Annotated in this window: 95 protein-coding genes and 1 pseudogene (1 of these 96 running past the window's edge); 50 read left to right on the forward strand and 46 right to left on the reverse strand. The window is 46.9% G+C overall.

Annotation, left to right across the window (positions count from 1 at the left end; genetic code table 11):
* Positions 1–888: 888 nt before the first annotated feature.
* Both secA and EKG39_RS17155 read right to left on the reverse strand, forming a co-directional pair.
* Positions 889–3,612: a preprotein translocase subunit SecA gene (gene secA, locus EKG39_RS17150; RefSeq protein WP_126507212.1), complete on the reverse strand. Its 2,724-nt coding sequence runs from the start codon at positions 3,610–3,612 to the stop codon at positions 889–891.
* Between the two features lie 59 nt (positions 3,613–3,671).
* Complete coding sequence (locus tag EKG39_RS17155) at positions 3,672–4,571, reverse strand: M23 family metallopeptidase (RefSeq protein WP_126507213.1); 900 nt, start codon at positions 4,569–4,571, stop codon at positions 3,672–3,674.
* A 27-nt stretch (positions 4,572–4,598) separates the two neighbouring features.
* Here EKG39_RS17155 and EKG39_RS17160 point away from each other — a divergent pair, with 27 nt between their 5' ends.
* Positions 4,599–5,051, forward strand: a complete 453-nt coding sequence (locus tag EKG39_RS17160) for a DUF721 domain-containing protein (RefSeq protein ID WP_126507214.1) — start codon at positions 4,599–4,601, stop codon at positions 5,049–5,051.
* A gap of 40 nt (positions 5,052–5,091) precedes the next feature.
* Here the strand turns inward: EKG39_RS17160 and lpxC are convergent, their stop codons facing one another.
* The 15 genes from lpxC to mraZ all read right to left on the reverse strand — a co-directional run bounded on the left by lpxC (position 5,092) and on the right by mraZ (position 22,302).
* Complete coding sequence (gene lpxC / locus EKG39_RS17165; protein ID WP_126507215.1) at positions 5,092–6,009, reverse strand: UDP-3-O-acyl-N-acetylglucosamine deacetylase; 918 nt, start codon at positions 6,007–6,009, stop codon at positions 5,092–5,094.
* Positions 6,010–6,207: 198 nt separating this feature from the next.
* Complete coding sequence (gene ftsZ / locus EKG39_RS17170; protein WP_126507216.1) at positions 6,208–7,383, reverse strand: cell division protein FtsZ; 1,176 nt, start codon at positions 7,381–7,383, stop codon at positions 6,208–6,210.
* Between the two features lie 76 nt (positions 7,384–7,459).
* Positions 7,460–8,695 (reverse strand): cell division protein FtsA, encoded by a 1,236-nt coding sequence (gene ftsA, locus EKG39_RS17175; RefSeq protein WP_126507217.1) that lies wholly within the window; start codon positions 8,693–8,695, stop codon positions 7,460–7,462.
* A gap of 3 nt (positions 8,696–8,698) precedes the next feature.
* Positions 8,699–9,463 carry a cell division protein FtsQ/DivIB gene (locus EKG39_RS17180; protein WP_126507218.1) on the reverse strand — a complete coding sequence of 255 codons (765 nt, stop codon included), beginning with the start codon at positions 9,461–9,463 and terminating at the stop codon, positions 8,699–8,701.
* Positions 9,464–9,594: 131 nt separating this feature from the next.
* Positions 9,595–11,064, reverse strand: coding sequence for a UDP-N-acetylmuramate--L-alanine ligase (gene murC / locus EKG39_RS17185; RefSeq protein ID WP_126507219.1), 1,470 nt, complete (start codon positions 11,062–11,064; stop codon positions 9,595–9,597).
* 1 nt (position 11,065) lies between these two features.
* Positions 11,066–12,163 (reverse strand): undecaprenyldiphospho-muramoylpentapeptide beta-N-acetylglucosaminyltransferase, encoded by a 1,098-nt coding sequence (murG, locus tag EKG39_RS17190; RefSeq protein ID WP_126507220.1) that lies wholly within the window; start codon positions 12,161–12,163, stop codon positions 11,066–11,068.
* A complete protein-coding gene (ftsW, locus tag EKG39_RS17195; protein WP_126507221.1) occupies positions 12,163–13,377 on the reverse strand; it encodes a cell division protein FtsW in 1,215 nt (404 codons plus the stop codon). The genes murG and ftsW overlap by 1 nt, the downstream gene beginning before the upstream one ends.
* Complete coding sequence (gene murD, locus EKG39_RS17200) at positions 13,370–14,701, reverse strand: UDP-N-acetylmuramoyl-L-alanine--D-glutamate ligase (protein WP_126507222.1); 1,332 nt, start codon at positions 14,699–14,701, stop codon at positions 13,370–13,372. The genes ftsW and murD overlap by 8 nt, the downstream gene beginning before the upstream one ends.
* Before the next feature lie 41 nt (positions 14,702–14,742).
* The gene (gene mraY / locus EKG39_RS17205) at positions 14,743–15,825 is read right to left on the reverse strand and encodes a phospho-N-acetylmuramoyl-pentapeptide-transferase (RefSeq protein ID WP_126507223.1); all 1,083 of its coding nucleotides are present in this window, start codon (positions 15,823–15,825) and stop codon (positions 14,743–14,745) included.
* Complete coding sequence (locus tag EKG39_RS17210; RefSeq protein WP_126507224.1) at positions 15,825–17,192, reverse strand: UDP-N-acetylmuramoyl-tripeptide--D-alanyl-D-alanine ligase; 1,368 nt, start codon at positions 17,190–17,192, stop codon at positions 15,825–15,827. Before EKG39_RS17210 ends, mraY begins: the two co-directional genes overlap by 1 nt.
* Positions 17,189–18,670, reverse strand: coding sequence for a UDP-N-acetylmuramoyl-L-alanyl-D-glutamate--2,6-diaminopimelate ligase (gene murE / locus EKG39_RS17215; protein WP_185817647.1), 1,482 nt, complete (start codon positions 18,668–18,670; stop codon positions 17,189–17,191). The genes EKG39_RS17210 and murE overlap by 4 nt, the downstream gene beginning before the upstream one ends.
* Positions 18,670–20,406, reverse strand: a complete 1,737-nt coding sequence (locus EKG39_RS17220; protein WP_126507226.1) for a peptidoglycan D,D-transpeptidase FtsI family protein — start codon at positions 20,404–20,406, stop codon at positions 18,670–18,672. The genes murE and EKG39_RS17220 overlap by 1 nt, the downstream gene beginning before the upstream one ends.
* Before the next feature lie 74 nt (positions 20,407–20,480).
* The gene (gene ftsL, locus EKG39_RS17225; RefSeq protein ID WP_126507227.1) at positions 20,481–20,795 is read right to left on the reverse strand and encodes a cell division protein FtsL; all 315 of its coding nucleotides are present in this window, start codon (positions 20,793–20,795) and stop codon (positions 20,481–20,483) included.
* A 76-nt stretch (positions 20,796–20,871) separates the two neighbouring features.
* Complete coding sequence (gene rsmH, locus EKG39_RS17230; protein WP_126507228.1) at positions 20,872–21,813, reverse strand: 16S rRNA (cytosine(1402)-N(4))-methyltransferase RsmH; 942 nt, start codon at positions 21,811–21,813, stop codon at positions 20,872–20,874.
* Between the two features lie 30 nt (positions 21,814–21,843).
* Positions 21,844–22,302 (reverse strand): division/cell wall cluster transcriptional repressor MraZ, encoded by a 459-nt coding sequence (mraZ, locus tag EKG39_RS17235; RefSeq protein ID WP_126507229.1) that lies wholly within the window; start codon positions 22,300–22,302, stop codon positions 21,844–21,846.
* 442 nt (positions 22,303–22,744) lie between these two features.
* On the opposite strand from mraZ, the gene EKG39_RS17240 reads away from it, so the two are divergent.
* Positions 22,745–23,047, forward strand: coding sequence for a hypothetical protein (locus EKG39_RS17240; RefSeq protein ID WP_126507230.1), 303 nt, complete (start codon positions 22,745–22,747; stop codon positions 23,045–23,047).
* Between the two features lie 64 nt (positions 23,048–23,111).
* Here EKG39_RS17240 and glpK read toward each other — a convergent pair whose 3' ends face one another.
* From glpK to leuA, 7 genes are all read right to left on the reverse strand, one after another.
* On the reverse strand, positions 23,112–24,599 hold the full coding sequence (gene glpK / locus EKG39_RS17245; RefSeq protein WP_126507231.1) for a glycerol kinase GlpK: 1,488 nt from the start codon (positions 24,597–24,599) through the stop codon (positions 23,112–23,114).
* A gap of 57 nt (positions 24,600–24,656) precedes the next feature.
* Entirely contained in the window at positions 24,657–25,163 is a 507-nt protein-coding gene (locus EKG39_RS17250; protein ID WP_126507232.1) for a nuclear transport factor 2 family protein, read from the reverse strand.
* A 225-nt stretch (positions 25,164–25,388) separates the two neighbouring features.
* Positions 25,389–26,702: an outer membrane protein transport protein gene (locus EKG39_RS17255; protein WP_126507233.1), complete on the reverse strand. Its 1,314-nt coding sequence runs from the start codon at positions 26,700–26,702 to the stop codon at positions 25,389–25,391.
* A gap of 516 nt (positions 26,703–27,218) precedes the next feature.
* Positions 27,219–27,824 (reverse strand): 3-isopropylmalate dehydratase small subunit, encoded by a 606-nt coding sequence (gene leuD / locus EKG39_RS17260; protein ID WP_126507234.1) that lies wholly within the window; start codon positions 27,822–27,824, stop codon positions 27,219–27,221.
* A gap of 13 nt (positions 27,825–27,837) precedes the next feature.
* Complete coding sequence (gene leuC, locus EKG39_RS17265) at positions 27,838–29,238, reverse strand: 3-isopropylmalate dehydratase large subunit (protein ID WP_126507235.1); 1,401 nt, start codon at positions 29,236–29,238, stop codon at positions 27,838–27,840.
* Positions 29,239–29,241: 3 nt separating this feature from the next.
* A complete protein-coding gene (gene leuB / locus EKG39_RS17270; RefSeq protein ID WP_126507236.1) occupies positions 29,242–30,336 on the reverse strand; it encodes a 3-isopropylmalate dehydrogenase in 1,095 nt (364 codons plus the stop codon).
* Between the two features lie 64 nt (positions 30,337–30,400).
* On the reverse strand, positions 30,401–31,972 hold the full coding sequence (leuA, locus tag EKG39_RS17275; protein WP_126507237.1) for a 2-isopropylmalate synthase: 1,572 nt from the start codon (positions 31,970–31,972) through the stop codon (positions 30,401–30,403).
* Positions 31,973–32,468: 496 nt separating this feature from the next.
* Between leuA and EKG39_RS17280 the strand changes: the two genes are divergently transcribed.
* Positions 32,469–34,220, forward strand: a complete 1,752-nt coding sequence (locus EKG39_RS17280) for a tetratricopeptide repeat protein (RefSeq protein WP_126507238.1) — start codon at positions 32,469–32,471, stop codon at positions 34,218–34,220.
* A gap of 5 nt (positions 34,221–34,225) precedes the next feature.
* Here the strand turns inward: EKG39_RS17280 and recQ are convergent, their stop codons facing one another.
* On the reverse strand, positions 34,226–36,049 hold the full coding sequence (gene recQ, locus EKG39_RS17285) for a DNA helicase RecQ (RefSeq protein WP_126507239.1): 1,824 nt from the start codon (positions 36,047–36,049) through the stop codon (positions 34,226–34,228).
* Positions 36,050–36,349: 300 nt separating this feature from the next.
* On the opposite strand from recQ, the gene EKG39_RS17290 reads away from it, so the two are divergent.
* Both EKG39_RS17290 and rarD read left to right on the forward strand, forming a co-directional pair.
* Positions 36,350–36,814: a thioesterase family protein gene (locus EKG39_RS17290; RefSeq protein WP_126507240.1), complete on the forward strand. Its 465-nt coding sequence runs from the start codon at positions 36,350–36,352 to the stop codon at positions 36,812–36,814.
* A 236-nt stretch (positions 36,815–37,050) separates the two neighbouring features.
* Positions 37,051–37,938 carry an EamA family transporter RarD gene (gene rarD / locus EKG39_RS17295; RefSeq protein ID WP_126507241.1) on the forward strand — a complete coding sequence of 296 codons (888 nt, stop codon included), beginning with the start codon at positions 37,051–37,053 and terminating at the stop codon, positions 37,936–37,938.
* Between the two features lie 48 nt (positions 37,939–37,986).
* On the opposite strand, the gene argA is transcribed toward rarD, so the two are convergent.
* The 4 genes from argA to radC all read right to left on the reverse strand — a co-directional run bounded on the left by argA (position 37,987) and on the right by radC (position 40,814).
* The gene (argA, locus tag EKG39_RS17300) at positions 37,987–39,306 is read right to left on the reverse strand and encodes an amino-acid N-acetyltransferase (protein WP_126507242.1); all 1,320 of its coding nucleotides are present in this window, start codon (positions 39,304–39,306) and stop codon (positions 37,987–37,989) included.
* Between the two features lie 286 nt (positions 39,307–39,592).
* Entirely contained in the window at positions 39,593–39,766 is a 174-nt protein-coding gene (rpmG, locus tag EKG39_RS17305; protein ID WP_011494790.1) for a 50S ribosomal protein L33, read from the reverse strand.
* A 6-nt stretch (positions 39,767–39,772) separates the two neighbouring features.
* Complete coding sequence (rpmB, locus tag EKG39_RS17310) at positions 39,773–40,009, reverse strand: 50S ribosomal protein L28 (protein ID WP_012327135.1); 237 nt, start codon at positions 40,007–40,009, stop codon at positions 39,773–39,775.
* 127 nt (positions 40,010–40,136) lie between these two features.
* Complete coding sequence (gene radC, locus EKG39_RS17315; protein WP_126507243.1) at positions 40,137–40,814, reverse strand: RadC family protein; 678 nt, start codon at positions 40,812–40,814, stop codon at positions 40,137–40,139.
* Between the two features lie 145 nt (positions 40,815–40,959).
* Here radC and coaBC point away from each other — a divergent pair, with 145 nt between their 5' ends.
* The 5 genes from coaBC (at position 40,960) to folE (ending at position 46,472) form a co-directional block, all read left to right on the forward strand.
* Positions 40,960–42,162, forward strand: coding sequence for a bifunctional phosphopantothenoylcysteine decarboxylase/phosphopantothenate--cysteine ligase CoaBC (gene coaBC, locus EKG39_RS17320; RefSeq protein WP_126507244.1), 1,203 nt, complete (start codon positions 40,960–40,962; stop codon positions 42,160–42,162).
* Entirely contained in the window at positions 42,159–42,617 is a 459-nt protein-coding gene (dut, locus tag EKG39_RS17325; RefSeq protein ID WP_126507245.1) for a dUTP diphosphatase, read from the forward strand. The genes coaBC and dut overlap by 4 nt, the downstream gene beginning before the upstream one ends.
* A gap of 145 nt (positions 42,618–42,762) precedes the next feature.
* Positions 42,763–43,356, forward strand: a complete 594-nt coding sequence (gene slmA / locus EKG39_RS17330; protein WP_126507246.1) for a nucleoid occlusion factor SlmA — start codon at positions 42,763–42,765, stop codon at positions 43,354–43,356.
* 254 nt (positions 43,357–43,610) lie between these two features.
* Positions 43,611–45,575: an alpha/beta hydrolase family protein gene (locus EKG39_RS17335; protein WP_126507247.1), complete on the forward strand. Its 1,965-nt coding sequence runs from the start codon at positions 43,611–43,613 to the stop codon at positions 45,573–45,575.
* 237 nt (positions 45,576–45,812) lie between these two features.
* Positions 45,813–46,472 (forward strand): GTP cyclohydrolase I FolE, encoded by a 660-nt coding sequence (folE, locus tag EKG39_RS17340; protein WP_126507248.1) that lies wholly within the window; start codon positions 45,813–45,815, stop codon positions 46,470–46,472.
* A gap of 242 nt (positions 46,473–46,714) precedes the next feature.
* On the opposite strand, the gene pyrE is transcribed toward folE, so the two are convergent.
* Together pyrE and rph are read right to left on the reverse strand one after the other, a co-directional pair.
* The gene (gene pyrE / locus EKG39_RS17345) at positions 46,715–47,356 is read right to left on the reverse strand and encodes an orotate phosphoribosyltransferase (RefSeq protein WP_126507249.1); all 642 of its coding nucleotides are present in this window, start codon (positions 47,354–47,356) and stop codon (positions 46,715–46,717) included.
* Positions 47,357–47,465: 109 nt separating this feature from the next.
* A complete protein-coding gene (gene rph, locus EKG39_RS17350; protein ID WP_012140729.1) occupies positions 47,466–48,179 on the reverse strand; it encodes a ribonuclease PH in 714 nt (237 codons plus the stop codon).
* A 179-nt stretch (positions 48,180–48,358) separates the two neighbouring features.
* On the opposite strand from rph, the gene EKG39_RS17355 reads away from it, so the two are divergent.
* Entirely contained in the window at positions 48,359–49,222 is an 864-nt protein-coding gene (locus EKG39_RS17355) for a YicC/YloC family endoribonuclease (RefSeq protein ID WP_126507250.1), read from the forward strand.
* Between the two features lie 87 nt (positions 49,223–49,309).
* Here the strand turns inward: EKG39_RS17355 and adk are convergent, their stop codons facing one another.
* The 10 genes from adk to EKG39_RS17405 form a co-directional block, all read right to left on the reverse strand.
* A complete protein-coding gene (gene adk / locus EKG39_RS17360) occupies positions 49,310–49,972 on the reverse strand; it encodes an adenylate kinase (protein WP_126507251.1) in 663 nt (220 codons plus the stop codon).
* A gap of 236 nt (positions 49,973–50,208) precedes the next feature.
* On the reverse strand, positions 50,209–51,234 hold the full coding sequence (locus EKG39_RS17365; RefSeq protein WP_126507252.1) for a manganese-dependent inorganic pyrophosphatase: 1,026 nt from the start codon (positions 51,232–51,234) through the stop codon (positions 50,209–50,211).
* A gap of 128 nt (positions 51,235–51,362) precedes the next feature.
* Positions 51,363–53,189, reverse strand: coding sequence for a hypothetical protein (locus EKG39_RS17370; RefSeq protein ID WP_126507253.1), 1,827 nt, complete (start codon positions 53,187–53,189; stop codon positions 51,363–51,365).
* 1,103 nt (positions 53,190–54,292) lie between these two features.
* Positions 54,293–55,336, reverse strand: coding sequence for an inorganic phosphate transporter (locus tag EKG39_RS17375; RefSeq protein WP_126507254.1), 1,044 nt, complete (start codon positions 55,334–55,336; stop codon positions 54,293–54,295).
* Between the two features lie 12 nt (positions 55,337–55,348).
* A complete protein-coding gene (locus tag EKG39_RS17380; RefSeq protein ID WP_126507255.1) occupies positions 55,349–56,017 on the reverse strand; it encodes a DUF47 domain-containing protein in 669 nt (222 codons plus the stop codon).
* A gap of 82 nt (positions 56,018–56,099) precedes the next feature.
* Positions 56,100–56,924 (reverse strand): hypothetical protein, encoded by an 825-nt coding sequence (locus EKG39_RS17385; RefSeq protein ID WP_126507256.1) that lies wholly within the window; start codon positions 56,922–56,924, stop codon positions 56,100–56,102.
* A gap of 9 nt (positions 56,925–56,933) precedes the next feature.
* Positions 56,934–58,280, reverse strand: a complete 1,347-nt coding sequence (locus tag EKG39_RS17390; protein ID WP_126507257.1) for an OprO/OprP family phosphate-selective porin — start codon at positions 58,278–58,280, stop codon at positions 56,934–56,936.
* A gap of 283 nt (positions 58,281–58,563) precedes the next feature.
* The gene (locus tag EKG39_RS17395; protein ID WP_126507258.1) at positions 58,564–59,889 is read right to left on the reverse strand and encodes a hypothetical protein; all 1,326 of its coding nucleotides are present in this window, start codon (positions 59,887–59,889) and stop codon (positions 58,564–58,566) included.
* Between the two features lie 16 nt (positions 59,890–59,905).
* Positions 59,906–60,376, reverse strand: coding sequence for a CYTH domain-containing protein (locus EKG39_RS17400; protein WP_126507259.1), 471 nt, complete (start codon positions 60,374–60,376; stop codon positions 59,906–59,908).
* 14 nt (positions 60,377–60,390) lie between these two features.
* On the reverse strand, positions 60,391–61,026 hold the full coding sequence (locus EKG39_RS17405; RefSeq protein ID WP_126507260.1) for a hypothetical protein: 636 nt from the start codon (positions 61,024–61,026) through the stop codon (positions 60,391–60,393).
* Between the two features lie 338 nt (positions 61,027–61,364).
* Here EKG39_RS17405 and EKG39_RS17410 point away from each other — a divergent pair, with 338 nt between their 5' ends.
* From EKG39_RS17410 to EKG39_RS17445, 8 genes are all read left to right on the forward strand, one after another.
* Positions 61,365–62,963 carry an SLC13 family permease gene (locus EKG39_RS17410; protein WP_126507261.1) on the forward strand — a complete coding sequence of 533 codons (1,599 nt, stop codon included), beginning with the start codon at positions 61,365–61,367 and terminating at the stop codon, positions 62,961–62,963.
* A 37-nt stretch (positions 62,964–63,000) separates the two neighbouring features.
* Positions 63,001–64,014 carry a helix-turn-helix domain-containing protein gene (locus tag EKG39_RS17415; protein ID WP_126507262.1) on the forward strand — a complete coding sequence of 338 codons (1,014 nt, stop codon included), beginning with the start codon at positions 63,001–63,003 and terminating at the stop codon, positions 64,012–64,014.
* A gap of 597 nt (positions 64,015–64,611) precedes the next feature.
* A complete protein-coding gene (locus tag EKG39_RS17420; RefSeq protein ID WP_126507263.1) occupies positions 64,612–65,472 on the forward strand; it encodes a DmsE family decaheme c-type cytochrome in 861 nt (286 codons plus the stop codon).
* 9 nt (positions 65,473–65,481) lie between these two features.
* Positions 65,482–67,179, forward strand: coding sequence for an MtrB/PioB family outer membrane beta-barrel protein (locus EKG39_RS17425; protein ID WP_126507264.1), 1,698 nt, complete (start codon positions 65,482–65,484; stop codon positions 67,177–67,179).
* Positions 67,180–67,212: 33 nt separating this feature from the next.
* Positions 67,213–69,669 carry a molybdopterin-dependent oxidoreductase gene (locus tag EKG39_RS17430; protein WP_126507265.1) on the forward strand — a complete coding sequence of 819 codons (2,457 nt, stop codon included), beginning with the start codon at positions 67,213–67,215 and terminating at the stop codon, positions 69,667–69,669.
* Positions 69,670–69,678: 9 nt separating this feature from the next.
* Positions 69,679–70,296 (forward strand): DMSO/selenate family reductase complex B subunit, encoded by a 618-nt coding sequence (locus tag EKG39_RS17435; protein WP_126507266.1) that lies wholly within the window; start codon positions 69,679–69,681, stop codon positions 70,294–70,296.
* A 1-nt stretch (position 70,297) separates the two neighbouring features.
* A complete protein-coding gene (locus EKG39_RS17440; RefSeq protein ID WP_126507267.1) occupies positions 70,298–72,385 on the forward strand; it encodes a hypothetical protein in 2,088 nt (695 codons plus the stop codon).
* A 48-nt stretch (positions 72,386–72,433) separates the two neighbouring features.
* Positions 72,434–73,054 carry a TorD/DmsD family molecular chaperone gene (locus tag EKG39_RS17445; RefSeq protein ID WP_126507268.1) on the forward strand — a complete coding sequence of 207 codons (621 nt, stop codon included), beginning with the start codon at positions 72,434–72,436 and terminating at the stop codon, positions 73,052–73,054.
* Positions 73,055–73,693: 639 nt separating this feature from the next.
* On the opposite strand, the gene EKG39_RS17455 is transcribed toward EKG39_RS17445, so the two are convergent.
* Positions 73,694–74,386 carry a TetR/AcrR family transcriptional regulator gene (locus EKG39_RS17455; RefSeq protein WP_126507270.1) on the reverse strand — a complete coding sequence of 231 codons (693 nt, stop codon included), beginning with the start codon at positions 74,384–74,386 and terminating at the stop codon, positions 73,694–73,696.
* Between the two features lie 295 nt (positions 74,387–74,681).
* Here EKG39_RS17455 and EKG39_RS17460 point away from each other — a divergent pair, with 295 nt between their 5' ends.
* The 7 genes from EKG39_RS17460 (at position 74,682) to EKG39_RS17490 (ending at position 84,546) form a co-directional block, all read left to right on the forward strand.
* Entirely contained in the window at positions 74,682–76,412 is a 1,731-nt protein-coding gene (locus EKG39_RS17460; protein WP_126507271.1) for an OPT/YSL family transporter, read from the forward strand.
* Between the two features lie 782 nt (positions 76,413–77,194).
* The gene (locus EKG39_RS17465; protein ID WP_126507272.1) at positions 77,195–78,148 is read left to right on the forward strand and encodes a DmsE family decaheme c-type cytochrome; all 954 of its coding nucleotides are present in this window, start codon (positions 77,195–77,197) and stop codon (positions 78,146–78,148) included.
* A gap of 15 nt (positions 78,149–78,163) precedes the next feature.
* Positions 78,164–80,170 (forward strand): MtrB/PioB family decaheme-associated outer membrane protein, encoded by a 2,007-nt coding sequence (locus tag EKG39_RS17470; protein WP_126507273.1) that lies wholly within the window; start codon positions 78,164–78,166, stop codon positions 80,168–80,170.
* A 40-nt stretch (positions 80,171–80,210) separates the two neighbouring features.
* Complete coding sequence (locus EKG39_RS17475; protein ID WP_126507274.1) at positions 80,211–82,640, forward strand: DMSO/selenate family reductase complex A subunit; 2,430 nt, start codon at positions 80,211–80,213, stop codon at positions 82,638–82,640.
* Positions 82,641–82,652: 12 nt separating this feature from the next.
* Positions 82,653–83,288 carry a DMSO/selenate family reductase complex B subunit gene (locus tag EKG39_RS17480; protein WP_028763016.1) on the forward strand — a complete coding sequence of 212 codons (636 nt, stop codon included), beginning with the start codon at positions 82,653–82,655 and terminating at the stop codon, positions 83,286–83,288.
* 109 nt (positions 83,289–83,397) lie between these two features.
* The gene (locus tag EKG39_RS17485) at positions 83,398–84,057 is read left to right on the forward strand and encodes a TorD/DmsD family molecular chaperone (protein WP_126507275.1); all 660 of its coding nucleotides are present in this window, start codon (positions 83,398–83,400) and stop codon (positions 84,055–84,057) included.
* A gap of 30 nt (positions 84,058–84,087) precedes the next feature.
* On the forward strand, positions 84,088–84,546 hold the full coding sequence (locus EKG39_RS17490; protein WP_126507276.1) for a hypothetical protein: 459 nt from the start codon (positions 84,088–84,090) through the stop codon (positions 84,544–84,546).
* Positions 84,547–84,561: 15 nt separating this feature from the next.
* On the opposite strand, the gene EKG39_RS17495 is transcribed toward EKG39_RS17490, so the two are convergent.
* Positions 84,562–86,085 (reverse strand): sigma-54-dependent Fis family transcriptional regulator, encoded by a 1,524-nt coding sequence (locus tag EKG39_RS17495; protein ID WP_185817644.1) that lies wholly within the window; start codon positions 86,083–86,085, stop codon positions 84,562–84,564.
* Positions 86,086–86,732: 647 nt separating this feature from the next.
* On the opposite strand from EKG39_RS17495, the gene EKG39_RS17500 reads away from it, so the two are divergent.
* From EKG39_RS17500 to EKG39_RS17515, 4 genes are all read left to right on the forward strand, one after another.
* Positions 86,733–87,890: a porin family protein gene (locus EKG39_RS17500; protein ID WP_126507278.1), complete on the forward strand. Its 1,158-nt coding sequence runs from the start codon at positions 86,733–86,735 to the stop codon at positions 87,888–87,890.
* Between the two features lie 470 nt (positions 87,891–88,360).
* On the forward strand, positions 88,361–89,920 hold the full coding sequence (locus tag EKG39_RS17505) for a flavocytochrome c (protein ID WP_126507279.1): 1,560 nt from the start codon (positions 88,361–88,363) through the stop codon (positions 89,918–89,920).
* 26 nt (positions 89,921–89,946) lie between these two features.
* Complete coding sequence (locus EKG39_RS17510) at positions 89,947–91,590, forward strand: HAL/PAL/TAL family ammonia-lyase (RefSeq protein WP_425470185.1); 1,644 nt, start codon at positions 89,947–89,949, stop codon at positions 91,588–91,590.
* Between the two features lie 44 nt (positions 91,591–91,634).
* The gene (locus EKG39_RS17515) at positions 91,635–92,015 is read left to right on the forward strand and encodes a cytochrome c3 family protein (RefSeq protein WP_126507281.1); all 381 of its coding nucleotides are present in this window, start codon (positions 91,635–91,637) and stop codon (positions 92,013–92,015) included.
* Between the two features lie 163 nt (positions 92,016–92,178).
* Here EKG39_RS17515 and EKG39_RS17520 read toward each other — a convergent pair whose 3' ends face one another.
* From EKG39_RS17520 to EKG39_RS17530, 3 genes are all read right to left on the reverse strand, one after another.
* On the reverse strand, positions 92,179–93,246 hold the full coding sequence (locus EKG39_RS17520; protein WP_126507282.1) for a phosphotransferase enzyme family protein: 1,068 nt from the start codon (positions 93,244–93,246) through the stop codon (positions 92,179–92,181).
* The gene (locus EKG39_RS17525) at positions 93,243–94,205 is read right to left on the reverse strand and encodes an NTP transferase domain-containing protein (protein ID WP_246028546.1); all 963 of its coding nucleotides are present in this window, start codon (positions 94,203–94,205) and stop codon (positions 93,243–93,245) included. Before EKG39_RS17525 ends, EKG39_RS17520 begins: the two co-directional genes overlap by 4 nt.
* A 122-nt stretch (positions 94,206–94,327) precedes the next feature.
* Positions 94,328–95,395 (reverse strand): DUF805 domain-containing protein, encoded by a 1,068-nt coding sequence (locus EKG39_RS17530; protein WP_126507284.1) that lies wholly within the window; start codon positions 95,393–95,395, stop codon positions 94,328–94,330.
* A gap of 378 nt (positions 95,396–95,773) precedes the next feature.
* Here EKG39_RS17530 and gmk point away from each other — a divergent pair, with 378 nt between their 5' ends.
* From gmk to EKG39_RS17630, 20 genes and pseudogenes are all read left to right on the forward strand, one after another.
* A complete protein-coding gene (gene gmk / locus EKG39_RS17535) occupies positions 95,774–96,397 on the forward strand; it encodes a guanylate kinase (protein ID WP_126507285.1) in 624 nt (207 codons plus the stop codon).
* A 57-nt stretch (positions 96,398–96,454) separates the two neighbouring features.
* Positions 96,455–96,739, forward strand: a complete 285-nt coding sequence (gene rpoZ / locus EKG39_RS17540; RefSeq protein ID WP_012327157.1) for a DNA-directed RNA polymerase subunit omega — start codon at positions 96,455–96,457, stop codon at positions 96,737–96,739.
* A 13-nt stretch (positions 96,740–96,752) separates the two neighbouring features.
* Positions 96,753–98,858 carry a bifunctional GTP diphosphokinase/guanosine-3',5'-bis pyrophosphate 3'-pyrophosphohydrolase gene (gene spoT / locus EKG39_RS17545; RefSeq protein WP_126507286.1) on the forward strand — a complete coding sequence of 702 codons (2,106 nt, stop codon included), beginning with the start codon at positions 96,753–96,755 and terminating at the stop codon, positions 98,856–98,858.
* 103 nt (positions 98,859–98,961) lie between these two features.
* Entirely contained in the window at positions 98,962–99,345 is a 384-nt protein-coding gene (locus EKG39_RS17550) for a RidA family protein (RefSeq protein WP_126507287.1), read from the forward strand.
* Positions 99,346–99,412: 67 nt separating this feature from the next.
* Positions 99,413–100,111 carry a tRNA (guanosine(18)-2'-O)-methyltransferase TrmH gene (trmH, locus tag EKG39_RS17555; protein WP_126507288.1) on the forward strand — a complete coding sequence of 233 codons (699 nt, stop codon included), beginning with the start codon at positions 99,413–99,415 and terminating at the stop codon, positions 100,109–100,111.
* A 244-nt stretch (positions 100,112–100,355) separates the two neighbouring features.
* Positions 100,356–102,011, forward strand: a complete 1,656-nt coding sequence (locus tag EKG39_RS17560) for an AMP-binding protein (protein ID WP_126507289.1) — start codon at positions 100,356–100,358, stop codon at positions 102,009–102,011.
* Positions 102,012–102,179: 168 nt separating this feature from the next.
* Complete coding sequence (locus tag EKG39_RS17565) at positions 102,180–103,112, forward strand: calcium/sodium antiporter (protein WP_126507290.1); 933 nt, start codon at positions 102,180–102,182, stop codon at positions 103,110–103,112.
* A 345-nt stretch (positions 103,113–103,457) separates the two neighbouring features.
* Positions 103,458–103,550 (forward strand): annotated as a pseudogene (locus EKG39_RS17570) (DNA-binding response regulator); the annotation flags it as partial.
* A 166-nt stretch (positions 103,551–103,716) separates the two neighbouring features.
* Positions 103,717–105,792: an ATP-dependent DNA helicase RecG gene (recG, locus tag EKG39_RS17575; protein WP_126507291.1), complete on the forward strand. Its 2,076-nt coding sequence runs from the start codon at positions 103,717–103,719 to the stop codon at positions 105,790–105,792.
* Positions 105,793–105,977: 185 nt separating this feature from the next.
* Complete coding sequence (locus EKG39_RS17580) at positions 105,978–106,847, forward strand: DUF3014 domain-containing protein (RefSeq protein WP_126507292.1); 870 nt, start codon at positions 105,978–105,980, stop codon at positions 106,845–106,847.
* Between the two features lie 561 nt (positions 106,848–107,408).
* On the forward strand, positions 107,409–108,125 hold the full coding sequence (locus EKG39_RS17585; protein WP_126507293.1) for a beta-ketoacyl synthase chain length factor: 717 nt from the start codon (positions 107,409–107,411) through the stop codon (positions 108,123–108,125).
* On the forward strand, positions 108,118–108,909 hold the full coding sequence (locus tag EKG39_RS17590; RefSeq protein ID WP_126507294.1) for a lysophospholipid acyltransferase family protein: 792 nt from the start codon (positions 108,118–108,120) through the stop codon (positions 108,907–108,909). Before EKG39_RS17585 ends, EKG39_RS17590 begins: the two co-directional genes overlap by 8 nt.
* Positions 108,910–108,912: 3 nt before the next feature.
* Positions 108,913–109,167: a phosphopantetheine-binding protein gene (locus EKG39_RS17595; RefSeq protein ID WP_126507295.1), complete on the forward strand. Its 255-nt coding sequence runs from the start codon at positions 108,913–108,915 to the stop codon at positions 109,165–109,167.
* Between the two features lie 8 nt (positions 109,168–109,175).
* Positions 109,176–109,424, forward strand: coding sequence for an acyl carrier protein (locus tag EKG39_RS17600; protein ID WP_012004463.1), 249 nt, complete (start codon positions 109,176–109,178; stop codon positions 109,422–109,424).
* On the forward strand, positions 109,424–109,972 hold the full coding sequence (locus EKG39_RS17605; protein WP_126507296.1) for a COG4648 family protein: 549 nt from the start codon (positions 109,424–109,426) through the stop codon (positions 109,970–109,972). Before EKG39_RS17600 ends, EKG39_RS17605 begins: the two co-directional genes overlap by 1 nt.
* Positions 109,969–111,333, forward strand: a complete 1,365-nt coding sequence (locus tag EKG39_RS17610) for an AMP-binding protein (protein WP_126507297.1) — start codon at positions 109,969–109,971, stop codon at positions 111,331–111,333. The genes EKG39_RS17605 and EKG39_RS17610 overlap by 4 nt, the downstream gene beginning before the upstream one ends.
* Positions 111,326–111,703 (forward strand): ApeI family dehydratase, encoded by a 378-nt coding sequence (locus EKG39_RS17615; protein WP_126507298.1) that lies wholly within the window; start codon positions 111,326–111,328, stop codon positions 111,701–111,703. The genes EKG39_RS17610 and EKG39_RS17615 overlap by 8 nt, the downstream gene beginning before the upstream one ends.
* Positions 111,703–113,406, forward strand: coding sequence for a glycosyltransferase family 2 protein (locus tag EKG39_RS17620; protein ID WP_126507299.1), 1,704 nt, complete (start codon positions 111,703–111,705; stop codon positions 113,404–113,406). Before EKG39_RS17615 ends, EKG39_RS17620 begins: the two co-directional genes overlap by 1 nt.
* On the forward strand, positions 113,407–114,969 hold the full coding sequence (locus tag EKG39_RS17625) for an HAL/PAL/TAL family ammonia-lyase (protein WP_126507300.1): 1,563 nt from the start codon (positions 113,407–113,409) through the stop codon (positions 114,967–114,969).
* Positions 114,966–115,343: the 5' portion of an acyl-CoA thioesterase gene (locus EKG39_RS17630; protein WP_126507301.1), read on the forward strand. 93 nt of this gene lie beyond the right edge of the window; 378 of the gene's 471 nt are visible here — the first part of the coding sequence; its start codon is at positions 114,966–114,968; its stop codon lies off the right edge, out of view. Before EKG39_RS17625 ends, EKG39_RS17630 begins: the two co-directional genes overlap by 4 nt.

The following is a 115,343-nucleotide window of genomic DNA, read 5'->3' on the forward strand; positions in this document are numbered from 1 at the left end:
TGCCGCCAGCGTTCAATCTGAGCCATGATCAAACTCTTCAATTAAAGTTTTTTTGTTCTCATCCTATTAGGGATGAAGAACGGCTCAATGAATTATACTGTTTTTCATCAATCACTCTCTATAAAGAGAATGTTAATGAAGCTACATATTGCTATGTGTCACTCAGTACCTCTTTTAAAAGAGATAATCATTGAGAAAATTTGTTGCTACCAAAGGTAGCTTCGAATAACTCAACACCTGTGAGTGTCCACACAGATTACTTGATAAATTGTTAAAGAGCGTAGCACCAATTTTTCAGATGCCGCCGTTAGACGCTAGGTCGTTGGCTTAGGGATGCGTATTCTACACTTCCCGTTGTTGGCGTCAAGCCCTAATTTTAAGAAGTTTTTCAAGTGTCTTTTTCTTATACAAGAGACTTATATAAGAGAACAACAAATGAAACTCTTAAAGGCTTTTCTGCCTGAGTTATCTTTCGTTAAAAAGTTAACTCAACTTCAACTGCACTCTCTTACGAGATGTAGGCTGCATGCCTGCTGTGCCGTGTCAGTGGTTGCGCATTATAGGGATCTCAGAGCGGAGCACAAGGCCTTTTTATCGAAAAAACGATATTTTTTCGATCTTTTAAGATAGCCACACAATACTCACCATTTACCCCCAAACTTATCCACAAATCGCTATAGACTAGCCGAAATAAACTACAGTCGAGATCCATTTATGATATTGACGAGGCATGTTAACGCCTGAGGACAAGGCAGAGTTAACTATTCAGTTCACCAATAACTACTTTGTATAAAAAATAAAGGCCACTCAATGAGTGGCCTTTATAGTTATTCCAGTGATTAGCTACTTAACGGGGCCAATAGCCCAGCAATGATAATAGCCAGGTACTTATGTCAGCTTACCGTGGCATTGCTTATACTTACGACCAGAACCACAAGGACAAGGATCATTACGACCAACCTTTTCACCTTCACGTACAACCGGAGTATGCGCAGATAGAGCTTCCGCTTCCTCTGCTCCGACTATAGCTTCGGCAGAAGCATGTTGGTAATCGCGTTGGATCTTGGCATCTTCCTGACGGCGACGCTCTTCCATCTCTTCAACATCTGACTGAGCTTGTACCTGAACTTTAGATAGTACACTGATGACATCATGTTTCAGCGTTTCCAACATCTGCTGGAACAGCTCAAAAGATTCACGCTTATATTCCTGCTTAGGGTTCTTCTGTGCATAGCCACGAAGATGAATACCTTGACGCAGGTGATCCATGGCAGCCAAATGTTCTTTCCACAAACCATCGAGTGTTTGCAGCATGACAGCTTTTTCAAATTGACGAAGAACTTGCTCGCCAACCATCTCTTCTTTAGCCTGATATGATTTAACCCAGGTATCGACGATACGCTCACGAAGTGTTTCTTCATGAAGGTCATCTTCTTTATCCAGCCACTCCTGTACAGGCATTTTCAACCCATACTCTTGCTCCAGACGTGTTTGTAAGCCAGGTACATCCCAAAGCTCTTCGACAGATTGCGGCGGAATGTATTGGTCGACCAGACCGTTTACCACATCGGCCTGAATATTAACGATTGTGTCCTGGATACTCTCAGCATCCATCAATTCATTTCGCTGTGCATAGACAACTTGACGCTGATCGTTGGCGACATCATCAAACTCAAGTAACTGCTTACGAATATCGAAGTTACGTGCTTCAACTTTACGTTGTGCATTTTCAATAGCTCGAGAAACCCAAGGGTGCTCTATCGCCTCACCTTTCTCCATACCCAGTTTCTTCATCATTGAAGAAACACGGTCCGAAGCAAAGATACGCATTAGGCTGTCTTCCATTGAAAGGTAGAAGCGTGAAGAACCAGCATCACCTTGACGACCAGAACGACCACGTAGCTGGTTATCGATACGGCGAGACTCATGACGCTCGGTACCTAAAATATGTAAACCACCAGAAGCAACGACTTCATCATGTCGAACCTGCCAGTCTGTTTTAATCTTGGCTTTCTGCTCATCAGTAGGGTTAGTAAGGGCTTCGATTTCCATCGCCCAGTTACCACCGAGCACGATATCGGTACCACGACCCGCCATGTTAGTTGCAATAGTTACCGCACCGGTTCGACCCGCTTGAGCAACAATATCGGCTTCACGTTCATGGAATTTTGCATTCAATACTTCGTGAGGGATCTTCTCTTGCTTCATTAGTCGTGCAAGTAGTTCCGATTGTTCAATTGAAACAGTACCCACAAGAACTGGTTGACCACGTTCACGACAACCTTGGATATCCTCGATGATAGCCGCATACTTTTCATCAGGAGTTAAATACACAAGATCGGCATGGTCCTTACGAACCATAGGTCTATTGGTTGGGATAACGACCGTATCTAATCCATAGATGTGTTGAAATTCGAATGCTTCAGTATCGGCAGTACCTGTCATACCCGCTAATTTTTCATATTGGCGGAAGAAGTTCTGGAAAGTAATAGATGCAAGGGTTTGGTTTTCATTTTGAATATGAACACCTTCTTTCGCTTCTACCGCTTGATGAAGACCTTCAGACCAACGACGACCGGGCATTGTACGGCCGGTATGCTCATCGACAATAATAACTTCATTATCCTGGACGATATAATCAACATCTTTTTCGAACAGTGTGTGGGCACGTAGCGCGGCATTTACATGATGCAGCAGAGAGATATTTGTTGCTGAATAGAGAGAGTCGCCTTCGGCCAGCATTCCGCGTTCGGTAAGCAGAACTTCAACTTTCTCTTGTCCACGTTCTGTCATGTGAACTTGTTTAGCTTTCTCGTCGATAGAGTAATCACCATCGCCGATCTCCTCTTCCGTGTCTTCTTTGTCTTGACGAACAAGATGCGGAATAAGGGTATTAATTTTGGTATAGAGCTCAGAGCTATCTTCAGCAGCACCAGAGATGATCAATGGCGTTCTGGCTTCATCGATAAGAATCGAATCGACTTCATCGATTAGCGCATAGTGAAGCGGACGTTGAACACGCTCTTGAGGCGAAAATGCCATATTGTCACGAAGATAATCGAAACCGAACTCATTGTTGGTACCATAGGTAATATCGGCATCATAGGCAGCTTTCTTCTCTTGCTGCCCAAGTCCCGCAACGTTAATACCAACAGAGAGACCAAGAAACTCGAAAAGTGGACGGTTATTTTCGGCATCACGACGTGCCAAATAATCATTGACCGTAATGACGTGAACACCTTTACCGGTTAGACCATTCAGATAAGCAGGTAATGTTGCGGTAAGTGTTTTACCTTCACCCGTTCTCATCTCAGCAATACGGTTACTATCCAGAACCATACCACCCAGCATCTGCACATCGAAATGGCGCATTTCAAAAACACGCTTAGACGCTTCGCGTACAACGGCAAAGGCTTCAGACATCACATCATCTAAAGTCTCACCAGACTCTAAACGACCTCGAAAGTCAGTAGTCTTAGCCTTTAACTCTTCGTCAGTCAGCTTTTCATATTCATCTTCAAGTGCATTAATCTTTGTGACAGTTTTGCCAAGAGATTTAAGTGTGCGATCGTTACGACTACCAAATAATTTTGTCAGTATTTTACCAAACATCTGAACCACTTTTTATGTTGTTGGCCAAGTCCCGATTGAGTCAAAAGCCTAATTTTATATTAACCTGCTTTGCGGTAGACAAATTTCTGCGGATCTATCTGCTGTCCACCCCGCAACACTTCATAATGCACATGGGGTCCGGTCGAGCGACCAGTACTTCCCATTTTGGCGATACTCTCGCCTTTGGCGATGACATCACCTACGGTTACTAACAAAGACTTATTGTGTCCATAGCGAGTTCGTAAACCATTTCCATGATCTATCTCTACAAGCTCACCATAGCCAAACATTTTGCCTGCCCATGTGATCACACCGCCAGCAGTAGCGACCACATTGGTTCCCTCTTTGCCGGCGAAGTCGATGCCTTTATGCATAGTTCTTCGCCCATTAAAAGGATCATTTCGTAAACCGTAGGGCGATGATAACCATCCTTTTTGGATGGGCCGCCCAGATATATAACGTTCTTCATCTATATGGAGATTAGATGATACTGTTTCAAGTATTGAAAGCTGAACATTATTGTTATCTATTCGTGACACTAGCTTATCCATATCTGCGATAAGCTGATCGAGCTCGATATTAGCGCCTAATTCACTCAGGCCACCTACACCGACTTCGGAAGAGAAATCAAATTGATCTTCTAATTGATTATTTTTCGCAACTTGCTGACCGAGAGCCTCGAGACGAGTCACCTTCGCTTGCATGCGAGCGACATGAGTGACGAGCATAGCCAGTTGGGCTTCTGTCGCACCTTTAAGCTCTATGAGCTCATCTTTTTGCGCTTCACGCGCAACTCGCTCATTATCGACATTGGTCTGCTGTTGCAGAATTTGTTTGGCGTTGTGCTGATATAAACCAGAACCTGCAGCAATTAATAGCACAGGTAACAACAGCCAGCGTTTACCGGGCTGCCATCGAGAGGCGCCATTTCGACCTTGAATAAAAACTGTTACACTCATAGCCTAATTAAGCCATTTTGTTATCATATGAAAAAGCCCCCGCAGGACCTAAGCCAATTACTGCATCAGCAAGGGCAAATGCCTAATCTTGCTGAAAAAGCAGAACTTCTATTACACTTGAATCATTACGTGAAACAGGTGTTAGCTGGTCCAGTGTCGCAGCAACTAAAAGTTGCCAATCTTCGACAGGGTGTTCTTGTTATTGAAACGACTACAGCTGCATGGGCCGCAAGAATAAACTTCCAAAAAGCCAAAATATTACAGCAGCTACAAGCCGAAACGCTACCCATGCTCTCCGCTATCGAAGTTAAAGTCAACCCGAGTCTGGTTTTGTATGAAACAAAGCCCAAAATCCCTCAACATCACATCAGTGAAACAGCAGCGACCCATATTGAAGCATTGGCCGAACATACGGAGGGTTCTTTAGCAGAGAAACTAAAACGGCTGGCTGCATTAGCCAGCCGTTCAAGGCAATCTTAGCGTTAGCAATTAAGTAACTCTGAGTTCTTTCATCTATCGATTAAGCGAACACTGCACCTGCTGGTACAGAGAAGCTCACAGGAGCTTCATCTTTCTCGAAGCTGACAAGCTCCCAAGCATCTTGCTGAGCTAACAAAGCACGCACTAATTGGTTATTTAACGCATGTCCGGTTTTGAATGCACAGAATTCACCAACAATGGCATGACCAGCAACATAGAGATCACCGAAAGCATCTAAAATCTTATGTTTAACGAATTCATCCTCATAACGCAGACCATCGGGGTTGAGGACACGATATTCGTCAAGCACAACTGCATTTTCCATACTTCCACCTAAGGCTAAGTTGTTAGCTCTCAAGTATTCAATATCACGCATAAAGCCGAAAGTTCTCGCTCGACTGATATCGCGCACAAATGCTGAAGTAGAAAAATCCATTACCATGTGTTGTTGACTACGGGCAATTTCAGGGTGTTCAAAGTCGATTGCAAAATCCACTCTAAAACCTTTAAAAGGTTTTAGTTCCGCCCATTTATCACCATCTTCAACACGCACAGTATTTTTGATTCTTAGGTATTTCTTAGCCGACGCTTGCTCTTGAATCCCTACTGATTGAAGCAGGAAAACCCATGGACTGGCACTGCCATCCATGATTGGGATCTCAGGGGCATCGACTTCAATAACAGCGTTATCGATACCTAAGCCCGCAAGTGCTGCGAACAGATGCTCAATTGTTGAGATGCGTACACCTTCATCATTAACAAGTGCCGTACACATCGTCGTTTCACGAACTAAATCTGCTTTGGCTGGAATTGCCACAGCAGGTTCAAGATCGGTGCGCACGAGTACGATCCCTGTATTAACGGGTGCGGGCTTGATGCTCAAAGTCACCTTATTGCCGGAGTGTAATCCGACTCCAGTGGTTTTAACCATTTCTTTAACAGTTCTTTGAAAAATCATTCTATTACCCGTTCATCTCAACAAAAAAAGCTCAGAACCTGTACAGAAAATTATCTATATACAGGCGCGGCTGGTCGGATATGCTAACATATCTTTGCAAATTAGCCAAAATTCTACTAGTGATCGCCATGGTGAAACTTAGAATTCACCTTAGCGAAACCTAGGCAGCTCATTTAAAAGCTGTACTCCAAAACTGTATTAGTCAGCCTGCTTACGCAAGAATGCAGGGATATCTAGATAATCTGCTTCATTTTTTGGTGCCGGTGCTGGTGCAGTTTGTGCAACTGGCACAACATTTCCGGTCGCCATTGGCTGAGCTACAAGTTCTTCAGATACCGTCTCTGGACGAACTTCCGGTGCCACTATAGGCTCTGGACGCGGAGCAGGTTTAGTCACCAACTGAATGTCAGGTTTCTTTTCTGCGCCAATTCCGGTAGCCACTACAGTTACACGCAATTCGTCGCTCATTTCAGGATCGATTACCGCTCCAACAACGACAGTAGCATTATCAGATGCATATGCTTTAACGTGGTTACCCACTGTCTCAAACTCTTCGATACTCATGTCCATACCGGCCGTAATGTTAACAAGTACACCACGAGCACCGGCAAGATCGATATCTTCAAGCAGAGGACTGGCAACAGCCGCTTCAGCAGCTTCTTCCGCGCGGTCTTCACCACTGGCAACACCCGTGCCCATCATGGCATTACCCATCTCAGACATAACGGTTTTCACATCGGCGAAATCCACGTTGATCAGACCTGGTCGAGTGATCAATTCTGCGATCCCCTGAACAGCACCCAGCAATACGTTATTAGCCGCGGCAAAAGCGTCTAACAATGATGTACCACGACCTAATACTTTCAGTAGCTTCTCATTAGGAATGGTAATTAACGAATCCACATGCTTGGCAAGCTCTGTTATACCCTGGTCGGCATAAGACATGCGCTTCTTTCCCTCGAATGGGAAAGGCTTTGTCACTACAGCAACGGTTAAGATACCCTCTTCTTTGGCAACTTCAGCAACTACCGGCGCAGCCCCCGTTCCCGTACCGCCACCCATACCAGCAGCGATAAAGATCATGTCAGAACCCTTGATGGCATTTCTGATATTTTCTTTATCTTCTTCTGCTGCAAGGCGACCAATTTCTGGATTTGCCCCTGCTCCCAACCCTTTAGTGATATCACGTCCAAGTTGAATGGTTGATCCTGCAGAAGATTTTCTTAATGCTTGTGCATCTGTATTGGTTGCAACAAACTCAACACCTTCGATGTTGTGTTTAACCATATGTTCGATGGCATTGCCACCGCCGCCACCGACACCGATGACCTTAATCACCGCTTCATCAGTATGACTATCCATGATCTCAAACATGGTCTTCTCTCCGTTTTGCCTGCGTTATATGTAAAATAGTTAATCGACTAAGCCTTGAGGCCATCTTCTTAAACTATTAAAACTCACCTTTAAACCAGCTTTGAACCCGATTCCAAAGACTGGTAACCCCTTGACGCTCAGGACGCTCGAACTGACGTTCGACGACCCTTCTTGCTCCGTAGTGTAACAAGCCTACCCCTGTCGAGTAGATAGGTTCATCCACATATTCAAATAACCCTTTCACAGGTAGCGGCGATGCAACCCGCACAGGCATACCAAATGTAGCCTCTGCAATATCGACAGCGCCTTCGATGGATGATGTTCCACCGGTTAGCACGATACCCGCCGCAACCTGATCTTCTAAACCTGAATCTCTTAACTCTTTAAGTACCAACTCAAATAACTCTTGATACCTGGGCTCAACCACTTCCGCCAATGTATGCCTGGACATGGTTCTTGATGGTCGCCCACCGACAGAAGGAACCTCAATACTGTCTTCACGGCTTACCATGGCGCTTCGCGCACTGGCAAATTGAACCTTAATCTGTTCCGCATGAGAAAGTGGCGTTCTGAAAATCTTCGCGATATCGTTAGTCACCTGATTACCGGCTACAGGCACCACTGCACAATGGCGCAATGCACCGTTGGTATACACTGCGAGATCTGTAGTACCGCCGCCGATATCGACCAGACAGACGCCTAAGTCTTTCTCATCATTAGTCAATACTGAATCTGCAGAGGCGATGGCAGAAAAAACGAGGTCATCGACCTTCAATCCACATCGCTCGACACTCTTGGTAATATTTTTTGCCATATCGTTGGCACACGTCACGATATGCACCTTTGCCTCCATACGCATGCCTGACATACCGATCGGGCTCTTGATGCCGTCCTGTACATCGATGGCATACTCTTGTGGCAGCACGTGCAATATGCGGCGCTCAGTTGGTATTTTTACCGAACGAGCCGTGTGAATGACATTATCGACGTCATCCTGGGTGACCTCTTCATCATTGATGGAGACCATACCATTTTCATTCTGGCAATCGATATGCTTACCTGAAATGCCCAGATATACCGATGAAACTTGGCAATCGGCCATTAACTCGGCCTGATCTAACGCTCGCTGTACACTGCGTACAATAGAATCAAGATCGTTTACACCACCTTTGTCCATGCCTCTGGACTGATGATTACCCAAGCCGACAACACTGATCTCACCATCGGGTAGCACTTCACCTATGATCACAGCAACCTTTGAGGTTCCTATGTCTAATCCAACGATCAGATTTCTATCTTGATTCTTGGTCATTATTTATTGGCTCTCTTTCTGCGCATTTTCCCAACCTACGGCTAATCCGGTGTCGTAGCGTAAATCTACCTTGGCAACTGGTTTTGACTGCTTAACCAGTGTCGGATATACATTGATAAATCTTTGTATCCTTGCCATTTTATCTTCTCTGCCTAACTCGAGCATAATTCCGTTATTCAACGAACCATGCCACGCATGTCTCGGGCTCAAGCTTAAACTGTCCAACTTGAAACCATTTATCTTCAACAACTCACTCACTTGCCGATATGTGGTCAGTACCACTTTCGATTGTCCTTCCGGGCCGGCAAGCAGAGGAAGAGGTCCAATGTCAGTTCTTGTCGGTGCATCAAATACCTGCCCATGAATATTGAGCCAGGCGTCTCCATTCCAATGAGCGACAACTTGTTGTTCAACCAGATACACCTTCAACTTTGCAGGCCATTCACGTCGCACCGAGGCCTGATACACCCATGGTAACGCCTCTAATGCATCCTGAACTTGATTTACATCTGCCGAGAAAAAACTTCTCTGCATTAGATCCTGTAATGCGACCTGTATCTCTTCATCAGAGGTCCTGTCACGCTCTCCTCTGATTGCCACAGCCTCGATAGGCAATGCGTCCGCATCATTAACAACCAGATTCAGCTTCCATGCTCCCATCGATAAACCGAGTACCACCAAGAGCAGAAACAGGAGCCCAAAACACAGATACCAATCGACCTGCGCCAGCCTTACTTTCCACCTTTGACCAATCTCAGCCCAAGACACAGATATTCAACCCTAATCCAGATTTTAACGAAAACGTTAATATACTAATGAACCACAGAAAACCGGCCATTATATAGACCTTATTCGTGGGGTCAAAATCCGATACACGGGCAATGAGAGTTCTTTCAAATTTATTCCTTACCCGTTCCTGCAGGCACCGAATCAAACCCTAAGCTCGACAGAGATAACTGTTTGGCTATCGCCCCTATATTTCCGGCTCCCTGAGTCAATACAAGATCTCCCGCCTGGAGAACATCCGGTAGTAAGCTAAGCAGCTGTTCACTATCGGAGACAAAAATAGGGTCAAGTTGACCTCGTTGACGAATCGAGCGGCATAAAGCGCGACTATCGGCCCCAGGTACGGGAGTCTCTCCGGCTGCATATACATCGAGTAACAACAGACAATCAACTTGAGATAAGACCTCGACAAAATCATCATAAAGGTCGCGTGTACGGCTATATCTGTGAGGTTGATAGATCATGACCAGACGCTTATCCGGCCAACCTGATTTGGCCGCTTTGATCGTTGCGGCAACCTCGCTGGGGTGATGTCCATAATCATCAACCAACACCATCTCCCCTTTACAGGTATCGAAACAACCTAGCTGCTCGAACCTACGACCAATCCCCTGGAAATCCGCGAGAGCCTGAATAATTGCCGCATCATCAATTTCATCTTCAGTAGCAACGGCAATCGCGGCCAATGCGTTGAGCACGTTATGTTGGCCTGGAAGGTTCACCACGACCTCAACATCTTCAACCCCGGCCCTTCTCAGAGTAAAACGGCTTTGATAGGCTTCCTGCACGAAGTTGAGCGCTTGAACGTCTGCATCTTCACTGAAACCATAGGTCACGATTTTACGACCGACCCTAGGCAGTAATTCACGCACAACCGGATCATCGATACACATTACTGCTACGCCATAAAAAGGCAGGTTATGCAGAAAATCGATAAAGGTAGATTTCAATTTCTCAAAATCCCCTTCATAGGTGTCCATATGGTCCGCTTCAATGTTGGTCACAACGCTAACCATAGGCTGCAGATGCAGGAAGCTGGCATCACTCTCATCAGCTTCGGCAATCAGGTAACGACTGTGTCCCAGCCTGGCATTGGTACCGGCACTGTTTAACAGACCACCAATCACGAAGGTAGGATCGCGCTCAGCCTGGCCATAAACGCTTGCAATTAAACTGGTCGTAGTGGTTTTACCATGCGTTCCCGCAACCGCTACACCGTGACGGTAACGCATTAACTCGGCAAGCATCTCTGCCCGCTGGACAACCGGGATCCTCAACGCCTGAGCCTCTAACAGTTCAGGGTTATCGGCGCTGATTGCCGTAGACACAACGACAACGTCTGCACCATGCACCTGCTCTTCATGATGCCCTATATGGATCTTTGCCCCCAGAGAGGCAAGCCTTTGTGTCACGGCATTCTCAGCAATATCAGAGCCAGATAGCTTGTACCCCTCATTAACGAGTACCTCAGCAATTCCACCCATACCAGCACCGCCGATCCCGACGAAGTAGATGTGCTTAACTCGTCTCATCTCAGGGATGATGCTTCTTAACTGTGAATACTTCTCTTGATTCTTACTCATTTCAATCCTTTCCAGCTAACCTGATGCAGACACTGGCAACTTTCTGTGTTGCGTCCAATACCGCTGCACTTTTTGCTCGTAGGCCCATCTGAGATAATTCGTTTCTATCTGAGGCTAGAATTTGTAATTTTCCAATAAGCTTATTGGCATCTAAAATTGTCTGCGGCAACAAAAATGCCCCGCCCGCCTGCACCAGAACTTGTGCATTTTTGGTTTGATGATCATCTACAGCATGTGGATATGGCACTAACAGGCTAGGTAATCCAACGGCTGCCACCTCAGAGACGGTTAATGCCCCCGAACGGCACAGCACAACATCGGCCCAACGGTACGCCGCTTCCATATCATCAATAAATTCGGCAACATTAACACTGCCATCCTGGCCAAGGTGTTGGTACTCTGCCTTGACCCCTTGAAGGTTACCCTTACCTACCTGGTGCCATACGGTGATCGAGTGCATCTTACTCACCGCAGCTGTCACACTTGGCATCAGGTCGTTAAACACTTTAGCGCCTAAGCTTCCACCAACGACTAATACCTTTAATGCGTCATCGGTAACGGTGTCGACATTACTATCGCCCAAGGCGATAAGCTCTTCTCTTATCGGGTTTCCGACGACCTCTGCCTCTACATTGTCAAACGTATCTTCGAAGGCACATAAAACCTGACTGGCGATACGAGCAAGAATTTTATTGGTCATTCCCGGGATTGCATTCTGCTCATGCAATACCAAAGGGATCCCCGATAATCTGGCGGCGACGCCACCGGGCCCACTGGCAAAACCTCCCATACCTAAGACCACATCGGGCTTAAAATCCTTAATTACGGTTCTGGCCTGCATGATAGAACGTATCACTTTAAAGGGTGCAGCCAGCTTACGAAGCAATCCGTTTCCACGCACCCCTTTAATATCGATAAAGTCGATATCGAATCCATGCTGAGGAACTAATCTGGCTTCCATGCGTTCAGCCGTACCTAACCACCTGACTTGCCAACCTTGCTGGCAAAGATATTTCGCGACTGCCAGCGCTGGAAATACATGGCCACCGGTGCCACCGGCCATAATCAAAATACGCTTCTCAATATTCATGCTTGTCATTAACTTTTTTTCCCCTGCACAGCTTGAATAGAGCTTAAACGTCGCTCATGATCGATGCGGATCAATATCATAGCTGCGGCGGTCATAACCCAGAGACTACTGCCTCCATAACTAATAAAAGGTAGAGTGAGGCCCTTCGTTGGTAGCATTCCAATACTTGCACCAACATTCACTACGGTCTGAAAACAGAACCAAATACCAATGGCATAAGCAAGATAGCCTTCGAAAGGCTTATCTATCTCAATACACAAATTGCCTAATTTAATCGCTCTAAGGGCAACAAAAAGCAGCACGGACAGCACCACAATGATGCCTACAAACCCTAACTCTTCACCTATCACGGCAAAAATAAAATCCGTATGCGCTTCGGGCAGGTACTCTAATTTCTGAATACTGTTACCTAGACCTTGCCCGAACCAATCGCCACGCCCATAAGCCATCAAAGATTGGGTTAGCTGATAACCGCTGCCAAATGGATCTTGCCAGGGGTCCATAAAAGAGGTTACCCGGCGCATCCGATAGGGCTCTAAAAGTACCAAGGCCACAAACGCCATCACCCCGGTCAATATCAAGGCAAAAAAGTCCAGCAGGCGGGCTCCGGCTAAAAACAGCAAGCCTACCGTTCCCACAAACAACACAACCACGGTACCTAAGTCGGGTTGCATCAAGATCAGAAAAGCATAAACGGCAAACACGGCTATCGGCTTATAGAAGCCCTTGGCATTTTCCCTGATCTCCTGATGACGTCTGACCAAATAACCCGCCATATAGATGGTGAAGGCAAATTTAGCTATTTCAGCTACCTGTATTCTAATCGGCCCCACAGATAGCCAACGGGTTGCACCATTTACCGATGTACCAACAAGCAGTACGGCGACTAACATGATGCCGACGATCAATAGTAATAACGGGCTGAACTGCTGCCAGCGACTCATCTCGATACGTAACACCACTGCTGCAATAACGGCGCACCCTACAAGATAAGTCAAATGCCTGACAACAAAATGGTAAGGATTACCTGTCAGGCTCTGTGCTTCTGGCATTGAAGCAGACATCACCATCACGAATCCAAAACAGATCAGCGACAAAACGGCAAACAGCAAGGCGCGGTCATACAACTGTATGCCCGGCGCTTCTCGCTCTTTAAACAAATTTGGCCAACTCCAGCTAACGCTGGTGCCAAATAAGTTGAGTTGCCTCTCTTCGCTACGCATCTAACGCCTCTGCACTTAACCCTTCGGCTAACTGGCGAAAATCATCGCCTCTTTCCATAAAATTCTTGTACATATCCAAACTGGCACATGCCGGAGACAGCAAAACGATGTCGCCGGCTATTGCCAGTTGAGCGGCTTTATTGACCGCATCTGCCATCGAACCGACCTCAATAGAGTTATCGGACAGCGCGGCAATTTTATCTCCATCTTTACCCAATGTAATGAGATGACTTACCTGTTTTAACGCCGGTACCAAAGGTCTGAAGTCCGCCCCTTTTCCATCACCGCCGGCAATTAAAATGATATCTCCAAGATGTTCACTGATCCCCTCTATCGCCGCCACCGTGGCACCGACATTCGTCGCCTTAGAATCATTGATGTATGAAACACCGTTTCGGTTAACGACCATCTCAAATCTATGCTCGAGCCCGGTAAACGATGAAGCAACCTCTACCATTGCAGCCTTATCTATACCCGCTTGATAAGCCAAGGCCATGGCTGCGATAAGGTTTGCATGGTTATGGCTACCGACCAACGCCACATCCTGAAGGCTGACTACCTCAACACTGCCATGTACTATCTTGCCCTCGCAGACTCCCCACTCATCATTTTCGGGAAGAGATAAACCGAAGCTGTTCTGGTTCATCGGATCTTTGGGCTTAGTAAGCTCATCTTCTCTATTAAACAGCGCGAATTTAGTTTGTGAATATAATCTCAGCTTAGCCTGACGATATGCTTCGATATCACTATATCTGTCCATATGATCTTCACTGATATTAAGACAGGTTGCCGACACACAGTTCAGGCTGTGAGTCGTTTCTAATTGAAAGCTCGACAGCTCCAATACATACAGCTCAATATCGTCCTGGAGTAGATCTAAAACCGGAATACCAATATTGCCACCAACGGCATAATTGATTCCCGCAGCCTTAGCCATCTCGCCCACTAAGGTCGTAACCGTAGATTTCCCATTCGATCCTGTGATACCGATAACGCAAGCTTCCCGCTCTTCGATCGCTCTGGAAAATAGCTCGACATCACCGATCACCTCAATATCCATATCTATCGCGGCTCGGATCTCCGGCGTATCGATAGCGATGCCGGGGCTGACAATAATCTGAGTCGCCTGCACCAGATACCGGCAGTCGAAGCCGCCTTTGATCAATTCGACATCGGGAAACTCAGCCGCCAACGTATCCGCACCTGGAGGGTGCTGACGACTATCCATAACCAAGGGAGTGATCCCTTGACCATGCAGATAACGCACAACCGAGAGGCCTGTGGCTCCCAAGCCCAATATCAGGTGCGACTTGTGGTTATCCATATTTATTTACCCTTGTCTGACGGCGTAAAGTTCATACCCGACTACCTTAATTTCAGCGTGGCCAAGCCAAGTAACACTAAAAACAGAGAGATAATCCAAAAACGGACAATAACTCTGGGTTCAGGCCAACCTTTCAACTCATAATGATGATGAATAGGTGCCATACGGAAAATTCTTTGTCCACGTAACTTGTATGATCCAACCTGCAGAATTACTGACACAGTCTCCATAACAAAGACGCCACCCATGATCACCAGCAAGATCTCCTGACGTACCAACACGGCTATCGCACCAAGCGCGGCCCCTAGGGCCAAAGACCCTACATCCCCCATAAATACCTGTGCTGGATAGGTGTTAAACCAGAGGAAGCCTAAGCCGGCACCAACAATTGCGGTACAGACAATCACCAACTCTCCTGCACCTGGCAGGTAGGGAAGATGCAGGTAATTTGCAAATTGAACATGGCCTGAAAGGTAGGCAATTAAAGCAAAGGCCGCAGCGACCATAACCGTAGGCATGATAGCCAAACCATCAAGCCCGTCGGTTAAATTGACCGCATTACTCGACCCCACTATGGTGAAGTAAGCCAAAACGATAAAGAAGCCGCCGAGTTGAGGCATAATATCTTTAAAGAAAGGCACAACCAGCTGGGTTTCACCGGCCAGATCAGCAGAGGCATAGAGATAAAATGCAATGACCAATGCGGCAAGTGACTGTAATATATACTTCCACTTAGCGATCAAGCCTTTGGTATCTTTTCGAACGACTTTACGATAATCATCGATAAAACCAATCAAACCAAAGCTTGCAAGCACAAACAGCACGACCCACACATAGCGGCTGGCAAGGTCCCCCCAAAGCAGTACACTGATAAATACACCGGCTAAGATCAGAATACCACCCATAGTCGGCGTGCCACGCTTACTGAAATGAGATTCCGGACCATCATTACGAACAACTTGACCGATCTGCAGCATCTGCAGACGTTCAATCATCTTCGGTCCCCACCAAAGACTAAATATCAAGGCAGTCATCAGGCCTAGAATGGCTCTAAACGTTACATAAGAAAAAACGTTAAACCCAGAATAAAACTGGGTTAAATACTCCGCCAGATAGACCAGCATTAAACAAACTCCCCGCGCCCGTAAGCAACTATTAAGGCTTCAACCACGCGTTCCATTTTGGCACTGCGTGAGCCCTTGACTAAAACCGTTACATCACCCTGCAACTGATTAATATAATTAATTAAATCCTGTACTACCCTCTCGAAATCCTGATGATGGACACCACCAAAAGCGATACTGGTATTTGCGCTTAGCTCACCCAATGAGAACAGTGCATCTATCCCTCTTTCTTTTGCAAGCTCACCCAGCTCAGTATGCAAAAGGCACGCATTGTCGCCTAATTCTCCCAAATCACCCAGCACTAAACAGCGATATCCATCAATTTCTTGAAGCCAGTCAATTGCTGCACTCACCGATGCCGGGTTTGCGTTATAACTATCGTCAATCACCCGCAGCCGACCGAGCTGAGTTGGTAACATTCTGCCTTTGACCGGCTCGAGCAAAGAGAGGCCGGAAACGATCTCATCCAGAGATAGACCCAAAGTTAAACAGAGCCCCGTTGCGGCAAGCGCATTGCTCACCTGATGACGACCTGATAAGGGCAATTTCACTGAAACCTTTTGGGCCAAATAACTCATCTTGAAGCTATAGCGACCCAGCAGATCAGGTTCAAGCTCACTGGCTTTCAGATCGGCTGCAGCTTCGATAGCAAAACTTAACTGCTTATGTTCACTTGCCGCCTCTTTCATCACCTGAGCGAATGAATCATCTGCATTAATCACTGCAGTCCCGTCACAACTCAGATGATTAAATATCTCTGACTTGGCAGCCGCAACGCCGGCTAATGACCCAAAACCTTCGAGATGAGCCGAAGCCACATTGTTGACTAAAGCCACATCGGGCTTAACCAGTGACGAGGTGTAATCGATCTCACCGCGATGATTCGCCCCAAGTTCGAAAACACCAAACTCATCTCCCTCTCTCAAACGAAGCAGGGTTAGGGGAACACCAATTTCATTATTAAAGTTGCCGGCTGTGTAAAGTACCTTGTGCCGCTGGGATAAGATGGATGCCACCATCTCTTTCACACTTGTTTTTCCATTTGAGCCGGTTAGCGCTATCGACTTAGGCTGAATCAGCTCTCGCAGGTACGCCCCTATTTCGCCCATAGCTTTCTGAGTATCTTTCACTATCAGTTGAGGGACATCCAGAGGTAATTCATGAGTCAACAGCAGCGCATGAGCGCCATTTTCGACCGCTAAATGAGCGAAGTCATGACCATCGAATCTCTCGCCTTTCAGTGCAACAAAAAGCGTCTGTGGCGGAATGGTTCGGCTATCACTGCAAACATGGGAGATTTCGGCATCAGAGCCGATGAGGCGAGCATCTAATCTATGGCTCAATTGAGACAAGCTTAACGGGATCATGCTTGAACCTCTGCAAGTTCCCGGGCAAGTGCACGTTCATCATATTCACGACGAACTCCAGCCACTTCCTGGTAAGTTTCATGTCCCTTACCTGCTAATAACACTAAGTCTCCCGCCTTGGCATTTGCCACAACTTGACGAATAGCCAGTTCACGATCCACCTCTGTTAACGCCTTATCGGGTTCAGTTAACCCTTTCAAGATATCGCTGATGATGACATCAGGCTGTTCACTTCTGGCATTGTCACTGGTCACTACGACCTTATCTGCATATTTTTCAGCTGCTTGTGCCATCAATGGCCGCTTGCCTTTATCACGATCACCGCCACATCCAAACAGACACCACAACTCAGCATCGCAATGACCTCTTAGTGCCTTAAGGGCCTGCTCGATCGCATCGGGTGTGTGGGCATAATCGACAACTATTGTGACATCATCAGGAGTAGTAAATCGCTCCATCCGTCCGGCAACCGCTTGTAACTTAGGCACCACAGCAACTAATGAATGCATATCGAAACCAATCAGATACAAGGCGCCCAGAGCTGCAATTAAGTTCGACAGATTAAAAGAGCCTAAAAGTGGTGAGCGTAGCTCGGCATGTCCGTCAGGCCAGACGAATCTTGCATCGACACCCTGATGATGGAAATGATTATTTTCGGTATAGATTGCGTTTGAGTTTTCAATCGAAGCAGACTCACCATGAATGCTGAAACTGGTGTATTTACCCGTATCGTGTTCGGCTAACCATTGCTTGCCAACCTCATCATCAAGATTGATCAACCCGGAGCTCAAAGAAGGAAAGTTAAATAACCGTTTCTTCGCATCGCCGTAGGCCTGCATGGTGCCATGATAATCCAGATGATCACGACTTAAATTAGTAAATACCGCCACATCGAAGGGAATAGCCTCGACTCTTCCCTGGATCAAACCATGACTCGACACTTCCATCGCGCATAACTCGGCGCCTTGGGCATCAAAATCCTGAAGCTGAGCCATCATGGTGATTGCATCGGCTGTTGTATTACCACTGTCAACTAAGTCACCCCAAAGGCCATTGCCCAGAGTGCCCATGACCGCACTCTGCTTACCTAATAAGGTCACCAGTTGCGCCATAAGTTGAGTTATCGATGTTTTGCCGTTTGTACCTGTGACACCGACCAACTTCAAACGATCGAGGTTAAGTGGGTATGCCTGGGCAGCTAAAGCAGATAATTGACGATTAAGCTGGAAGAATAAGATCTGTTTTTCTTCATCATCGACAAGTTTTCCATGACTCTCAGGGTCATCGGTATGAACCAGAGACGCCACAGCACCTTGCTGCATGGCTGCAGCAATATACTTTCGGCCATCGACTTGATGACCGGGGATGGCAATAAAGAGATCCCCCGGGCTTACAGCCCTACTATCTAAAGTCAGCTTATTGAAGCTTTCCGAACCCGCATAGTGGAACCAAGGGGCTAACAAATCACGTAATAGCATCACTCAGTTCTCCTCGTTGTACCCGCTAAACGTACCTTTTCTCTCGACGAAATAGGTTCAACATTGAGCATTTGTAAAGCACCTGACATAACTGCCGCAAACACAGGAGCGGCAACATCACCACCGTAATACCTGTCTCCCTTGGGCTCGTTAACTACGACAACAATCGCTAGCTGAGGATTATGTACAGGGGCGACACCGGCAAAAAGAGCAACATAATCCTCACCATAACCACCGGCAACCGCTTTACGGGCGGTACCCGTTTTTCCTGCAACCGGATAGCCCTCAATATGGGCTTTAGTTGCCGTACCGCCTTTTTCCGTGACCCCGATAAGCATCTCCATCACGCTCTGTGCAATTTCAGGTGAAATCACCTGCTCCCCCTCGGGTTGCTGCTTAAGCTTCAAGATAGAGACGGGATACAAGACACCTTTACTCCCTAAGGTGGCATACAATCTGGCTAATTGAAGTGGTGTCACCATAAGCCCATAACCAAATGAAAGCGTTGCACGTTCAAATTCAGACCAACGCCTGCGGTCATGGATAAGCCCGGCACTCTCACCCGCAAGGTTTATCCCTGAGTAATTACCCAGTCCCATCGTCTGATAAGCTCCCAACAACTCCTGAACAGGCATGGAAAGCGAAATTTTTGCCATGCCGACGTTGCTCGAGTGCACCAACACATCCGCAAGCGAGAGATCACCATAATATCTGGAGTCTCGCACAACCTTGCCGCCGATCCTCATTCGTCCCGGATAGGTCTTAATAACCTGATCGGATTGAATTGTTCCCGCTTCCAAAGCGGCGGCAACAACAAAGGGCTTAATGGTCGAACCTGGCTCATAGGAGTCGGTAAGTGCTCGATTTCGCATTCTGAACGCTTGAAGATTATCTCGGGAGTTGGGGTTATAAGATGGTGTATTAGCCATAGCCAATACTTCCCCCGTGTGTACATCGAGAACCACGATAGAAGCGGAGGTCGCTTGATTTATTTCAGTCGCTTTTTTCAGCTCACGGTATGCCAACTGTTGAATGCGCTGATCCAGGCTAAGCACCAGATCGTTTGGACTGTCTCCATCCTGCACTATATCCAGACGCTCGACGACATGACCATCTCTGGATTTACGTACTTTTTGTTTCGATGGGGTACCGGTTAGCCAGTCATTATAGGAGTTCTCGATACCTTCGATGCCAATATCATCGATGTTAGTGATCCCCACTAACTGAGCAGAGATCTCACTGGTCGGATAATAGCGCCGGGATTCTGATTTCAGATATACACCCGGTAGCTTTAACTTACTGATATAATCCGCTACAGCTGGTGTAACCTGACGTTTTAGGTAGGTAAAGCGCTTCTTTGGATTTGACTGAACCCGCTTTAATATCTTCTCTTTAGGCTCATGAAGAATATCGGCCAAGGCTTGCCAGCGACGCATATCCACAAAACCATTGCGATCGTGAACGACTTTAGGATCGGCATAGACGGCCTTTACCGGCACACTCACGGCTAACATCTCACCGTTACGGTCGGTGATAAGTCCACGCTGCACCTCTCTACTGGTGGTACGAAGCGTACGCATATCACTTTCATGTCGTAACTTTTCAGGTTCGATGATTTGAATATAAGCTGCACGACCGACAAGACTGGTAAACAGCAGGCATACGAAGGCAACAACGACATATAAACGCCATTCGATTAGCTGCGGCTTCTGTTTACGCTTTGCCTGTTTGCTCATTATACCCTCAACGACACTCCCATTAACCTCAGGAAGCTAATCAACACTTTTTTAACTTTCTGTTCAACGACTTATCACGGTACTCTTACCACTACCTCTTCTTTAGGCAGTGGTCGGCTCATCTCGAGTTCTTTGGTCGCAAAGCGCGTGATCCGGCTATGCTCAGACTGAGACTGCTCTTCAAGAAGTAAATTCCGCCATTCAATGTCCAGCCTATCTCGCTCTTGCAGCATCTGATCCCACTGAGTGGTGTACTTGCGGCTCACATGGCTGGTATATACAACGGCAACGGCATTCACCATTACGGCAATGCCAAGTAACAGCACCCACTTGTGATGCCACAAGTCGAGTAAAACGATTCGAGGTAGATTCAATTGAGATTTACTCAAATCTGATTCCCTCTATCGATAGCCTCGAGTCTCACCAAACCAGGTAATAGCAATAAAACTGCTATTTCGCCCGCCATTAATATTCCAACCGCTCCGCAATACGTAATACAGAACTACGAGCTCTGGTGTTACGCTCAATCTCTTCCTCAGAAGGCTTAATTGCTTTACCTATGCCTTTGAGTAAACGGGTTTTATTAATCTCAGCCTCTGTTATTGGCAGACCATGTGGCACACTTGCACCTTGGCTGTGCCTGCGAATGAAGCGCTTAACCATTCTGTCTTCCAGAGAGTGAAAACTGATCACAGATAAACGCCCATGGGGAGCGAGCACGCTTAATGCCCCCTCTAACGCTTGATCTATCTGTTCTAATTCACTATTGATGTAGATTCTAATCGCTTGAAATACACGTGTTGCCGGATGCTTATTTCGCTCTTTACTCTTGCTCACTCGAGCGATCAAATCTGCCAACTCTTTGGTCCGTAAGAAGGGAGTCTTTTCTCTATCCGCGGCGATACAACGCGCAATATGTCTGGAGTTTTTCTCTTCGCCATAGGTTTTAAATACCCAAGCCATATCTTCTATCTCTGCACGAGCAATCCAGTCGGCAGCCGTTTCACCTTGAGAGTTATCCATTCGCATATCGAGTGGACCGTCACGTAAAAAACTAAATCCACGTTCGGCATCATCGAGTTGCGGAGATGAGACGCCAAAATCCAGTAGCACTCCATCGATCTTACCTTTCAAGCCAAGATCTTCTACATAGGTGGCCAACTGGCCGAAGCCACCATGCACTATCCTAAACCTTGCATCATCGGCAAACTGCTGAGCTGCAGCAATCGCTTGAGGATCTCTGTCGATAGCGATTAAACGGCCATTTTCGCCCAAATGCTTAAGCACCTCACGAGAATGACCACCACGGCCAAATGTGCCATCGATGTAGATACCATCTTCTTTAATATTTAGGCCTGCTACAGTTTCAGTTAGCAGTACCGATAAGTGCGCAAATTCTTGGCTCATCATTCTCTTCTATCTATTTAGCTTCACTGATCACAGTGAGAAATCGGCAAGACGTTCGTTATCAGCAAACTCTTCGCTTTGAATCGTCTCTCGGCTTTGCTCTATCTGCTTCTGCCAAGCAGTTTCATCCCAAAGTTCAAACTTATTCAACTGCCCCACCAACATTGCCCGCTTCTCTAAATTGGCATATTGACGAAGCGGTGTAGGTAGTAATATTCTACCGTTCCCGTCGAGCTCGCACTCATGGGCGTAACCCAAAAGTAACCTTTTCATGGCTCTTTCTGTGGCCCGGGTATCGGAGAGTTGTAGTAATTTTTCTTCGATCTTGCTCCATTCATCGAATGGATAGAGCAAGAGGCAGGGAGATTGAAAGTCAACGGTTATCACTATTTGACTATTGAATTCAGCGTGCAGGGGCTCACGGTAGCGCTTTGGAATAGCGATCCGTCCCTTTGTATCAAGGTTAATAGCACTGGCCCCGCGAAACACGTTAGCTTAATCCTTGCCGTAAAATAATAAGTGATCCACAAATATCCACAATTCCCCACAAGACCTAAGTTTAGAGATAGAACGCAAGCCTTGTCAAGGGCGCAAACTATTTATAAATCCAGCATTCAAGCGGGTTAGCAGCAAATTTAAAATATTGTAAAAACAGGAAATAATAGGGGTAAAAAGTGGATCAACATCCCTAAAAAGCATAAAAAATAGACAGGTGCGACACTCTATTTATCATTAATTAATATTTAAGTGGAGATAGCGTCCTAATTTGTTCCCTGATTTTTCTGATATGAGGTGATTTATCTGGAATTAAACAATGCTCTTTACGGCCTTAAACACTCATTGGAAATTAACTAAAACCTTTCAAATTCAGTGTAAATATTGACCATTGCTTGCCGATAAAGGAATATATACTTAAGACAAAGGAGGAGATATGGTTGGTTTAGACAGTCTATACGCCATGCTGGCTCGCCCTATTCCGGCAGTGATAAAGCGAAAGCGGGTCGTTGAAGAGACAGAATATATCAAAGGGATCGCGGCAGACAGCCATGAAGCCCCTCAATCACAACTTCCTCCAAACCTTGAACGTCGCCACGCAATTGAAGACAGACGCGGATCACCCCGGGGGGATCGCCGTGGTCAGACAGAAAAAGAGGAAGAGAGGAAAAAAGAGTTAGCTAAGGCACAGCAAGAAGCCATCGAGTCTCCCCTTCCCCATATCGATATTGACGTTTAGCAAAAAAGCATAGATTCGATAAAAATCTGGAGACATCTATGCAATTGAGTACTAATTTAAAACATCAACCTTTAATCGTTTGAGTAACAGCGCGGTTCCATCCAGAATACAGTTCATCACACTTCTCAGGTGATATAGATGGCATAAATGTGCGCTCAATATCGGCTTTATGCTTTAGCTCAGAGGTCGAACTCCAAAATCCCACGGCCAACCCGGCAAGAAATGCCGCCCCCATGGCCGTAGTTTCAGTAATAGCAGGTCGCTGTACTTCTGCATTAGTGATGTCAGCCTGAAACTGCATCAAGAAATCGTTAGAAACGGCCCCACCATCTACCTTTAGCTGCTTGAGCATGACACCGCTATCTTTAGCCATGGCATCGAGTAGGTCTCGACTTTGATAGGCAATGGCTTCTAAAGCAGCGCGGATAATATGGTTACGATTCGAGCCACGGGTTAATCCAACCAGAGCACCGCGAGCACTTGGATCCCAGTATGGTGCCCCCAAACCGACAAAAGCCGGGACCAGATACACGCCATTAGTATCTTCCACCTTCGAGGCAAAATACTCGGTATCCTGCGCATCCCTGATAAGACCCAGTTCATCTCTTAGCCATTGAATCGTCGCACCTCCCATGAACACGGCGCCCTCTAAGGCATAATTAACTTCACAATCGGCTCCGATCGCGACGGTAGTGAGCAAACCATGGGTAGATTTTACGGCTTGTTTGCCCGTGTTCATCAACAGGAAACAACCTGTGCCGTACGTGTTTTTCGCCATGCCCTCATCGATACATAGCTGTCCGAATAAGGCAGATTGTTGATCGCCCGCAATACCTGCAATACTTATTTCGCCGCCCTCACCTGCAATGCGGGTCTTACCATACACTGCGCAGGAAGGCTTAACCTCTGGAAGCAGAGAACTTGGAATATTCAGCGCTTCCAATAATTTACTATCCCATTGTTGAGTATGGATATTAAATAACAGAGTACGACTGGCATTGGTAGGATCGGTAACATGCACTTTTCCCTCAGTAAGTTTCCAAACCAACCAGGTATCGATAGTGCCAAACAGTAATTCACCTTTTTCAGCCCTCTCTCTGACGCCCGCAACATTATCCAAGATCCATTTAATCTTAGTGCCTGAAAAATATGGGTCGAGTAGCAGTCCTGTAGTTTCACGCACATAAGCTTCCAGCCCCTGTGCTTTCAGTTCATCACAGATATGACTGCTGCGACGACATTGCCACACAATAGCGTTATATACAGGTTTACCGGTTAACTTATCCCAGATGACTGTCGTTTCACGTTGATTGGTGATCCCAATTGCAGCGACCTCGCTGCCATGGATCCCGGACCGGGCAAGCAACTCTATAAGGGTAGAGCTCTGTGAGGCCCAGATCTCCATGGGATCATGTTCAACCCAACCCGCTTGAGGGTAAATCTGAGGGAACTCTCGCTGTGATACAGAAACAATATTGGCATCATGATCGAATATTATCGCTCTTGAACTTGTTGTCCCCTGATCTAGTGCCACCACATACTTTTTAGCCACAACTCATTCCTATTACTGCGAACTCTGTTACCGTCAATATTACGGCCTGAAAAATGACTATTGTTGAGTCTCTTGTAACACACCGATTTCAGGCTCTACAACAGGTAAGTCCGTTTTTTCAATCGTCTCTGCTTCGACTTGAGCATCGCAAGCGTGGGCTGGAAAGTACCAAAATTCGGCTAACTTTCCGTCCTTAATCCTAAATGTACCGATACTACACTGGCTAAGGTGTTCACCGTCATTATCCCAGGTCACTCTTTCGACCGTACTTACATAACTACCAGAGTCAATAATTTGAAGAATGGTGGCATTGGCATCTTTAAGTGTCTCAAAATAATCGGTCATAGCTGCACCAAATTCGGTTCGGTCAGACGTTTCGACCTCCACTTTAGTACCAGTAATATGCATCCAACGTACGGTCTCACTCGTATGCTGCACCATTAATTCAACATCATGTTTGTTATAGGCCTGGATGAAACTTTCGACCACTTCAGTAGGAGTCGGAGCAGCTTGTGAGGTAAAGGATAGGAAAGATAAACTGGCGGCGAATAGATAAGGCCTCATTGTACACCTCGTATTTTGTTACGGCATATCGGCCCAATGAAGTCCGACACACGTATTGCACTAATATAATCAGGTTAAAAGTGCTCAGCTAATAGGGTAATCCATTAGATGAATATAATCTTATGAAGTTCATTTTGCTAACAAAATATTTACTTAACGGTTATTAATGGTGTAAAAAAAGGGCCGGAACATAAGCTCCGGACCCTTTATTCAATAAGTTCTATATTAGAAGCGGTAGCTTGCCTGTACTCCCACCAGCATAATATTGCCACTAGTAGTACCACTGAATGTGCCGCCAAACAGGGCTGAAGAGAGATCAGACTCAATCCCCGGACGAGGCTCAACCACAGGTGACTCATCCGCAAAGATATATGTCACACCGAAGTCCAGATCAAGATTGTCGCTAAAGTGGTAACCATAACCGGCACTCAACCACAAACGATCCATCTCTGGAATAGTCAGGGTACGGTTGGCATCAGAGACCGCAGATCTATCATAAGCGATACCCGCACGCAGGGTCGATTTTTGGTTCAAATCATATGTGGTACCTAAAGCGAAACGGTAGCTGTCTTTCCAGTTCTCCTGCTTCACCAGTTGAGTCGGCTCAGATAGCGCTGGAATAACGGCTTCCAGCTTTTCAAATGAACTCCAATCGGTCCAGTTAATGCTGGCGTGAATAGCCAACTTCTCAGTCAGCTGATGAAAAGACGCAAGCTCAGCGGTTGCCGGCAGTGATAGCTCCATAGCGCCATCCAGCTTCAAGGTAGGATCCATTGGGTTGAAGGCTAGGCCGTTGGCTTCACCTTCCAGATTTTGATCGACGGCAGATCGGTAGTTAACACCAATACGGTTGCTATCATTAATCTGCCAAGCCGCACCTAATTGCCAACCCCAAGACGTATCATCGCCTTCCATATATTTCAACGTGGTCCCTTTAGGTACTGGCAAGTTCCCCATCGGTGTCGGCAATACAGAATCGGCAGAGCTCTTGGCCCCTATACTACCTTCGCCAATCACGAAGCGCACACCCGCACCGACACTGAACTGCTCATTGATGCGATAGGCAAGGTTTGGATTGATCTCAATAGTCGTTACCGAAGCTTCATTACCAAACTGAGTACCACGGAAGCTGTCGTCTAATTCCGTTGCCATGCCAAAGTTACTGCCCAAGGCCAGGCCTAAAAACCACTGTTCATTGAGCTGATGAGTCACATAAAAATTTGGCACAACGGCATCATCGGCAATATCGTTTGCAGAGGTTGGATTTGTACCATCGACAAAGGTCACTTCACCGTTAATATCGATGTTGGGCATAACCAAAATAGCGCCACCAGAAACTTGTGTACCAGGCAGATAAGTCATCATGGCTGGATTGCGAAATTGCGCCGCAGCATTATCGGCCATGGCAGCTTCTCCGGCGAATGCACGGCCAAGCCCGGTTGCTGAGTACTCTGCTAACTGAAATCCTGCTGCCTGAACTTGTGTAACTGATCCAACAATCGCCGCAGCCACGGCCATAGATAAAATGCGCTTGTTCATCGTTTCTCTCATTATTAAAGTCATTATTGAATTTAGTGATCTTGGCTTTTAATTAGAGCAATAGCTCAAACCATTATTGAGGCGGGAGTGTACTCATGCAGCATATCTTTGCAAGCAAAGAAGCCAAAACAGTATAAAACACTAAATAGGCAACGAAAGGTAACGCAAATGCAGAGCAAATGACTTTTAAAACGCTTTTTACTTTTACACTGATGAAGTCAATGTCGCCATAAATTATTTGAGCATGCTCAATAACGTGGCAAATCACTTACTTATCAACAACTAAGACCTAAAAACAATTAAAACAAGTGTACGCCAAAATATGATTAAAATCACAGGACAAACAACTAGCTAAAGCTCTCTCTGTCACATAAAACCCACACGACCAATATTTAACCGCTAATTTTCAATAACTTAATATTTTTTAATCTCCCCTTAAAACAAAAGCCGGATGGACAAAAATCCATTCGGCTTATCTTCTTTAACAAGCTTGTACAAACGTACGCTTAAAACATTTTATGCTTTCCAAGTCGGTAATTGTGCTTCATAGCTGGATATCTGCTCCGCATAAGCCAAACTCAAACCGATAGCATCCAGACCATTAAGTAGGTTATGCCTTGCCGAGCCGGCTATCTCAAAGTTAAATACCGCCCCCGATGGAGAGGTAACCGTGAGAGCCTCGAGATCGACGGTGATCTCTGCGCCTTCATTCGCTTCGACTTCATCCATCAACTGCTGCACTTCGACATCGGTCAGACGAACCGGAAGCAGGCCATTATTGATCGAATTACCATAAAATATATCGGCAAAGCTCGGTGCTATGATGGCTCGCAATCCGAAATCGGCTAATGCCCAGGGCGCATGCTCACGACTCGATCCACAACCAAAGTTCTCTTTAGAGATAAGAATAGAGGCACCCTTGTATCTTGGCAGGTTGAGGCTGAAACCAGGGTTTGGCTCATCACCTGCGTCATCGAGATAACGCCAATCATGAAACAGGTGAACCCCAAAGCCATCTCGGGTCACCTTAGATAAAAACTGCTTAGGAATAATTTGATCGGTATCGACGTTGGCACTGTCGATCATCACTGCAAGCCCAGTGTGTGAAATAAATGGATTCATGACTCTGATGCTCCTAGTATGCTTTACGAATATCGACGAAATGACCGGCTACTGCCGCAGCTGCAGCCATAGCAGGGCTCACAAGATGAGTACGACTGCCTCGTCCCTGACGCCCTTCGAAATTACGATTACTGGTAGAAGCACAGCGATCGCCGGCTTCTAATCGGTCATCATTCATCGCTAAGCACATAGAACAGCCCGGCAGACGCCATTCAAACCCAGCCTCCAGGAAGATTTTGTCTAACCCTTCCGCTTCAGCCTGCTCTTTCACTAGACCAGATCCAGGCACAACTATCGCTGTGACGCCTGCGGCCACTTTACGGCCTTTGGCGTGCAGAGCAGCATCACGCAGATCTTCGATACGAGAGTTAGTACATGAACCGATAAATACCTTGTTAATGCTGACATCTGTCATACAGGTCCCAGCGCTAAGCGCTACATATTCCAGCGCCTTCTCTATACTGGCCTTAACCGTTGCATTTGACTCATCTTCAGGGTTTGGTACCAAGCCATCGATAGCAACTACTTGACCCGGATTGGTTCCCCAGGTGAGCTGAGGAGCGATATCTGATGCTTCCAGTACAACACTTGCATCAAACACGGCATCTTCATCTGTTTTAAGCTCTGCCCATGCAGCTATAGCCTGCTCCCAAGACTCTGCCTTAGGCGCAAACTCACGACCCTTAAGGTACTCGGCAGTGATCTTATCCGGAGCGACCATACCCGCTTTAGCCCCCATTTCTATAGCCATATTACATACCGTCATACGGCCTTCCATAGATAGCGCTTCAATCGCCTCACCACAGAACTCAACCACATAACCTGTTCCGCCATCCATACCAATCTTACCTATGATGGCCAGCACAATATCTTTAGCGGTAATTCCAGCGGCGACATGACCACGCACCTCAATTTTCATCGTCTTTGCTTTGTTTTGGCGTAGTGTCTGAGTCGCCATCACATGCTCGACCTCTGAGGTGCCGATACCGAACGCCAAGGCGCCAAATGCGCCATGGGTGGCGGTGTGGGAATCACCACACACGATAACCGTACCGGGCAGGGTGATCCCAAGCTCAGGACCCATCACATGGACGATACCTTGGTTTTTATGATGAATGTCATACAGGCGAACACCAAACTCTTTGCAGTTATCCTGCAGGGTTTCAACCTGGATACGGGCCATGGGGCTCAACGCATCAAGGCTTGCGCTCTTAGTCGAAGTATTGTGATCCATGGTGGCGAAGGTTTTCTCCGGCGCTCGCAACTTGCGGCCCGCGACCTTCAAACCACTAAATGCCTGCGGAGATGTCACCTCATGGACCAGGTGTCTGTCCACATAGATTAACGGCGCCTGACCTTCATTTTCAACCACCACATGGCTGTCCCATACTTTTTCATATAATGTCTTAGCCATGTCTCAGATACCTTCCTTTACTAACTTAGTAATGTAATCACCCATCTCTGAAGTTGATTTAGCATTCCCACGCTCCGATGCAGGCAGTAGCTCTCCGGTCAGGTAGCCATCACTAAGGGCTTTACCTACGGCCGCTTCAATCGCCACCGCAGCTTCCTCCAGCTTCAGGCTATGACGAAGCAGTAATGCGGCAGATAGGATCTGAGCAACCGGGTTAGCAATACCTTGCCCGGCAATATCCGGCGCGCTGCCGCCGGCTGGTTCATACAAACCAAATCCTTTACTGTTCATACTCACTGATGAAAGCAGTCCCATAGACCCCGTTAACATAGCGATCTCATCTGAGATAATGTCACCAAACAGGTTAGAGCAAAGCATGACATCGAATTCATCAGGGCGACGAAGTAGTTGCATGGTGGCGTTATCGATATAGATATGTTCAAGTTCGACATCCGGATAGTCTATAGCGACCTCTTCCACAACTTCCCGCCACAATACCGAACATGCCAACACATTGGCTTTATCGACAGAGGTTACCTTCTTACGTCGACCCAGCGCCGCTTCGAAGGCAATTTTTGCGATACGTCTAACCTCTTTGCGGCTATAACGCATGGTATCGAATGCTTCTTCCTCTTCTCCTTCGCCCTGACGCCCTTTGGGCTTACCAAAGTAGATACCGCCGGTTAACTCGCGAACACAGAGTACGTCGAAACCTTTACCTGAAATATCGCTGCGTAGCGGCGACATATGCTCTAAACCTGCATGTAGTTTTGCCGGGCGCATATTGCAGAACAGCTCAAAATGACCACGAAGTGGTAGTAATGCACCACGCTCAGGTTGATCATTGGGCGGCAGGTGTTCCCATTTAGGTCCGCCGACCGATCCAAATAAAATGGCATCGGCCGCTTCACATCCTTTCAAAGTCACCTCGGGCAGCGGGCAACCATGATTATCGATAGCAGCGCCACCAATATCATATTCACTATATTCAATAGCAAGCTCGAACCGCTCCTCTACAGCACTCAGCACTTTACGCGCCTCAGCCATCACTTCAGATCCAATTCCATCTCCGGCTAATACCGCTATTTGATAACTCATACGACACCTAACTCCTGCTCTTCAATTATAATTTTATCTATTCTTTATGTTCGACGTGCAGTGGTTAAACACCACCCAGCTCACTACGGTCTTTTTGTCTTTTCTCTTTACAGTCAGCCACTTTATCGGCTCTCGAAGTCAAATTCATCACATGTACCAGCGCTTGAACCGAAGCTTCAACCACGTCGGTCGCAAGCCCGACACCATGAAAACTCTGCTCATTATAGTTGGCTTCAATATCTACCTGCCCCAGCGCATTTTGCCCTTCACCTTTCGCGCTAAGCTTATAACTGGTGATATTCACCTCGCACTGGCTCGCTCTGGCAATCGCGTTATATGCCGCATCGACAGGACCATTTCCGGTCGCAGCCTCAGTGACCGTTTTACCATCGATCTCTAATTTTACGGTGGCAGTTGCATTACCTTCGGTAGAATCAGAGTGAACGACTAACTGCTCAAGTTTATAATCGGCTTCCTCTTCGGCCTGAGCCTCCATGAAAGCCAGCGCTTCAAGATCATAATCAAACACTTGTCCTTTCTTATCGGCAAGCAATAGGAAAGCGTCATACAAGGTATCCATATCGTAATCTTTATCACCGTAGCCCATCTCTTCCATACGGTGCTTGATCACATGGCGACCCGAACGAGAGGTCATATTCAAATTATTACGATGTAAGCCTATGCTTTCTGGGGTCATAATTTCATAGGTATTTTGTGATTTCAGCATTCCATCCTGGTGAATACCCGATGAATGGGTAAACGCATTAGCGCCGACTATCGCCTTATTCGCCTGGACAGGCATGTTACATAGTTGGCTGACCAGGTTAGAGGTGCGGTGGATCTCTTTGGCATTAATTCCGGTCTCCAGACCCATTGAATCTTTACGGGTCGATAAGATCATCGCTATCTCTTCCAGTGAACAGTTACCCGCCCGCTCACCGATACCATTAACCGTACACTCAACCTGTCTGGCCCCCTGCTGCACAGCAGTGATTGAGTTGGCAACAGAAAGCCCTAGATCATCGTGACAATGAACGGAGATGATCGCCTGATCAATATTCGGAACCCGGTTAAACAATGTCTCGATGATACCGCCAAATTCGCTGGGTATCGTGTAACCTACGGTGTCAGGGATATTGATGGTACGCGCACCCGCCTTGATAGCCTCTTCAACCATACGACACAGGTTATCGATAGGCGTTCTCCCCGCATCCTCACATGAAAACTCTACATCATCGGTGAATCGACGGGCATATTTAACCGCACCAACAGCCATCTCAAGCACCTGGTCGAAAGAGCGTTTCAATTTACTCTCTACGTGAATAGTTGATGTAGAGATAAAGGTATGGATTCTGAACTGATCTGCAACCGACAATGACTGCGCCGCAGCATCGATATCTTTTTCCAGCGCTCGGGCAAGGGCGCACACCCGGCTATTCTTAACGGTATTTGCAATCGTCTGTACCGAGTTAAAGTCGCCAGGTGAAGAAACCGGAAAACCAACCTCCATAACATCGACGCCCAGACGCTCTAATGAGAGTGCTATCTGTAGTTTTTCCTTAACCGTTAAACTTGCCGCTAAAGCCTGCTCGCCATCTCGTAGGGTTGTATCAAAAATGATCACTCGGTTAGACATCTGTTTTCTCCGTGGATACTTATATTATTGGCGCTTAAAAACAAAAAACCCCGCGGTTGTTAGCGCGGGGTTTGTGAATGCTGGTACTTCTATCGAGCGTGCAACACTACATCCTCCGCGCAGAATCTGCGAGAATGAGAATGAGGAGGTTGAGTAATGCACTTTTAATTTTCATTTTTTATCAAATAAGCATAACTAATGTATGCGTTCATTTATCGTTCGAGTGGTTAATTTTTAACGTGTGAGCCTTCCTGTGTCAACCCCATTTTTTTCAAGAACTACAGATTAGACCAGATAAGTCGATTTTAAATATCACTAAAACCTCAGCAGACCATAGCTTTCACTAGAATTTATCCATTCGACCCCGTTGAATCACCATTTTTTCAATCCTGTATCTATCGTTCACCCTCAGCTGTATTTTTATGCAACATCTTATTTAAATTCGGTATAATGCATACTTCATGGATATCTGAAAAATAAACCGGAGCTGGTAAAAATGGATTTTCGTATCGTCGTGCTAAGCCTGACATTCTGGCTCGCGCCAGTGTGGGCGAGCACATCTGTACAATTCGATACGCTCGATACTCTCCTCTATCAATATCCAAGTGCAGCGTTAAAAGAGATAAATGACCTCGAAGCTATCTCCTCTCCGGTAAAACTCTCTGAAACAGAAAAGCTAAGACTGTCCCTTTTCAGATGTGAAACCTTTTTACAGCTGGGTGAGAACGAAGCGGCGATTAATTTAGCCAGGATCAGCGACGCCAAAGCCAAAATCCTCAAACTAGAACAGGCACGCCCTTACTTCCTTAACTGTATGGCGGGTGCATTTACCAATTATGGCGATTTCAGGCAGGCTCTTCCCATACTCGACTCATCAATTTTGCTGTCCAGAGAACTCAAACAGCCACAATCTTTAGTCAATGGCCTAAGATTGAGAGGCATCATAGATACGCAAGTTGACAGCTATAGCAGCGCATTCGAAGATCTAAGTTTAGCGATTGATATTTATCCTGATGCACAGAATCAAGAACAGGGTTGGACTCTGCCACCTCTCATCTATATTCAGCTACCGCTCAGTCAGCTGCTGGCAAAAAAGAGTGAGACCAGACAAGCTTTTGAGATGATTGAACGCGCCACAGACTCGAAAGCTTTTCAAGGTAAGGTCGGGGTTATGCTTGCGACTCACATGGCTAAGATGGCACAGTTGAATCAATATTCTTCAAGTGATGAGTTAATCCAGCAAGCCAAGACGCTCCTTCCCGAGTTAGGTACCGCGTTTGAGCTTGCAGTCAGTTACACACAAATGGCACAGCTCGAATATAAGAGAAAAAATTTCATCCGTGCGATTCAACTGCTCGAGATAAGCCTCAATACCTTTCAAAAACAGAAAAAGACTATTGAAGAATTAAGAGCTCAGCGCTTATTAGGAGAGGTATTGCTGGCAAGCGGTGATACAGATAACGCACTAAAATTAATCAACAAATCAATTAGTGCAGGAATACGCACATCTCACTACGCAGAGTTGATACTCAGCTATCAAGTACTAAGCAGCTTTTATGCGGATATTGGAGACTTTAAACTGGCTCACAAGTATCAGCTAAATCGTTTCGATGCGGCAGAGAACTCCTTCAACTTCATCAAAGATACTCGTCTGCTTCAGTTAAACGCCAGATTAAGTCGGCAACAGCAGGTCTTTAAAACGGAGTTACTACAGGGCAACTCATCGATAAACGTTGGCCTGGGATTTAAATCCGGTTACATAGCAATTGTGCTGACCCTATTATTTGGCTTTGTTTTAGGTGTCATCACCATCAGATACAAAAATAGAACAATCCAGGCACCATTAGCCATAGAACCACAAAGCCGCGAACATAAAATCGAGCGTTTAATCAGTAACAGTAAACAGGGTGGATATCCCCTTAGCCTCATTGTCATTCGCACTGTGCATGTTTATCAAACCGACCTTCCACTACTCATCTCCAGAATCGAGAACTTACTGCGGGATCAGGACTTGGTGATAAACAGAGAGGATGGGGAACTCTTACTATTGCTGCCCCACACTAAAGAAAATGGCACATTAAGGGTCATCGAGCAGATAAGGGAGATCATCACGCCTTTATTACATGGCAACAAAACAAAAATTGGCTACGCTCACATGCAACAACATGACAGCCTGAACTCATTGATAAAGCGTGCCCACATACAACAACTCAGACAAACAAAAATAGATGAAGAACCAACAGGCTGATACGGCTAACTATCGGCTAAATAGTTAGCGATTTCATCGAGGAACTCACCACCAAAACGGCTTAATTTACGCTCACCAACACCGTTGACGGCCAGCATCTCACCAGGACTCGTTGGCATCATGGCAGCCATCTCGGCTAAAGAGGCATCGTTAAAGACCAGGTAAGGAGGCACATCCAACTCCTCGGCTAACTGACGCCTTAGCTGCTTGAGTCGGGCAAAAAGTTTACGGTCATAATTGAGTGGTGCTCGAGTGCTGCTTCCCTTTCGCTTGGTCGTTTGCAGTACTATTCTCGGCTCTGCGAGTAACAGCTCAACTTCACCTTTCAATACCGAGCGTGCCGAGGGGTTCAACTTCACCGATGAGCCACGGGTAATATCTTGGCTTGCAAAACCTAAATGAATGATCTGTCTTATAATACTGAGCCAAAATTCATGACTCTTCTCTTTACCTATCCCCCAGGTCGATAACTTATCATGACCACGTTCGAGCACTGTTGCCGCCTTGGAACCTCTCAAGACTTCAATCAAATGATTGATCCCGAATCTTTGATCCAATCGATAGATACATGAGAGCACTTTCTGCGCATCTTGCATACCGTTATAGCGTTTAGGGGGATCTAAACAGATATCACAGTTACCACAGGGTTCAAGCGCACTTTCATCGAAATAGTGCAGCAGAACCTGACGACGACACGTTTGCGCCTCGGCAAACGCGGCCATGGTATTCAGTTTATGGAACTCGACCTGTTGTTGTGGTCCGGGCTCAGACTGCTCTATCAGGTGACGCACGCGACCGATATCCGCGGGGTCGAATAGCATCAGCGCTTCGGAATCTAAACCGTCACGACCAGCTCTGCCGGTCTCCTGATAATAGGCTTCAACACTCTTGGGAATGTCGTAATGAACGACATAACGTACGTTCGATTTATTAATCCCCATACCAAATGCCACGGTAGCGACCACAATATCGAGCTGATCTTTAAGAAAGCGGTCTTGAACATCGGCTCGCTCTTCCTGGGTCTTTCCTGCGTGATAGGCTTCCGCGTTGTGTCCCTGCAGTCTCAGTCGTTCTGCCACCTCATCAACCCGGCGACGACTGCTACAGTAGATAATACCGCTGGTGCCTTTTTGATCGGTAACAAACTGGCGCAACTGATTCGCTGCATTGAGCTTCTCAGCCACGGTATAACGAATATTAGGCCGATCGAAACTGGTAAGCAGCGAAAATGGACTGATAGTTAAACGATCGCAAATATCTTTTCTGGTTGCCTGATCCGCCGTAGCGGTTAGCGCCATAATGGGCACATGAGGGAAATACTCTCTAAGCTTACCCAGAGCAGCGTATTCGGGCCTGAAATCATGCCCCCATTGAGAGATACAGTGAGCTTCATCGATAGCAAACAGAGAAATATGCAACTCATGAAGCCTGTCGATAAAGTGACCTTGTAACAGACGCTCCGGCGACACATAAAGAAGCTTTATTTCCCCCTTATGCATCTGCTGCAAGATTTTTGCGCTCTCCTCTCTGGGCAGAGAGGAGTTAAGATAAGCTGCCGAAACCCCCATTTGGGTCAGACTATCGACCTGATCTTTCATCAATGAGATAAGCGGTGACACAACAATGGTCAATCCGGGCAATTGCAGCGCAGGAAGCTGATAGCAAAGACTCTTTCCGCCACCCGTCGGCATAATGACTAAACAGTCATAACCCGAACAGCTTTGCTCTATCACCTCTCTTTGGCCCTCTCTGAATGTCCGGTAGCCGAAAACAGATTGCAGACTAGAGGAGAGCGGATCTAATTGAGGTTCGTCTATCGCTTGTTCCATTGGCCATCAGAGTCAGAAATTGGGGGGGCCTATTCTAATACCAATCAGATAAAATTGCTTGTCAAATAACGGGGAGCTGGCACTGTCATTGTCAGTTTTTGCAGCAAGACCTCATCTAGGTTCAGACCAGTCAGACAGCATAATTAGCTGGCTACAGCCATAAACTCAGCCGATATATTAAGTTAATTCTCAATAAATTCAGTGTCATTTTGTCATTTGTTGATATTTAAATTTGCATTTCAACATACATAAGCGATAGATTAATTGCTCTAATAATAAACAGGTCTAAGAGGGAGCTTTATGACTAACCCTATTCAAGAGCAGACACTCAATCGAGTCGCCGAGGTATTCGATAAACAGGTTCCCTTTCATAACTTATTGGGGCTAGACATCAAACACTATGATCTCGATGGTGTCGAAGTCGTTATCAACATGAAACCGGAGCTCATCGGCAATATTCATCAACAAATTCTTCATGGCGGAGTCACGGCAACCGTACTCGATGTTGTCGGAGGTCTCACTGCTTTTGCTGGTCTGGTTGCCAGTCGGGATGACTGGAGCATTGAAGATCTGCAAGTTCGATTGCAAACATTGGGCACCATAGATCTGCGTATCGATTACCTTAGGCCGGGAAGAGGGATGCAGTTTACCGGTACGGGGACTGTAATACGTGCAGGTAATCGGGTCTCCGTTTGTCGCATGGAACTCCATAATGAACAAGGCTCCCATATTGCATTCGGTACAGGGACATACATGGTAGGTTAACATCCGGATAAACTGGCTCAGTCGAGCAGACTGAGTCTCTTATCTGACCTGGAAAGACCAACTCGGGCTTAGCCCTCCTTTCTGCAAGTATTAATAGTAGCTCCAAAGTGTCAGCTTTAGTTTCCTTGTGTCACTTTTACGGGACTGCACTTTTTCTGACATATATTGCCGATGAAGTTGAGCCAGCCAGCCATGACGCATACAATAGAGCTCTCTCTTCTTTTGTAGTTATATTCATGCTTGACTCTGAACACCGCAAAGGCATTGCATTCGCGCTTTGTGCCTATACTTTGTGGGGCTTTGCAGCCCTCTATTTTAAATTACTCGATCACGTATCGGCGACTGAAATTTTGCTCCACCGTGTGATCTGGTCATTCGTTTTGGTGACCTTCCTCATGTTCATCTTTGGTGGATTCTCCAAACTGAGACAAGTACTGAAGCGCCCGAAACAGTTGGTGGTACTCACACTGACATCTATTCTGATTGCGGGAAATTGGCTGCTATTTATCTGGGCGGTGAGCAATGATCACATGCTGGATGCCAGTCTGGGCTATTTCATCAACCCGCTGGTTAATGTCATGTTAGGTATGGTTTTTCTTAGCGAGCGGCTACGGAAACTACAATGGTTTGCCGTAGGTTTAGCCGCCTCAGGGGTTCTGATCCAATTAATCTCTTTCGGTTCAATTCCAATGGTCTCACTGGGCCTGGCTTTCTCTTTTGGTTTATACGGGTTACTGCGAAAGAAGGTCAATGTAGACGCCAAGACAGGGTTATTAGTAGAGACAGCGATTCTCTTTCCTATCGCTATGATCTATCTGTTCGCCAACATGGGGGGCGCACTCAGTAACCTTATGAGCAATACCCTATCGCTCAATCTACTCTTGATGGCGGCAGGTATAGTCACAACCATACCGCTACTCTGTTTCGCCGCCGCGGCTGTTAGAATTCCGCTATCCATGCTGGGATTCTTTCAATATATCGGCCCCAGTATCATGTTTATACTCGCAATTACGCTCTACAAAGAACCATTTGATCTGGAGAAAGGGATCACCTTCGGTTTCATCTGGAGCGCATTAATCGTATTCAGCATAGATATGATCTATAAGCGTAAAAAGCCTCTGTGATACAAGACCCAAAAAGGAGGCGATAACACCTCCTTTTTATTTATGAAATTACAGCTCAAGAGCCAGTATTTTCGATTTTCTTTGATAGTTGTACAACTGCTTCTTTTTATCCGGTAACTTATCGACCTCTACGATTTCAAAGCCATGCTCTAAGAACCAGTGAATGCTTCTGGTCGTCAATGCAAAGAGACGTGAATAACCCCTAACCCTCGCCTGCCCGATGATATTGTTGAGTAGAAGACTTCCTCTATCCGCATCGCGATATTCCGGGTGCACGACCAGACAAGCAAACTCACCGGCATTATCCTCTTCAAACGGATAGAAGGCGGCGCAGCCTATCACTAAACTATCGCGCTCAATCAACATAAACTGCTCGATCTCCATCTCCAGTTGTTCACGTGAGCGACGCACTAAAATTCCTTTCTCCTCTAACGGACGGATCAGGTCTAATATGCCACCAATATCACCAATACCTGCACGACGCAGACGCTCTGCACTCTCTGTAACAATTTGCGTCCCCACACCATCTCTGGAGAACAACTCCTGAAGCAGGGAGCCATCATCTAGATAGCTGACAAAGTGGCAACGGGATACGCCATTTCGACAGGCATCGATGCTGGCCTTTAGAAATGCCTTGGTCCCCAGGCACACATGAGATTCCTGATCGAGATTATTCAGGATCTGTTGGGCTTCATTTGGCATTAACTCGGCCAACACCTCACCGGTGCTATCCAGAATACCCTTCTGAGAGCTGAAACCAATCATCTTATCAGCCTTCAACTTGACCGCTATCTGAGTCGCGACCTCTTCCGCTGTTAAGTTAAAGCTCTCCCCCGTTACAGATGCCGCAACCGGGCCAAGTAACACTATGCCATTATTGCCTAACTGAGCCTTAAGCCCCTGAACATCTATTCGTCTTACTTTGCCACTGAGGCAATAATCCACGCCATCGTCGACCCCTAAGGGCTGAGCGATAACAAAATTACCACTCACCACATTAATTTGAGCACCTTGCATAGGCGTATTACTCAAGCTCATGGAAAGCCTGGCTGTTATATCGAGCTGAAGCCCACCCACAACCTGCTTGATTACCTTGAAAGCATCCTCTTCGGTGATCCGGACTCCATTATAATATTCAGGAATGATGGACTTCTCAGCCAAGGCTTCATCGATTTGTGGTCTGGCACCATGCACCAGAACAATCTTAATACCTAAGCTATGCAGTAAGGCGATATCGTTGATAATCGAGCGAAATTGATTTTGGGCCAAGGCCTCACCGCCTAACATCACGACAAACGTCTTCCCCCTATGAGAGTTAACGTAGGAGGCAGAATGACGAAATCCATCAACGAGTTCAGTGGTACGCACGAGTAATATCTCACCTTAATTCATCAAATATGCAGTCATTTGAAGTATGACATGGTAACAAAACCATATTATTGCATTTTAATGCAAAATTAAAGCATTTATTTTCACAAGAGAATTGTCTGTAAATAACTATAAAAGGAGGAGAATAGTGGTTATATGACTGGAAAAATGAAAAGTTAAATATGAATTTTTATGAGAAAGAACAAACTATGTGTGCAATATAGAGAAATTCGAGCAAAAAAAAAGCCCCTGAAACAGGGGCTTTCTAGAAGTAAGAATCAAGCAATTACTTGATTTTAGCTTCTTTGTACATAACGTGCTGACGGATAACTGGATCAAATTTCTTGATTTCCATCTTTTCAGGCATGTTACGCTTGTTCTTTTCAGTCGTGTAGAAATGACCAGTTTTAGCGCTAGAAACTAGCTTGATCTTCTCACGATTACCTTTAGATTTAGCCATGGTTTATTATACCTTCTCGCCGCGGGCACGAAGTTCAGCAACAACAACTTCAATACCTTTCTTATCGATGATACGCATACCCTTAGTAGAGATACGTAGCTTAACGAAACGCTTTTCACCTTCTAACCAAAAACGGTGGTTTTGTAGGTTAGGTAAAAAACGACGACGTGTCGCGTTTTTCGCGTGTGAACGGTTGTTACCAACCATTGGTTTCTTGCCAGTTACTTGGCATACTCTTGACATGTCAAACTTCTCCAAAACAATATATATAACGCTCGAGCATTAATGTACCTCGAACACGGCCGTCGCCTGAGGCACACAACAGAGGGCGCATTTTATACAGGATCTAAAAACAAAGATCAAGGGATAGTTAATCTATCAATCCCCTCTCTGCAAATGAAACTATCTCGCGATCGCCTACAACCATATGGTCTAGCAAGGAAACATCTATGGTTGCCAGTGCTTGTTTCAATCGCTCAGTTATTCGCCTATCGGCCTGACTCGGCTCCGCAACACCCGATGGGTGGTTGTGGCAGACAATCACGGCCGCGGCCTTTTTCTCAAGCACCAGGCATACCACATCACGCGGATATACCGAGGCTGAATCTATTGTGCCACGGAATAATTCGACAAACTGAATTACTCTATGCTGACTATCCAACAATAAAATTGCGAACACTTCATAGGCACGATCTGCTAATTGTCTCATTAAATAGTCCCGAGTTAAATCAGGATCACTCAATATTTTTCCTCTTTTTAAATTTTGTTGGGAAATTCGCTTGCTTAGCTCCGCCGCTGCCTGAAGTTGAGCAAACTTTACCGGTCCCATACCCGGTACTCTACATATCTCAAGCTCTGAAGCAGTGAGAAGCTCTCTAAGCCCTCCGAATTGACCAATCAAATTCCGAGCCAGCTCAACAGCACTTAAGCCCTGTATGCCATTTCTAAGGACGACAGCAAGCAACTCCGCATCAGATAACTGTCCCACTCCTAGTTTTAAAAGCTTTTCCCTTGGCCCCTCTCCATCGGGCCAATCTTTAATCCCCATCACGACCTCCCTGTGTGATTTTTTTATCTGTTCTTGAGTATGGTCGAGTTTTTAAAACTTGTGTCCTCCACTTCAGCAGGTTTGTGATATGTTAGGCGGCAATTCAATTTAGCGACTGATTTCACCTCTTAATGAGCCATCTCTTATGAACCAGACTCTGACAAATAAAAAAATCTTACTAGCTATAGGTGGTGGTATTGCAGCCTATAAATCTGCCGACCTTATTCGTCGTCTCAAAGAGCGTGGGGCAGACGTTCGTGTTGTCATGAGTCAAAGCGCTAAAGAATTCATTACGCCTCTGACGTTACAGGCACTCTCCGGATATCCGGTGGCATCCGATCTCCTCGATACGGCCGCCGAAGCCGCAATGGGGCATATTGAACTGGCACGTTGGGCAGATCTGGTACTGGTTGCCCCGGCGACAGCCAATTTGATTGCACGCATCAATGCGGGGATGGCCGATGAGCTCATCACCACAACCTGCTTAGCCACCGAATCTCCTGTTGTGATCTGCCCGGCGATGAATCAGCAGATGTACCGCAATCAGGCGACTCAAGACAATATCAAAAATTTATCTGAACGTGGGCTCACCATCTGGGGGCCGGCTTCCGGTAGCCAAGCCTGTGGTGAGGTAGGTCCGGGCCGTATGCAAGAGCCCCTGGAAATAGCCATACAGGTCGAACAGTTTTTTGCACCTAAGCTTCTTGCTGGTCGCTCATTACTGCTCACTGCGGGTCCGACACGAGAAGCGATAGATCCCGTTCGCTATATCTCAAATCACAGCTCCGGAAAAATGGGCTTTGCCTTGGCTAAGGCTGCTGCCGATATGGGAGCCAATGTCACCTTAGTCTCTGGTCCGGTTCATCTGCCCACACCAGCAGGTGTGAACAGAATCGATGTAGAGTCGACCGATGATATGCTCAATGTAGTCATGGCCCAAGTTGACTCCAATGACATTTTTATCGGCTGCGCTGCAGTCGCAGATTATCGCGTTGCCGATATTGCCACGGATAAGATCAAGAAATCAGCGACTGAGATGCAACTTGCACTGGTTAGAAATCCTGATATCTTAGCCAACGTTGCCAGTCATACCCCACGACCGTTTACTGTGGGATTTGCCGCTGAAACTCAAGATGTTGCACGCTACGCCAAAGATAAACTTATCCGTAAAAAGCTCGACATGATTGCGGCTAACGACGTGTCCAGCCCTGAACTCGGTTTCAATGCCGATAGCAATGCACTCAAAGTGATTTGGGAAAAAGGAGAGCAAGATCTCCCCGCAACGGATAAACTAACCTTAGCCACTCAATTGCTCACCCTGATAGCGAAACGAATAGATAACGCATGAAGACTCCTATAGAAGTAAAAATCCTCGACTCACGCATTGGTTCTCAATTTCCTCTACCAGCCTATGCAACACCAGGTAGTGCCGGTATGGACCTTAGGGCCATGCTCGAAACCAGTATCCAGGTGGCTCCGGGAGAAACGATTCTGATTCCAACCGGCATCTCAATTCATGTCGCCGATCCCAGCCTTGCTGCTGTGATACTGCCCCGCTCAGGTTTGGGTCATAAACACGGGATTGTCTTAGGCAACTTGGTTGGCCTTATCGATTCTGATTATCAAGGACCACTGATGGTCTCATGCTGGAACAGAGGTAGTGAACCATTCACTCTCGAAATAGGAGACAGGTTGGCCCAACTGGTCTTTGTTCCGGTCGTTCAGGCCGAATTTAAACTGGTTGATGAATTTGATAACTCATCTCGTGGTGAAGGCGGCTTCGGTCATTCCGGCACCCAATAACCTCAAACACTGTCATCTACGAGGCCGACTAAATCGGCCTCTACTCTGTAAATAATAAAAAAGTGAACTGTTGCCAACATCCGCTTTTGGACGAAGGCAAAGCGATCACCTAGCTCCTGCCGTATTTTGAGTGAAGGAAAACTAAATGGCTGTAAGCCCAAAAATCAATCGTCGCGAACATATCCTCCAATGTCTGGCAACTATGCTGGAAACCAACCCGGGACAAAGAATAACAACGGCAAAACTCGCTGCCGAAGTGGGCGTCTCTGAAGCCGCACTCTATCGACACTTTCCCAGTAAAGCGCGTATGTTTGAAGGCCTCATCGACTTCATCGAAGAATCACTCTTATCTCGCATCAACCTCATCATGACGGAAGAAAAGGACACCATGAAGCGATGCCAGTTGCTGCTGCAGCTTCTGCTTATCTTCTCTGAACGCAATCCGGGGATCTCCAGAGTACTCAATGGTGACGCTCTGCTTGGTGAGAATGAACGCCTTCGTAGCAGAGTCAGTCTTATTTTTTCAAAAATAGAAACCCATCTGAAACAGATCTTAAGAGAGAAAACACTGAGAGAGGGTAAAGGCTTTAATCTTGATGAGGCTATTCTTGCCAACCTGCTGCTCGCCATCGCCGAAGGCAGAATAGCGCAGTTTGTACGTAGTGAGTTCAAGCAGAAACCAACCGAACACTTCGAACAGCAGTGGGTCTTCATCCAGCAGCAACTACTTCAAAGTTAAACCAAAGCGAAACCATCTATGCAGCCCGACTCTTATCTTCCAGGCGGGCTGTTATTTCCCCATCAGTAGAAGTACCGCACCGATTATAGGTAGTGAGTTCTAACAGAAGCCGACTGAACACTTCGAACAACAACGGGTCTTCACCCTACAGCCCCCCCCTTCACCATCCTATTGATATGCCATTGCTTTTGCTTTACCCTCCTACTGATACAAAAATACACAAATTAATCACGATATTCTTACAAGGAAGTTGTATGAAACTAATTAAGTTTTTTAGTTTTGCTTGCCTCTCTATTCTCAGCTATAACGCTGTGGCAAAAATAGAAAATCCAGCCGAAGTATTCAGCCGTTCGGCCGAGTTCAGTAACGTAAAAATCTCCCCCGGCGGAGACTATCTCAGTACTATCACCACCAAAGACAGTAAAAAGGTGCTGATCATTTTAGATGCCAAAACCAGAAAGCCGCTTCATTCAGTCTACTTCTCTACTAACGCTCAGGTTGGCGACTATCAATGGGTTAACGATGAGAGAGTTGTACTTCAAAAAGTGTACTTGAAGGGCTGGCAAGATCATCCGCTCTATTACGGCGAGCTGATGGCCGTTAATGCCGACGGTTCTAAACCGGAATATCTATTTGGTTACAATCAACAAGGACAACAGACAGGCAGCCGAATTAAGAAAAACACCCCAATTCGTGCAACGGCCTATATCCTTGATCCCATGCCCGAGAACAAACGCTACATGCTGGTAAAGGCTTTACCTTGGGGGTCTGGGGGTAGCAATACGGCTGAAAATTTACAACAAGTTTATCGTGTCGATGTTTATAAAGGAAAACGCAAGAAGCTCGCCACGGCTCCAATCTCGTATGCCAACTTCTTAACCGATGATGAAGGAGAGGTAAGGTTTGTCAGCGGCACCAGAGATTACATCAGCTCACGCCTTTTCTATCGAAAAGACCACCTTTGGGTCGATACAGAAAAGCTGCAGTTAAACCTGGAGCAGATGAGACCGATTGCATTCGGCGATGATAAAGATAGCGTCTATGTGGTAGGCAGTGAACCCGGGAAAAATAAAGGTATATACCTGATCAACATCAAAACGGGTACTAAAAAACTGATAAGCCGTGATGATGTGGTCGATCCCTACAACGTCTGGATCAATCAAAACAATAAAAAGCTTTACGCAGTAGAGTTTGAAAATGGGTATCCCAGCTACGAATTTGTGGATAAAAAAGATGCTCGGGCCAAACTGATAAAACAGTTACTGGCATCTTTACCAGGACATCAGATCCATCTGGTTAGTGAGACCACTGATTCCAGTCAATTTATTATCAAAGCATTTAATGATCGCAATCCCGGGGATTACTATCTTTTCAATAACGAGACCATGAAACTTGAGTACCTGGTTTCTCAAAAAAACTGGTTAGATCCGGAGTTGATGGCCGAGGTAAAACCTATCAGCTTCACCAGCCGAGACGGTAAAACAATCCATGGTTATCTCACCCTGCCAAACAACCTGGAAGCAAAGAACTTACCCTTAGTGGTCAATCCCCATGGCGGACCACACGGCCCCAGAGACTGGTGGGGCTTCGATCCTCAAAACCAGCTTATTGCCAGCCAAGGCGCCGCAGTATTACAGATTAACTTTCGTGGTTCTGGCGGATATGGGAAAAACTTTGAACACTTAGGTCATCAGAAATGGGGCACCGATATTCAATATGACATCATCGACGGGACTAAATACGTCATCGAACAGGGATTGGTAGACAAAGACCGCATCTGTATTGCCGGGGGCAGTTTCGGCGGATATTCAGCATTGATGGCACCAACACTTGCACCCGACATGTTTAAATGCGCTATCGGATTTGCCGGTGTCTACGATCTGCCATTGATGTTCAAAGAGGGAGACGTACAGAGCCGTCGAGCAGGTGGGCGCTACTTAGAGCAGGTCTTAGGAGAAGACACTAAGGTGTTGAAATCTATGTCACCGACTCATAACGTCGACAAGCTCAAGACCAAGATTTTACTGGTTCATGGTGGTGATGATGAACGTGCACCTATCGAGCAGTTTGAGGCTCTGGAAGATGCCCTGAATGAGCGTAACTATCCTTACCAAAAACTCGTGATGGATGACGAGGGTCATGGTTTCTACAACGACGAGCATCAGGCAAAGTATTATGGTGAGATGTTGAGCTTCCTGAAAGAAAACCTCAAACTATAATCAGCTTTTGCTGACCAAAAGCCGATAGTCTCTATCGGCTTTTTTGTTATCTTAACCCTGATTTCTGGTATATATTTACAGCAAATCGCGGTATCCTCCCGCCCTCTCTTAATTCAAGCAGCGAGCCGAAAGTTGACTCTGGCGCCGATTAAGCGAAGACTGATACCCAGCAAGTCCAGCGTTTGTTGCGACAAAAGATACAGAATAAAACCACTACCCACCATAGTGGAGGAACTTATGACATCAAAAGAAGCCGTTCTCAGTGAATCCGCACTGCTTGTGCAAAGTGCATTATTAGCACGTGGACTTGAAACTCCTATGCTCCCCAGTGAGCTCAGCGCAGATGAGCGTAAAGACCAGATTGAACAACATATGCGTGCAATCTTAAATTTGATGTCGCTGGATTTAACCGATGACAGCCTGGCCGATACGCCGCGCCGCATCGCCAAAATGTATGTCGATGAAATTTTCTCAGGATTAGATTACCGGAACTTCCCCAAGATCACCGTTATCGAAAATAAGATGGGCTTCGATGAGATGATCAAGGTTAACGATATCAGCCTGACAAGTACCTGCGAACACCATCTGGTCACCATAGACGGATTAGCCAGAGTGGCTTATCTGCCGAGAAAAAACATCATAGGTCTGTCTAAGATCAATCGTATCGTTCAGTTCTTCGCTCAGCGCCCTCAGGTGCAGGAGCGACTCACACAGCAAGTTCTGGTAGCACTGCAGACCCTGCTGGAAACCAAAGATGTCGCAGTAAAAATGGATGCCGTACATTATTGTGTTAAATCCCGTGGTGTCATGGACTCCACCAGCTCAACGACAACCACGGCACTGGGCGGCATTTTCAAATCAAACCCGGCCACACGAGCCGAATTCTTAAGTAATTAGAAGTAAGTAATTAAAGGTGAGTATCAGGCTACGAGTTAAGACATTCCCCATGTAGGAGCGGCTTTAGCCGCGAACCTTTAATGGCTTCGAGTTTCATAAGATGCTACTCCAGAAAACAAAAAACGCTGCGTCATAAACGCAGCGTTTGTATTTTGCTTATACTCTAAGCCAGCTTGCTGGCGTCCTCTAAGTGAGCCCGCGAACTCTCCCGGAACCTAAGCTCTAGAAACTCAAAACTTTTATTAAATCCCGTACTGATCGCGGTAAGCACTCACCGACTCAAGCTGCGCTTCCATTCCAGGCTTTTCAGAAAGATAGTTAATCAAATCACCCAATTTGATGATAGAAACAATTTCACAGCCAAAGTCGCGCTCGACTTCCTGGATAGCTGAAAGCTCGCCCTTACCCTTCTCCTGGCGGTCCAGTGCGATCAACACACCAGCCAGCTCAGCCTTATGGGCTTCGATGATCTCCATAGACTCACGAATCGCAGTACCGGCAGTGATCACATCATCCACCAACATAACTCGACCTTTAAGCTCACTACCCACTAAACTACCGCCTTCGCCGTGATCTTTCTTCTCTTTACGGTTAAAGCAGTAAGGGATATCAATATCATGGTGCTCACATAAAGCAACAGCCGTGGTTGTCGCAATCGGGATCCCTTTGTACGCAGGTCCAAACAGAAGATCGTGCTCAATACCTGAATCGACTAACGCAGCGGCATAGAAACGCCCGAGACGAGCCAAGTCACGACCAGTGTTAAACAGGCCTGCATTGAAGAAGTAAGGACTCGTACGGCCAGATTTAAGCGTAAACTCACCAAATCTCAGTACCTGACGCTCTAATGCAAATTCAATAAACTCACGCTGATAGGCTTTCACAATCTCTCCTTAAAATTTGTAGGCAGGTCTTCTTAAAATGTTTATTTTTGTGCTTATCTTTTACTTACAAAAAGGACCCCGTAGGGCCCTTAATATTTATTTTTTAAAATCAGCTCAGTGCCGCTTTCTGTATATCGACAATTTCACGAATACCGTGCTTAGCCAACTCCAGCAAACTCAGTAGCTCTTCATGGCTGAATGGTTCGCCTTCTGCAGTGCCCTGGATCTCGATCATCTTACCGGTTTCAGTCATCACGACATTCATATCGGTCTCTGCTTCGCTGTCTTCGATATACTCTAAATCGCAGATTGGCTCACCCTTGTAGATGCCGACGCTGACAGCGGCGATAAGGAACTTAAGTGGATTGGTTTTCAAAATACCTTTTCCACGAGCCCAGTTAAGTGAATCAACTAATGCAACACATGCACCAGTGATAGCAGCGGTACGTGTACCACCATCGGCCTGAATCACATCACAATCGATAACGATGGTGTTTTCCCCTAAAGCCTTCATATCAACGGCAGCGCGCAGTGAGCGACCGATAAGGCGCTGGATCTCTTGAGTTCGACCAGATTGTTTGCCACGAGCAGCTTCACGGTTCATACGGCTGTGAGTCGAACGAGGTAACATGCCATATTCAGCTGTAACCCAACCTTGACCTTTTCCCTTAAGAAAACGTGGAACTCCCTCTTCGAAGCTGGCAGTACAAAGTACTTTAGTGTCACCAAACTCAACCAAAACAGAGCCTTCAGCATGAGCTGTAAACTGACGAGTAATTGTCACTGGACGTGATTGAGCTGGCGTTCTGTCGCTAGGGCGCATAGGAAATTCCTGTATTCATAAATCTATAGGCGAATTTGGGTGCATATTATAGGGGCTTGTCGCGTTTGACGCCACGTTATTCGAACTCTTGGAGTAAAGCCGGGCGAGATTGCTTTGACCCACAACACAACCCGTCTATAATCCCAGATCACTTTCACGGTTAAACAATTGGAAAAACCATGATCCAAAGTATGACAGCCTATGCTCGTATCGAGCACAAAGCCGAGTGGGGAACAGCCTCTTGGGAAATTCGTTCCGTCAATCAGCGCTATCTGGAAACCTACCTGCGCCTACCTGAACACTTTCGCAATCTGGAGCCAGTGCTAAGAGACCGTCTGCGTAAACGTTTAAACCGTGGCAAGATTGAAGTTAACCTAAGATATGACCTCGCCGACAACAGCAGTAATGAACTGCAGATCAACCAAGATCTAGCCAAGCAGCTGATTAATGCCGCTAACTGGGTAAAAGAGGAAGCCGGTCAGGGTGAACTGAATCTGGTCGATATCTTAAAGTGGCCGGGCGTCATGTCAGGCTCAGAGCAAGATATGGATGCATTAGGCAAAGAGCTGCTGGTCGCTTTCGATTCTGCCATCGACCAATTCATCGAAGCCCGTGGTCGTGAAGGCGATGCCATCAAGACCATGCTCCAAACACGCCTGGATGCCATCGTTGAGCAGGTCACCATCGTTCGCGAACATATGCCTACCGTTATGCAGTGGCAACGTGACAAGCTGACTAATCGTCTCAACGAGATCACCGGTGAGCTGGATCCGGCTCGTATGGAGCAGGAGATGGTTATTCTTGCCCAAAAGATGGACGTTGCCGAAGAGATGGACCGACTCGATGCCCACGTAGCAGAAACCCAACGCATCCTTAAGAAAGGTGGTGCACAAGGCCGCCGCTTAGACTTTATGATGCAAGAGTTTAACCGCGAGTCTAACACCTTAGCGTCCAAATCTATCAGCGCTGAAGTCACTGCCGCAGCGGTAGAGCTTAAGGTATTAATCGAGCAGATGCGTGAACAGATCCAGAATGTAGAGTAATCTTTTCACCGCTAAGCCGATTTAAAAACACAAAGCCTCGATCTATCGAGGCTTTGTTTTATCTACCGGGTAGAGCAGCCAACGTTATTAACTAGCTGGTGCAAACGCCTGGTGGACTTTAGCTATAGCGGCGCTGACATCGGCAACGCTTTGGGTGCCGTCAAACTTGTTATAGGTTAGCTTTCCAAAGTCTGCCAATTTGCCATAATACTTTACCAATGGCTTAGTCTGCTGATGATAGATATCCAGACGACTACGTACCGTACTCTCCTCATCATCGGCGCGTATAATAAGCGCTTCGCCGGTCAGGTCATCTTTACCTTCGACTTTCGGTTGCTTAAACACGGTATGGTAAACACGACCGGACCCCGGGTGAATACGGCGACCTCCCATACGTTTCACGATCTCCTCATCCGGCACATCTATTTCAACCACATGGTCGATATCGATACCGTTAGCCACCATTGCATCGGCCTGTGGCAGGGTACGTGGAAACCCATCTAATAAAAAACCTTTAGCGCAATCGTCTTGAACGATCCGCTCTTTAACTAAGCCAATAATTAAATTATCGGAAACCAACTGACCACTATCCATCAGCTGTTTGGCTTCCAGGCCCAAAGGGCTCTGAGCCTTAACGGCTGCACGTAACATATCACCTGTCGAGATCTGGGGGATGCCGTACTTTTCCATGATGAACTGCGCCTGGGTTCCCTTACCTACACCCGGTGCGCCTAATAGCATAATACGCATCTTATTATTGTCCTCTTTTGCTAAGCTGTTGATTAAGCTTTTGATTGAATGATTGATTAAACTGTTGATTATGTTCTTCGATATAGGGCGGCCTGACGAACTAATATTAGCCGCCCTGTTCGATGAGATGGAGCTGGAGTGATGGTACTTTTGGCATGGAACCCAGCTAAAATCGGGTACCATGCCTTTCTTGCAAGATTCTTGATGGCTCAAGAACCTGATTTTTTAGCTGCCGTTTAGTCAGCCAATGCTTTCTTAATCGCCGGCATCATCTGTCTCTTGCGGGATAGGGTGTCTTCCAGTACAAAAATGCCCTGGCTGTTTTGCTTCACCCCATAGGCTTTATTGGCTGTCTTAGTCTCTTTATCGCTGTTGGTGAGTACATAGGCAGTCTTTTTCTGCATATCTACGATGGCGAAGAAGATCTGTTCCCGCTTCTGATTCTTACGGGCTTTTGCCATAGCATTGCGTAGCTCATCCACGCGGCCAAGTAGCTCGCTTGAGTCCAGAACCTCTGCCACACCAAAACCAATATCTTTACCATTGACTGTGTAGTTTTTATAGTCTCCCACGACTATGTCATATGCGCTGACATCCGACAGGTCGGATTTAGCCTTAAACATGCCTTGAGCAAACTCATCGGAGTTAAGGTTGGCTTTTGCCGAAAGTGTCTTAACCAACTCTCTATCACGCTGGGTTGTGGTCACCGATTTCAGGTTTAGCGTGTCCGACAAGATACCCGCAAGTAGAAGACCCGCCATGGTTTTTGAAATGGTTTTGCCATGGTCTAATGCATCATCGGCAATAATGGTTGCTGCCGATCCCCAAGGCTTAATGACAATACTGATAGGTGCCGATAATGAAATTGGATTATCTCTCAATGCATGGTGGTCGATCACAGCCTGAATATTATTTTGATCCACGCCTTTCATCAGCTGCGTCGTTTGGTTGAAATCTACCAAAGCCACCTTGGCATTTTCCAGATTTCTGGCCAATGGAGGTGTTTTTACATTTAGCTTATCCAATACGAACTGAGTCTCTTTATTGAGCTTGCCAGTGCTGCGCGCCTGTCCGCCGTAAAACTCTGCAGCCGCTATGGCAGAAACAGTAGTATCGGTATCAGGAGTCGTGTGGCCAAACCAAAGCGTATCGGATGAGATAGGCTGGGCATTGAGTGAAAGGTCGAGATCCGCGCTCTGACAGGGTAATGCCACAGCCGCAGTTAATGATAAAGCAACAAGTGTCAAACGATGAAAAGTCATGATACTTCCCCGTAATTAATTATTATCTACTTGAGGCCCGGTTGAAACTGTTGAGCCCAACCGGACTAGAGGTATTTGGTTTCGAGGGAAGTGTAAAACACCTTCCCCCATCTGGTATTACACATCAATTATTCGGCGACACCTGACCAGTAGTAATGCTGGTTGCTGCGAGCCTTAATATCCATATTCTTCTTGATGATAGGCTTCAAATAGTCTCTTGCTGTATCACCCAGTAACTCATAGCCTTTCAGTGCATTTCCACCATCTAACTTAGCGGCAAGTTTTGCCCGGCTTTTAGGGTTATCCAGAGAAGACCCTGCAGCCACGGCGACCAGGAGCTTACCTTGAGCACCTATCACTTTCGCTGAGGCTTGCTTCATATTGCTCTTACCGCCTAACACGACAACCGGAAGAGGCTTATCATTCAGGGCCGTTTGATACACCTCACCCTGAACACCTTTCTGACCTGCGATGATCTGCTTGGCACCGTTAGTCTTCACATTGATGCTGCCATCCAAATTACGAGTCTTGATCCCGTCGATAGCGGCAATCTTAATCTCTGGCGCGACTTCAGGAAGCTTAGGGATTTTCTTGGCATCGAAGCGCTTACTGACAGCGAAGGCGATCTCTGTCTTAGATTGAGACTGATCTTTAGCCAATAGTTCTGCCTGCTTCAACTTACCGTAAAGCCAGGTGTTTAGCTTATTAAGCTCTTCACGGTTCTTGGTTTTACCTTCGAAGCCAATCTCCAGCAATAGCGGTTCGCTGTACTTACCTTCTTTACCAAACTTTCCGGGCTCGATAATCTTTTTCCAGATCTGAATTTCAATTTCATGTCCGGCAAAGGGGCCGGTATTGAGCCAACCTTTGTACTTAGATTGACGCATGACATCTGTCTTTAACACCTTGTCAGCACCATAACGCATCAGTGGCGTCATCTGCTTATATGCACGCCTATCTGCAAACATCAGGTATTCGAAAATTTCCTCAGAATTAGCGTTATAGAAGTCAAAGTTCAAGAAGTTAAAACCGACATCGGTTGCAAGGCTGTATAGATAGCCACCGATAGAGACATCCACCTCTCCTTCGCCATTAATCATAGGTCTCAAGTCGGCAACATCCGATGAGCGAAGCTTGTGGGTAAATTTTGATTTACGCGGCTTACTGACATCCAAACGAACGCGGAAAATTTCATCCTGACTCTTCAGGAATCGGTCTTGGGTATCCATATAGAAACCCTCTTTGAACTTGACCTTGGCACGCCAGTCGATAAAGGGAGTCTTCTCAACGAATGCCTTACCCAGCTTCTTACCTTCCGCATCCCAGAAATAGTCATCATCGATCATGTAGTGCCACTCGATATCTTTCATCACCTTTAACGAGATAGGTTTAGCCGGGCCATAATCTTTTAAATATTCATAATCTAATTCGGCAATTTGTGGTGCGATAGCGATCAGCAGGTCACCTGCATTATGCATTGCTTCTTCGGTGCGACCTGGACGGCGCTTGTTGTAACGGCCAGATTTGTTATTCATTATCCATTGACCATTTTCCATCTCCAACTCACCACCAATACGAGCCTTACTTCCACCAATTAAAGCGGTATGTCCGTACTTCTCTTTGTATCCCCATTTTTTAGGCTTACCATCCTCGATTCTCATCATGCCCTCTTTGTACTTCCTTCCCCAGGGGGACGTCACCTCTGGGGCAATAACAAAGTTGCCATCCTTGTCGATAACCCAAACGTACCCTTCCCCTTCGTCCAGGATGATAGGATTGTCAGCATTACCGACCTGCAAGTAGGGATTCAATGCGATCTGATGATGGTTATTTACTTCGTAAGCCTTAATGTAGGCTGGCGGCATGATAGGACCATAAAGTGCATCCAAACTACTTGAAGCGATAGCGCTAAAGGCAAACGGTAAAACAGATAGTGCGAGTAGGTGTGATCTCATAGCTCATTTCCTTGAACGTTAGTTAAAGTCGATAATAAAAGTCGATGATAAAACGTTAACTTCTCCGGTGAACGCCAGCTCTGCGACAGTTGTTGTCGCTGCTTTATGGAAGCCTAATGAGAGCATTTACTCGGTGCATGATGTTATTGTGATTACACACCTTATATCTCATCGTCTTCCTACCTAAAGACATTCACTTCTGTGGCCAATTGAACCTGTTTTGGTTCTTATTTAACCGTGTGAATAGAATATACCCAACAGGAATCAAAACAGTGACCAAGGTCAAAAAGTTCCGATTAAATCGCACAAATTACAGCCAAAGCAAAGGCAAGGTAACATGTTAGTTTAAAAGACTATAAGCACCATTAACTACAGGGAATAACCCCGTAATTTGTATGAACTACAAAAAACTTTAACCTTAATCCACTTAAAGCAAGGAGCACGACTCAGGAAGCACTACACTGGAAACACAGTAGTGATGCCAGACTATTGATGCAGGGTAGCTAGCTTGCCACAATATGCACAAAGCAAGACTCTCCCCCGACGAGAATTCTCCATTTCTTTCCGCCATTAATCAATTCAGGGCTCATTCACCTATAAGCTATAAGCTATAAGCTATAAGCTATAAGCTATAAGCTATAAGCTATAAGCTATAAGCTATAAGCTATAAGCTATATAGTCTGAAGCCCACAATTTTTAATTAGCAGCAACATAAAAGTGATTAGCGGATTTAAAAATAGAACATTCAATTCACATTAAAGTGTTAATTCCAAAAATTAAACTTATCTCCTCAACTACAGACTAAAACAGCTTAATACCTATAAAAGCTAATCTTATTCATGAAATCATTATTATGGACTAACAACATAAACCTAATAATCAACACTTGATTTCCACAGTCAATAACAATTAGATATTGATTTTATCTCAGAAAAATTCACAGATAAGCTAACAGTTAATAAAACCAACAATAAAATGAGAGGAACAGTATCAACCCACTGATAACCAATCCACTTAGAGCACCAAGAAAGCAATAGAATCCGATATAAAAATAGAGAAGCATAATCCTCAACTAATTATAATATTAAACACATAAGTACTAATCAAACTACAACCTGATTAAATAAATTCTGAACTATAAACAAGCCAATAAAACATGCTAAAGCTGACAATATAGGAGTAATAACCCATCCCATCAATATTTGAGATAACACGGCCCATCGAATAGGTAAACGCTTCAACAGTGCAATACCAATAACAGCCCCAATTACAGCCTGTGAGCTGGAGACTGGCACTAAAGGTATCGCGGGTAATCCCAACTCAACAAAACTATTAGACAGTGATTGCGAAGAGAAAATAAACAGGACAATTGAATGGGCCATCACGACAACCCAGGCTGTTATCGGCGTCATAGGGATTAGGTTATCCCCTACGGTGAGCATCACTTTTTTGGAATAGGTAAAAACACCTATACTAATGGCAACAGAACCGATAAAAAACAGCTGCATAGCGGGACTGAACTCAATTCCCATCCATACTGCAGAGTCGATAGGTGCACTCAGTACGAATACCCCCATGACATTGGCAATATTGTTTGCCCCCAGACTGTACGAACCAAATGCACCCGCAATTATCAAGCCGATTCGAGTCCATTTATCCAATTGAAACAAGCCGGGACGAAACCAGTTTATCGATGCTGCAACCAGTTTATATAGCAGCACAGCGGTGAATGCAGCTAAGATAGGACACATGATCCAGGTACTGAGAATTTTACTCAACACCTTAGGATCGGTTGCCATACCACTGAATAGGTTCCAACCAATAATGGCGCCAACAATCGCTTGACCCGTAGAGACCGGCAGCCCTGATTTAGTCATAAAATAAACTGTTGTTGCAGCCGACAGTGCAACAGTAAAGGCACCACCTAAAGCAGAGACTTTACCTAAAGCACCTAATGTATGTGATGCCCCCGCTCCGCTAATTACAGCGCCTAAGATCACCATAACAGAACAGATTAGTGCAGCCGTCGAAAACTTAACCATTCTTGTTCCAACGGCGGTGCCGAACACATTCGCGGCATCATTCGCGCCTAACGACCAACCCAGAAACAGCCCGCTGGAGAGGAAAATCCAAATAGCAATATCCATCGATTCCTCCCTCTATTGAACGCGTTTTAGTGTGAATATCGAGACACGATCACTGATATCTTCGGCTAAGTTAGCCACCTGATCGATTCGGTCAAAGAAGTAACGCAACTGAACTTTATTTATTAACGGCTGGTCTGTAGCAAATAAAATAGTTTTGGCTCGGGTACAGACTTTATCGGCATCACTTTCAAACATAATTGTTTTTTTATGATATTCCTGAACACGTTGAAGATCGGTGAAAAAACTTTTAGCACATAAAAGAGCGTGGTCAATCGTATCGCCGACTACGTTTAACAACAATAATAGGTCTTCTTCAACTTCTGCCGGAATTAATGGTTTCTCGATATCTAAATGTAGACCAATTGTTTCTTGTTTATTTATAAGCCTGTCAGTTAACTCTATTAGTGATGCCACATCCGACCTAAGATCTGGAATTAATGTCTTTCTATATAACGTATTTTCAATCTCTCTCTTTAAATTATCTGCATGTTGCTCAATCCTTTGCAACTCATCTAATGTACTTTTAAATTCCTCACTGTCGGCGCCATGTCTTAAATAAGCTTTCCATAACTGCACAAACTTATGATGAGATAATGTAACTTGTTCCAGAAATGTATAAATGCTCGCTTCTGTAGATTTGCTTTGAGAAAGTAAAGAGGTGACTCGAGAAAAGCCAAACATGACATCTCCTTTTTATAATTGGAATGGGATAGGGTGAAGGTCAGGCAGGAATTGGGAGCTTACCTGACCTTCAGGGAAGGACTTACTTAAATCCCTCCGTCATTTTGAATGTTGCTTTGGTTTTGGAGCCTTGATGACCACTAGAAAAGCCAACCTCTTGTACCTTCTGATAGAGGAACTGGTACGCTTCCTCAAGCTTCGCCTTGTCACTCACATGCCCCTTAAAGGAAAACTCGGTAAATGTTACCCGCGGTTTACGGTAATAGGGTGTCCAGAGTTGGAAGTCAATTTCCAGATTACTGAAGCGGTCATCTTTCAGGGTTCCTTCCCATTCATTAGTACGCATCACTACAGTCTGGATAAACTGTTGCTTATTGCTTTCATAAATTGGACCAAGCATATCCCAGACAACTTTGTTCTTTTTCAACAAGTTGAAAACGAGTTCCATATCCAATTTTTTTACGTCGATATCTCCTGGCGAGTAGGGGATATCATAACTGACACTATACGCCGCCTTACCTTCGGTATAGTCGACCTCGGCCTTCTTATAGTTGGAAACTTCACCAAACCCTTGGGGATCTTTAGCTCTCAACTTAACCGTGATCTTACTCTTACGCGGCTTAGTAATATGCTCACGTACGCGAATTTGAATACTTTCAGCCTTAAAGGCTCTGTCAGGCGTATCAATATAGGTCACGAGTTTTTGTGATAACTCGTCATCAAACTTGATAAAATCAAATGCCTGCTTAAACGATGATGTCTGCGCTTTAGCTGCATAGGGTAAAGTCTTACCGACCCCAGTATTGACGTGATACTCGAGTGATGTGAACTCCCCCGGCGACAAGGCGTAAGCACTTGAGCTGAGGCAAAGGTTAACTAAACCAATTAACAATAAATTGTTTCTCATAAGGTCACCTTAGAATGCAAACTGCAAACGAGCTTGGAAAATATTAGCATCTTGGTCATACATCATATCGCCATTGATATCTTCATAGGGCTTCTTGTAATCGGCAGTCGTATGCACATAATTAAATTGAGCTTTTAAATTGTTCTCCAGGTACCAGTTAACCCCAAGAACGTAATCAGTTTTCTTACCACCATATATACCGGCTTCAACATCGTCGAAATTGGCTTGGTCCACTCTTACTGCCAGTTCCCATGCACCATAACCGCCGGCAGAGATAGCATTGTCAGGTTTAACCGTCTTGAACTTGCCACTTTTTCCTTTATATTTCCAAGCTTCGCCGGTTAGGGTATAGATGGCTTGGAGATAGTATGCATCTACCGTCACTTCTGGCTCATCCACCTGATCGGCCATCCCTGTTACATATTCAGCTTGAAGCAGAACATTACTGTACTGGTATGCGATCTCGGCGCCAAAATGTTGAAGTGACTCGGCATCAAACTTACCTGTATCAATCGTTCTACCACTGGCCTTAGTATTGGGTCTCGCACGATAACGTGTCTCTTCAATTGCTTCGTTATTATTTATAAATAGTGCACTGGCACCAAGATGAAGCAGGTGCTCACCGTTATCTATAACCGCAGAAGTGATACGACCATTGAATATGTCTTGTTTAAAGTTCAAATCGTCATCATCGAACCCTGCGTTAACTCCATAACCTAAAGTGACGTTATAATTGTTGCCTACATAACGCCATTGAGCACCGAGTGCACGATCAGGAGAGAAGGTATCTGTAGCTGCACGCTCTAAGAATGCCAGGTGAGCAGAGCTTCCTGTGGCTTCTAAACCAAAAGCAAACTTTTGGAAACCTAAAGTCAATTGAGAGTTATCCCACCCCTTATAGGCAATGTTCGCATCCTTAACTTCAACTTCTGATACACCATCAAAATCAAATTCTAATTCGTATTCCCATACATTTGAGAAATAGCCTTCTAAACCAAAGCGAATGCGTCTGATGCTAGCTTCATTAAATGAATCTTCGTATTCGCGTTTACTACCGGTATACATCTCATCGGCACTAACGAAATCAGTCTGAATTCGAGCCTTAAACTCCAGAGTCGAGCGGCCATCTTTACTGATAAGTTCAGGACTGGGTGAACTCTTAGAGAATTTAACCCGGTCAACCTGTGAAGCAGCATCCTTAGCTTCGATAAGCTCAACTTCGAGCATATCGAGTCGCTCTTCCAGCTCGGTAATTCGCTCTTTTTCAGACGCGGCAGCATTGGCAGAGAAACAAAGAAGTGAAGCAGAAACAGCAAGCGCAACAATTGAGATTCGTGAAACATTAGCTTTAGCCATGAGAACATCCTCGATTAGTTTATTTTTATACGTACATGATCAAATTTTGTTTATTTTTCATTATTGATAGGTTACGACTACTGACGAGAACATAAAGTGATCCAGCTCAACTAATCTCGATCTAATCGTACAAATATCGTTTTTATATTTTTTATCTTATCCGTATAGCATTCCAGTAAAGTCATGTTATTGAGCGTAGATAGCACTGCTTATTGACCATAACACACAGCAAGCAAGTCAGAGGGTAAGCACTTACCTGCAAAAGCTATAGACGCAGACGTTATTACTCAACCGCCTCAGTCAATGCATGAATTCCCTTCCTGCTGGCGGTTAGTTTATACAGCTTATGGGTTATTCCGGCATCCGTTTTTACCTCAAACGCCAGATAGATTGGATGCACCTGCTCAACGTTTACGGCCTGAATATTTCTATCAGCCTCCTTCCAGTGTCGTCTGATAACCCTTGGCAGTGAACGCAATCGACCACTTAGATTCAGTGTAAGATTATCAACAAACTTACTTGATATGCCTTGCTGTTTTTTCAAATGAGCCATATAGCTTCTCTGATATACAAGCGCCTCTTTAAATGCGCCACTGTCGGAGGAGGAGAAAGCCTTGCGCACCTTCTTCAGCAAGCCTTGCATATTTCCGCTATTCTGCCGATACAGGGTCTCCTTCGCATCAAACACCACTTCCGAATCACTTCCTTTATAAAAACGATAATGATGCTGAAAATAGTGGGCGAAGTATTTCTCCATCAGGTAGTTCCTTCCCAACTCCTTAATGCGATCCTTAAAAATATATGACAGAACTAAAGAGAAAAAGAAGGGCGTTGAAAAGTTACCGAACGCCCTCTGGGTAATAAATGCAGCAGCCGTGGCAAATGCCATGGCAAACGCAGCGGCAAATCCAAAAATAAGCTGTTCGGCTAACACGCTGCTATTCAGCATCTTGCGCCTCAGCTGATAGGGGCGATTAATAATTCGTTGAGCAAGCTGTAAGCGGTCTAATAACTTCTCCCGGCCAAACTCGGTATCATGGGTTAACTTATGGTTTTCCCTTTCCGCATAGGCAGTGAGATTTTTTATCCTCAAGGAGTACTGCGCTTTCTCCTCTCTAGTCGCGCTGAGCTTCGCTTTTAACAATGCTTGATGATAGTGATAAAGGAGGAGGTGATCGGCAAGTTTAAACAGTTTACGCTGAGACAAGCGCTCTTCATCGTCATGTATTTGATGAAATTTATCCAGGTATCTAGCGAAATCCAGCAGTTCAGCACCGCTCTTTTCGTTAAGCATTTCCAAACTGGCCGCAACAAAATCGGCTAATGCACTTCGATAGAGGGTTTTGTTAACCTTGGCCACCGCATAAGCTGTTTTCCTGAGAATCAGTAAATCATGCTTAACACCCTGATGGGTGACAGCTTCGAGCTTAACTAACCTCTGCTGCTGCAGCAGATTACGATAAAACAGTGCGCTACTCATGCTGTCGCTATGCTGTGCCAGTTTTGCAGGGAAGAAGAAGAATACTTTCCATTGCAGACTCTTGAGCTCAGGAGGTATTTCGACAGATATCTTCAAATGGTACTGATCGGCAATTGATAGCGACAACATATTTATATAGCCCTGATTACCACTGAGTATAAGGTTGCTTCATAAGCATAGAGTTGTAGTACTTAACATCTCCGGTCACCTCTTCACCTACCCACTCAGGCTTATCGACAGTCTGCGCTTCATCGGTGAGCTCAACCTCGGCAACCGTCAAGCCTTCGTTACTGCCATAAAATTCATCGACTTCGAAAATATGCTCTGCATGCTCAATTAAATAACGTGTCTTATCGATAACGCCAGGCTCACAGATCTTCAGCAGCTCTTCGGCTTCTGCCGTAGGGATCTGCTCTTCCCATTCATAACGGGAAGCACCGGATTCATTGCCTATTCCCTTGATAGTCAAGAAGCCTTTATCTCCCTTGATACGAACCCTAACGGTACGCTCAGGAACACTGCTCAAATAGCCTTGAATAATGCGCACAGCCTTTACGGCCTGACCTTTAAAGCTATCATTTTTTACCAGATATTTACGTTCTATTTCCTGCGCCATTTGTTAACCCCTTATTAGTTTGCCAATGGAAGATTTTTCATGCCGATCACACGTTTGATGGCTTGTAAATAATTGATATTTTCCACGCCCTCTAAACGAAGGTCTGCAACTGTCTTCTTAATATCATCCAGCTCTACAGACTCACTGTTTACACTCACGATGCTGGCACCATTGACCAGTACATTGGCAACTTCACAGATAGTGTTGTTTACCATGTAGCCATAACGCTCTTTGTGGATCTTAACCGCTTGCAGATCCGGATGAGCATCGATAATCGAGATAAATTCTTCGAAAGAGTACTCTTGCTTAGCGAGTGCCGGAATTTCAACCATAAAGGCAGGGAAAATTTCCTCAACCAGCTGTGATTTCGAGATAGGAAATTCCGCTTTCAGTTTTGGATCCCACTGCTCAAGACCATCAATGGTTTGCACATAAGCTTTAACATCCATCTTTCCATCACGGATTTTCGTATTATTAAGGTCATTGGTACGCGACATGATATAGATCTCATCACTCTCACGACGCCAAACTTTTTCAGGTACAGGAACCGATAAACGAGCCATACGCTCCGCTGCTACGCTGAAATCCTGACCAAACGTGCGAAACTCGAAGCGTGGCTTGGATATCTCTCCAATTTTTAACTCAGACATGTTTTTCCCTTCCAAAATTGTTTTATGAATGTTGATGAATAGTGTTGATGAACGAGATACATGTTATTCTTTAACCGCTTCAAAAAACACGATCTAGATCAAACTTACGAACACAAAAGTTTTAACTTGATCTGACACGCACCAAGCAAAAACAATTCAACTAAAAACTTTGCCACAAAAAATCAATGACTTATAAGGTGGCATTAAATTGAAAAGTGAAACACAAAAAGATTAAATAAAAACTAGCTAGCTAGAATATTGATCTCGATCGTGTTTTTAAGGCGGGATTATCGTTACAGTTTAAATACATTAAAATAAGTCATAGAGGCTAGGCTGGTATGAACAAAAAAAAAGCACATGTCGATCCATTAGACATGAACCAGTATCGAATGGAAAAACTACCGATACGGAATAAGAGCAAATTTGAGCAATGGCTGGAAAAATCGGGTATCTGGATTGCTATTGCCGCATTTATCTATCTGCTCGTCGGTGACCCCTCTACATTCCTTACCAGCTTCGATCCTTCGACTCTCAGTGCCACCGCCTCTAAACACTTTCTTGATGTGGGTAATGTTGAATTTAGTTGGCACGGGCAGGCCATGCTCGCCATTTTTTGCGCCGCCATCATCTTGTGGATAACGGAAGCCATTCCGAATTATTTAACCTCCCTAATCGTCATTATCACTATGGTACTTACGGGAGTTCTGCCGGAAAAAGTGGCTTACGCTCAACTCGGCCACCCTATTATGTGGCTGAATATTCTCTCTTTTATATTGGCATCTATGCTAGTTGCTTCCGGCGCAGCCAAGCGCTTTGCCCTGTGGTTTATCTGTAGATTCGCGACCAGCGCGACACCGATTTTTTATAGCTTTATGGTCATCAACTTAGTCTTGTCGGCATTCATTTCGGCAACAACGGCTAAAGCCGCGATCCTCATGCCAATCTTTATGGTTATCGCCGCGGTATATGGCGCCACCGGTGGAGACAACAAGAATAACTTCGGCAGAAACCTGGTACTTCAAAATCTGCTGCAGATTAACCTCTGTGCCGGCGCATTTGTCACAGGCTCTGGCGCAAACCTGCTCGCAGCCAGCCTGATTGCCGGTGCTATCGGTGGCAGTTTCTTCTTTGCCGATTGGATGGTTGTCGCCCTGCCTATCGTCATATGCATGATCATCGTAGGCTGGCTGTTAGCGACAAAAGTCTTTTTCCCACTCTCTCCGGAGGAACATCTTCCTCAAATTGAAGGCGGTATGGATCGCTTGAAAAAAGAGCTGGATAAGATGGGCACCATCTCTACCAGAGAGATAAAGGCACTCGTTATCTTTATCACCATTCTGGTATTTTGGGCCACGGATAAACACCATGGCATCAGCGCTACAGCTGTCGCCTTTATCGGCGCCATCGTAGCCCTATCCCCGCGTATCGGTGTGGTCAACTGGAATCAGGTCGACGTTCCATGGCATCTACTACTCTTCTCTGCTGGTGCATATACCCTTGGTGCCGGATTTAAACAAACGGATCTGCCTAATCTTGCGGTAAATTTCGGTTTAGAATATTTTGGCCTGGGTGACAACACGCCATTTTCCGTCTTCTATATAGGTCTTACCGGAGCAATGCTGTTCAGCTCACTCGTCTTTCAATCAAAGACAATGCGAACCATGTTATTCGTTCCCATTGCGATAGGCATAGCGCAAAGATTTGACTACCCCATTATGAGCCTGGCCCTGCCCGTTGCACTGCTTATCGAGCATGTCTATGTACTGCCTTTTAACAGTAAGCCTGCGTTACTCCTCTACTCCACAGATCAATACAGCCTGAGTGACACATTCAAGTTCGGTATTACCATGCTCACCATCGGCTGGATCGGCAGCGTCGTCTTAGGCGAAACCTGGTTTCATTGGTTAGGTTACACACCCAATGGTGTGTTCTGGTAGATGAAGCGGTCAATTTTAAGCTGCAGAGTTAACTGATATGTATTCAAATCATAATGATATCCGAAGCAAACTGGCGCTATTACAGCTAGCCAAAGAGCTGGGGAGTATCAGTAAAGCCTGCGACATGATGGGTTACAGCCGAGACAGCTACTACCGCTTTAAGAAGCAGTATGAGAATGCCGGCGAACAGGGCCTGCATAACCTATCGAGAAAGAAGATCACACTCAAGAATCGGGTCTCACAGGAAGTGGAAGATCAGGTCATAGAGATCGCACTCGATTACCCTAACTATGGCCAAGCCAAGGTAGCAGAGCTGTTAACCGCGAGGGGATGTACCATATCCCCCAGCGGGGTGCGAACCATCTGGTTACGGCATAACCTTGAAACTAAGCACAATCGATTTATCGCCTTAAACAGTCGCCTGCGACAGCAAAATGAGCTTAACTTTAACGCTCAGCATCAGATAGAAAAATCCTGCAAACTTCAACAAGAGGAAGGGGCCCTGGACTGCCAGAGTCCCGGTGATATCTGCGTACAGGATACATTTAAAGTTGGCAATATTCCGGAGCTGGGCACAGTCTATCAACACACCTGCATGGATGCCTATAGCCAATACACGCATGCGCAGATAACACTGGAAAAGAGCTCAGCAATATCCTCTGACTTTCTCCGCACGCAGGTACTCCCCTGGTATAAGCAGCAGGGTATTCCCATCAATAGTATTCTAACCGATAGGGGCGCCGAATTTAGCGGCAAACATAGTCAGCCATTTCAGAGCCTGCTTCAGGAAACCGCGATTAATCATATTCAGAAAAGGGCTTATAATGGGCCTATCGTTAATGGTCTCGCCGCCAGATTTCATAGCCTGGCTCAAAGTGAGTTCTACGCCCCATTCTTAAAGAATAACAAGGTATCAGACATAGAAGTCTTAAACGACAACCTGCAAAAATGGCTTAAGCGCTACAACCATCAATATGCGATTGCCGGAAGGTATACATTAGGGAAAACGGCCATTGAGGTGATAGAGCTCAGCCGTCATCTTTACCGATAAGCTTCGACTCAAATATATAACGCTAGCTAGATGAAAATAAGTTAAGGCGGCTACTTTTGAAAACGATAAAGCCTTTAGAATTACTTCCAATCTATTAGTATTCATCCCCTCTAAAAACAAATAAAAAAAGATCGTGTGACCTCACCACCAGCTGCAGGGAGGAGGTGAGAATGTCTAAAGATCACACGATCCATATCCAATACCCATAACAAACGTCAGATAGGACTAATCGGGGAAATAACAAAAAGCCAATTCAGATTGCGCCCACAAAAAGACACCTGTCAACACGATTACTATTCCGTACCACCAACTTGCTCTGCCGATCATAAACCAATTCAAAAATGTGACAAGCAGCAAGGATCAAGTTAACAGCCTACAAGTAAACGATTTTAATTATCATCAAAACTATGGACCTAGCTCACAAAAACCACTCAACTTCCAAGCCACGTTTCAATATCGACACCCAGATACACACCTGTACACAGTCGTGAGATCTTGATCACACCAAAAACAGACACCTGTCAATATAATTAACCCGAAATGAATACAAAAACATCAATACCGTTTCTTTATGAAACTATGAGTGTGAGAAAAGCGATGAGAATCTTACAAAAAATCGGACTATTAACCGCGTTTATCGCCGCTACGGCCCTCTATGTGCCAAGTGCACTGGCAAATAAACCTACTACTCCTTTAGAGCAGCAACTGGTCAATAAATTCGCGGAGGCTAAATACTCTAAAAAGGGGGCTGACACATGTCTTATGTGCCACAAAAAATCCCAATCCGTTATGGCAATCTTCAATACGCCACACGGTGATACCAACGAGGGCCCAATGGCCGGTCTTCAATGTGAAGCCTGTCATGGTCCACAAGGAAAGCACAAGGGTAAGAATGAGCCGATGCTCACCTTCGGTGACGAGCTCTCAGTCGAGGGGCGCAACAGCGTATGTGAATCTTGCCACAGTCAGGAGCACACACCGTTCCATGACCAAGCATGCAGTGATTGTCATAACATTCACCAGACTCAGATAGAGGTTAAACAGCCGCAAGCTCAGTGTGCCAGCTGTCACAGTCAGCAAGATTCCGCTCAATTTAAGCGCTCGACTCACCTCGACAACCTAACCTGTGGCGATTGCCACAATCCACATGAAGAGGTCCCTTTATCTGTCAATGACACCTGTTACAGCTGTCATGCCGAGAAGCGTGGACCAGCGCTGTGGGAGCACTCGCCAGTCACAGAAGATTGCACCACCTGTCACAACCCACATGGCTCGGTAAACGACAACCTGCTTAATAGCCGTGCACCTCAGCTATGTCAGAGCTGTCACTACCAGGCCGGTCACCCGGGTGATGTTCACAACAGCTTAAATGGCTTCACTCAAGGCCAATCTTGCATGAACTGTCACAGCAAGATACATGGCTCGAACCACCCTTCTGGCCACTTGTTTGAGAAGTAGGAGTAGATGATGAACGCTAAACTCACTTTAGTGGCATTGGCTGTCATGTCAGCCAATGCCAGCGCAGCAAATTTCGCTGTCCCCCAAGACATTGAAAAAGACTACGCCTGTAAGCGTTGTGTCGCCACCGAACACGCTAACACCGTCGGTGTTATAACCGAACAACGTAGTCACTTAGACACTCAGTACGGCGCTAGCGCCGATATTAAAGGTGCCAACTACAGCATAAATGCAGTCGAGGCCGGCGCCGATAATGGTCACCTAAGAGCCGCTGCTAACCTCGGTGATTTCGCTCTGGAGCTCGCTTACGTTAACCGCTGGAACCTCGACGATAACGATATCGGCACCGAACGTCAGCAGTTATCTGCCGGTGCGAAGTATCAGACTCAGCTTGTCACAGCCTTTGTTAAAGCAAGTAGTGAAGACAAGCAAGGCCAGCGTATCGGCTCTGTGGTTGACCCTAAGCCGACTAACTATCTAGAGACTATCGATCACACGACTCAGGTGGTGAACGCCGGCCTGCAGCTACATGGTGATTTTTGGAGCCTTGGTGTTGCCGCCTTTAATTCTGACTTTACCGACAATATCGGTATCGACGCCGATAACAGCGCTCAACAAACCAGTGTAAAAGCCGGTCTTAACTACGGAAACACACGCCTAAGTGTTAGCGCAGCCTCAGGCAAGATGATTCAGGACGAGGCTATCGAGCAGGAAAACTCGTTGGTGCCTATCTCAAACTTCGATGGCGAAGTCGAAATCCTGGACTACAACGCCCGCATCAGCTCGCGCTTTGCAGGTATCAAGGTAGCTGGTTTTTACAGCTACAGTGACCGCGACAATGTCAGTGGCTCTTATCAATTTTTCGATGCGATTAACACACCAATCGATACCAGCAAAACTCGCTACGGCGTCGATGCCAGCTACCGTTTAGGCGGCGCTAAGTTCAGTTCAGGCTTCGAGCAAAATGACCGCACCCGCTCCGATAGCGACCGTGAGGAGACCCAAGAGAGTGAGGTCTTTGCCCGTATCGACTATCGCTACGATTCACTTAATTCTCACATTAAGTTCACCAGTAGCGAACGCACGGGCTCTGACTACCGTATCGATAAGGACATCTTCCAGAAATACTATCTGGCAGACAGGGACCGTCTCAGCACTGAGCTTGGCTTGGGTTACAGCCAAAATAGCTACGGTGCCAACCTTAAAGTCAGCATCGCCACTGATAAGTACAGCAATAGCTCAGCACTGAAAGAGTCTGATGAGATGTCGGTCAACGTCGACGGCTTCTACCGCTTCAATGACCAGCTGGTGCTCAACGCCTATGCCGGTACCCAGACTATCGATAGCCTGGAGCTACACAACCCCACGGTTAGTGATGAGTTTACCTACTTCGGCTTTGGGCTTAATCAGTACCGAATCAATGAAGATATGGCAATAGGCACCTCCTACACCTTCTCATTCTCCGGCAGTGACACCTCGGTCGATAGCACCGAAATGGGTGACTACTACCAGTACCAACATCTTGCAGAAATCCATATGGATTACCGCATAAATGCGCGTTTCTCAACTCGTTTCGCATACACCTATGAGCGTCACTACGACACGAACTACGCCAACCAATCGATTGATGCCATCAACACCATTGAGGACCTCGATCAGAATTACACCGACCATAAGATCGGTGCATTTTTCACAATTAAGCTGTAAGGGCCATAAGGCCATAAACTTGAGGTAATAATTATGGAACGTCGCACGTTTCTTAAGTTCACTGCAGCTGCAGCTGCAGCTGCAGTAGCAACTGTTACTGGCTGCGAAAGCAGCAGTGCCAGTGACCCTCTGCCGACCCCAACTGAACCAATACTCCCTCCGGTAGGAGAAGGTATTACATGGGGTTCATGCGCCACTAACTGCTGGCAGGCATGTCCTTTAAAGGTACACAGTAAGGATGGCGTGATCACGCGCATCGAAACTGAAGGCAAGGCTACGGACGATTGGGATAACTTCGACCACGAGATTCGCCCCTGCCCTCGTGGCCGCTCTATGCGTCAGAAGGTCTACAACCACGATCGTCTCAAATATCCAATGAAGCGCGTAGGGCGCCGAGGCACAGATGAGTTCGTACGAATCAGCTGGGAGGAGGCGGTAACCAGTGTTGCCGAAGCGCTACAAAAAACTTACGCAGAATACGGTAAAAACGCTATATTCATGCCTCTTGGTGGCGGTTCTCACGATCTTAACACTGGTGTGACTCAATCAAGCGTACGCCTATTGAATATGGCAGGCGGATGCCTCTTCTTCCATAACGATTACTCTGCATCTCAGTATCGTGAAGGTTCTGCCGGCATGTACGGCTACCTAGCATCTAACACCGGCGATACTGTCGGGTTCTGGAACACAGGCTCTAGCCTACGTAGCTTGGAAGACAGCGACCTTATGGTTTGCTTCGGTTACAATCCAATGGAAGCTCGCCTAGGTGGTGCTGGTTCTGGTTATGAATACTTGAATGTTAAGCAGAAAAACAACTTCAAGACCTACTACATCGACCCAAGATTCACCGATACTGCGGTAACAGCTACTGATGAGTGGGTACCTATCCGCCCCGGTACTGATGCAGCATTGTGTGAGGCAATCGCAAACGTACTAATAGAAGATGGATACGCTGATATCCCCTTCCTTGAGGCGTACACCTATGGCCACGATAAGTATGTTGAATACATCACTGGTGTCACCGATGGCATTGCTAAGACCCCGGAACGCGCCGAAGGGATCTGTGGCATTCCGGCCGAGAAGATCCGTGAAATAGCAGAAGCGATTGGCACTGCATCGGCACCATTTGTCACCCAAGGTTTCGGCCCGCAACGTCAAGGCAACGGTGAGAATAATGCACGCGCAGTGATGATGCTACCGCTACTGGTCGGTAAGATCTCCGGTGATGGTATGAATCATGGCGGTACACCAGGTAACGGCGGCCTGTCTCATTACGCCATGATGCCAGCAGATACGCTGCAAGATCTCATGAACATGAAAATCATGGACGTGACGATTCCTGCTGCATCGCATCTAGATGCCATCGAGTTCGGCACTCAGATGAAGCCAAGCACCCATGACGTTCGCTACTCAGATCCTGAACTTATGACAGCCGATAAGCCACTAGATACTAACGTGCGCTTCTTGTGGTTAGCATCTTCTAATATGTTGGCAAACCAGAACGGCGATATTAACCGAGCTGACCGTCTGCTTAACGACGAGAGCTTAGTCGATTACGTGGTTGTAGTTGAGCAACATATGACGGCATCGGCAAAGTACGCCGATATCATCCTGCCAGAAGTCAGCTGGCTTGAGATGTACGATGTAATCCAAAGCTACAACAAGATGGATTGTGGTTCTTTGATGTATGCATACGGCATCACACCTTCTGTCGAGCCGATGTTTGAATGCAAACCTGCCTATGACATCTGCCATATGATCGCCGATAAACTGGGTATAGGCAGCAAGTTCACCAATGGTGGCATGACCTACTTAGATCAAGTGCGCAAAGTCTACTCGGAATTTAAGAAGAGTAACCCTTGGATCCAAGGTGACACCTTTGAGGAGTTTGTCAGTTTCGGCCCACAGCGCCAACGAGCTCCTGAACATGCAAACGTAGGGAAAATTCGCGACTTCATCACCGACCCAGAAGCCAATCCGCTAGGCACGCCCAGCGGCAAGATCGAGATCTACTCACAATATTTTGAGAGTAAACAATCCCAAGCCGAAGGTACCGATGAGATCAATCCACTACCAGTGTACTTTGCCTGTGATGAATCATACGAGGATGCTAGCGCTTCTGAGTATCCACTGCAGTGCATTAACTACCACGGTAAACACAGTGCTCACAGCATTCATGCCAGCACCCCATGGCTCAATGAAGTACTAGAGCATCACCTATGGCTAAACCCCGTAGATGCTGGCGCTATTGGCGTTATCAACGGTCAAAAGGTCATTGTTGAAAGCCGCAGAGGCAAGCTTGAAATCACCGTCCGCGTGACCCCTCGCATTGTCCCTGGCGTAGTGGCGATGCCTCAGGGTCAATGGCGCCGAATGAAGGGTGATATCGATGTTGGTGGCTGCGCAAATACCTTGACCGATAGTAAGCCAAGCCCGGTTGCTAAATCATTCCGTTCTAATACTAACCGAGTCAAAGTCTACTCGGCATAGGAGCAAAATATGCAATTAGGATTCTATGTTGATACAGCAATCTGCTCAGGCTGCAAGGCCTGTATGGTTTCCTGTAAAGATAAGAATGACCTGAATGTAGGACGTAACTTTCGCCGCGTATATGAGTATGCAGGCGGAAGCTGCACCGACAATGGTAATGGAGTGTTCTCCCAATCCGTCTTTGCCTACTACACATCAATTTCGTGTAACCACTGCGATACACCGGCTTGTACTAAAGCTTGCCCGACGGGTGCCATGCATAAGCGTATCGAAGACGGCTTGGTGTTAGTGCATGACGACATCTGTATCGGCTGCTCATCTTGCGCTCAGGCCTGCCCTTATGACGCACCGCAGCTTGATGCAGAGCGAGGCAAGATGACCAAGTGTGACGGCTGTATCGACCGTCTCAATGCAGGTAAGCGACCCATGTGTGTCGATAGCTGCATCCATCGTGCGCTGGACTTTGGTCCCATCGATGAGTTGCGTGCTAAATACGGTGAAACGGCCGAAATAGCCCCACTACCGGCAGCAAGCATTACCAAACCAAATCTAATTCTTAGAGTTCATCCAGACGGCCAACCTGTGGGTTCAGGCGCCGGTTCTGTAGTAAATCCAAACGAGGTATAACATGAATACTAAACTTTCTCTTGTCGCTATCCTGCTTGCAGGTGCTATGGTTACCGGCTGTTCTGATGACGACTCAGATACGATATATGTCTGCGAAAACGGCTCAGAGGTATCAAACCCTGATGAATGCCCAGTAACAGAGCCGGGCGATCCGACAGATCCAACCGACCCAGCTGATCCACCAGCAGTAAATGGCCCATTTGTACATGCAGGCCGCACTATTGTAGACGGTGCATTCTACAGCGCCACCAGCCCGAATAACGAGTACGACCCTCTGCGTGACTGGGAAAATACTATGCCTGCGGGATACAAAGAGATGCGTAACGCTTCTTACCCATGGGGCACGACTGTCTATGACAGCGCTGAAAATGGTGAAGAGTTATGGATGGGCACCATCTCTAACGGTTGGTGTGTCTGGCCATACCAAAATATCGGCATGCCAATTGAGCTGACCACTTTTGAGAGTGAGACTACTGGTTGCTCGGTACCGGGTACGACTGGCACACCATCACAGATCTTCATCTACAACTTCCGCACTGGCGAAAAAGAGGTGATTAATGAGAGCATGCTGACATCTGGCGGCCCTCAGTTCACCGAAGCATTCAAGCCAATCAACAATACCTATGGTTTCCGCGCCGCGGGTACCGTTGGCGACCTAGTGTTTGTTGCCGGACACTGGAAGACGACTAGCGATCAGGGGCGTCTACGTCTATTCGTATTCAATGCTAAGGAGCGCTCATTCATCGGCTACCGTGATATTGTCGGTGACACGACTCGTCGCTTCCGCACCTTAGAGCACCCAGACGGCACGACTGGTTTCTACACTCTTGTTGGTGCTGAGACGGGGATGACCCAAGCGGGTGACGGTCCAACTCAACTACTTCGCTGGGTAGGTACACAAGATGATCCGTTTGCCGGTGGTAATATCGAAGGTACAGACCCACTAACCAGCACTGGTTGGAGCAAGGTATCGACTCAACTTGATAACGAAGAAACTGCCAATGGCGTCCAATACGGTATGGTTGGTGACTGGCGTCAATTCACCCACAGCGATGGTACTGAGCGTCTGATCATGTCAGCTTCTGCGCATCCTTTTGTCTACAAAGAAGGTGTACGTAACGATAAGTACAAAGAGTCTGTCATTCTGATCTCAGATCCTATCCCTACTGCAGGTTACACGGTAGAGAACCAATTAACATTCCGCGAAGTCTTCGGTATGGATCAATACGACCCAGATACTAAAGGTCGCTGGGGTGCCAAATGGGGAACCAGTGCGATAAACGATGGCTACATGTACTTCGGTACTTACCATCAAGGCACTGATGCGGCTTATAAGCATTTTGCTAAGGCAGATCCTGAGCTATTTACCGAGTTAACAGGTCTTGACCCACACGATTACTCTGTCATTGATGCGAATAAAGAGATCAATCACAAAGAGTTTATGATCAACGAATGGCGCGCGACTTCTATCTTCCGTATTGATCTTAACAATATCGATGAGGTAAGCGAAGGAGACACCTCTAAGGTAGAGCTATTATACGGCTACGAGACCATGCAGGTTAACGATGGTAATGGCTGGAAAGCGACACCAAACTTACTAGGCAAGAAGCCTACCCATGGCGAAGCCGGCATGGGCAACCCGGGTAACGTTTACTCTTGGACCTCGATTGCCAAAGACGGCAAGTTATTCTGGGGCTTCTTCGATGCATTCTCTGGTCTTCATGACTTACTGTTCAATGCCTATGCTGGTGAGTACATGTTATTCGACGGTATCGTATTCCAGAACCGTGAGTGGAAGAACCAAATGGCTAACAACCCAGCTATGTGGATGTACGATTACACAAAAAATGAGATGGAAGCGAACGGTCTAGCCGATGAGTTTATTCCAGGTGGCGATCTACTGATGATCGAAGCCGATGGCAAGGCACGTAAGCTAACCACTAACGGTTTCGGTAACCAGTGTTCTAACGGTGTCCGTAACGTCGTCGATATCGACGATAAGCTGTATTTTGGTACATCGACTTGGTGTAACGTTGGCCCAACTTCTGGTCTTGAGTTCTACCAGTACGAGCCTAGCTTAGATAAGTAGACATCTCTTCAAGGCGGCTACTTGGCCGCCTTTTTTACCGGAGTAAATATGAATAACGCATTAGCAGAAATAACCCCTATCTTAGCGGCCAATATGTATCATGATCCTAGTGATAAGATGCTGGAGATGTATCAAGAATATGACTTCAACCAGTGCTATCCATTACTGACTGAAAGTAAAACCCGTAGCGAAGGTGTTGCCCTTATTAGCAACTACATGAAGCAATACAGTTGTGAGCAGCTACCTGAACTACGACTCGATTTTAATCAGCTGTTTATCGGTCCTGGTAAGATGAAAGTCCCATTATGGGGCTCATACTACCTTAGTGAAGATAACCTGTTGTGTGGGCCAAGTACTCAGAAACTTCAAGCTCGCATCGATGCTCTAGGTATAGCGATCAATACCATTGATGGTGATAACCAGCCTATCGATCACTTATCACTGGTTCTACAACTAGTGGAATATACCATTAAACAAAACAAGACTTTTGAGTTGCAAGCCGTCGTTGCTGAGCACTTAGCACCATGGGCATATCGAGTGGCAGAGCTAACGATTGAGCACGCTAAAACTAACTTCTACTTAGGGTGGGGATTATTACTTAAAGATTATCTAGATGTGTTAGTTGAGGCTAATGGGATCATAGTGAAAGAGCATACCCTATGGGGGTAGTAGGCTCAATTAAGCTCCAATATAAGATCGGTAGAGTAGCGGAATGGATAGAGGATTACATCAGCAGATCACTTGATATAAATCCAAGAGTCTTCGGGCAAGTCACTATCGGGACTGCCAGTAACTATATATCCTCTTCGGCTCGAGTGTACATCGAAGAGGCTTACAGTGCTGATGTAGATATTGAACCTTTCATACATGTCTGCATGTGCAGTGCGGTGTGCACGATGGGGAGTAAGAGGAATGACGTACAGAATATAGTGGTTTATGTCGTTAAGAAGGCCGCAATAAAGTGCCCATTACTTCATTCCCTCATAGAGTCTGTTCCGGAGAGTAAGGTCACTAGCATGGTATGACAACATAGAGCTATCTGATACCGACGCAGTGCTTTCCGGTTTATGCAGTTCTAAGTATTGAGCCAGCTTTCTTTTCACTACCCAATGAATCTATTCGACAATATTAAGGTACTTAACGGTTAACACCTCTGTCATTGATGACATACTTCCTGATAATCAAAGGCGTAGACTTAGGTAACAGAAGGTTTAAGATCACTTTTACAAACGGCCACAGACAAAACACACTTAACCTTATTGCCAGTTTAAATCAGCCGAGGTGTGATATTGCAGTTTAGGCATACAACTAATATGCAATCATCTCGTTTCTCTTGTGCCTTCCTATACCAATCAAAGTTTTCTCATAATCGACATTAGCATGCGCTTCACACCAATCTAATGCCTCTGTTAATTTTAATAGGTTTTCGAATACTTTTTTCAGAGGGTAATTGATCTGCTTACCCACAGTCATGACATTTTGAGGGATGGTGACACATCCTCTTTGATAAGGAAATGTCGATGCCATAACCTCCTCGAATTGCTCTTGAGTGACTCTCATATGACCTTGTTTAAAAGGTATAACCCAAAACTCTAAAACGATCCCTCTGATCTGAGCAACTATCTGCTCAAGCTTAGCTTGGTGCGCTTCCCCCGCGAACATAAATATACCGGGATTAGCACTGAGCAATAGCGTACCAGAACGATTCAGCGCCTCCATTGAGCTCGCAACAGGAGCCAATAAACTGAGTAAAATTTTCTCTCTATCGTTTAAGGTTTTATCGGCCTGAATATCTAGTAACATCTGCAAAGTATTGCCAGCATCACTGACAAATAAGCTTACTAAAACATCTTCTTTACCAGAAAAATATTTATATAAGGTTGCTCGAGACACCTCCGCACGTTTAGCAATGTCAGTGAACTTAAACGACATCATTCCATGTTCAAGAATTAGCTCTCTTGCGACCTCTAATAATCGTGACTCTCGTTCTAGTTTACTCATTGCTTCATTTAGCCTTATATTTGATACATTTCTAATGTATCAAACTACAGATAGTTAACCAGTCAAGATAAGGTAGACTGTGATCTTATGCGCTATTTTTCACACAAGACAACAACCATACACACAAGTGTATAACTTGTGTATAAACATCAACATACTTTCGCCGCCACATCAGTCACAATCCATAAATAAAGCCAAGGTAATGTGAACGCAGCGGGGTTTTATTCCACTCGAATATGACACGATCCACCATAGTCTATGTTCAACTAACAGAAAAATTTTATTATCAGTGACGATGCCAACATCAAATAACATTTCACAGCCCCTTTCTATCCGAGCGATCCTTACAGGGATGACACTCGGAAGTCTGCTGGTATTGTGCAACATCTATATGGCCCTTCGCATTGGCTGGTCAATAAATATGTCTGTTCTGGCCTCCTTGCTTGGTTTTGTTAGCTGGAAAACGGTGGAAACAACCATAGGTTGCAGAGCATGGGACCCAAGAGAGACAAACATTCAGCAAACAGTAGCTTCGGCTGCCGGAGCAACTATATCGGCAGGGCTTGTCGCTCCCATCCCGGCTTACCTCATTCTCACCGATACTCAGTTTGAGTATTGGCCCATGGTGATCTGGATGATAGCCATCAGTCTTCTTGGGATCTGCGTCGCTTCAGCCATTCGCCCAGCCATGCTCAATAATGAACGTCTCCGGTTTCCTGCCGGTATTGCAACGGCCGAGGTGATCACCGATATGTTCAGTAGTGGGCGCATTGCACGTCACCGAATCATTGCTCTGCTATCTGCCATGGCGGTCACCATCAGCCATAGAATATTTATTCCTGTAAGCTATAAGATCCCCTTAGGGTTTTCAATTCCTGGTCAAAATGTCATGGCTGGTACTAGCATAAGTGCTAAAAATCTGGGATTTATTATCGACCCCTCCTACATGCTACTGGCCTTCGGAGCCATCATAGGTACAAGGGCGGCTATCAGTCTCTCTATTGGCTGCTTAATTGCTTGGCTTGGGCTAGGCCCCTATATTCTTGGCCAAGGCTGGGAACAGGCGGGCCCAATCGATGAAAACTGGTTCAGTTACATCATAGATTGGTTAGTCTGGCCCGGCGTCGCCATGATGCTGGCTTCTGCTTTAACGACAACGGCGATAACCCTATTTAAATCGGATAGAAAAAAACGTCTATCACTTATGTGGGGCTTACCCGAGTTTCTGCTTTTAGGCACCGTCACCCCGGTCATTGTCTTTCTCCAGATATGGCTATTTGATATCAGTTGGTTCGCCGCAATTTTAGCTGTCCCACTCGCCTTCCTGTTTGCCATCGTTGCCGCACAAGTAGTCGGCGAGACGGGTATTCCACCAGTCGGCGCGCTAGGAAAACTCTCTCAACTTTCTTTCTCGATAATTAGCCCTGGCAGTGTTACGACCAACTTGATGACAGCCAATGTAGCTGGCGGCGCCGCGGGACAGGCAACGGACCTGCTCAATGATTTTAAAGCCGGACATATACTGGGAACCAAGCCAAGACATCAGGTTATCGCACAGACTATGGGGATCTTGGTAGGCTGTCTCACCAGCGCCGGGATCTTCATGTTGCTAATTCCCAATCCAGCCGAGCAACTGATGACCGAGCAGTGGCCTGCACCAGGCGTCGCGACCTGGAAGGTCATTGCTATCGCCCTGACCGATGGATTAGAGGCGATACCACAATCTGCAAGGTATGCCATGTTTGTCGGGATTGTAGCAGCCACCATTAATGAACTCCTTCTGCTTATCGTGAAGGAGAAGTGGCACAGGTGCCTTCCGAGTATGTCGGCAATGGGCCTGGCATTTGTATTGCCGGCTCAAGTCTGCATGATGCTATTTATCGGCGCAGTATTAGCTTGGGGCTCGAGACGGTTAGCACCGCGCTGGTCTCAACGATTCCTGCTGGCCATCGCGGCAGGTTGTATTGCAGGAGAGAGCCTTGCTGGAGTGTTAGGCTCTTTATGGCAGCTATTACTATCTAAGTAATATCAGTAAAAATAAGCTTCTTTAAAACGGAGCCTACAAGCTATAGCTAACTCAAGAAACCTGAATAAGCAGACTTACCCCCTGTAAGGTGAATGCCGATGACTCCTTATACGACCACTCATTAAGAGTAATGCTAGCCATCTCATCTCCCCACACGCCCTCTCGCCGAGCAGTTTGCGGCAACGCAGAAATCTACTTCATGTCACCACAAAAATTAGAGCCTTCTAATAAAGCTCAAAGAAAACAACAGATAAAAACTCAAACCAGTAAGTAAAATGAAAGCTGTCAAATGCTAATAACAATATGTCACTACGAGCCTCAATCAATAATGATTATCAATTGAGTTATGAATAAATATGAAAACATAATTAAAGTTATTAACGGAGTTGTGAATAATCATTAATAGGCATTGATTTAATAATAATATATATGAATAATAATTCTAAGTATTCATAAAAGAAATTATATTGAAAATATTCTCATTTATAAAGCAAACAGATCAAACATATTAAACAAAGACACCAGCCAAACAAAAAACACAAGCAAAACCAACAAGTTAAAGCGCCACCGATAGCTATAAAAATATCAAACCAAACATATAAAAGGCAAGCCTAAATAAAGATCTCGATCACGCATAAATTATTTTTAAATTAAAAATCACACATTTCGTAATACCCCTTAAGTAATAGCTTCGCATTTTTAAAATTTCAAACTACAATTTAAATGCAAAACAATTAACACAAACATTACCAAACTATAAAATAATTAACCGTAAGGCCAAGATGATGAACAAATGTATTATCACTAAGTTACTTTGTGGGATATTCGCTTTCGCGTGCTTATCCCTCTCAGTTCAGGCGGCCCCCTGGAACCAACTCACTGGTGAACAACTGGAACAGCAACTGGCGGAGAAATTTGCTCAGGGTAAATATTCTAAGAAAGGTGCCGATTCCTGCCTGATGTGTCATAAGAAAAATGACAAGGTCATGGCGATATTCGGTGGCGTACACGGGAACACGAGCCAACCGAACTCCCCCATGGCGGGTCTGCAATGCGAAGCCTGTCATGGCCCGCTAGGTAAACACAATAAAGGCGGCAAGGAACCTATGATCGCCTTCGGTAAAGAGAGCAAGCTGCCAGCTCAGAGTCAGAATAGTGTTTGTCTGGGATGCCATAACGATCCTAAGCAGATGGCATGGCATAGCAGCAGCCATAATTTAGACGAGGTGGCCTGTAGCGATTGTCACAATATCCACACCGACAAAGATCCGGTAATGGACCAACTCACGGTCAATGACACCTGTACCTCTTGTCATACTCAGCAAAAATCAGACATGAATAAGCGCTCATCCCATCCGATGAAATGGGATCAAATGACCTGTATCGATTGCCATAACCCACATGGTTCGATGAGTGAAAGTGCACTTAACCACACCACAGTCAATGACACCTGCTATAGCTGTCATGGCGAGAAACGTGGCCCAGTTTTATGGGAGCATGCGCCGGTTACTGAAAATTGTGCCAACTGTCATAACCCCCATGGCAGCGTGAATGAAGCCATGCTTACTCACAGAGCGCCGCAGCTGTGTCAGCAATGCCATATGGATGATGGCCATGCAAGTCGTGTCGTACAGCAAGGTGGAAGTGACGCCTTTGGCGGCGGTAAGAGCTGTCTCAACTGCCATAGCCAGATCCATGGCTCCAACCACCCAGCCGGCAGCAAGCTGCAGCGCTAATCAGGAGTAATTCAAATGAGATTCAAATTTAACCTCATCACGTTATCACTTCTCGCTATATCGGGCGCGGTAACGGGCTCTGCAATGGCGGCTGACTTTGGCGTGAACAAGGCCAATACCAGTAAAGTTAAACAGGAAACTTTTCAGTGTAAACGTTGCCCTCAAGTCGAAGGGTACAGCGGCACAATTGGTATCAATGCCGCCTATATTGAGAGTGACGACATTCACTCCGGCAATGCTTTCGGTACCGATAAAGACGGCGCTAATGCCAGCTTGGATGCCGACCTCAATTATCAAAACGGAGCAGGCTATAAAGCCAGGTTCCAGGCACACCAACTAGGTCTGGATAACGGCTTCGCTCACCTTGAAGCGGGCAAATCCGGCCGCTATGAGATAACAGCCGATTATCAACAACTGACCAGTTATCAGTCAGGCGATGCACGCAGCCAGTTATGGTACAAAGATGGCGTGTTGACCCCGAGCGAACATACTCAGACCCAGGAGCTCTCCCTGCAGAGAAACAAAGCTGGCTTGGGTCTGAGTTATGGCCGGGATTTCTATCAGGCTTATGTACGTTACGACCACGAGAATAAAACCGGTTACCAGAGCAGCAGCATTGTCACTCCCCGTCCGGTTAATTTCGGTCTGCCTGTCGATGCCAACACAGATAACCTCACCGCAGGTCTGTCACTTTCCGGCGATAACTGGGCTACTAATCTCAATTACTTCGTGAGTCAGTATAAGAACGATATCGGCGCCTTGAGTCTTCCCTACCTGTATGACGTCTTTGCACCAGCTCCCGACAATGAGGCTCATCAAGTTAGCCTGTCGGGTCAATATCAGTTGAGCCGCACCGTCATGAGCGGTCGTCTGGCGTCAGGCAAGATGATCCAGGACGATGATTTGATCCAGATGTCCGGTAATCCAATACAAAACTGGGACGGAGAGGTCGAGACCTTAGATGGCAAGCTGTCAGTCACCTCGCTTTTGAGTAATAGACTCAGACTCGGCGGCAGTGTCGATTACAGCAAGCGCGACAACAAGGGCTCGGTATGGGAGTTCGCTCAATTTGAAGTTAACGGGATCACGGGTGCATTTAAACAAAATGTGCCTCTGGATACCGAGCGCCGCGGCCTTAAGCTCAATGCCAGTTATCGCTTCAGCAGCGACTATCGCCTGCAGGCCGGCTATGACCGCAAAGAGATGGAACGCAGCCATGGTGACCGTGAGCAGACCGATAATGACGTGTTTTGGGCCAAGCTCAATGTCCGCGCATTGGAAGATATCAAGCTTAAGTTCAAGGCCAGTCTGGATAATCGTGGCGGAAGCGAATATCAAACCAGCGAACTGACGTCATCTGAATCTAACCCCTTACTACGGAAATATTACCTGGCTGACAGAAAGCGTACCGCCTTCGAAGCCAAATTTAATCACACTCCGACTTCGTGGCTCAGTCTGGATATGACCGCCCGCTACGCCAAAGATGATTACGACAAGACTCAATTGGGTCTGACCGGATCTGAAGATTACGGCTATGACATCAACCTTGGGCTGCAGCTCGATGAGCATCTGTCTGGCTATGCCTTTGCCGGTCAGCAGTGGATCGACTCCAATCAAACCGGCATCCAGAGTATCTCTGCCCCGGATTGGTCCGCCGATATCGAAGATGAGTTTATCAACCTGGGCGCTGGATTCACCTATACAGGGCTACTGGAAGACAAGCTCACTCTGGGCGGCGATTACCTATTCGCAAACTCCACCAGCGACACGTTAATCATCTATGACGTCACCACGCCGCAGGGGGATTACTACTCATTCAATCATAGTCTCAAGCTACATGCTAACTACGCATTGAGTGAAGAGATGGCGTTAAAACTGGCTTACCAGTATGAGCGCTATTACGACACCGATTACGCGCAAATTGATGTCGATACAGTTCCGGGACTGACCACCTTAGGCGACCTGAACCATAACTATAACGCGCACCAAGTGATGTTGTCGTTTAGCTACCAGCTGCGCTAATGCAAACAGTGCTAATCATAACTGCAATGAGGATAATATAATGGAACGCAGAAGTTTCTTAAAAATGAGTGCAGCACTAAGTTGCGCAGCGACGGTTTCAGGCTGTAACTCTAGCTCTAAAGATGTTGAAGTGGTACCACCTACGCCACCGGTTGCCGGTGAAAATCTGAACTGGTCGGCTTGTCTGGTTAACTGTGGCTCTAACTGCCCGGTACAGGTTTACTCTACCGATGGGGTGATCACCCGCGTAGAGTCAGAATTTACCACCACAGATAAATACGGCGATCATGACGTGCGTGCCTGCCTTCGTGGTCGTTCACTAAGAAAGCGTGTCTATGCACCCGATCGCCTGAAATACCCGATGAAACGTGTCGGCCCACGCGGCAGTGGACAATTTGAGCGTATCAGCTGGGATGAAGCCCTGGATCTCGTGGCAGAAAAGCTGCAAGGCACCATAGACCAATATGGTAACGAGTCGATTCACTTCACCTATAACTCAGGTGCGCGTTATCACTTCTCCGGTAAGCAGTGTCTCTACCGTCTGATGAACCTTAAGGGTGGTTATCTCAACGCCTATGGCGACTATAGCTGGTCGCAAATTTATGAAGCAGCGGGACAGACATACGGCTCTGCAGGTCCGGGTTGGCAGGGAAGCAGCGTCTCTGAGATGCAAAACTCAGACTTAGTGCTTATGGTAGGTTACAACCCATCTGAGATCCGCATGAGTGGTTCGGGTGAAGCCTATGACTTCCTGATGCAGAAGCAGAAGAATAAGTTTAAGACTATCTTGATCGATCCACGTTATACCGACTCTGCAGTAGGTAAGGAAGATCAGTGGATCGCTATCCGTCCGGGTACCGATGCGGCGCTGTTCGAAGCCTTAGCCTATGAGTGGATCACCACCAACACAGTGGATCAGGCCTTCCTGGATAAATATTGTGTCGGTTATGACGAGAAGACCATGCCAGCTGGTGTTGGATATGAAGAGAGCTATAAAGCTTATATTCTCGATAACGCTACGGTTGGTGACTCAACCCCGGGTGTTAATGCTAAGACACCTGAGTGGGCTGCTGCTATCACAGGTATCGAAGCTCATATCATCGTAGAGTTGGCTCGTGAGCTGGCTGCGGCTCGTGCACCTTTCATCCAGATTGCCGCCTCGCTTAACCGCCAGGCCGCTGGTGAGAACAACACCCGCGCAGGCTACATGTTACCTATCCTATTAGGCCAGCTGGGTCTGCCGGGCACGAACTGTGGCGGACTGTGTAAAGGTTCATTCCTGCACGCACCATTTATGCCGACAGGCGCAAACCCGGTTAAGAAAGCGATCTCATTCTTTACCTTCACTCAGGCTATCGAAGACGGTAAAAACATGACCGTCCTGTCCGATGGTGTACAGGGTGTCGATACTGACGAAGAGGGTGACGGAAAGCTGGGTACAGATATCAAGGCTATCATCAACTATGGTGGTAATGCCCTTATTAACCAACACTCAGACGTACGTAAGACAGAGAAGTTACTTCAAGATGAATCTAAGTGTGAGTTTATTCTTGTGGTCGATAACTGGATGACGCCGAGTGCCAAGTTTGCCGATGTCCTGCTACCCGATGTAACTTGGTTAGAATCAGAAGATCTTATCTACCAAAGCTACGCAGCCGGTGATACCGCCACCCTGGTACAGATGAGCAGCGGCGTCGATCCAATGTTCGAGAGCCGTCCTATCTATGAAGTCTGTGTCGACCTTGCCAAACGCATGGGTGTCGAGGCCGAGTTTACCGAGGGTAAGAGCCGCACAGACTGGCTGGATCAATTCTATGCCGAGTCAAAAGCCGCAACGCCGGGACTACCGGATAAAGAGGTGATGCTCAAACAGGGTATCTACCGTAAATACCTGCCGGACGGCGGCTATATCGTGTTGGAAGATTTCCGTAACGATCCTGAAGCCAATCCTCTGGGCACACCATCGGGCAAGATCGAAATCTACTCTTCACGTCTGGCAGACAAAGCCCGCACCTGGAAGCTCAAAGAGGGTGATGTGATATCTGCACTGCCTAAATATGTGCCGACCTGGGAAGGTTATGAAGATACTGAGACCAAGAAGAAGTATCCACTACAGCTTACCGGTTACCACACTAAGGGCCGTGCCCACTCCAGCTACCATAACGTTCCATGGCTACGTGAAGTAGTACAGGATGCCGTATGGATGAACCCGCTCGATGCGAACCATCGCGGACTGAAAACCGGCGATAAGGTCCACATCTTTAACGATCGCGGCACCATCGAAGTCGAAGTTAAGGTGACACCACGCATCATGGTCGGTGTAACCGCACTGGGTCAGGGCGCATGGTTCAAACCCGGCGGCGATGTGGATAAGGGCGGTTGTTTGAACGTACTAACCACACAACGCACGACACCTGTAACTAAAGGTAATCCTCAGCACACTAACCTGGTTGAAATCCGTAAGGTCTGATAGGAGTTAACAATGAGCAATAATATCCAATACGGCTTTCATGTCGACGCAAGTAAATGTACCGGCTGTAAAACCTGTCAGGTATCGTGTAAGGATCGTAAAGACCTTCCTGTAGGCATCAACTGGCGCCGGGTCTATGAATACGGTGGCGGTCAATGGACAGAAAATGGCGATGGCACAGTAAGCCAGAACGTATTCGCCTACTACATGTCTATCGGCTGTAACCACTGTTCTGAGCCTGTGTGTGTTAAAGCCTGTCCAACTGGTGCGATGCACAAGCGCCGCGAAGATGGCTTAGTCCATGTGGCGGCAGATCTGTGTATCGGTTGTGAAAGCTGCGCAAGAGCTTGTCCATACGATGCACCACAGATTGACAAAGATCGTAAGGTGATGACCAAGTGTGACGGTTGTTATGAGCGTCTTGCCGAAGGTAAGCAGCCCTCATGTGTCGAGTCTTGTCCTATGCGTGCTATCGACTTCGGTCCTATGGACGAGTTGAAGGCTAAGTACCCTGGAGCCATCTCACCCGATGTTGCTCCGTTGCCGGAAAGCAGTGTGACGACGCCAAACTTACTCATCACACCTAACCGCCACTCTCGCCCAAGCGGCGCCACCGACGGAGAAGTGTTGAACTACTCAGAAGTTTAACCCCTGCTTGGTGCCATTCTTCTGGAATGGCACCTTTTTTCCTGTTAATTGCTGTTAGTTCCAACAAACTTTAATCCCGACAAATTTTAGTTCAACAAATGAGGTTAGCATGTCATCCCTTACCGAAAATGAGCTCCTGGAATATCAAGGCATTGCGCGCATTCTTCACAATGTGCTCTTTAACGACCCGACACCCGAGTTGATCCAAGGATTTATTGAGCATGGTGTTGCCCAAAGCTGGCCAGAATTTACGGGTTCGGCCCGGGAATCCAGTGGTCGCGAATTGCTGTCTGACTACCTCAACCAGTGGAGTGCAGACAAACAACAAGCCCTGAAGCTGGACTATGCACAACTCTTCTATGGTCCCGGCGAGCCTAATGCCGTGCCTTGGGGATCGGTCTACCTGAGCGAGAGACAACTCCTCAATGACAAGACGACTCTGGCACTGAAAGCCTTCTATCAAGAGCAGGGGATCAGCTTCGAGCTGGATACCAATCAACCTGTGGATCATATCGGTCTGTTCTTCGCGGTGCTGGATCAGCTGCTGACCCAGTGGGCTCAAACTGAAGATAGTGAAGCGATAGAGCGCAGCTGCATGATACAACTCCAGCAACACCTGCTTCCATGGTCGGGTCGCTGCCTGGAACTCATGACTGAACATGCTAAAACCGACTTCTACCGCGGCATAGCAATACTAACTCAAGCCTACTTAGATGGACTGATCCAGAGATTAAATCTGGTCCCTATGACAACGCGCCTGTATCGTTAATGCATAAGATTCAATAACGGGTGGATTACTATGACATTCATCAAGGCACTGGGAGCGCAGTGGAATAAAGGCAAGCTGGCGCAACAGCTTGAGCAGGCTCTGCTTCAAGAGCCTGAGATCCACTCCCTCTTCGTTGGCGCAACCACGGTCACCACGGTTTCTAACCTGATCGCGGCTATTGGCTTTCGAGAAGAAGAGGCTCAGGAACAAGAGCAGCCTCTGGGGCATGAGTTTATGCTCACCATACTGTTCGACTGCTTTCGGTTACTGATGATCAAACAGATTGAGCATGACAACCTGAGTCAGGCGGAGCACCTGATCATTCAGCTTGCCAAAATCTGGGCAACAAAAGAGATGGAGGAGAAGCCGGACAATGAGCTCAGCCTGACTCAATATAGAGAGTTACAGCAACAGCTCCTCAATCTGACCGAACAGCTCGATGAGCTCAACGGGAAGAGGCGACGCCAGAAGCGAAACATGGGACGTTAGCTTAGATCTATTTGACTAACAGATACCTAACTTTTTCATCTTGCTGCGCATGGTATTGGGATTGATATCCAGCAACTGAGCGGCACCACCGGGACCATAGAGCTTCCCACCCGTGACCCGCAGCGCATGCTCGATATATTTTCGGGTCATAGTTTCCAGCGGCACCAGTTTATCGGTTGCATGACTGGGATCGACAATGATGGTCTCTCCCCTATTCTCTTTATCGTCGACTTTCACTTCCGGCATCAGGAAATCGAAATTAAGCGGTCCCTTGGGGTGCTGAATAATGGCTCTCTCCAGCACATTGATAAGCTCCCTGACATTACCTGGCCAATGATACTGGCTCAAAATCGCCAACTGCTCGGGTGCTACCCGGGGCAACTGGTCCTGGTTAAACTTGGCCGACAGCATCTCGATAAAATGCTGCACCAGCAGAGGGATATCCGCACGTCTCTGTCTCAGAGAGGGGATCTCAATCGGGAAAATAGCTAATCGATACCAGAGATCTTCACGAAACTCGCCCGTGGACACCATCGCCTTAAGGTTACGATGCGTCGCGGCGATAACCCTGATATCCAACTGCACGGCATCGTGCCCGCCGACACGGGTAATGGTACTGTTTTGCAAAACCCTGAGCAGTCTGACCTGCACCGACAATGGCAGCTCCCCAATTTCATCCAGGAAGATAGTGCCGCCATTGGCTTGTTCAAAATACCCGGCCTTGCGGGACTCTGCACCGGTAAACGCTCCCTTCTCATAGCCGAAGAGTTCAGAATCGATCAGGCTCTCGGGAATCGCACCACAGTTAACCTTGATAAATGGCTTATTGGCACGCAATGAGAGTTCATGAATCGCATTTGCGATCACCTCCTTACCACAACCGGTTTCTCCCATCATCAACACAGTGGTGTTGAGCTTTGCAATAGACTCAACCTGCTGCATCACATGCTTCAGGCCAGAATGAGCGCCGACTACGCCATTACAGATATTCAAGGTCCGCTTAAGCGACTGGTTCTGCTCTGCCAGGGCTTCATTGGCTCTGAGCAGGTTACGCCCCTTGAGGTTGAATGCGGTTATCAGGGAGAAGGTCTGCATGTGCGGCTCGAGCATATCCACATGTCGCGGTCTGAAGACTCCGGCTTGCTTGGCGTAAAAGCCCACGACCCCGAGATGGGTATTGCCGGAAACCATCCGCAACAGGATGACAGACTTAATTTCGGGAATGACCTGAGGGGCGACAAACTGGGTCACAGTATCCAGCTCAATATCATTAACGATACGAATAATCGGCCTGTCGAGATCCTGAAGCGCCTCGCACATCTCATGGCTGATCGGTATCCGTTTATCCAGAGTAGAAGACTGTTGATCATTGACCTGGGCGATAAACTGAATATCGCTGAAATCGGGACGATAGATATTCAGGTAGATCCCATCGATGGGAAGCAGGGATTTAATGTAATCAAAGTAGCTCTGCAGTGACTCTTCTAACTGAAGACTACTGCATAAACATTGAGTCGCTTTGTAATAGAACTTTTCCATTGATTCTTCTGAATGGCTACCGTTAAATATCATTGTAGTTCGTTATATTTCGTGATTCCGTGGTACCGATCAAATAATTAACTTGATAATAACCATACTCCCCAACCAAGTTCAATTAATGTGACGTCAATATATTCCACCAACTCGAAATCACAAAAGCCATAGAATATTTGTGATCAAGACTGTGATTATATAAATAACATGAGCCACCAAGCCTTTATTAAACACACCGGCGCTACATCGCCATTACTTAAAAAACGTTAAATAGATCGCATTACATGCCAAATACAGATGTAACGAGTTTAACGAAACCTAGGTGGTTTTACGGCATTTAGTGTTATCATTTGTTGATATTTCGTGTTTTGTTGACTCACATCTAATTAACCGTACATTTCACTCTTCATTTATAGCTTGGCATGCTTACTGCTTTATTAAGGCTACGGCTATCAGTTTATATAAATAATTGATTATGCCGATAAGAGATGAAAAGAAAATTCAACTTATGCTGTTCGACAATAATTAATTGTTTGTGATAAAGGTCAAACTTTACATTTCACATTCAAAAGAAAGCTGGATAACAGTGCCTTTTATAAATGGCTGAACGGCATATAAATAACTCAATAATAAACAGTAGTAACAGGAAAATGATGATGAAGAAATCCACTCAACTTATGCTGTCCGCCGTAGCGACAGCCGTGGCAATGGCCGGTTCTATCGGTTGCGTTCAGGCTCAGGAAGATGGGATTAATATTGGTGGCTCGGTTCGGGTTAATTATGGCCTGAAGTTATATGATGACAGCTCAAAAGACAAAGGCGGCGACCTGGTTTTCGACACTGCGACCTTAGTCATGAAGGGCAAGAAAGGCGACTTCGGTCTGGCCGCCGAATATCGTTTCACCAAGAGCACCAACTTTATCAAATATGGTTACGGCTATTATGATATCGACCCGGACTGGCAGCTGCAGTTTGGTATTAACAAGGTCCCCTTCGGTAACCCAGGCTTCATCTCTAACAGCTGGTGGTTTGGCCTACCTTACTACCTGGGCTTCGAAGACGATCATGATATCGGTATCAAGGCCGTCTATGAAAAAAATGGCTGGCACACAGATTTGGCCTTCTATAAAGGCGCGGAATATGGCCCGTCTGAGATCAAGCGCTACGCTACGGATCTCTTCACCGGCACCATAGATACCACCTATGACGGTATCGACAATGGCACCGAGTACAACAACGAAGAGACTAATCAGTTAAACCTTCGTCAAACCTACACCATGGAGCATGAAGGCGGCTCGACCACCCTAGGTGCTTCGGTCGAAGCGGGCCAGATCTACAACAACAAAACCGGTAACAATGGCGACAGATATGCCGTTGCAGCGCACATGGAAACAATCTACAACGGCTGGAAATTGCAACTACAGGCGATGCAGTATGAGTATGACGCCGCCGATGCGGTAGATGACAACAAGATCGGCGTATCGGTGGTTAACTGGCAGTATGAAATTGCTCCCAAGGGGCAGGTTTACAGCCTCAACCTTGCCAAGACCATTCCAACATCATGGGGTAGCGTTAAGTGTTATAACGACTTCGGTTTAATGACACCTGATGTTGCTGATTCAAGCTATGATGACAGCATTCAAAATGTCACAGGTTGCGCCGTTTCAGCTGGCCCGACTTATACCATGATCGATTTTATCATGGGTAAAAACATGACATTCTCGACTAAGAATAATGACCATGTTGGCCTGCCGGAATTTGGCGATGATCTGGACAAGCGAATTAATATTAACTTCGGATATTATTTCTAAGTTTTATCGATTAAATATCGGATAAACAGTTAGAACCAACACGAAGCAATTAAAGATTAAATTCCCTGCCGCCATTAATGTTATGGCACCATAAAAAGGCTCTATGATATATAGAGCCTTTTTATTTACTGCCACAAATTAAGCCTACAACAAGCAGTATTTATTTCTCTTTACCTCACGACTGCTCACCCGGCATCTAAGCCTACAACAGGTTTATTATTCAGCACCATAAAATATAAAACACACATTAGTTATATAGCCTTATCTAACAGTTCTTATTGACCGATATTTCAAGTTCAACACGAAACTTCGTGGTCTCAATTCATCATATATCGTGATTTGGTGTTACAGATCATAAACCACCTCAATTCTCACCAATTTACAGCAGTTGGCATAGTCACTGCAGTTAACAGTGTAATAACGAAGATAAACAGATCGATACGCCCGGAAAGATTAAGGAACACACGAGAATGAGTGACAAACAACCAATAAGCCATCGCAGGCGCCAGCTAATTACCGGAGGGGCAGCACTTGCCGTTACCGGTCTGGGAGCTGCAATAGCTAAGCCTGTCAGCGCCGCATGTGTGCCGGCCGAAGAGATCAAGTTTGATGAATTTGTCGACGTCATAGTGGTAGGTAGCGGTTTTGCCGGCATGTCTGCAGCCCTGCAGGCCCGGGAAGCCGGAGCAAGCGTAATGGTGGTAGACAAGATGCCGGTATTCGGTGGTAACTCTACCATCAATGGTGGCGCCATGGCCGTTGCCGGCTCACCCTTACAGGAGCAAAACGGTATTAAGGACTCGGTAGACACTATGGTCGCCGACATGCTTGAAGCGGGCCGTGGCATGAACGATGTCGAGATGCTCAAGCTGGTCTGTAATGGCACCGCCGAGTCGTGCCAATGGCTGACCGATTATGGCGTTAAGTGGAAACCCTTTGTACAGCACTTTGGTGGTCACTCTATTCCCCGCGTATTACAAACCGTAGAGAGCTCAGGCGCCGGGATCATTCGTCCTCTGGTTAAGGCAGCTAAAAAGCGCGGCATAGATATGCGCACCCAAACCAAGCTGGAGTCATTCATCGAGGATGATAACGGTCGGATAACGGGTATCGAAGTTAAGGCCAACTACTTTTTCCCTAAAGAGCGCTCCGGTGTGACTCGCCGTTATGGTGCCCGCAAGGGAGTCATCATGGCCACTGGCGGATTTGGCCGCGACATCGAATATCGCAAGATGCAACAACCTAAACTCACCAAGGAGCTGGACTCTACTAACCATCCGGGAGCCAATGCTGATGCGCTGAAGCAGATGATGCTGATTGGCGCTAATCCCATCCATCTGGATCAAATTCAGCTTGGGCCATGGGCCTCTCCCGATGAGAAGGGATTTGGTACCGCCTCACAATTTAACACCATCGCGACCTACCCCCGAGGCATAGTGGTCGATGCGCGCACCGGTAAGCGTTTCTTCAATGAACTGGCAGACCGCAAGGCCCGCGCCGACGCCATCATGACCCGTCGTGACGCCCAGGGACAACCAGTCTACCCCATCGGCTTCACCAATGCCGAAGGCGCCAGCAAGGCCCAGACCCTGGATTGGGGATTGAAATATAACGTCATCAAGAAGGCGGACACGCTCGAAGAGCTGGCCAAAATTTATGGCATTCCCGCCGACGCACTCAAGGCACAGGTGGCCAGCTGGAACAAGGCCGTCGATACCGGCGAGGACAGTGAGTTTGGCAGACCCATGCAGAAGGCGATGAAGCTGGAGCAAGGCCCCTGGTACGCCGTCCGCATGTGGCCAAAGGTTCATTACTGCATGGGTGGCGTCAAGGTAAATACCCGCTCTGAGGTGTTGCATCTGGTGACCTACAAGCCAATTGCAGGCCTGTACGCGGCGGGTGAAGCAACCGGTGGCATCCACGGTGCGAGCCGTCTCGGTGCCTGCGCCGTTGCTGAAGGTGTCGTCACGGGCCGTAACGCCGGGCAAATGTGTGCCGCATCAAAAAGTATTGTGTTGAAACACGTATAATTAAGTCAAATATAAAAAGGGTTAAGATGATGAATAGTAAGCAAGTTGTTATGGCCTCTCTGGCGTTAAGCCTGATGTCAGGAAGTGCACTGGCAATGGATAGTGTGGTTTTAGATGGCCAGCACATGACACAAGCTCAAGCGTGGGCAATTGCCGACGGCGCTAACGTCAAAATAGGCGAAAAAGCGGCTAAAAACCTGGTTAAGGCCCATGAGCTGTTGATGGATGCGGCGCGTCTGGGCAAGCCGGTTTATGGTTTAACTGTCGGTGTGGGACTGAACAAAGATCAGAAGTTATTTACCGCAGATGGCAAGCTGAGCAAGGCCGTACTGGATGCCTCAAAAAGCTTCAACTACAGCACACTGCGTGCTCACAGCGCTGCGATGGGAGAAGCCGTACCGGTTCGCCTGACCCGTGTCGCGCTGGCCGTACGTCTTAACACCATTTTATCCGGTCAAACCGGTGTTCAACCATACGTTGCCGAGCTATACCAAGAGTATCTGAACAAGGGGATCACCCCGGTTATCCCATCAAAGGGCACTGTAGGTGAGGCCGATATCTTGATGGCTTCTCATGTGGGTCTGGCCATGATCGGTGAATGGGACGTGTTCTATAAGGGCAAGCGTGTCAGCAGCGTTAAAGCCATGAAGGATGCCGGTGTTAAACCACTTAAGCCTATCGGTAAAGATGCGCTGTCTATTCTGTCTAACAACTCTGTTGCGGTTGCTTATGCCATGAAGGGTTACCGGGATGCATCACACCTTATGACTGTTTCGCCTACGGTATTCAGCCTTAGCCTGGAAGGTCTGAACGGCAACGTATCGCCATTTCTGCCTCAAACCAATGACATTCGTCCTTTCCCATACATCAAGGAAGCGACCAGCGAAATTCTTAACCAGTTAGATGGCAGCTACCTGTGGCAGCTGAACGATCAACGTTCACTACAAGATCCACTCAGCTATCGTACTACCGCCTATACCTTTGCGGGTGCCAAGAAGGCACTTGCCGATCTGGGTGAAGTTATCGATGTACAGATCAACCACTCGGATGATAACCCAGGCGTGGTGCTGAATGCCTCGAAGGATTACACTCAGCATCCACAGGTGGCTAAGTATCTGATCGAAGGTAAAGGCGGAGTATTCCCGACCACGAACTTCGAACCACTACCGGTTGCACTGGCTGTTCAAGGACTCAGCGTGGCATTGACCCACGTGTCTCACAACAGTGTGATGCGTACTATTCATCTGTCAGACAACCATTTCACTAAGCTGTCTCGCTTCTTGGGTGCACCTGGTAACCATGGTCACGCTTTCGGTGCTATCCAGAAGAACTTTGTCGATATGCAGGTACGTAACAAGCAGTTGGCCAGCCCGGTTTCATTCGACGGCATCCCGGTTGCGGGTAACATCGAAGATACCTTCACTAACCTGAAACTGGCTTCAGACAATCTTATCCAGATCGTCGACAACACCAACTACATCTATGGTCTTGAATTGCTGCATTCAACTCAGGCCATCGATCTGCGTAAGCTTACCAATCCAGATCTGGATATGGGTAAAGCGACCAAGGCTATGTACAAAAACTATCGCAAGCAGGTGCCATTCGTTGAGTTAGACCGTCCATTTACGCCGGATATCAAGGCGTCTTACGACTTTATCGCTCAATACTAAACGGTTAGGCGGGGCGGCGTGCTGCCCCGCAATAGGATTTCAAGATGTTTAAAACCCTTAATACTTTATTGTTAGCCTGCTTGTTAGTGGCCCCGGCAGCTTCTGCGGTGCAGATGAAGGATTATCATAAAGAGATCATGACAGGTGATAATGGCAAGGTTGAATGTGCCGCATGTCATGGTGATGCAAAACGTAAAACCATTCCAGCGGCGAGTCAGTGTGAATCTTGCCACGGCAGCAGCGATGATATGGCCATGCAGACGGCACGCCCGAAGGATGCGGGACACGATGTAGAGCCTAATCCTCATGACAGCCTGCATTACGGCACCGACCTGCCTTGTACTTACTGTCATCAGGAACACAAGGAGAGTACGGTCTACTGTAATCAATGTCATGAATTTGAATACCCGGACATGAAGCGTTAACAGAACTTATACCGATTGGTATTACATCACAGTCTCATTAAATTTTTGGAATAACCGGCTTTAGCTCCCAATCTCATTAAGTGAAGGTATTTTTCCGTCGTCCCGTGGCCTTAAGGTCCCGGGACGTTTTTTATGGCGGGTTTTATAGAAAAAGCAGACTTTATTAATTAAGAAAAGCTAACAAGTTTTCTTGCTGCTCAAGCAGGCTCTTATACAGAGTAAACTGATTGGCGGCGCGCTCCAGGTTGTGATTCTCATGATGGATATGAAAGTAGACATCACCATTGAGATGATCGGTTAAGAAACGTACTCCGATCATCAGGCAGATAACACGGGCGCCCAGCCAGAGGCTTGCTCTCTCTTCACGGCTCAGCACTTCGCCCAACTCACTCAGGTAACCACGGCAGATCGCAGCAAAGATAGACTCACGCACATGAACATTTTCCAGTGCCGTTGAATCCTCCTCTTCCGGCGAGCAGAAAGTACGCACCATGTCGCCAAAGTCATACATCAGATGCCCTTTCATGCAGGTATCTAAGTCGATGATTGCCAGGCTGCTCATATCACGCTTATCGAATAACATGTTATTGATCTTGGTGTCGTTATGGCAGGTTCTAAGTGGCAACTTAGGTGAAATATCGCTTAACTCTTTCAGCAGGGATTGCTGAGAAAGCGCGAAATCAATCCACTCTCGGCTGGAGTTAACTCTCGCTTGAGAGTCTTTGGCAACGGCCGCTTGCAACTGCTCGATACGGCCCGGAAGGTGGTGAAATTGCGCTATAACATCGGCAAGCTCGGTGGCATCGAGAGAGCTTAAAGCAGATGAGAAGTGGCCAAAGGCCTTTGCGGCGGCAAAGGCTTCATCTTCCGAGCTCACCACTTCGATGCTATGGCTGTGTGGAAGGTAGTTTATCGCTCTCCAAAATCCCCGCTCTCCCAGGTCTACCGCTAACAGCCCATCTTGTGTTCTAACTGGCTTGACTACCTTAAGTGAGTAGTCGCCACACGCTTGCTTGTCAGACAGGTAGTGCGCAATTTTATCGGCATTATCGACTAATTCATTTGGCGTTTTAAATACTTGAGTATTGATCTTTTGCAGGACAAGTTCACCAAGGGGCCACCTCACCAGAAAGGTATCGTTGATGTGACCATTCCCCAGGGGTGACACTGAGGTCTCCGCAGACGGAATACCATAAAATGGCAGCACAGGCTGCCTAATAAAATCGATCACGCAACCACTCCATTCTTATTATTTGCAAGCTCATTGAGCTTATCTTTTACCCACGCTACATCCTGAGGGTAGGTCACACCAAACCATGGTTCCTGAGCCGTTTCAACCCGTATCAGTCTGGCTTGCTGCTTTACATTAAGCTCATGATTAGATTGCTTATTAAACCTGGTCGAATCCATATACTGCTGAATAACGTTGGGCAGATAGCACTCCGCTCTTTGTTCATGGCCATGCTCGGCAATAAACTGATTCAGCGCACCCTCTATAATCGCAAAAATATCGACAGAGAATCCCCAGCAAGTCATAGACACTGGGGTCGAAGCCTTCAGGCTTCCGGACACTCCATCACACAAACCCACTAATCCTTCGGGTTTCTGTTGGATCTCAGTCCACTCGGCAACACCTTGCAGCACACCCTGTTCGACCCGGCATACACCTCTGTTCACTCCGCCATGTTCAGACAAGGTTAAGTGCATAGGATAAGCCACTAACATCCACTCTTGAGGTCTGGCTCGTAAACCTTCGGCCATCAGCTCAAAGGCGCTGTCACCATAATAATCATCGGCATTAATCACCGCCATCAAGCCTTTAACTTTGTGGCGGGTACACCAGAGTGCATGCGCCGTGCCCCAAGGTTTCAGCCTGTGGTCAAAGCTATCGAGATGAGTTAACGCTTCATCCGGAAGGTCACCAATACTCTGGTAGCAAAAGTGATATTGAAAAGCTGGTGAAACCTGAGGTTTGACTCGTTCACAAAACAGAGACTCGAGCTGAACTTCGAGCTCGGGCCTTATCACCAGCACAACCTGAGTGAAACCCGCCTTATATGCCGATACCGTTGAGAGTTCCAACATGGTTTCGCCATTTGGTCCTAAGGCGGCCACCTGCTTATCCCCACCGAATCTACTACCGAGTCCCGCTGCCATAATTACCAGAGTCAACGGACTGTTTTCATTCATGATTGCTCTAAGCGTCATACACTAAGTTTCTATACCATTATTTGGTCGCCGCTAATTGACGACCCATACTCAGCCGGAAAGTTTAAAGAGTAAGCCTATTTATATCCAGCTATATAATCCAACTATAAATAGGGGATAAATGAGCCACTCTTAGCTAGCGCAGATTGACTGCCTTTCAGGCTAAAATCATAGCCACATAGCTTTACGCTCCCGCGGCGTGCGATGTCGCTAATAATGGATTCAGTATCGAGAGGTGAAAATCTGGCTTCAATGCCTGTATCCGGCATCTGCTCCACCGTCACGGGGCGATAACGCGTACCATTATTAAAGATCAGATGAGCACAGGTTTTGTCTCCCTGAGCCGTTGCCAGAGACCAAATAGTCCCGGGAGCCTCAGTTTCACCCAGCCAGCGCATCACCAACAGATCTTGTTCCAGAATCAGGCTGAATCCATCGGGAAGTTTCACCTCATCCCGTTTTACAACAATCTCAGGCACCGACATCTCCGGCTCCTGTGCGACATATTCATCTGTCGTCCCGGAAAAGAGCGACCAAAGACCTGCGATAAGTATCATGCATGATAGCCCGCCAACCGAGGCCAGAAGCAGCCTGCTGTTTTGTTTAGCCCAGGCGCTCCATTGCTCAAATGAGACACCATCGAAGCCTCTGCCTGATTCACCATAGGGATCGGAGTCTGTAGCTTGCTCAGGTAACTCGGTATCTAAACTGTGTCCCGCAACAGACGCCGCTGAGCCATCTAAGGTCGGCTCAACCCTCATACGCCCCTTCCCATCGGCAGCCATAGCCGCCGGCCCGGAATACCCCTGTTGATAACGGCCCTTTTTACTCGCCGACCTCTGCATCGCCAGAAAGCCAGTGATCAGAGTGGCAAAGACAACACAAGTGGCAGAAAAGCTAAGGCTGTCACCATAGACAAGAGAGAGAATGAAAAGCAGGTAAGGAATAAAGCTCAAACCAAGCAACCAAGCCGGTCTGGCAGCATCGCGCATACGACGCAGGCCGCTAAGCCCAAGGATAGGCGCCAAGAACAAGCCAAGGATAATCAGTGCCGAGCTGGCTCCGATAAAGATGAATCCCAATAACAAAATGAGGTAAGCCAGTGCACTGATAAGCGCAAACCTTGGACCATTATCTCGTCCCCGGACACAAAAGAGCGATCTATACTGCATGAATTTCGATACCTAACAATAACCTTCGAATGGGAAATAAGTAGCTTAAGCGGCGCCATAAACGCCCAAAAAATGCCTTGATATCAAAATATCACTTTGGCCCCAGCTAAATAATCAGCTTTAACTGCTAACAGACTAACCAATTTCTCTCTCAAAGTCAGTGCCAGCTTGAAAAATTCACCGGGCACATCTCTTTTTACGTTTGCAGCAACATCAGACTCGTTCCATCACCTTATAAACAGTGTCCGACGCAGAACTCAGCTGAACTAAATAGAAGTAAACTGACACTAGCGCCACGCCCTTGCTAGGCTGTATAATGTCCGGATCACCCGTAAATGCGGGGCAACCTTTCGTTTTCACCTTTTGGATACTTAGCAAATGACCGCACGCGGAAATCTATTTATCGTATCGGCACCCAGTGGTGCAGGTAAATCTTCACTGATATCGGCACTATTGAAAGATAAGCCGACTGACAAGCAAGTTTCTGTGTCTCACACCACACGCCAGCCGCGTCCCGGTGAAGTAAATGGTCAACACTACCATTTTGTTACGGTCGAAGAGTTCAAGGCATTAATTGAAGACAACGCGTTTTTCGAGTGGGCCGAGGTGTTCGGTAACTACTATGGTACATCGCGCAAAGTGATCGAACAGACCCTTAATGAAGGTATCGATGTGTTTCTCGATATCGACTGGCAAGGGGCTCAGCAGGTTAAAAAGTTGATGCCTGAAGCCATAGGGGTATTTATTTTACCGCCTTCGAGAGCAGAACTGGAACGCCGCCTGACAGGTCGTGGGCAGGATAGCGATGAGATAATTGCAGGCCGTATGGCACAAGCCGCATCAGAGATATCACATTATGCTGAATACGACTTCATCATTATTAACGATGATTTCGATGCCGCCCTCGTCGATTTAATCGCCATTATTCGCAGCCAACGCTTAACTGGTGCTGGCCAAATTCATGCTCAAAATGATATGATTAAAGATCTGTTGGCAGACTAGCTGTCATCATGTACAATTTTGCGTCATTTTTTCATCCTAACACTGGAGTTTCCACACATGGCTCGCGTAACTGTAGAAGACGCCGTAGAACAAATCGGCAACCGTTTTGATATGATCCTGGTTGCAGCGCGTCGTGCTCGCCAAATCGCCGTGCAGGGTAAAGACCCTATGGTTGAAGAAGAGAACGACAAGCCAACGGTTATCGCTCTTCGCGAAATCGAATTAGGTTTAGTCACTGCCGATACTTTGGATGCCGATGAGCGCCAAACTGTCCGTGAACGTGAAGCAGCTGAAATTGCTGCTGTTGCTGCGATTGCCGAAGGTCGTAACAACGTAATATAAGGAGTACTGCCACTTGTATCTGTTTGAAGGTCTCAAGGAGTCTGCATCGAGTTATTTAGAACCCGATCAGGTAGAATTACTCAAGCAGGCCTATCAGGTGGCGCGTGATGCCCATGAAGGCCAAATGCGCACAAGTGGTGAACCTTATATCACACACCCGGTTGCGGTAGCCCGCATCCTGGCCGATATGCGTCTCGATCATGAGACGCTTATGGCTGCCCTCCTGCACGACACCATTGAAGACACCCCGGTTACCAAAGAGGAACTCGCTGAGATTTTCAGTGAATCCATCGCCGAACTGGTTGAAGGCGTCTCCAAACTCGATAAGCTAAAATTCCGCGATAAGAAAGAAGCCCAGGCCGAAAACTTCCGCAAGATGATGATGGCAATGACTCAAGATATTCGAGTTATCCTGATTAAATTAGCCGATCGCACTCACAATATGCGCACACTCGGAGCACTCAGACCCGATAAACGTCGCCGTATTGCCAGAGAAACCCTCGAAATTTATGCTCCCATCGCCAATCGTCTCGGTATTCACAATATCAAGATAGAGCTGGAAGACTTAGGTTTTCAGGCGTATTACCCGATGCGTTACCGTGTGCTTAAAGAGGTGGTAAAAGCCGCAAGAGGCAACCGTAAAGAGCTGATCCAAAGCATCGAGGCCGCGGTACATACTCGCCTCGAAGACACCGGACTGCAAGGCACCGTTAAGGGCCGAGAAAAGAATCTCTACTCCATCTATAACAAGATGCGTAGCAAGGAACTCCAGTTCCAGGAAGTGATGGATATCTACGCCTTCCGCGTCATTGTCGATTCCATCGATACCTGTTATCGCGTTATGGGTGCCATGCACGGGCTGTACAAGCCACGTCCGGGACGTTTCAAAGATTATATCGCCATCCCTAAAGCCAACGGTTACCAATCCTTGCATACCTCACTGTTTGGTCCTCACGCTGTACCCGTTGAGATACAGATCCGTACCGAAGATATGGACCAGATGGCTGATAAAGGGGTTGCGGCACACTGGATTTATAAGAAAGGTAGCTCCGCTGAACAAGGGACCACGACACAAGTCCGTGCCCGTAAGTGGATGCAGAGCCTGCTGGAATTGCAGCAAAGCGCCAGTACCTCGTTCGAATTCGTCGAAAACTTTAAGACCGAACTCTTCCCCGAAGAGATCTACGTGTTTACTCCGGAAGGGCGCATTCTCGAACTTCCCGTCGGTGCAACACCCGTCGATTTTGCCTATGAAGTTCATACCGATGTGGGTAATACCTGTGTCGGTGCCCGCGTTAATCGCCAGGCCTATCCACTTAGCCAGCCATTGATATCGGGACAAACCGTTGAGATTATTACGGCTAAGGGTGCCAGGCCCAATGCCGCCTGGTTGAACTTTGTTGTTACGGGCAAGGCTCGCGCTAAGATCCGCCAGATATTGAAGAGCCTCAAAGAGGTTGATGCGGTAGCACTGGGCAAACGCCTGCTGAATCATGCACTGGGCGAAACCAAGTTAGACACTATTTCGTCCGAACAGATAGATAGCGTCGTCAACGACACCAAACATAACACCTTAGATGAGCTACTGGCCGATATCGGCTTAGGCAATGCCATGAGCATTGTTATCGCTCAGCGACTTCTTGGCGATCAGATAGAGCAGCACGAAGATAAAGACTCCAACATGATGCCAATCCGCGGCGCCGAAGGCATGCTGGTGACCTTTGCCAATTGTTGTCGCCCCATCCCCGGCGATGCAGTCATCGCCCACGTTAGTCCTGGTAAAGGTTTGGTAGTGCACATGGAAAGCTGTGCCAATATTCGTGGTTATCAGGGTGAACCGGATAAGTATATTCCGGTCCAATGGGACAGCGCCGAAGGCGTCGAATACCAGGCGAACTTGCGAGTGGAAATAGTGAATCATCAAGGGGCTTTGGCCAAGATCACCTCGATTGTTGCCGCCGAAGGCGCCAATATTCACAACCTCAGCACCGAAGAGCGTGATGGCAGAGTTTTCCTCATCAATCTTCGCGTTTCGGTCAGAGACCGAATTCACTTAGCCAACGTAATGCGACGCATCAGGGTACTACCTGAAGTACTGCGTACCTCCCGTAATCGCTAGACTTCGGAATGACTGAGTTTCGTAATAACAAGCTTTGTAAGTATAAGTTTTGTAAGCATTAAATTCCTAATCGATAGTTAGTTAACAAAACAGAGAGAGTGTTATGGCAGAAAAAATCATCATCGCCACAGATAAAGCTCCACAAGCGATCGGCACCTATTCTCAAGCCGTCAGAGTCGGTAGCACAGTCTACCTTTCGGGTCAGATCCCACTGAATCCTGAAAATATGCAGATGGTCAGCGATGAGTTTGAAGCGCAAGTGGTTCAGGTATTTGAAAACCTTACCGCAGTTTGTGAAGCGGCGGGTGGTTCACTCAGCGATATCGTTAAACTCAATATCTTTATGACTGACTTGAGCAACTTCGCGACTGTGAATGAGATAATGGAACGTTACTTCTCTCAGCCTTATCCCGCTCGCGCTGCGATCGGCGTTAAGCAGTTACCAAAAGATTCTTTAGTTGAGATGGATGGAGTCATGGAGATTTAATCCTCCTCGACTTCAAATCAGGGCGCTGCGGCGCCCTTTTGTTATTTAAACCTATTAGAAGTTAGCCATGAGTCCAGAACGCTTTGCACGCATCAATCAGATGCTAGATAACCGCCAGCCAGATCTCACCCTCTGCCTCGATAAAGTCCATAAGACCAATAATATCGCCGCGGTAATACGTACCGCCGACGCAGTGGGAATACATCAAATTCACGCCATCTGGCCGGATCTTGATATGCGCGTTTCAGGCAATACGGCATCGGGAAGCCAACAGTGGGTCAAAACCATCAAGCATGATCATATGGACGAGGCCCAAGCGCAGTTCCGTGCTCAGGGAATGCAAATTCTGGCGACTAATTTTTCAGAAAATGCGGTAGATTTTCGCGAGATTGACTATACCCGTCCCACAGCCATTATCTTAGGTAATGAGCGGGATGGCGTAAGCCCTGAAGGGATCGCGGCTGCCGATCAACATATCATCATCCCTATGATTGGCATGGTCCAATCCCTGAATGTATCTGTAGCATCGGCGCTCATCATGTATGAAGCGCAGCGTCAGAGAGAGGCGGCTGGAATGTACGGCCAACGCAAGCTAGATGAAGCCTACTGCCAGGTAAAACTGTTCGAACAAGGGCACCCTATCTATGCTAAGGCCTGCCGACGTAAGGATATCCCCTATCCTAAGGTTGATGAGCAGGGACAGATAGTCGCAGATCCGCAGTGGTGGGAAAGAATGCGTTCGCCACAAGCTGAATCGGTCGGATAAGTTTATTTACAGCTCTGTTAACGGGTCGGTCTGACACGCAAGATCGACCCGAACAGTCACGATACCTATCTCCAATTTCCCTTTTCCTCAATTTTTCCTCTGCCAACTATTTATTCTCCAAAGAATTTGTCATAGATCACATTTTTCGCCATACTCAAAGACGTAGTCGAACAGATATCGAACACAAATAAAAAGAACACTTCTGTTTGGTCTGATTTTAACAATAATAATTATGGAATCGCTGATGGAATCGACAATTAAAACCCCTGTAGAGATGCTAGCCCATTGGGTCGACAAACTCGGTAACAAAACCTACCTGAGACAACCCATTAATGGCCAATATAAAGACTTTAGCTGGGTAGAAGTTCAGCAGAAGATGCAGCAGATTGCCGGCGCACTGAGACATTTAGGGTTAAAGCCCGGTGATAAGGTCGCGGTTTTATCGAAAAACTGCGCCGAATGGTTTATTACCGATCTCGCCCTGATGCATGGGGGATATATTAGTGTTCCCATCTATCCCACGGCCAACGCAGACACCATACGTTATGTGCTGGAACACAGTGAAGCAAAAGCCATTTTTATCGGCAAGCTGGATTACTGGGCCGATCAGGAAGCAGGCGTCGGTGGTGACATCTTAAGAATGGCAATGCCCTACGAGACTATGCCGGCTCAATACCAGTGGAGCAGTCTGCTCGAGCTGGGCCAACCTCTAATCGATGCGCCGTATGCAACCCCGGATCAGACCATGACCCTGATCTACACCTCGGGGTCGACGGGCAAGCCCAAGGGTGCGATTCAGAACTTCGCCAGTTATGGATGGACCTGTAAGGCTGTGGTCCGGGATCTTAAGACAGATATTGAAGACAGGTTGATCTCCTATCTGCCCCTGGCACATATTACCGAACGTGTGGCGATGGAAGGCTCCTCATTTTATTCCGGTAGCAGCGTCGCATTTGTCGAGAGTCTCGACAGTTTTGTCGCCGATGTTCAACGCGCAAGACCGACGGTGTTCTTCTCCGTCCCGCGGCTTTGGAGCCTGTTCCAGCAAAACATTATCGAGAAGATCGGCTATAAGAAACTTAATTTTCTGCTTAAGGTTCCAATCCTCAACAGTATCGTTAAGAAGAAGATCCATGAGGGTCTGGGGTTAGAGCACTGCCATCTGTTGGGTTCGGGCTCTGCGCCTATTCCACCGTCTCTGATCGCCTGGTATCACAAGATCGGACTCAACATCAGTGAAGCATGGGGCATGACAGAGAACAGTGCCTACTCGATCATCAACTTCCCATTCGATCCCGCTAAGATCGGCACCGTCGGCCGTGCCATCGAGGGATGCACAATAAAGCAAACTGAGTCCGGAGAGTTATTGGTTAAGAGCCCGGGTTTAATGACGGGTTACTATAAGCAACCTGAAGTGACCGCAGCCAGTTTCGATCCCGATGGCTACTTTCATACCGGCGATCTTTGTGAAATCGACAGCGACGGTTGTGTCACCATTACCGGTCGGGTTAAAGATAACTTTAAAACGTCCAAAGGAAAATATGTCGCGCCTGTACCTATCGAGCGTAAGCTTGCACAGGATCCTCATATAGAACTGCTCTGCGTCATAGGTTCCGGCCTGCCGCATCCTATCGCGCTGGTGCAACTCTCCGAGGGCGCATCGCTGCAGCCAAGAGAAGAGGTACGCACTTCTCTTAAGGCGACAATGGACAGCATCAACCCTAATCTGGAGTCCCATGAGACCTTAGATGCCATAATTGTCGTCTCCGAAGCCTGGGATGTCGACAACGACATATTAACGCCGACACTGAAGATAAAACGCCATGTATTGGAGAAACGTTTCAGTGAAAGAGTCGATGGGATCCGTGGCGGTAAGGTTCGCTGGGAAGAGGAGCTCTAACCTTTAGCCCCCTTTGTTACCTCATTTAAAGCATGCCAATCGGCATGCTTTTTTGTTATCTGAATATTCAAAAATTAACGAAATTTAATCCCGTCACCGCTTATTTTGATTGCCTGTCCGGGCAAAATACATATGCTAGCCATCCTGAAATTATCCTGGTGAAAAAGCATGCTTATCTTACTGTCTATTATCGGCGGTTTCCTGATATTAACACTCGGTGCAGAGGCTTTGGTTCGCGGTGCGAGTGCTATCGCACTTAGACTGGGGATAGCCCCACTGGTGATCGGCTTAACCATAGTTGCATTCGGTACCAGCGCACCTGAGCTGGCCGTTAGTTTAAAGTCCGCTCTCGCTGGCAAGAGTGGTATCGCACTGGGCAATGTCATCGGCTCAAACATAGCTAATATCGGTCTAATCCTGGCAATAACGGCCTTAATTCGCCCTATTCAGGTGCAATCTCAGATGGTAAGACGCGACATTCCTATCATGATTGTCGCCTCACTCCTTTTTTGGGGCTTACTGCTCGATGGTGGTCTAGGTTTCTGGGATGGTGCTCTGCTCACGACCCTACTATTCGCCTATTTGGGCTTCAGCTACATCAGCTCAAAAAATGGCGGCAATGGTGAAGAGATCGATGTGAGCCCGCAACATCCGCTGTTATCGGTGCTCTTGATCAGTATTGGGATAGCCATGCTGGTCACAGGCGGGATCCTATTTGTCGATGGCGCCGTAGCGTTAGCCAAAAGCTTAGGGATCAGCGAAGTGATCATAGGGCTGACCATAGTCGCCATAGGAACCAGCATGCCTGAACTTGTCACCTCGGTTGTGGCCGCAAGAAAGGGAGAGAGTGATATCGCCATAGGCAATATTGTCGGCTCTAACCTGTTCAATATTCTTGGCATATTAGGTATTACGGCACTCATACATCCCATTGCCGCCGGAGGGGTACAAAGTTTCGATTTGATGGTGATGCTGGTGTTGGCACTCCTCATCTTACCCTTCGCCTGGTCGGGATTTAGGATCGGTCGCCGGGAAGGTGGCATTCTATTAGCCGGGTATGTGTCATATATCGGTTATCTCGTGGCTCAAGCCTCAGCTTAACCACTCATATTCCAACTAAAGCCACCGTCTCTTGCGGTGGCTTACTCATACCAATCGATATGGATAAAGCTCGAAAGTGACATTTGTCATACCGCTCTGATGACCTTTGTGCCTGCAAACATCTTAGCCAACTTTCAATACTGGTCCTGTACCCAATAAAGGGAATTTACAGGAGATTGATATGAAAACAGCAATTCTGATCACTGCAATGGCACTGTTCTCTCACACTGTTCTCTCACACAGTTCAAGCTAACGAGATCCCCACTATCGATAGCGCTTCGAATACGATTAACATTACGGCCCTGCAAGGCCTGAGTCAGCAGACGCAGGGTTACGACAACGCCTATGCGCAACTATCTTTCTGAAGCCATCAGTAAACTTCATGCATCAAACCGAATCGATGCGGCACGGATCGCGCGGCAAAAAGGTTGGTTATAAACCAACAGGCACTTCGTCAGACTCTGGGAAATTTGCACCTGAGCTTAAACAGCAATACCAGCCTTATGATTGCCATCACACGTTTATCTGATAGTATATGTATATAAACACAGTGATTGAGTGTTATCTATACGATTACACTCAACGAATCAGATTGGTATTGTGAGTGAATAGACTCGACCTTGTTCCCGTAACTGAGCTCAAAGGCGTTGCCAAGAAGATGGCCGAACGCTTGGCTAAGCTCGGCATTCATACGGTACAGGATCTGCTGTTTCACCTCCCCTTGCGTTACGAAGATCGCACTCAGATCTACCCCATAGCCTCACTTTACCCGGGCAGCTACGGTACAATCGAAGCCGTCATTCAATCCAGTCAGATAATTCAGGGCCGCAAGCGCATGCTGACCTGTACCGTGAGGGATGACACCGGCAGCCTCACGCTTAGGTTCTTCAACTTCTCTGTCGCACAAAAAAATGGCTTGGAGAATGGGTTAACCATTCGCGCCTATGGCGAAATCCGCCGTGGAAAGCATCAGGCGGAGATCATTCATCCCGAATATAAGTTGGTACAGACCAGTAGCGATCTCGCCTTGAGTGATACACTCACGCCAGTCTATCCGACAACCGAAGGTCTCAAACAAGCCAGCTGGATAAAACTGACGGAGCAAGCCTTAACACTGCTTGAAGACGGTGGCTTACCGGAATTGATACCACCGGGACTTCAGCCTAATAATTTGAGTTTAAAGGAAGCCCTGCAGCTATTGCATCGGCCTCATACCGGCGTCGCCCTGTTTGAACTCGAACAAGGTACTCACCCGGCACAACAAAGGTTAATTCAAGAGGAGCTGCTGGCCCACAACCTGAGTATGTTGAAGCTGCGCCAGCGTAGTAATCGGGACAAAGCAGTCTTAATGCCTGCATCTGGTCAGCTACTCAATCCATTTTTGAAATCGCTTCCTTTTAAGCCTACCGGAGCCCAACAAAGAGTCGGAGCAGATATCTCGACGGATCTGGAGAAACCATTTCCAATGATGCGCCTCGTTCAGGGCGATGTTGGTTCGGGAAAAACCTTAGTAGCAGCATTAGCCGCACTGCAGGCGATCGAAAATGGCTATCAGGTCGCCATGATGGCACCAACCGAGCTTCTTGCGGAGCAACATGCAGAGAACTTTACTCAGTGGTTTGAACCCCTGGGGCTAAAAGTTGGCTGGTTAGCTGGTAAATTAAAAGGTAAAGCCAGAACACAATCTCTGATGGATATTGAGAGTGGTGAAGCCAATATGGTGATAGGTACTCACGCCATCTTTCAGGATAAGGTCGCCTTTAACAAACTGGCACTGATCATCATAGATGAACAACACAGGTTTGGCGTGCATCAACGTTTGGGCCTAAGGGAGAAAGGGATAGCTCAAGGCTTTCATCCCCATCAGTTGATCATGACCGCAACGCCCATTCCACGCACATTGGCGATGACGGCATATGCAGACTTAGATACTTCGGTAATCGATGAACTCCCACCCGGACGAACGCCGGTTGCTACCGTGGCCGTATCCGACTCGAGACGCAACGAAGTGATCGAACGGGTCAGGCAGGCCGCAATTAACGATGGCAGACAGGCCTATTGGGTCTGCACCTTAATCGAAGAGTCTGAGGTGCTCGAATGTCAGGCGGCTGAAGATACCGCCGAAGAGCTCAGACTCATGCTCACTGAGCTCAAGGTTGGTCTGGTTCATGGCCGCATGAAGTCTGCCGAGAAGCAAGCCATTATGGCCGAGTTCAAGGCCGGAAACCTGAATCTGTTAGTCGCCACCACAGTCATCGAAGTGGGCGTCGATGTGCCTAATGCCAGCTTAATGATCATCGAAAACCCTGAGCGATTAGGTTTAGCCCAACTGCACCAGCTTAGAGGCCGTGTTGGTCGAGGCGCGGTGGCGAGCCACTGTGTGCTTATGTATAAAGCCCCACTCTCGCCCAGTGCCACCAAAAGACTGGGTGTGCTGAGAGACAGCAACGATGGCTTTATCATCGCCCAAAAAGATCTTGAGATCAGAGGTCCCGGTGAGGTGCTTGGCACTAAGCAAACTGGAATTGCCGATATGAAAATCGCCGATCTCATCAGAGATCAGGCCCTGATTCCTCATATTCAAAAGCTTGCAGTTCATCTCATGCAACAGGCGCCGGACAATGTCGACAGTATTGTGCAGCGCTGGTTAGGCGACCGAGAGCAGTTTGTGCAGGCATAGCGCTACCGCCATGTTAAATAATCGCTGCTTAATACACACTTTCAGATTAATTATTTTTTATTTCAGCTGACTTCTCTAGACAAGACCGCTGAATTTTGCAGAATGGAGTGATACCTTCTTTTCTCTTTGGTATAAGCCTGAAAATAGGCCCTCCGTAACCGAGTCGAGCTTTCAAAGGATGTTAAATGCAAGTTAGTCAAGAAGATAGAATAGCACCGCAAGAAAAGTCAGCCGGTGCCAATACCATAGCAATAGTGGCCCTTGCCGTTGTGGTACTCATCTCCGGTGGAGCTTATTACTATTTCAGTGATACCGAGGAGCCGCAGCCACAGGAGAGAGCCGCCGTTGAAATACCCGACGCGCTCCCCGAAGAGCCTATCGTCACCATTGCCGATATCCCGGAGCCTGAGATAGAGCCCGTTGTCGAGCCGGAAATCGCAGTGGTTGAGACCCCTCAGCCAGAAATTGAACCTCTGCCGACGCTGGAAGAGAGTGACGGCTTTGTTCATGACAAGACGGTCGTGATGGCCGACGGTATGGCGATCGAGCCCATGCTGGTCGAAAAAGATCTCGTGAGACACTTTGTTGTATTTGTCGATAATCTGGCGCAGGGAGAACTCGCTCGCAAGGTCAGTCCGCTCAAGGGACCGGACAGAGTCTTTACCGTCTCAGATATCACCAACAAAACGTACCTTAATCCGGATAGCTACCACAGATATGATCTTTACGCCGATTTTGTTGCCAACTTAAATGAGGAGCAACTTGCTGCCACCTATAAAGAACTCACCCCGCTGTTATCTGAGGCATTCGAGGAATTAGGTTATGGTGAAATGAGCTTTAATGAGCGCATGCTAGAGGCCATAGACGTCATGCTGGCGGCACCGATTATTGAACAACCCATAGAGCTCGATGGTGTCAGCGTTAATTATCAATTTGTCGACCCTCAACTTGAAGCCCTGCCTAATGCACAAAAGTTATTAGTCAGAATGGGGCCTGAAAATAGCAAGAAGGTGAAGGCAGCCCTTCGTAGACTAAAGAAACACTTAGCTGATTAATAGAGTTAAGCTCACCCGCCTCAATTTAACCTGCAGTGTACCTACTGCAGGTTAAAAACCCCTTCTAAATCCTCTGCTCACCTCGATACAATATCACAACAGCTGTAACTCAAAACGCTTCATCATAAGTATTAATCTGGTGTAGAATAAATCAGATATGGCAGTAGTTTTGCCTGTCTGAATATTTGAGCTTTTTCTACTTTTTATCGTTATGGACAACCCGGACTCAATAGTCATATCAGAGGCGTAGACCTGGTGCAGAATAAATCGGATATGGCAGTCATCTCGCCAGTCTGAATAAAAGAGTTTTTCTAATTTTTCTCGTTATGGATAACCCGGACTTAATCGTTATATCCAAGGCGTAGACCTGGTGCAGAATAAATCGGATTTGGCAGTAGTCTTGCCAGTCTGAATATGAGAGTTTTCAAATTTATATCGTTACGGATAACCTAGGCTTAATCGTTATATCAAAGGCGTAGATCTGGTGCAGAATATGAGAGTTTTTCATATTTATATCGTTATGGATAACCTAGGCTTAATCGTCATATCAGAGGCAAAGCGGTGCAGTTAATATTTTCAATTTGTTCTTGGGGAGCCTGGTCACCTCAATACCAACTAGCCAGCGACTGGCAGAATTGGCAAGAAACTGGATCAGACCATGATTCAGATCTGCCCGGCGCGCCTAAACTGGCACAGGTCCCAGCCATGCAACGCAGGCGTTATAGTGCTCTGACCAAGATGCAACTCGAAGCCGCTTTTCAATGCGATGCGCCGCAGCAATGTCGCACCATCTTCAGCTCCAGACATGGAGAGCTGAATCGCACCTTAGGCCTACTCGATAATGTCGTAAATCAGGAGGCACTCTCACCCACGGCATTTAGCCAGTCGGTCCATAATACCGCCAGTGGGATCTACAGCATACTCAAGGGAAACCGTGCCTCATCGACCTCGATTGCCGCAGGTTCTGAGACGCTTTATCAAGCCCTGGTAGAGGCTTACGCACAGCTTCACGAAGACCCCACTCCACTTCTGCTTGTTTTTGGTGATGAACCGGTCCCACAGGTTTATAGTCAATTCACCGATGAGCCAGAACTGCCGCTCTCTATGGCCTTCGTATTGACGCTCGCAACACCTGAGCCTGGCCAGCCACAGCTCACCATAGGCAATATTACTTCGGCAGATGATGTGAGCTATGGAGAGATCCTCCATAGTCTGGCGACGAACCAACCTCTGAGTGGAACGCTATCTAAACACCATTGGCAGTTAAATTTTGGATAATACTCCGGCAAAGAGGCTCACCGGCATCGCTTATATTCCAAGGTGGTTAGGAGGCGTTAGCTGCTATATCGTCTTCGGGCTCGGCGGCCTGCTAACCTCGCTAACCATCTTACCTCTTCTGCGGTTTTGGCCGGGAACGAAAGAGCAGAGAATTAGACGGGTACAAAAAGCCGTACATATTATGTTTAGAGGTTTCGTCCATATGCTTAGCTGGGCCGGAGTCATTAAACTTACCCCGGTTAACATGGCACGACTGAGCGAAGCGAGAGGCAAGGTGGTTGTCATGAATCATCCAACCTTGGTCGATGTCGTAGTGCTGATAAGCTTAATGCCCAATGCCGGGTGCATAGTTAAACAGGGGATCTGGCGAAACCCTTTTATGCGCGGTGTTGTGGCCTGCGCAGGTTATATACCTAATCGGGGTGCAGAGTTACTTCTGTATGATTGTAAGGAAGTTTTAGACAGCGGGACTAACTTAATTATTTTCCCGGAAGGCACACGCACAGTCCTTGGCTCTGTCATCAATGATTTTGCCCGCGGTGCTGCCAATATAGCACTAAGAACCAAGACAGATATTTTACCTGTCACTCTTCATACCAATGCATCGGGCTTAACTAAGCAGGAAGCCTGGTATGAAATCCCCCGTCGCACCATTGGGATGCGTGTTGAAGTAGGCGAAACTATCGAGCACATCAGGTATGATACACAAGCCGGTGGCGATGCAAAAATGGCGCGTCTACTTACACGGGATCTCGAAGATCACTTTAAAAAAGAACTTGAATAAATTATGAGCTTACACAACGAAATAAAACAATTAATCATAGATTGCCTGGACCTCGAAGATGTCGGCATCGATGATATTGAAACTGATTCAGCGCTATTTGGAGAAGGCTTAGGGCTGGACTCAATCGATGCGCTGGAACTAGGCTTGGCAATTAAAAAGAGATTCGATGTAAAAATTGAAGCTAACTCTGAAGCTACTAAAGCACATTTTTATAGTGTGGCCAGCTTAGCTAGCTTTATTGAATCGCAGCGAGCTTAGGAGAGATTATGCAAAGTCGTGAACAAATTCTGGAAGCTTTGACTCAGATCTTAGTCGATGAGTTCGAAATCGAAGCCGAAGATATCACCCTTGAAGCGTCTCTCTATCAAGAGTTAGATCTGGACAGCATCGATGCCGTTGACTTAGTCATCAAGTTGCAGCAGATGACAGGAAAGAAAATAAAACCTGAAGAGTTTAAAGCCGTACGGACTGTCGATGATGTTGTTACCGCCATCGAAGGGCTGACTAAAGGCTGATGCGCTTATTTTTACAAATAGTCACTAGTCTCTTATTAATTGGCTATCCTTTAGCCGTTTATTTTGGACTCAACTATTTGCCGGCAGGCACCATAGCCATGGTACTTTGCTTGTTTTTAATTCTGCGGTTGCTGATACAAAAACAACAGGTCAAGTCGATGGTTCTGCCTCTGTTGGTCGGCATAGGATTGACTGCCGGAAGCTTTATCGCAAAGCGGCACGATTGGTTACTTTACTATCCGGTGGTGATTAACCTTAGTATGCTACTTTTGTTCGGCTATTCGCTTAAGTCGGGACCGAGTATGATTGAACGACTCGCCAGGTTGAAAGAACCTGACCTTCCCGATGAAGCGATCCCTTACTTACAAAAAGTCACGCTCATCTGGTGTGGCTTATTTGTTTTCAATGGCGTCGTAGCCCTCTATACCGCCCGCTATTCCAGTTTGGAAATATGGACGCTGTATAACGGACTTATCGCCTATCTGCTCATAGGTTCGCTACTTGGTGGCGAGTGGTTGTATAGAACTATTTGGTTAAAAAAGTCATGACAGAGTTATTGAAATCTTGGTTATCCAAGGGGCCATCGAGCCAACAACTTATCAGCTTCAATCACCATGATATTGTCAACGGTGCAGCCTTCACGAGCCAGGTTGCCAATGTCCACCAGCAACTGAGCCAGTCACAAGCACAGCGTTGGCTGCTGGCATGCGAAAGTAGTGACCTGTTTGCAGTGGGATTGTGCGCCGCACTTCTTGCCGGAAAAGAGGTGGTTCTTCCATCAAACACTCAGACAGGCACCTTGAGTGAGATAACCCATGAGTTCGATGGAGTCATTTCTGATCAGCCTCTTTGTGAAGGCAAAGCTTTCATCATGCTGAAGAAAGACCTCCATCAAACCAATAACATTTGGCCGGAATGTGACAACTACGGAAAGCTCGTGCTCTTTACTTCAGGAAGTAGCGGTCACCCCAAGGCCGTATGCAAAACACTGGAGCAGTTAGACGCCGAAGTCAGCATCCTTGAGAACACCTTCGCCAAGCACCTTCCGCACTGCAGCGTGATATCGACCGTTTCTCATCAACACATCTATGGACTGCTGTTTAAGATCCTGTGGCCACTCGCTGCCAGCCGTCCATTTCTGAGCGATATTGTTGAATACCCGGAGACACTGACTTACTACACGAGTTTATTCCCCAATCTTTGTTTGATCAGTAGCCCGGCTCAATTATCCCGCCTTCCGGAATCTTTGGATAATGAACGCCAATTAAGATCCCCAAGCCTGGTATTCAGCTCTGGGGGACCGCTTAATTTCGAGGCGGCCCAGGGTATCGCCCACTGTTATGGTCGACATCCCATCGAGGTATTCGGCAGTACAGAAACAGGCGGAATAGCCTACCGCAGACAGACTCAGCAAGATCAACCTTGGCGCGTTTTCGACAGCATTGAGATCGGGCAGGATGATAAAGATGGCGCATTGCTGCTTAAATCACCCTATCTTGAGAATGATGAATGGCTGAGATGCGAAGATAAAATCACTCTTCTCAAGCCTGGTGAGTTCCAGTTACAGGGGCGACTCGACCGGGTAGTAAAAATCGAAGAGAAACGTCTGTCACTGGTGCAGATGGAGGCTCTACTGGAGAGCCACCCACTGGTCAGTCAGGCGGCGCTACTTGTCTTAGAGCAGCCACGTACCCAACTTGGCGCCGTCATAGAGTTATCTCAGCACGGCAAAGAGAAGTTAGATGCCGAAGGAAAGCTCAGCCTGAATAACCTTTTTAAGGCTCATCTGTTGACTCAGTTCGAACGCGTCACTCTGCCCAGGCGATGGCGATATCCTGAAACTGTTCCCGTAAATTCACAGGGAAAACGATTAGCCAATCAATTATCTGAGTTATTCGAACATGATTAAATCCAAGCTTCCCAGAGTCCTCTCGACAGACATTCAAGGCGAAGCCATAGAGTGGCGAATATTTATCGACGCTGGCCTGCCATTTTTTGACGGCCACTTTCCCGAACAAGCCGTACTGCCGGGCGTGACTCAGTTAGACTGGGCAATTCGTATGGGGTGTGAGCATTTCAATTATCCTGTTGATGTTGCCACCTTAGAGGTGCTTAAGTTTCAGCAGTTAATGCTGCCAAACTCTGAGGTAACCCTGAAAATCTCTCAAAACAGCAGTAAAACCAAATTGCTCTTTAGCTATTTTGATGATGAGAAGCGCTTCGCGTCGGGGCGGATCTTGCTTGCCTCCCCGACCGTTGCCGATACAGAGGTCAGCTGATGCAATTAGCATTGGTCATTCCTAACTACAATCATCAGGCTGCGATCGAGAAGACCCTTGAATCACTGGCTGCACTCGATCTTCATTGTTATCTGGTAGACGATGGTAGCAATGATGAAACACGGCACCTGTTAATCTCTCTTGCCGATAAGTATTCATGGGTAACGCTATTACATCACCCATTTAACCGTGGCAAAGGGGCCGCAGTGACTACAGGTCTGCGAGCCGCCTATAAAGATGGCTATAGCCACGCACTACAGGTCGATGCCGATGGCCAGCATAACTTAGACGATATCCCGGCCATGCTAGCCAAGGCAGAGGCACATCCCGAAGCCTTGATATCCGGCCTGCCTCAATATGATGAATCGGTTCCTAAGAGTCGATTCTATGCACGCTATCTCACCCACTTCTGGGTGTGGGTTGAAACCTTAAGTTTCGATATTCAAGATTCCATGTGTGGCTTTCGTGTCTATCCTCTTGCCGCCACCGAAAAGCTATTCCTGAGTCAGGCCTTAGGCGAACGAATGGACTTCGATATTGAAGTTTTAGTTCGCCTGCACTGGGCTGGCACAGAGGTTATCCATCTACCTACGCAAGTGATCTATCCCGAAGATGGCATCAGCCACTTTCAGGGGTTATGGGATAATCTGCGGATCTCAGGTATGCACACACGGCTGTTCTTCGGCATGCTAAAACGTTTGCCACAGAGGTTAATCAAGAGTAATCAAGATGACCACTGGTCCTCTATCACCGAACGCGGCAGTTATTGGGGAATAAAATTACTGGCTGCCAGCTATAAACTCGGCGGACACTGGCTATGCCGTGCCATCATGTATCCCGTGATCTTCTATTTCTTCTTAACGGGTCGCAGCGCCAGAGATGCCTCGCTCACATTCTTGAAGCAGGTAAAAAACTATGATCCGGAGCAGCCACAGCTACAAGGAAAAGTAGGCTGGCGTCAAAGCCTCAAACACTTCCTTGCCTTCGGTAACGCAGCCTTAGATCGCATCGATGCCTGGTGCGACCGCATTCAACTCAGCCAGGTTGATTTTCCCAATCGCGCCCTCCTGGCCGATCAGCTTGCTGCCGGTCAGGGGGCTGTCTTATTGGTCTCTCACCTGGGGAACCTTGAGCTATGTCGCGCCATTTCCGTTCACCAGAAGCGAGTCAAAGTGAACGTCATGGTGTTAACGCAAAATGCCGAAAATTTTAATCGCGTCTTAAAACAGCTCAATCCGGATAGCTCGCTTAACCTTATTCAGGTCACCGACTTAGGTCCGACAACCTCAATGTTACTGCAACAGAAGATTGAAGATGGAGAGCTGGTCGTTATCGCAGGGGATAGAACCTCATCTAATACCCAAGGCCGGGTGATCTATGCCCCCTTCATGGGAAAACAGGCCCCCTTCCCTCAGGGACCCTTTATTCTTGCGGGGTTACTCGACTGCCCCGTGTATTTAATGTTTTGTCTTCGTGAACAGGACCGCTACAGGGTCCACCTGGAAACATTCTCGAATACACTGAAAGGCCCCAGAAAAGGTCGAATGCAAAGACTCGAAGACGCCGTTAATAACTACAGTTCACGGCTCGAATATTATGCGCGGCGTGAACCGCTGCAATGGTTTAATTTTTTTGATTTTTGGCGTAAGGACAGCGAAATCCAGCGAACCAATTTTCACGGTAAAGACAGGACAGATAAATAGATGACTCAGACTAATCAATCAAACCAAAGCGAGATGATTGTTCATTTTGGTCACAGGGCCTTATCCCTGGAAGATGTCGTTGCGGTAGCCAAAGGCGCTAAAGCAAAATTAAAAGAAAGTCATGATTATCAGGCCTATATTCAGAAAGGGGCTAACTTCATCGACAGCCTGCTTAACGAAGAAGGAGTGGTCTATGGTGTCACAACTGGCTATGGCGACTCTTGCACGGTTACAGTGGGCCTGGATCTGGTCCATGAACTTCCCCTGCATCTGACTCGATTTCACGGCTGCGGCTTAGGTGAAATACTCTCTCCCATGCAGGCTCGAGCCGTTATGGCTTGTCGCCTCAGTTCACTCGCGGTCGGTAAGTCTGGCGTGAGTTACGAACTACTGCAGAGAATTGAAACCTTACTTAACCTTAATATCATTCCGGTGATCCCGGAGGAGGGGTCTGTAGGAGCCAGTGGCGACCTTACTCCCCTGTCCTATCTGGCCGCGGTGCTCGTGGGCGAGCGTGATGTTATCTATGAAGGTGTGCGTCAGCCCACTGCCGACGTTTATGCCAAACTCAACATTACCCCGTTAAGACTGCGCCCGAAAGAGGGATTAGCCCTCATGAACGGTACCGCCGTCATGACGGCACTGGCATGTTTAGCATATGACAGAGCCCAATATCTCAGCCGCTTAGCGAGCCGCATCACCGCGATGGCATCACTCACTCTGAAGGGAAATTCCAACCACTTCGATGATATCTTGTTCGCCGCTAAGCCTCATCCGGGACAAAACCAGATAGCCGCCTGGATCCGCGAAGATCTCAATCATCATGAGCATCCTAGAAATTCAGACAGACTTCAGGATAGATACTCTATCCGCTGCGCACCGCATATTATCGGTGTGTTACAGGATGCACTGCCTTTCATGCGTCAGTTTATCGAGACTGAGTTAAACAGTGCCAACGATAACCCTATCGTCGACGCCGAAGGGGAGCACATTCTTCATGGCGGTCACTTCTATGGCGGCCATATCGCCTTCGTCATGGATTCGATGAAAAATACCGTGGCCAATATCGCCGATCTCATCGATCGTCAGATGGCTCTGGTCATGGATCCTAAGTTCAATAACGGCCTTCCCGCTAATCTGTCGGCATCGACAGGGGCAAGACGCTCAATTAACCATGGTTTCAAAGCCGTGCAGATAGGCGTATCCGCCTGGACCGCCGAAGCACTGAAAAATACCATGCCCGCCAGCGTTTTCTCCCGCTCTACTGAGTGCCACAATCAAGATAAAGTCAGCATGGGTACCATAGCGGCCCGCGACTGCATGCGTGTACTCCAGCTGACGGAGCAGGTTGCCGCAGCCGCGCTGTTAGCCATGACTCAGGGGATTAATTTACGGATCTCACAACAGGAGCTTTGCCACTCCTCGCTGACGCCATCCGTAGCCAAGACCCTTGAGCAAGTGAAGGCTGACTTTGAGCTACTGACAGAAGACAGACCGCTTGAGCCGGTCCTCAGGCAGACAGTAGACAAGATCCAGCATGGTTTATGGGAAGTGTGTTCATGACCAGGCTATCGCGCAAAGCTATCTTGACCACAGAGCTGGAGATATTGATCCCGTTTCATGATGTCGACTCCATGGGCATCACCTGGCATGGCAACTATTTGCGTTATTTTGAAATTGTCCGTTGTCAGCTATTAGATGAAATCCAATACGGCTACCGGGAGATGCAGGCCTCGGGTTACTCCTGGCCTATCGTCGATCTGCAGATAAAGTACGTTCAACCCAGCACGTTTGAGCAAAAAGTTAAGGTTATCGCCTCGCTCGTCGAATGGGAGAACCGAATCAAGATCAACTACCAGGTCAGGGATGTCGCCACCAATCAGCGGCTCACCAAGGGCTACACAATACAAGCCGCCGTTGAAACAGCAACCAACGAG

Origin of the sequence: Shewanella atlantica, from assembly GCF_003966265.1 — a bacterium.
GTDB lineage: Bacteria > Pseudomonadota > Gammaproteobacteria > Enterobacterales > Shewanellaceae > Shewanella > Shewanella atlantica.

What these genes read in the sequence shown, in the direction of transcription:
- leuA (WP_126507237.1), bottom strand. Translation starts at nt 31,972, where the DNA reads ATGTCTAACCGAGTGATCATTTTTGATACAACCCTACGAGATGGCGAG.
- EKG39_RS17525 (WP_246028546.1), bottom strand. Translation starts at nt 94,205, where the DNA reads ATGAATGAAAACAGTCCGTTGACTCTGGTAATTATGGCAGCGGGACTC.
- rarD (WP_126507241.1), top strand. Translation starts at nt 37,051, where the DNA reads ATGCTTGACTCTGAACACCGCAAAGGCATTGCATTCGCGCTTTGTGCC.
- EKG39_RS17475 (WP_126507274.1), top strand. Translation starts at nt 80,211, where the DNA reads ATGGAACGCAGAAGTTTCTTAAAAATGAGTGCAGCACTAAGTTGCGCA.
- EKG39_RS17280 (WP_126507238.1), top strand. Translation starts at nt 32,469, where the DNA reads ATGGATTTTCGTATCGTCGTGCTAAGCCTGACATTCTGGCTCGCGCCA.
- EKG39_RS17440 (WP_126507267.1), top strand. Translation starts at nt 70,298, where the DNA reads ATGAATACTAAACTTTCTCTTGTCGCTATCCTGCTTGCAGGTGCTATG.
- murC (WP_126507219.1), bottom strand. Translation starts at nt 11,064, where the DNA reads ATGAGTAAGAATCAAGAGAAGTATTCACAGTTAAGAAGCATCATCCCT.
- EKG39_RS17560 (WP_126507289.1), top strand. Translation starts at nt 100,356, where the DNA reads ATGGAATCGACAATTAAAACCCCTGTAGAGATGCTAGCCCATTGGGTC.
- EKG39_RS17255 (WP_126507233.1), bottom strand. Translation starts at nt 26,702, where the DNA reads ATGAACAAGCGCATTTTATCTATGGCCGTGGCTGCGGCGATTGTTGGA.
- EKG39_RS17420 (WP_126507263.1), top strand. Translation starts at nt 64,612, where the DNA reads ATGAGAATCTTACAAAAAATCGGACTATTAACCGCGTTTATCGCCGCT.
- EKG39_RS17335 (WP_126507247.1), top strand. Translation starts at nt 43,611, where the DNA reads ATGAAACTAATTAAGTTTTTTAGTTTTGCTTGCCTCTCTATTCTCAGC.
- EKG39_RS17210 (WP_126507224.1), bottom strand. Translation starts at nt 17,192, where the DNA reads ATGATCCCGTTAAGCTTGTCTCAATTGAGCCATAGATTAGATGCTCGC.
- EKG39_RS17390 (WP_126507257.1), bottom strand. Translation starts at nt 58,280, where the DNA reads ATGGCTAAAGCTAATGTTTCACGAATCTCAATTGTTGCGCTTGCTGTT.
- EKG39_RS17430 (WP_126507265.1), top strand. Translation starts at nt 67,213, where the DNA reads ATGGAACGTCGCACGTTTCTTAAGTTCACTGCAGCTGCAGCTGCAGCT.
- EKG39_RS17600 (WP_012004463.1), top strand. Translation starts at nt 109,176, where the DNA reads ATGCAAAGTCGTGAACAAATTCTGGAAGCTTTGACTCAGATCTTAGTC.
- EKG39_RS17465 (WP_126507272.1), top strand. Translation starts at nt 77,195, where the DNA reads ATGATGAACAAATGTATTATCACTAAGTTACTTTGTGGGATATTCGCT.
- EKG39_RS17375 (WP_126507254.1), bottom strand. Translation starts at nt 55,336, where the DNA reads ATGGATATTGCTATTTGGATTTTCCTCTCCAGCGGGCTGTTTCTGGGT.
- murD (WP_126507222.1), bottom strand. Translation starts at nt 14,701, where the DNA reads ATGGATAACCACAAGTCGCACCTGATATTGGGCTTGGGAGCCACAGGC.
- ftsZ (WP_126507216.1), bottom strand. Translation starts at nt 7,383, where the DNA reads ATGTTTGAGATCATGGATAGTCATACTGATGAAGCGGTGATTAAGGTC.
- secA (WP_126507212.1), bottom strand. Translation starts at nt 3,612, where the DNA reads ATGTTTGGTAAAATACTGACAAAATTATTTGGTAGTCGTAACGATCGC.
- murE (WP_185817647.1), bottom strand. Translation starts at nt 18,670, where the DNA reads ATGCTATTACGTGATTTGTTAGCCCCTTGGTTCCACTATGCGGGTTCG.
- EKG39_RS17505 (WP_126507279.1), top strand. Translation starts at nt 88,361, where the DNA reads ATGAGTGACAAACAACCAATAAGCCATCGCAGGCGCCAGCTAATTACC.
- EKG39_RS17605 (WP_126507296.1), top strand. Translation starts at nt 109,424, where the DNA reads ATGCGCTTATTTTTACAAATAGTCACTAGTCTCTTATTAATTGGCTAT.
- EKG39_RS17610 (WP_126507297.1), top strand. Translation starts at nt 109,969, where the DNA reads ATGACAGAGTTATTGAAATCTTGGTTATCCAAGGGGCCATCGAGCCAA.
- EKG39_RS17425 (WP_126507264.1), top strand. Translation starts at nt 65,482, where the DNA reads ATGAACGCTAAACTCACTTTAGTGGCATTGGCTGTCATGTCAGCCAAT.
- leuB (WP_126507236.1), bottom strand. Translation starts at nt 30,336, where the DNA reads ATGAGTTATCAAATAGCGGTATTAGCCGGAGATGGAATTGGATCTGAA.
- dut (WP_126507245.1), top strand. Translation starts at nt 42,159, where the DNA reads ATGAAGACTCCTATAGAAGTAAAAATCCTCGACTCACGCATTGGTTCT.
- EKG39_RS17220 (WP_126507226.1), bottom strand. Translation starts at nt 20,406, where the DNA reads ATGAGCAAACAGGCAAAGCGTAAACAGAAGCCGCAGCTAATCGAATGG.
- adk (WP_126507251.1), bottom strand. Translation starts at nt 49,972, where the DNA reads ATGCGTATTATGCTATTAGGCGCACCGGGTGTAGGTAAGGGAACCCAG.
- EKG39_RS17290 (WP_126507240.1), top strand. Translation starts at nt 36,350, where the DNA reads ATGACTAACCCTATTCAAGAGCAGACACTCAATCGAGTCGCCGAGGTA.
- EKG39_RS17490 (WP_126507276.1), top strand. Translation starts at nt 84,088, where the DNA reads ATGACATTCATCAAGGCACTGGGAGCGCAGTGGAATAAAGGCAAGCTG.
- EKG39_RS17250 (WP_126507232.1), bottom strand. Translation starts at nt 25,163, where the DNA reads ATGAGGCCTTATCTATTCGCCGCCAGTTTATCTTTCCTATCCTTTACC.
- EKG39_RS17155 (WP_126507213.1), bottom strand. Translation starts at nt 4,571, where the DNA reads ATGAGTGTAACAGTTTTTATTCAAGGTCGAAATGGCGCCTCTCGATGG.
- rpoZ (WP_012327157.1), top strand. Translation starts at nt 96,455, where the DNA reads ATGGCTCGCGTAACTGTAGAAGACGCCGTAGAACAAATCGGCAACCGT.
- EKG39_RS17240 (WP_126507230.1), top strand. Translation starts at nt 22,745, where the DNA reads ATGGTTGGTTTAGACAGTCTATACGCCATGCTGGCTCGCCCTATTCCG.
- EKG39_RS17480 (WP_028763016.1), top strand. Translation starts at nt 82,653, where the DNA reads ATGAGCAATAATATCCAATACGGCTTTCATGTCGACGCAAGTAAATGT.
- ftsA (WP_126507217.1), bottom strand. Translation starts at nt 8,695, where the DNA reads ATGACCAAGAATCAAGATAGAAATCTGATCGTTGGATTAGACATAGGA.
- EKG39_RS17615 (WP_126507298.1), top strand. Translation starts at nt 111,326, where the DNA reads ATGATTAAATCCAAGCTTCCCAGAGTCCTCTCGACAGACATTCAAGGC.
- rsmH (WP_126507228.1), bottom strand. Translation starts at nt 21,813, where the DNA reads ATGAGCCAAGAATTTGCGCACTTATCGGTACTGCTAACTGAAACTGTA.
- EKG39_RS17160 (WP_126507214.1), top strand. Translation starts at nt 4,599, where the DNA reads ATGAAAAAGCCCCCGCAGGACCTAAGCCAATTACTGCATCAGCAAGGG.
- EKG39_RS17565 (WP_126507290.1), top strand. Translation starts at nt 102,180, where the DNA reads ATGCTTATCTTACTGTCTATTATCGGCGGTTTCCTGATATTAACACTC.
- EKG39_RS17510 (WP_425470185.1), top strand. Translation starts at nt 89,947, where the DNA reads ATGATGAATAGTAAGCAAGTTGTTATGGCCTCTCTGGCGTTAAGCCTG.
- EKG39_RS17580 (WP_126507292.1), top strand. Translation starts at nt 105,978, where the DNA reads ATGCAAGTTAGTCAAGAAGATAGAATAGCACCGCAAGAAAAGTCAGCC.
- ftsW (WP_126507221.1), bottom strand. Translation starts at nt 13,377, where the DNA reads ATGCGTAGCGAAGAGAGGCAACTCAACTTATTTGGCACCAGCGTTAGC.
- rph (WP_012140729.1), bottom strand. Translation starts at nt 48,179, where the DNA reads ATGCGCCCTAGCGACAGAACGCCAGCTCAATCACGTCCAGTGACAATT.
- leuC (WP_126507235.1), bottom strand. Translation starts at nt 29,238, where the DNA reads ATGGCTAAGACATTATATGAAAAAGTATGGGACAGCCATGTGGTGGTT.
- EKG39_RS17530 (WP_126507284.1), bottom strand. Translation starts at nt 95,395, where the DNA reads ATGCAGTATAGATCGCTCTTTTGTGTCCGGGGACGAGATAATGGTCCA.
- coaBC (WP_126507244.1), top strand. Translation starts at nt 40,960, where the DNA reads ATGAACCAGACTCTGACAAATAAAAAAATCTTACTAGCTATAGGTGGT.
- EKG39_RS17625 (WP_126507300.1), top strand. Translation starts at nt 113,407, where the DNA reads ATGACTCAGACTAATCAATCAAACCAAAGCGAGATGATTGTTCATTTT.
- gmk (WP_126507285.1), top strand. Translation starts at nt 95,774, where the DNA reads ATGACCGCACGCGGAAATCTATTTATCGTATCGGCACCCAGTGGTGCA.
- folE (WP_126507248.1), top strand. Translation starts at nt 45,813, where the DNA reads ATGACATCAAAAGAAGCCGTTCTCAGTGAATCCGCACTGCTTGTGCAA.
- slmA (WP_126507246.1), top strand. Translation starts at nt 42,763, where the DNA reads ATGGCTGTAAGCCCAAAAATCAATCGTCGCGAACATATCCTCCAATGT.
- lpxC (WP_126507215.1), bottom strand. Translation starts at nt 6,009, where the DNA reads ATGATTTTTCAAAGAACTGTTAAAGAAATGGTTAAAACCACTGGAGTC.
- EKG39_RS17550 (WP_126507287.1), top strand. Translation starts at nt 98,962, where the DNA reads ATGGCAGAAAAAATCATCATCGCCACAGATAAAGCTCCACAAGCGATC.
- EKG39_RS17355 (WP_126507250.1), top strand. Translation starts at nt 48,359, where the DNA reads ATGATCCAAAGTATGACAGCCTATGCTCGTATCGAGCACAAAGCCGAG.
- EKG39_RS17515 (WP_126507281.1), top strand. Translation starts at nt 91,635, where the DNA reads ATGTTTAAAACCCTTAATACTTTATTGTTAGCCTGCTTGTTAGTGGCC.
- EKG39_RS17495 (WP_185817644.1), bottom strand. Translation starts at nt 86,085, where the DNA reads ATGGAAAAGTTCTATTACAAAGCGACTCAATGTTTATGCAGTAGTCTT.
- EKG39_RS17365 (WP_126507252.1), bottom strand. Translation starts at nt 51,234, where the DNA reads ATGACTTTTCATCGTTTGACACTTGTTGCTTTATCATTAACTGCGGCT.
- EKG39_RS17500 (WP_126507278.1), top strand. Translation starts at nt 86,733, where the DNA reads ATGATGAAGAAATCCACTCAACTTATGCTGTCCGCCGTAGCGACAGCC.
- EKG39_RS17370 (WP_126507253.1), bottom strand. Translation starts at nt 53,189, where the DNA reads ATGAGATCACACCTACTCGCACTATCTGTTTTACCGTTTGCCTTTAGC.
- leuD (WP_126507234.1), bottom strand. Translation starts at nt 27,824, where the DNA reads ATGAATCCATTTATTTCACACACTGGGCTTGCAGTGATGATCGACAGT.
- trmH (WP_126507288.1), top strand. Translation starts at nt 99,413, where the DNA reads ATGAGTCCAGAACGCTTTGCACGCATCAATCAGATGCTAGATAACCGC.
- EKG39_RS17485 (WP_126507275.1), top strand. Translation starts at nt 83,398, where the DNA reads ATGTCATCCCTTACCGAAAATGAGCTCCTGGAATATCAAGGCATTGCG.
- mraY (WP_126507223.1), bottom strand. Translation starts at nt 15,825, where the DNA reads ATGCTGGTCTATCTGGCGGAGTATTTAACCCAGTTTTATTCTGGGTTT.
- murG (WP_126507220.1), bottom strand. Translation starts at nt 12,163, where the DNA reads ATGACAAGCATGAATATTGAGAAGCGTATTTTGATTATGGCCGGTGGC.
- EKG39_RS17595 (WP_126507295.1), top strand. Translation starts at nt 108,913, where the DNA reads ATGAGCTTACACAACGAAATAAAACAATTAATCATAGATTGCCTGGAC.
- EKG39_RS17445 (WP_126507268.1), top strand. Translation starts at nt 72,434, where the DNA reads ATGAATAACGCATTAGCAGAAATAACCCCTATCTTAGCGGCCAATATG.
- EKG39_RS17470 (WP_126507273.1), top strand. Translation starts at nt 78,164, where the DNA reads ATGAGATTCAAATTTAACCTCATCACGTTATCACTTCTCGCTATATCG.
- EKG39_RS17620 (WP_126507299.1), top strand. Translation starts at nt 111,703, where the DNA reads ATGCAATTAGCATTGGTCATTCCTAACTACAATCATCAGGCTGCGATC.
- EKG39_RS17415 (WP_126507262.1), top strand. Translation starts at nt 63,001, where the DNA reads ATGTATTCAAATCATAATGATATCCGAAGCAAACTGGCGCTATTACAG.
- EKG39_RS17455 (WP_126507270.1), bottom strand. Translation starts at nt 74,386, where the DNA reads ATGAGTAAACTAGAACGAGAGTCACGATTATTAGAGGTCGCAAGAGAG.
- recQ (WP_126507239.1), bottom strand. Translation starts at nt 36,049, where the DNA reads ATGGAACAAGCGATAGACGAACCTCAATTAGATCCGCTCTCCTCTAGT.
- radC (WP_126507243.1), bottom strand. Translation starts at nt 40,814, where the DNA reads ATGGGGATTAAAGATTGGCCCGATGGAGAGGGGCCAAGGGAAAAGCTT.
- EKG39_RS17395 (WP_126507258.1), bottom strand. Translation starts at nt 59,889, where the DNA reads ATGTTGTCGCTATCAATTGCCGATCAGTACCATTTGAAGATATCTGTC.
- rpmB (WP_012327135.1), bottom strand. Translation starts at nt 40,009, where the DNA reads ATGTCAAGAGTATGCCAAGTAACTGGCAAGAAACCAATGGTTGGTAAC.
- rpmG (WP_011494790.1), bottom strand. Translation starts at nt 39,766, where the DNA reads ATGGCTAAATCTAAAGGTAATCGTGAGAAGATCAAGCTAGTTTCTAGC.
- EKG39_RS17400 (WP_126507259.1), bottom strand. Translation starts at nt 60,376, where the DNA reads ATGGCGCAGGAAATAGAACGTAAATATCTGGTAAAAAATGATAGCTTT.
- EKG39_RS17435 (WP_126507266.1), top strand. Translation starts at nt 69,679, where the DNA reads ATGCAATTAGGATTCTATGTTGATACAGCAATCTGCTCAGGCTGCAAG.
- EKG39_RS17405 (WP_126507260.1), bottom strand. Translation starts at nt 61,026, where the DNA reads ATGTCTGAGTTAAAAATTGGAGAGATATCCAAGCCACGCTTCGAGTTT.
- EKG39_RS17380 (WP_126507255.1), bottom strand. Translation starts at nt 56,017, where the DNA reads ATGTTTGGCTTTTCTCGAGTCACCTCTTTACTTTCTCAAAGCAAATCT.
- EKG39_RS17460 (WP_126507271.1), top strand. Translation starts at nt 74,682, where the DNA reads ATGCCAACATCAAATAACATTTCACAGCCCCTTTCTATCCGAGCGATC.
- EKG39_RS17410 (WP_126507261.1), top strand. Translation starts at nt 61,365, where the DNA reads ATGAACAAAAAAAAAGCACATGTCGATCCATTAGACATGAACCAGTAT.
- EKG39_RS17385 (WP_126507256.1), bottom strand. Translation starts at nt 56,924, where the DNA reads ATGAGAAACAATTTATTGTTAATTGGTTTAGTTAACCTTTGCCTCAGC.